Here is a 114,376-nt window from a genome sequence, read left to right as displayed (position 1 = left end):
ACGACAGCGTCAGCGCGCCCAGGTTAGCGGCGACCAGCGCCAGCAGCGTCAGCAGCACCAGCAGGCCGATGATGGCTAACTGAGGCGAGGTGCGACAGCGCATTACTTTTGCTCCGCCGCGTGGCGCAGTTTGGCCAGCGCCGCCGGCGTTTCCAGACCGAAGCCCAGCAGCGCCATGTCATCGACGATCAGCACGCGACGCTGCTTGCCTGCCGGCGTCAACGCCAGACCCGGCAACGTCCACAGCTGCTGTTCGCCGCCGAGGGTGCGCACGCCGTCGGTGGTGACCAGCAACAGGTCCGGCGCGCTGGCGATGACGCCTTCCTGCGACAGCGGACGGTAGCGGTCAAAACCCTGCATGGCGTTTTTCAGTCCGGCGGCGGCGATCACCGCGTCGGCGGCGGTGTGTTGCCCGGCCGCCATCGGCGTAATGCCGCCGTGGCTCATCACAAACAGCACCTTGACCGGCAGCGGGGTGGTATCGACCGCCGCCAGCTGCTGTTGATAGCGCTCGCTCAACTGCTTGCCTTGCTCATCACGCTGCAGCGCGGCGGCGATCGCGGCGATTTTTTGCGGCACCGCCTGCAGGGTGGTGTCACCCGGCACGCTGACGACCTTGACGCCGCTGTCCGCCAGTTGTTTGAGCACCAGCGCCGGCTGCGCCAGCTCGGTTGTCAGCACCAGCGTCGGTTTCAGCGCCAGAATGCCTTCGGCGTTCAGCTGGCGCATGTAGCCGACGTCCGGCAGCTTTTTCACCGCTTCAGGATGCAGGCTGGTGCTGTCGCGGGCGATCACGTCGTTGCCGGCGCCGAGCGCAAAGGCGATTTCCGTCACGTCGCCGCCGATCGAGACGATGCGCTGCGCCGCGGCGGCGGTGAGCGGCAGCGTCAGCGTCACCATCAACGCCAGGCGGCGGATCAAGGAGGATTTCATGCGGCGATGTCCTTGGCGGCGAGCGCGGCGACCTGCTCGCGCCACTGGGTTTGTTCCGGTTGGCCTTCGGTGCGCTGGCCATACAGCTGCGCGATCTGCGTGCCATCTGCGGCGAACAGCTCCAGGCTGGTGACGATGCCGTCTTTGGTCGGTTTGCGGGTGATCCAGCTTTCGGCGATGGCGTTTTCAATCAGGTGCAGCGTGAAGCGGCGGTTGAACACGTTGATCCAGCCTTCCTGCGGCATCAAGCGTTCGATCTGGCCGGTGAAAATCTGCACGCAGCCACGGTTGCCGACGAAGATCATGATCTCATTTTGCTGTTGCTGCGCCGCCTCCAGCAGTTGCGACAGCGCGCTGTTGTCCACCTGATAGGCCAGATCGTCGCCGACGGCGCGGAAGGCCTGCTGGCGCGTCAGCTTATTGCGGCTCAGCAGCTGGAAGAACTGGTGCACGTCGGTCATCGCGCGCCATTCAGCGTCGATTTTGGCCTGATCCTGCGTGGCTTCATCGGAGGTGGCCGCCTCGGCGGGCTGCAGCGCCAGCGCCGGGTTTTCTTCGCTCAGGTGGCGTTCCACCAGCGCCATCCAGGCCGGCAGATCGGTTTCCTCGGTGGTGTAGATCTTGTGCAGCGCATCGCCCTGCGGGTCAAAGAACTGAATGCTGTGGCGCACGCCGCGCTTGTTGGTTTCGCTCATGGCGAAGACGCTGGTCCAGTGGTTGAGGAACAGGCGCAGATCCAGCTCGCGCGGGTTGAGGATCAGCCCGGCGTGGCCGTTGAGGTGCTGGTTGCGGTAGCGGCCCATCTGCTCATGCACCGCATAGCTGTTGCGGGTGATGGACTTGGTGACGCCCACTTGCTCGAGTTCGGTCAACAACGTGCGGGCGTCGGCCTGCAGGCGGCGGGCGTCGTGGCCAACGCGGGCGTGCGTCAGTTCCGCTTCGCTGACGCCAAGGATCGCCGCCAGATCGCGGGCGTATTTGCCGGGATGGTCGATTTTAGCCTGTTGGTAACGTTCGTACAGGGTGTTGCTCATGCGGGATTCTCCTGCGCTGTGATGCGAATGGCGGACACACCGGATGTCCGCCAGATAGTCAAATGATCACCACTGGTAGCTGACCAGCAGTTTGGCGTTGCGGCCATCCTGCGGGACGCCCTGCGGCGAGTAGTACTCTTTGTCGAAGGCGTTGCCCAGCACCACGGTGGTGGTGACGCCCTGCAGACGGTCGCGGCCTTTGTAGCTCAGATAGAAGTCGTTAACCCCGTAGCCGCCTTGCTCCGGCGTGCCCGTCTGCACGCGGGTGGCGCGTTCGGCGAAGGTGGCGACCCAACCGGCGGACAGACCGGTTTCGCCCAGCGGGACATCCAGCGAGCTGGTGACGGTGTCCGGATTGATGCTGCTCAACCAGTCACCGGTCGCTTCATTTTTGCCGCGGGTGCGGTTATAAGCCAAATCCCAGCCGAACCATGAGGTTTTATAGCTGAGCGTAGCGTCCCATCCCCAGATTTTTGCGCGATCGATATTGGTCGAGAAGGTGGTGCAACTGATGCAGTAAGGGCCGCGCGGGCCGCGTCCCAGCTCCATGGTGACGTCGGTTGTGATGTAATCCTTGGCTTTGGTATCGAAATAGCTCGCTTTGAACTGCAAGCTATCATCGGCGAGCAGCAGATCGTCGAAACGCAGACCAAATCCGTACTCTTGAGTTTCATTGGTTTCCGGTTTCAAATTAGGGTTCGGCACCCAATAGTTGGTGATGGTGGTAGGCCCCATTGGGATGGAGAAGTGTTTGGAGTCGTTGTACATCTCACCCATCGTCGGTGCGCGGAACGCCTGAGAATAGGAGCCGAACAGCATCAGCCAGTCGGTGGGGGTAATGCTGACTGCGCCGCGTGAGGACCATTTGTTCGCATCCACATCGGCATAGCCGTCACTTGAACCCTTGTAATTGTCATAGCGGGTGCCGGCGAGCAGGGTGACGGGCAGATCGCGCAGCGTGATTTCGTCCTGCAGCCAGCCTGAAGCGAAGTTGATTTTTGCGTGCGGGAAACTTTCGGTCGCTCCGCCCGGCGTTTGCTCCTGTTTGTAAGCCTCGGTGCCGTAGGTCAGCAGGTGCGAAGCGAAAGTATCTGCAAACAGGCGCGTGCGGTTTTCGAGTTTGGCGCCTTTAGTGGTTTGTTTGCGCGCTTCATCTTCGCTGCCGCTGGCGTGCGCGTTAATTTTCACGTCCGAGTAATACACTTTCGCTTCAGCATCCAGCCAATCCTGGCCGACCGGCTTCAGTTTGTAACTCAGAGCCGCGTCGCGTTGGATCGTCGAACGATCGGTCATTAAGTTTCCAGCGGAGCTGGCTGGCGTTTGTGGGTTTTTCGGCTCTTGGGCGCTGTTGTTGTAGTAACGAAGGTTGCCGCCCAGCGACTGGTTGTCGTCGATCTTCCAGGTGCCTTTGGCCAGCACGTTGTTGATGGTTTCGTCGTTGGGGGCATCGAAGCCATTGCCCTGGCGCAGATTGCCGACGTCGCGGGTGCCGAACGACAGCAGGCCGTCGAGGTTATCGGTCTTGCCGTAGGCGCTGGCGCCCATGCCCAAGCTGTGATCGCCGCTGCCGGCGGTGCCGTAGACGCGGAACCCGCTGTCGTGGCCTGGCAACAGCAGGTCGGCGGCGTCGACAGTTTCATAAGACACTACGCCACCCAGCGCGCCGCTGCCGTACAGCAGGGCAGAAGGGCCGCGCACGATTTCGATGCGTTTCACCAACGCAGGATCTAAAAATGTGCCGTTAATATGGCCGGTATCGGTGCCCTGGCGGATGCCGTCGACCAGCGTCAGCACGCCGCGTCGGTCGTAACCGCGCATCATGAGATCCTGCCCATTGCTGCGGCCGGAGCCCGTGACGGTAATACCCGGCACGCGGCGCAGCATATCGGCAGCGGTCCCCGCAGTTTGGCTTTCCGGCGAACTGCCTTCGATGACCGTCACCATCATCGGCGCTTCAAAGCTGCTGCGCTGATTGCCGGTGGCGACCACGGTCATGGTTTCGTCAGCGGCTTTGGCTTTTTTGGCCGGCGTCGCGGGGGAAGAAGAGGGGGTCGTGCTGGTGTTTTGTGCCAAGGCCACCGTAGGCAGAGCGCAGGCAATCGCCAGACTCAACGCGGAAAAACGCAGCCGGGTGGAAAATGTCAGAGGCATGGTGCAACTCTCCGTATGTAATGAAACATATCAATAGATTTGCTGGCTGCCTGGATCACAAGATCGGGGTGGCTGGCGTTTGAGGATGCTGTGGTTATTTGGTCAGGATCAATTTCCCTGCCTTGGTCTGCCGCAGTTGATAGCGCTGGCCCTGATGGGTAATGAACGCGATGCCGTCGGCGCCGAGCAGCTGTGCGCTGTCGTAGCTGGGCGGCGCGTTTGCGCTGTGCTCGGTCGGGGCCGCGGCGGCGGGAGTTGGCGTGTTGGCAGTATCCATCATCTTTGTGCTTATAAAACAGACCATTAAATGGTAATTAATATCAAATTGAGAATCATTATCATGTGATGGAAAGGTTACATCAAGGAAAATTTTCTTACCGATGGAACCTTTTTGCCGAACGGACATCCGGCGACGGGCCGAACGCGCTCGGCCCGTAAAAAAGAGGGGATTATTTCAGCAGGGTTTCGATACGGTCGAACAGACGCTCAGGTTTGGTGATCGGCGCAAAGCGCGTGACACGTTGACCATCGGCGGTGAGCAGGAATTTGGTGAAATTCCATTTGATGCGGCGGCTGCCCAGAATGCCGGGCGCCAGGCGTTTCAGTTCGTTGAACAGCGGATGGGCGCCGGGGCCGTTGACCTCTATTTTGTTGAACAGCGGGAAACTGACGCCGTAGTTGAGGCTGCAAAAATTGGCGATCTCAAGCGGACTGCCCGGCTCCTGAGAACCAAACTGGTTGCAAGGGAAGCCGAGCACCATCAACCCGCGTTCGCGATAGTATTGCCACAAATTTTCCAGCCCGCGGTATTGCGGGGTGAAGCCGCACTTGCTGGCGGTGTTGACCACCAAGTAAGCGCGCGCCGGGAAATCGCCCAGCGTTTTTTGCTCGCCCTGCAGCGTGACGCAGGGGATGGATAACAGAGAGTGAATCATGCCGGGGCTCCCAGTGCGTTGCGGCGGGTATTAAAGGATTGCGATCAGTATAGATGAGCGAAACAGGGGAGATAAAGCCGGGGCGTGGCCCCGGCCTGCGATAGGCTAGAAGCGGCTATCGATGGCATCCGCCAGCATTGCCAGCAGCTGTTCGCTGTCGGACCAGCTCAGGCAAGGATCGGTGATCGACTGGCCATAGGTCAGCGGCTGGCCGGCGACGATTTTCTGCGTGCCTTCCACCAGGAAGCTTTCCGCCATCACGCCGGTAATGGCGGCAGAGCCGGCGCGGATCTGCTGGCAGACATTGTCGGCCACTTCCAACTGACGGCGATGCATCTTCTGGCAGTTGCCGTGGCTGAAGTCGATCACCAGGTGCTCCGGCAGATCGAATTCACGCAGGCTGTCACAGGCGGCGGCGATATCGCTGGCGTGGTAGTTCGGCGTTTTGCCGCCGCGCATGATGATGTGGCCGTACGGGTTGCCGCTGGTCTGGTAGATGGTCATCTGACCATGTTTGTCCGGCGACAGGAACATGTGCCCGGCGCGCGCCGCGCGAATGGCGTCAATGGCGATGCGGGTGTTGCCGTCGGTGCCGTTTTTGAAGCCGACCGGGCAGGAGAGCGCCGAGGCCATTTCACGGTGGATCTGGCTTTCGGTGGTGCGCGCGCCGATGGCGCCCCAGCTGATCAGATCGGCGATGTATTGGCCGACGACCATGTCCAGGAATTCGGTGGCGGTCGGCAAGCCGAGCTGGTTCACCTCCAGCAGCAGGCGGCGCGCCATTTCGATGCCGCGGTTGACCTGGAAGGTGCCGTCCAGCGCCGGATCGGAGATCAGGCCTTTCCAGCCGACAACGGTGCGCGGTTTTTCGAAGTAGGTGCGCATCACGATCTCCAGGCGATCCTGGTAGCGTTCGCGCAGGGCGTTCAGCCGGCCGGCGTAATCGACGGCGGCGTCGAGATCGTGGATGGAGCAGGGGCCGATCACCACCAGCAGGCGGCGGTCTTCACCGGTAAGGATTTTTTCAATGCGTTTACGTGACGCTGTCACGTTATCGGCGACGGCCGCCGAGATCGGCAGCTTATCCGCCAACGCTTGCGGCGTGACGAGGCTGTCGATGCGCGCGGTCCGCAGTTCATCTGTTTTGTGCATGTTGTTCCCTGGAAACTGTTCTTCTCTGCGGCAGGAGCGCCGGGAAGTGATGGCGATCACAATAACGCAAAAAGCGCTGAATTCAACCGTAGAGATTGCGTTCTGTTGATCAAAGCCGCGAAAAAAAGCACAAAAAAATCAGCTACTGCTGAAATAAACGGCAGGCGGCGGGGCGCGATGGCCCCGCGGGGAAAGATCAGAACATGCGGCGGCTCATGCCGAGGATATCGAGGATTTTGGTGGAGATCTCTTCGACCGAATAGTTGGTGGTGTTGAGGTAGCGGATCTGGTTTTTGCGGAACAGCGCCTCGACCTCGGCGATTTCCATGCGGCACTGGCGCAAGGAGGCGTAACGGCTGTTTTCGCGCCGCTCTTCACGGATCGCCGCCAGGCGCTCCGGATCGATGGTCAGGCCGAATAATTTATGCTGAAACGGTTTCAGCGAGGCCGGCAGATGCAAATTGTCCATATCGTCGGCGATAAACGGGTAGTTGGCGGCGCGGATGCCGAACTGCATCGCCAGATAGAGGCTGGTGGGGGTTTTGCCGCAGCGCGAGACGCCGAGCAGGATCACCTGCGCCTGATCGAGGTTGCGCAGCGAAATGCCGTCATCGTGCGCCAGGGTATAGTCGATGGCGGCGATGCGGGCGTCGTACTTGCCGAGGTTGCTGGCGGTCAGGCCGTGGGTGCGGTTCGGCACCGGCGTCGGTTCCACATCCAGCTCGCCCTGCAGCGGGCCGACCAGCGCCTGCACGATATCCTGGCAGAAGCCCTGGCTCTGGACGATCACATCGCGCACTTCCGGCGAGATAATGGAGTAAAACACCAACGGGCGAACGCCGGTTTCATGGTAAATATCATCGATTTGCTGGCGAACTGCGCGTGCGCGGGCCTCGGTTTCGACAAACGGCAGGGTATAGGTGGTCGCCGTGACCGGGAACTGCGACAGCACCGCGTGTCCCAGCACTTCGGCGGTGATCGCCGTACCATCCGAAATATAAAAAACGCTTCTTTCCACCCGAGGCTCCTTACCTGAAAACGGTGTTCCTGCTGTCATCACTGTCAATATCATGGGCCGCAGACGATCCGTCGGTAAAGGGGCGAGAGAAAAAATTGTGACGACGGGGCGATAAACCGCCATGCGGCGGCGCAGGCGGAAAGCGCGATTAGCGGCCATAAAAAGTGCGGCCCAGCGGCGCTTTTCCACCTGAAGCGCGAGTTTGCCGTTATTTTCACCAAAAACGGTAGCGTTTGCGCGGTCATTAAAACAGAAGTTTAAAAAGAACGTAATTAGTTGAGAACTAAGCTTTTCGTGCGTTTGGGAACGGTTCCCAGGCAAATCAGCCGGTTAGGACATTCTCTTAAAAACCACTTTCTTCAGTGGGTTGATCGATTCACCTTTCCATTTTCCCCGGATCAGTGTGCTAGTCTGATTCGGCTCCGCGTTTAGCGGCGCCGTAAAGCAAGCGAATTAAATCCGTCTTTACCCTACTGATAGCAATAAGGATTGTCTCGATGTCCAACAATGGCCCAGACTTGCGTAATGTGCTTTGGTACAACCAGCTTGGCATGCACGACGTTGACCGTGTCGGCGGCAAAAACGCTTCCCTCGGTGAAATGATCACCAATCTTTCCGATTTGGGCGTGGCCGTGCCGAACGGTTTTGCCACCACCGCGCAGGCGTTTAACGATTTCCTCGAACAAAGCGGTGTTAACCAGCGCATCTATCAGTTACTGGATCAGACTGACGTTGACGACGTTGCACAACTGGCCAAGGCCGGTGCCCAGATCCGCCAATGGGTGATCGACACGCCGTTCCACGCCGAGTTCGAGCGTGAAATTCATCAGGCTTACCAACAGCTCGCCGACGGCGAACCGGAAGCTTCCTTTGCGGTGCGCTCCTCCGCCACGGCGGAAGACATGCCGGACGCTTCCTTCGCCGGCCAGCAGGAAACCTTCCTCAACGTGCAGGGCATCGACGCCGTGATGGTGGCGATCAAGCACGTGTTCGCGTCGCTGTTCAATGACCGCGCCATCTCTTATCGCGTGCACCAGGGCTACGACCACCGCGGCGTCGCGCTGTCGGCGGGCGTACAGCGCATGGTGCGCTCCGATCTGGCCTCCTCGGGCGTGATGTTCACCATCGACACCGAGTCCGGCTTTGATCAGGTGGTGTTCATCACCTCCGCCTTCGGTCTGGGTGAGATGGTGGTGCAGGGCGCGGTGAACCCGGATGAGTTCTATGTGCACAAGCCGACGCTGCAAAAAGGCAAGCCTGCGATCGTGCGCCGCAACCTGGGTTCGAAAAAAATCCGCATGGTGTACGCGCCGTCGCAGGATCACGGCAAGCAGGTGCGTATCGAAGACGTGCCGGAAGCGCAGCGCAGCCGGTTCTCGCTGACCGATGACGAAGTGCAGGCGCTGGCGCATCAAGCGATCCTGATCGAAAAACATTACGGCCGTCCGATGGATATCGAGTGGGCGAAAGACGGCCATACCGGCAAACTGCTGATCGTGCAGGCGCGCCCGGAGACCGTTCGCTCCAACGAACAGACCATGGAACGCTATCAGCTGAACGGCTCCAGCCCGGTGCTGGTGGAAGGCCGCGCCATCGGTCATCGCATCGGCGCCGGTCCGGTGAAAGTGATTCACGATATCAGCGAAATGGATCGCATCCAGCCGGGCGACGTGCTCGTGACCGACATGACCGACCCGGACTGGGAGCCGATCATGAAGAAGGCCGCTGCGATCGTCACCAACCGCGGCGGGCGCACCTGCCACGCGGCGATCATCGCCCGTGAGCTGGGCATTCCGGCGGTAGTGGGCTGTGGCCACGCCACCGACGTGCTGAAAGACGGCCAGAAAGTCACCGTATCCTGTGCGGAAGGCGACACCGGCTTCGTTTACAGCGACATGCTGGACTTCAGCGTGCAGAGCTCCGAAGTGACCGAACTGCCGGATCTGCCGCTGAAGATCATGATGAACGTCGGCAACCCGGATCGCGCTTTCGACTTCGCGCGTTTGCCGAACGAAGGCGTGGGCCTGGCGCGGCTGGAATTCATCATCAACCGCATGATCGGCGTGCACCCGCGCGCGCTGCTGGAGTTCGATCAGCAAACGCCGGCGTTGCAAAACGAAATTCGCGCGTTGATGCAGGGCTATGACCACCCGGTCGAGTTCTACGTCGGTCGTTTGACCGAAGGGATCGCGACGCTGGGCGCCGCCTTCTGGCCGAAGCGCGTGATCGTGCGTCTGTCCGACTTCAAATCCAACGAGTACGCCAACCTGGTGGGCGGCGACAAGTATGAACCGCACGAAGAGAACCCGATGCTGGGCTTCCGCGGGGCCGGCCGCTACGTGGCCGACAGCTTCCGCGATTGCTTCGCGCTGGAGTGCGAAGCGGTGAAACGCGTGCGTAACGAAATGGGGCTGACCAACGTCGAAATCATGGTGCCGTTCGTGCGCACCGTGGCGCAGGCGGAAGCGGTGGTGGCCGAGCTGGCGCGTCAGGGGCTGAAACGCGGCGAAAACGGGCTGAAAGTGATCATGATGTGCGAGATCCCGTCCAATGCGCTGCTCGCGGATCAGTTCCTTGAGCACTTCGACGGCTTCTCCATCGGCTCCAACGACATGACCCAGCTGGCGCTGGGGTTGGATCGCGACTCCGGCGTGGTGTCAGAACTGTTCGACGAACGCAACGACGCGGTGAAAGCGCTGCTGTCGATGGCGATCCAGGCGGCCAAACGCCACGGCAAATACGTCGGTATCTGCGGCCAGGGGCCGTCCGACCATGAAGACTTCGCCGAGTGGTTGATGGAGCAGGGCATCGATAGCCTGTCGCTCAATCCGGATACCGTAGTGCAGACCTGGATCAACTTGTCGAAAAAGAAATAAGGCTTCGGCGTTGCTAAGGCATTAATACCCGGCCGCAGTTTACGCTGCGGCCTTTTTATTTCTGAATGTAAATAACGGCGCGTTAAATAATCAATTTGGCGAAAAAAGAATAAAAAAAGCCCATCGTAGGAGATGGGCAAAGACTACACACAGCAATTCACATGTATGGCATTACATTGTTCAGAAAGGTTGCTTTAAAATCAGTGATTTGAAGCAATAGATGGCCATAATACTAGATATTTGAACGCGACTAGTCATTAAGAATCATCCTAATCGATAGCGGTATCACCATTTATTTGCGGGCGTTATCTCTTTTTGCATTTTGCAGCAAACACGGATTTACATTGCACCTTTCCATTTGCCGCGCCTTAATCAATAAACAACGGCATTATATTTGGCGAAGATATTACCCGAATGAGGTAGGCGTAGTGAGAGGGGAAACTCTTCCGCCCGGCGATGCGGGCGGAAGGGAGGGCGATTAACGTTTTTCCAGTTCTTCGATCACTTGCTCCGGCGCGGTGGTCGGCTCCGGCGCTTCATCCATCCAGGCGGTCAGCAGGCGATAAGACACCGCCAACACTACCGGGCCGATGAACAGGCCGATCATGCCGAAGGCCAGCAAACCGCCGATAACGCCGGACAGGATCAGCAGCAGCGGCAGATCGGCGCCCATGCGGATCAGCACCGGGCGCAGCACGTTATCCAGCGTGGCCACCACGCAGCTCCAGACCAGCAGCACAGTGCCCCAGGTGGTGTCGCCGTGCCAGTACAGCCAAATGATGGCCGGCACCAGCACCAACAGCGGCCCCAATTGCGCCACACAGCAGATGAAGATCAGCATCGTCAGCAGGGTGGCGGCCGGAATGCCGCTTATCGCCAGACCGATGCCGCCCAGCACCGACTGCACCAGCGCCGTCACTACCACGCCCAGCGCGACCGCGCGGATCGCCTGGCCGCCCAGCAGCACCGCCGCATCGCCGCGCGCGGAACCGAGGCGCACCGCAAAGTGACGGATACCCAGCGCGACCTGTTCGCCGCGCGCGTACAACAAGGCGCTGAACAGCAGCATCAGCGCGCAGTGCAGCAGCAGGCGGCCGATATGCGCCGCCTGCGCCACGAACCAGGTGGCGGTCTGGCCGAAGTATGGCTGTACCTTCGCCAGCAGCGCGGCGCCGCCGGCGTTAACCAGCGTATGGTAGCTGGTATAGAGCTTGTCGCCGATCATCGGGACGGATTGCAGCCAGGCGAGGTTGGGAATATGCAGCTTGCCTGGCGAGCTGGCCCAGGCGATCAACGGTGCGCTGTTATCCACCACGCTGCTGATCAGCAGGGAGATGGGCAGAATGAACAGCAGGATCAACAGCAGGGTCATGACCAGCACCGCCAGCGAGCGGCGGCCCCACAGCAGCTTTTGCAGTTTGAGCAGCAGCGGCCAGGTGGCGATGACCACCATGCCCGCCCAGGCGAAGCCGAGAATAAACGGTTGGATCACCCAGAAACAGGCGACGATCATGATGGCGATAAACAGCACGCCGAAAATAATTCGCGGTAAGTCGTAACGCGATTGCGGGAGTGGCATCAGTGGGTTCTCATCCTGGTCAATTAAATCCCTGGCACCGGCGAATCGGGGTGCCTGTCTGTCGGTTTATCACCGCCGGGCGGCCGCCTGTGGCGGCGCTCGCAGGGCGGTAATAATGTGAATGCCTTCACTAAACGAGTATGTTAGTTTTTAGTGTCACTAAAAAATAGGGTGGGTCTGAATTAAAGGCCCGATTCAGCGTACATCAGCGCATAAAAAATAGACGGACAGGGTCAAAAAAGCGAATGATCCCACAGATTTCTCAGGCGCCCGGCCTCGTTCAACGGGTGCTCGACTTTTTGGAAGCACTGAAGCAAAACGGATTCAACGGCGATACCGCCACCAGCTACGCCGACCGGCTGACGATGGCCACCGACAACAGCATTTACCAGCTGTTGCCCGATGCGGTGGTGTTTCCCCGTTCCACCGCCGACGTGGCGCTGATCGCCCGCCTGGCGGGGGAAGAGCGTTTCAATACGCTGACCTTCAGCCCGCGCGGCGGCGGCACCGGCACCAACGGTCAGTCGCTTAATACCGGCATCGTGGTCGATATGTCGCGTCATATGAACCGCATTCTGGAGATCAACGTCGAACAGGGCTGGGTGAAAGTCGAAGCCGGGGTCATCAAGGATCAGCTGAATCAATATTTGCGGCCGTTCGGCTACTTCTTCTCGCCGGAACTGTCCACCAGCAACCGCGCCACCTTGGGCGGCATGATCAACACCGACGCCTCCGGCCAGGGCTCGCTGGTATACGGCAAAACCTCCGATCACGTGTTGGGCCTGCGGGCGGTGCTGCTGGGCGGCGAGATGATCGACACCCGCGCCATGCCGACGGCGCTGGCGGAAACGATTGCCCTGGAAGAGACCGCTGAAGGGCGCATCTACCGCACGGTGCTGAATCGCTGCCGCGAGCAGCGCGCGCTGATCGTGGAAAAATTCCCCAAACTCAACCGCTTCCTCACCGGTTACGATCTGCGCCACGTGCTGAGCGACGATCTGCAAACCTTCGATCTGACGCGCATCCTCACCGGTGCGGAAGGCACGCTGGCCTTTATCACCGAAGCGCGGCTGGACATCACGCCGCTGCCGAAGGTGCGTCGTCTGGTTAACGTGAAATACGACTCCTTCGACTCGGCGCTGCGTAATGCGCCCTTTATGGTCGAGGCCAAGGCGCTGTCGGTGGAAACCATCGACTCCAAGGTGCTGAATTTGGCGCGTGAAGATATTGTTTGGCATTCGGTAAGCGAACTGATCGCCGACGTGCCGGACAAAGAGATGCTTGGGCTGAACATCGTCGAATTCGCCGGCGACGATCGCGCGCTGATCGACGGCCAGATGGAGACCCTGTGCCAACGGCTGGATGAACTGATCGCCCAGCGGCAGGCCGGTGTGATCGGGTACCAGATCTGCGGCGACCTGGCGGGCATCGAGCGCATTTACAACATGCGCAAGAAGGCGGTCGGGCTGCTGGGCAACGCCAAAGGGCGCGCCAAGCCGATTCCGTTCGCCGAGGATACTTGCGTGCCGCCGCAGCACCTGGCGGACTATATCGTCGAGTTCCGCCAACTGCTCGACGACCACAAGCTGAGCTATGGCATGTTCGGCCACGTCGATGCCGGGGTGCTGCACGTGCGTCCAGCGCTCGACATGTGCGACCCCCAGCAGGAAGTGCTGATGAAGCAGATCTCCGATCGGGTGGTGGCGCTCACCGCCAAATACGGCGGCCTGCTGTGGGGCGAGCATGGTAAAGGTTTCCGCGCCGAGTACAGCCCTGAATTCTTCGGGGAAACGCTGTACGAGGAGCTGCGCCGCATCAAGACGGCGTTCGATCCGGATAACCGTCTTAACCCGGGCAAGATCTGTGCGCCGCTGGCGGTGGATGCGCCGATGATGCAGGTGGATGCGGTCAAACGCGGCACCTTCGATCGCCAGATCCCGGTCGAGGTGCGCACCTCGTTCCGCGGCGCGCTGGAGTGTAACGGCAATGGCCTGTGCTTCAACTTCGACGTGCGCAGCCCGATGTGCCCGTCGATGAAGATCAGCGGCAACCGCATTCATTCGCCGAAAGGGCGGGCGACGCTGGTGCGCGAGTGGCTGCGTCTGTTGGCCGAGCAGGGCGTCGATCCGTTGGCGCTGGAGAAACAGCTGCCGCAGCAGCGCCTCAGCTTGCGCGGTCTAATCGAGAAAACCCGCAACAGCTGGCATGCCGGCAAGGGCGAGTACGACTTTTCGCACGAAGTGAAAGAGGCGATGTCCGGCTGTCTGGCCTGCAAGGCCTGTTCCACCCAGTGCCCGATCAAAATTGACGTGCCGGGGTTCCGTTCGCGCTTCCTGCAGCTTTACCATACCCGCTACCTGCGCCCGGTGAGCGACTACATGGTCGCCGGCGTAGAGAGCTATACCCCATTGATGGCCCGCGCGCCGAAGGTGTTCAACTTCTTCTTCCGCCAGCCGTGGCTGCGGGAGATGAGCCGCAACGCCATCGGCATGGTCGATCTGCCGCTGCTGTCCAGCCCGACGCTGCGTCAGCAGCTGTCCGGCCACCGGGCGACCACGCTGACGCTGGAGCAGCTGGAAGGGCTGAGCGCCGAGCAACGCGAAGAACACGTGCTGATTGTTCAGGATCCGTTCACCAGCTATTACGACGCCAAAGTGGTGGCGGATTTCGTCCGGCTGGTGGAAAAGCTCGGTTATAAACCGGTGCTGCTGCCGTTTTCGCCGAACGGCAAGGCGCAGCATGTGAAGGGCTTCCTGACGCGGTTCGCCCGCACCGCGCGCAAAACCGCCGATTTCCTCAACCGCGTGGCGCAGCTCGGCATGCCGTTAGTGGGCGTCGATCCGGCGCTGGTGCTGTGCTATCGCGACGAATACCGCGAGATCCTCGGCGCCGAGCGCGGCGATTTCCAGGTGCAGCTGGTGCATGAATGGTTGCAACAGCGGATCGCGGATCGCGCCGAACAGCCGGCGACCGGCGAACCCTGGTATCTGTTCGGTCACTGCACCGAAACCACCGCGCTGCCGGCCAGCGGCCAACAGTGGGCGGCGATCTTCGCCCGCTTCGGCGCCAAACTGGAGAACGTCAGCGTCGGCTGCTGCGGCATGGCCGGCACTTACGGCCATGAAGCCAAGAACCTGCAAAACTCGCTCGGCATTTATGAGCTATCATGGCATCCGACGCTGCAGCGTTTGCCGCGTCAGCGCTGCCTGGCGACCGGCTATTCCTGCCGCAGCCAGGTGAAACGCATTGAGGGCAATGGCGTGCGCCACCCATTACAGGCACTTCTGGAGATGATTGAGTGAAATTGTGGAAACGTGAAACATCGCTGGAGCAGCTGAACCGCGCCGGAGACGGCTGCATGGTCAGCCATGTGGGCATCGAGTTTACTCAGCTGGGCGAGGATTTCCTGGAGGCCACCATGCCGGTGGACGGCCGCACCCGGCAGCCGTTCGGGCTGTTGCACGGCGGGGCGTCGGTGGTGCTGGCGGAATCGATGGGATCGATGGCCGGCTACCTGTGCAGCGAAGGCGAACAGAAGGTGGTGGGGCTGGAGATCAACGCCAACCACCTGCGGGCGGTGTTCGATGGCCAGGTGCGCGGGGTGTGCCGCGCGCTGCACGTTGGCCGCCGTCATCAGGTGTGGCAGATAGAGATCTTCGACGCGCGCGATCGGCTGTGCTGCACCTCGCGTCTGACCACGGCGGTCATCGACTGATCCCCGCCGGTTTCCGCAGGCGATCGGCCTGCGGAGCGCTTCGTTTTACAGCTGAAACGGCACGCGTTTGACGAAGTCCTTCTGAAACGCGTTCGCCTTCTCCCAGGTGCCTTCCATCGCATATTTTTGGCAGATCAGCGTCAGCGTGTGGCGGGCGAAGTGGTAGCTTTGCACCCGAAACAGCTGGCAGCGCTGCGGATTGTTGATCTCGACGATCAGCCGGTTGTGCAGTTTGCTGAGCGCATGCAGATAGCTGTCATCATCGCCGTTCTCCAGGCACAGATTGGCCATGGTGAGGCTGACGCTGTTGTACCGCTTCAGATGATCAATATTGCATTCCGGGCGGCGCAGCGCCGCTTCGGCCATATAAAAGTCCACCGTGGCGTCGCGCACGCTGAATTTGTAGTCATCAATCTTGCCCAGCAACCATGCGTTGATCGAAAGAGTCATTGGCTTCGCGCTCAAATTCAAATTGAATGATAATCATTATCATATAAACTGCCGCGTTGCCGATCAATCCCCGTGGCAGCGTTTTTTCATTCCATGGGGGTAAAAGGCCATCGACGGCCCAACTTAACCCAGAGCGACTAAACTTTAACTTAAAGGCCGCGCCTTGCGCCGCGGCGCAAAATGCCGATAAACGCACATTTACGACAGACAGAATGCAGAAATAGGTATTTTCTATGAATGTTTAGATCGGCAACGCACGGCGGCGCTGTAACGCTGACGGGCCACCGGGGAGTGCGGTACGGTGATGCAGGATAAAGAACAAATTCATAGGGATAGCATGCACGCCTTGCCGCCACACGCCGCAAGCCGCCACGGATGTCCCGCTGGCTTGCCGCACGCCGCAGCGAAAAACCGCGCTCGCGGCGGATACCCCCGCAAAACAAACGGTTGAAGTGATAATCGTTATCACTAACATATAAGTAACCCAGATTGGCTGTGGCCAAACACGAGTGTGAGGTAGACCCTATGCAAACGGAAAATGTCGGCACTTTTTCTTTGGACGAGAATGTCTGGCAAGGCATTTCGCTAAGCGACAGCGCCGTACGACAAATAACGAAACTGATGCAGCAGGATCCGCAGGTGAAAGGGCTGCAGCTAGGGGTAAAACAATCCGGCTGCGCCGGCTTTGCCTATGTGCTGGATCTGACCCGCGAACCCGCCGATGACGATCTGCTGTTTGAGCGCGACGGCGCCAAACTCTATGTGCCGCTGAAGGCGATGCCGTTTATTGACGGCACCACGGTAGATTATGTCCGCGAAGGGCTGAATCAGATATTCAAATTCAATAACCCTAAAGCTCAGCATGCCTGCGGGTGCGGCGAGAGTTTTGGCGTTTGAGCGATGCAATCAACATGACACGAAGCAATGTAGAAATGCCTAATGAAGTGCAGGCTTGGGTCAGCGAAGGTCGCTACAAAGAAGGTTTCTTCACCCAGCTGGCAACCGATGAGTTGGCCAAGGGCATCAACGAAGAGGTGGTGCGCGCCATTTCGGCCAAGCGCAACGAACCCGAGTGGATGCTGGAATTCCGCCTCGAGGCCTACCGCGCCTGGCTGCAGATGGAAGAGCCGCACTGGCTGAAGGCCAATTACGAACGCCTTAACTACCAGGACTACAGTTACTATTCGGCGCCGTCCTGCGGCAGCTGCGACGACGCCTGCGGTTCGCAGCCCGGCGCCGAGCAGCAACCGGGCGCGGCGACGGAAAAAGATTACCTGACCAGCGAAGTGGAGCTGGCGTTTAACCAGCTCGGCGTGCCGGTGCGCGAGGGCAGCGAGGTGGCGGTGGACGCTATCTTCGACTCGGTCTCGGTCGCCACCACTTACCGTGAAAAACTGGCGGAGAGCGGGGTGATCTTCTGCTCGTTCGGCGAAGCGATCCAGGAATACCCGGATCTGGTGCGCCAGTATCTGGGGCGCGTGGTGCCGTCCAACGATAACTTCTTCGCCGCGCTGAACGCCGCGGTGGCCTCCGACGGCACCTTCGTCTACGTGCCGAAGGGCGTGCGCTGTCCGATGGAGCTGTCGACCTATTTCCGTATCAACGCCGCCAAAACCGGCCAGTTCGAGCGCACCATCCTGATCGCCGACGAAGGCAGCTACGTCAGCTACATCGAAGGCTGTTCCGCCCCGGTTCGCGACAGCTATCAGCTGCACGCGGCGGTGGTGGAAGTGATCCTGCATAAAGACGCCGAAGTGAAATACTCGACGGTGCAGAACTGGTTCTCCGGCGGCGACAGCAAGGGCGGCATCCTCAACTTCGTCACCAAGCGCGCGCTGTGCGAAGGCGCCGGGTCGAAAATGTCCTGGACCCAGTCGGAAACCGGCTCGGCCATCACCTGGAAATACCCGAGCGTGATCCTGCAGGGCGACAATTCGATCGGCGAATTCTTCTCGGTGGCGCTGACCAGCGGCCATCAGCAGGCGGACACCGGCACCAAGATGATTCACATCGGCAAAAACACCAGGTCGACCATCATCGCCAAAGGCATTTCCGCCGGGCACAGCGAGAACACCTATCGCGGCCTGGTGAAAATCCTGCCGGGGGCGGAAAACGCCCGTAACTTTACCCAGTGCGACTCGATGTTGATCGGGCCGGACAGCGGCGCCCACACGTTCCCTTACGTTGAAGCGCGCAACAACAGCGCGCAGCTGGAACACGAAGCCACCACCTCGAAGATTGGCGACGACCAGCTGTTCTACTGCCTGCAGCGGGGCATCAGCGAGGATGACGCCATTTCGATGATCGTCAACGGTTTCTGCAAGGACGTTTTCTCCGAGCTGCCGCTGGAGTTCGCCGTCGAGGCGCAGAAACTTTTGGCCATCAGCCTGGAACACAGCGTGGGCTAATCGCCGCATTTTTAGCGCCGTCGGCGCTATCTGAGGACACAGCATGTTAAGCATCAAGAATTTGAAAGTCAGCGTGGAAGGCAACGAGATCCTCAAGGGATTGGATCTGGAGATCAAACCGGGCGAAGTGCACGCCATCATGGGGCCGAACGGCTCGGGCAAGAGCACGCTCTCCGCCACGCTGGCCGGGCGTGAAGAGTACGAAGTGACCGAAGGGGAAGTCACCTTCAAGGGCAAGGACCTGCTGGAGTTGGATCCGGAAGATCGCGCGGGCGAAGGCGTGTTTCTGGCCTTCCAGTACCCGGTGGAGATCCCCGGCGTCAGCAACCACTTCTTCCTGCAGACCTCGGTCAACGCGGTGCGCAAATACCGCGAGCAGGAGCCGCTGGATCGTTTTGACTTCGCCGATTTCATCGAAGAGAAAATAGCGCTGCTGGATATGCCGGCCGATCTGCTGACGCGTTCGGTCAACGTCGGCTTTTCCGGCGGCGAGAAAAAGCGCAACGACATTCTGCAGATGGCAGCGCTGGAGCCGGATCTGTGCATTCTCGATGAAACCGACTCCGGTCTGGATATCGACGCGCTGAAAATCGTCGCCAACGGCGTCAACTCGCTGCGGGACGGCAAGCGCGCCTTTATCATCGTCACACACTACCAGCGCATTTTGGACTACATCCAGCCGGATTACGTACACGTGCTGTCCCAGGGGCGCATCGTCAAATCCGGCGATTTCTCGCTGGTGAAACAGTTGGAGGAGCAGGGCTATGGCTGGCTTACCGACCAACAGTAACGCCAACGCGTTGCAGCAGCTGTATCGTCTGTTCGAAGGCCGCGGCGGCGAGCGTTCGCCCCATGCGCTGGCGCACTGGCAGCAGGCGCTGAGACTCGGCTGGCCGACGCGCAAACATGAGAACTGGAAATACACGCCGCTCGAGGGGCTGCTGGAGCAGCAATTCCTTGAGCCGCAGCCCGCATCCGTGAACGCCGCGCAGCTCGAGGCGCTGGCGCTCGGTATCGACGCCTGCCGGCTGGTGTTTATCGATGGCCGCTACAGTGCCGCGCTCAGCGATGGCGATCTGGGCGACTACCAGTTCGAGCTGACCGCCTACGGCACGCCGCAGGCGCTGCCGGAGCCCATTCAGCCCGAAGTCTTCCTGCATCTGACCGAAAGCCTCGCGCAGGAAACCAGCCTGATCCGTCTGCCGGCCGGCAAAGCCCCCACACGGCCGCTGTACCTGCTGCATATCAGCACGGCCGCGGCGTGACGGGGGAAGTGAATACCGTGCATCATCGTCATCATCTGGAGATTGGGCGCGGGGCCGAGGCGGAAGTGATCGAACACTATGTCAGCCTGAGCGAGGCCGCGCACTTTACCGGCGCGCGCCTGACCGCCAACGTGGCGGACAACGCCGGGCTGTTGCACTGCAAGCTGGCGTTTGAAAGCCGGCCGAGCTACCACTTTGCCCATAACGATCTGGTCATCGGCCGCGACGCGCGGGTGAAAAGCGACAGCTTCCTGTTGGGCGCCGGCCTGACGCGCCACAACACCAGCGCGCAGCTGAACGGCGAAGGCGCCAATCTGGTGATCAACAGCCTGGTGCTGCCGGTGGGCAAGGAGATCTGCGATACCCGCACCTATCTGGAACACAACAAGGGCTACTGCGAAAGCCGCCAGCTGCATAAAACCGTGGTCAGCGATCGCGGCAAAGCGGTGTTCAACGGCATGATCAAAGTGGCCAAACACGCCATCAAAACCGACGGGCAGATGACCAACCACAATCTGTTGTTGGGGAAAGTGGCGGAAGTGGATACCAAGCCGCAGCTGGAGATCTACGCTGACGACGTTAAGTGCAGCCACGGTGCCACCGTGGGGCGTATCGATGAAGAACAGCTGTTTTATCTGCAGTCGCGCGGCATCGACAAACGCGCGGCGCAGCAGATGATTATCTTCGCCTTCGCCGCCGAGCTGACCGAAGGCATCGCCAACGACACCATCCGGGAACGGGTGCTGGCGCGCATCGCCCAGCGCCTGCCGGGGGAGGCTGCATGAGTTATCCGATTGAACGCGTGCGCGGCGACTTCCCGCTGCTGGCGCGCGAGGTGAACGGCCAACCGCTGGCCTACCTCGACAGCGCCGCCAGCGCGCAGAAACCGCAGACGGTAATCGACCGCGAACTGGATTTCTATCGCCACGGCTATGCCGCGGTGCATCGCGGCATCCACACCCTAAGCGCCGAGGCGACTCAGCAGATGGAAGCGGTGCGAGAACAGGCGGCGCGCTTTATCAACGCCGCCTCGGCGGAAGAGATGGTGTTCGTCAAGGGCACCACCGAAGGCATCAACCTGGTGGCCAACAGCTTTGGCCACCACCGGCTGCAGCCGGGCGACGTGATTCTCATCACCGAGATGGAGCACCACGCCAACATCGTGCCCTGGCAGATGCTGGCGCAGGAGCGCGGTCTGCAGCTGCGGGTTTGGCCGCTGCAGCCGGATGGCACGCTGGATCTGGCGCGGTTGCCGGAACTGATCGACGCGTCCTGTAAACTGCTGGCGCTGACCGAGGTCTCCAACGTGCTGGGCACCGTCAACCCGGTGCGCGACATCATCGCCCGCGCCAGAGCCCTGGCGCCGGATCTGACCGTGCTGGTGGACGGCGCGCAGGCGGTGATGCACCAGCGCGTCGATGTTCAGGCGCTGGACTGCGATTTCTACGTGTTTTCCGGCCATAAGCTGTATGGCCCTTCCGGCATCGGCATGCTGTATGGGCGCCAGGCGCTCCTGCAGCAGATGCCACCGTGGGAAGGGGGCGGTTCGATGATCCGTCAGGTCAGCCTGACGGCGGGCACCACCTTCGCCGATCCGCCCTGGCGCTTCGAGGCCGGTTCGCCGAACACCGCCGGCATCATGGGGCTGGGCGCGGCGTTCGATTACGTCGAAGCCCTGGGGCTGAATGCGATCCGCGATTATGAACAGTCGCTGATGCATTACGCGCTTGAGGCGCTCAAGCAGGTGCCGACGCTGAAAATCTATGGTCCGGCACATCGGGCCGGGGTGATCGCCTTCAATTTGGGGGAACACCATGCCTATGACGTCGGCAGCTTCCTCGATCAGTACGGCATCGCCATTCGCACCGGCCACCATTGCGCCATGCCGCTGATGGCGTTTTATCAGGTGCCGAGCATGTGCCGCGCGTCGCTGGCGTTATATAATACCCGCGAAGAGGTGGACCGGCTGGTGGCCGGGCTGCAACGCATTCATCAGCTGTTAGGCTAGCCGGGGCGCGTCCTCGGCGGTACAAAAGGATCCCCATGGCGAATTTGCCGGACAAAGACAAATTGGTGCGTAATTTCTCCCGCTGTTTGAACTGGGAGGAGAAATATCTGTACGTGATTGAACTCGGCGCCAAATTGCCGCCGCTGGACGAGGCCGAGCGGCAGGCCGAGAACCTGATTTCCGGCTGCCAGAGCCAGGTGTGGATCGTGATGCGCTGCGATGAGCAAGGGCAGGTCGAATTCCATGGCGATAGCGACGCGGCGATCGTCAAAGGGCTGCTGGCGGTGGTGTTTATTCTTTATCGTCAATTGACGCCACAGCAAATCGTCGAGCTCGACGTGCGGCCGTTTTTCACCGAGCTGGCGCTCAGCCAACATTTGACGCCTTCGCGCTCACAGGGGCTGGAGGCGATGATCCGCGCCATTCGCAGTAAAGCCGCTCAGCTGGCCTGATCCTTAACGCCACTGCTCTTTAAAGGCTCATTGATATATTCGCTTTGTCAATGAGTCTTTACAATCCGCCGTTTTCCCCGGGGTTCATCCCCCAATTCAGTGATATTTCAGCAGCTTACCCATTGACGTTTCGTTGACAATCAGCGACGACGATTACGTTATAACGTGTTGATTTTTAGAGAACTTATTGCCTTTGATGCCAGCGTTGCTAGTATTAATCAGGTATTGTCTGATTTACCCACCGCCAGGCGCTCGTTAGCCTTGGGGGCGAACCGTCATAAAAAATATAGGGATGATAATGAAACGTGCGTTGAGTTTAATGGGCATGGTCTTCGCCACCGTACTGGCCGGCACGCAGGCCGCCAGTGCGACCGAATACCCGCTGCCGCCGCCGGACAGCCGTCTGATCGGTGAAAACACCACTTATACCGTGCCAAACGACGGCCGTCCGCTGGAGGCGATCGCCGCCGACTACAAGATTGGCCTGCTGGGCATGCTGGAAGCCAACCCCGGCACCGATCCGTTCCTGCCTAAGCCGGGTACGGTGCTGACCATTCCGACCCAAATGCTGCTGCCTGACACCAAGCGTGAAGGGATCATCGTCAACCTGGCCGAGCTGCGCCTTTACTACTATCCGAAAGGCGAGAATAAAGTGATCGTCTATCCGATCGGTATCGGCCAGACCGGGATGCACACGCCGCTGGAGGTGACTTCCATCAGCCAGAAGATCCCTAATCCGACCTGGACGCCCACCGCCAACATCCGCAAGCGCTATCAATCCCAGGGTGTGACGCTGCCTGCGGTGGTGCCGGCCGGCCCTGAGAACCCGATGGGGCTGTTCGCCCTGCGTCTGGCTATGGGGCGCGGTGAATACCTGATCCACGGCACCAATGCCAACTTCGGTATCGGCATGCGCGTCAGCTCCGGCTGTATTCGCCTGCGTCCGACGGATATCGAGGCGCTGTTCAACATGGTGCCGCGCGGTACGCGGGTGCAAGTGATCAACGATCCGGTGAAGATTTCGGTCGAGCCGGACGGCAAACGCTATGTGGAAGTGCACCAGCCGCTGTCGCGGGTGGAAAGCGACGATCCGCAGACCATGCCGATCGCGTTGTCTAAAGCGGAGAAAGCCTTTGCTGCCGATGGGCAAACCGATCGCGCCGTGTTCGATAGCGCGGTTGTACGCCGCTCTGGCATGCCGGTGCTGGTCAACGTAGGGGAGAGCCCGTCTGAGGTGAGTTTAACGCCTGCAGCGGCTCCTGCGGCGAAAAAGAGCCCATTCAAGGCAGCGCCAATCAGCTCGGTGAACTAAGGTTGCCGGATTGAGTGGTCGAAGAGGGGTTCAGCGTGCTGAACCTCTTTTTTTTGCCTGCAGAGCTGGAAAGCCCAGGCGACAAACAGGCAAAAAAACGGCGCACAATGTGCGCCGTTTTCAATAACCAAAGCTATCTTACTTTTTGTAAGCGTGAGCTTGGTTGTCCAGACGCTGGTTAGCGCGTGCTGCGTCGTCTTTAGCCGCTTGAACGTCAGAACGCATTGCGTTCACGTCGTTGCTCAGCTGATCAACTTTAGCGTTCAGAGTCTGAACGTCAGAAGACAGTTGATCGATTTTAGCGTTGCTAGAGCAGCCAGCCAGCAGAGTGGAACCCAGGATTACCGCGCCCAGTACCAGTTTAGTACGATTCATTATAACACCCTCTAGATTGAGTTAATCTCCATGTAGCGTTACAAGTATTACACAAACTTTTTTCGAAAGAGAATAATTTTTTAGTGTTGAGGTGCTTTATTTTGATCGTTCGCTCAAACTTGCATCTGGTTTTACAAATTAGTTAAAAAAACGAGGGAAAACAGCCGGCTTCCATGGGACTACTCCGATTTGTTATTAGCTAAATAATGAGCAGATCGCGGTTGCGTTTTGAGAAAAATAGTTTACTGCCGATAAAAAAAACGCCGCAAAGCGGCGTTTTGATCAAGATAATTATGTCACGTTTTATATTACAGCACGTGTACCGAGGCGGTGTTGGTGGTGCCGCTCGGCACCAGCGCGCCGGAAACCATCACCACGACGTCGCCTTTTTGCGCCAGGCCGCTGGCCAGCGCGGCTTCTTTACCAATGCGGTAGAAGTCATCGGTGGAGGCGATTTCTTTGACCATCTGCGGGATAACGCCCTTGCTCAGCACCAGCTGATGCGCGGTGGTCTGGTTGGTGGTCAGCGCCAGGATCACGGCGTTCGGGAAGTATTTACGCACGGATTTCGCTGACTTGCCGCCGCTGGTGGCGACGACGATCAGCGGCGCGTCCAGTTTTTCGGCGGTTTCAACCGCGCCGCGGCATACCGCTTCGGTGATGCGCAGCTTGCGGCGATCGTTCAGGGTATCGATGCGGCTTGGCATCACGCGATCGGTGCGTTCGCAGATGGTCGCCATGATGTTGACCGCTTCCAGCGGGTATTTGCCCTTGGCGCTTTCGCCGGACAGCATGACGGCGTCGGTGCCGTCCAGAATGGCGTTGGCGACGTCACCGGCTTCCGCACGGGTAGGGCGCGGGTTCTTGATCATGGAATCGAGCATCTGGGTGGCGGTGATCACCACTTTACGCGCACGGTTGCATTTTTCGATCATCATCTTCTGGGCGAAGATCACTTCTTCTACCGGGATTTCAACGCCCAGATCGCCGCGGGCAACCATGATGCCGTCGGACGCTTCGAGAATTTCGTCGAAGTTGTTCAGGCCTTCCTGGTTCTCGATCTTGGAGATGATCTGGATCTGCTCGCCGCCGTGCGCTTTCAGGTGCTCGCGGATCTCCAGCACGTCGGAGCGTTTACGGATAAAGGACGCCGCCACGAAGTCGACGCCTTGCTCGCAGCCGAAGATCAGGTCGCGTTTGTCTTTCTCGGCCAGCGCAGGCAGTTGGATGGACACGCCCGGCAGGTTGACGCCTTTGTTCTCGCCCAGGTCGCCGTTGTTCAGCACCTTGCAAACGACTTCGTTCTCGGTCACGTTGGTGACTTCCATGCCGATCAGGCCGTCGTCAACCAGCACGGTGTTGCCGATCTTCAGGTCGGCGGCGAAGCCGGCGTAGGTCACCGCCACGCGTTCGCTGTTGCCGATCACGCTCTGGTCGGTGGTGAAGGTGAAGGTTTGGCCGGCGACCAGAGAGGCGTCTTTGCCGCCTTCCAGTTTCATGGTGCGAATTTCCGGGCCTTTGGTATCCAGCAGGATGCCGGCGTTGATACCGGTTTTCGCCATCACGGCGCGCATGTTCTTGATGCGGTTGCCGTGCTCTTCATAGTCGCCGTGAGAGAAGTTGAGACGCATCACGTTCATGCCCGCATTGAGCAGGTTGGTCAGCATTTCTTCCGATTCGGTTTTTGGACCGATGGTACAAACAATTTTGGTCTTTTTCATGGCGGAGTTTTCTACAAGTTGTGATGGATAAAAAAACGAATTTGACCGGCGTTGTTTACGCCGATAGGGAATTTGAGCCGTGCCTGGTGGTGAAAAACATAGTTAAGGATAGGTGACGACAGTTGATGTGGGGCGGAAAAATTCAGCCCGCGCGGGGGCGCGGGGATGCTGCGCAACGGGGTGAGATTAAATCGTGTTGTTATTGCGTTTTCGCAGATCAAGGGCTGAAACCATTCAACTGATAGACGTTGCGCATTATAAAGGCTAAGCGGCGGGAAACAAAATAAAAAACCGCGGCGGTGCGGCGGATATGTCAAAACGAGGGCAAATGTGGCGCAAATGCAACGCGTTGCGTACGGCTTGTTGCGCAAATAACCTTGCTGTAAATGCGGCTTAGCGCGTTTGCGGGATTTCCAGCAGCACACCGGCGCTCAGGCAGAAGCAGCCGCTGGCGACGTTGGCCGGCAGGGTCAGGCTCTCGCCGGTCCGCACTGTCCGCGTGTCGCCGCCGAGGGTGAACTCGAATTCACCCGATATCACCCGGGTTTGCAGCGCGTGCGCGGGCTTTTGCAGCTGGCCGAAGGCCCCGGTCTCGAAACGCACTTCCGCTGCCGGCGAACCGTCGCTCATCACGCCTTCACGACGGGCAAGGCCATTGTCGAGCGGTAAAAAGGGGGTGTTGGCGGTGAAGGTGGTCATGTGGCGTTCCTGATGGCTGATGGCGGTAGTTCGGCGCAATCGACATGAAAAATCGAGCGGTCGGGCAGAGACGAAACAGCGAGAATTATAACGCGATAGGGGGAGAGGTGAATCAGCAATATGGTGCGTCCGAGTGGACTCGAACCACCGACCCCCACCATGTCAAGGTGGTGCTCTAACCAACTGAGCTACGGACGCACTGTACTGCTTCTGGAATTTGGTGCGTCCGAGTGGACTCGAACCACCGACCCCCACCATGTCAAGGTGGTGCTCTAACCAACTGAGCTACGGACGCATCTTTTCCTGTCTGTCATGGCTGACAGCGGGGACGAATATTAACGAGCTACCCGCGTGCTGGCAAGGGGAAAAGCGCAATTTTATTCGGTATTTCACGCGATTGCTGAGGTTGTGCGCAGACAGGCGTTTTTTTCCGCAACCCGCTGCCCGGCCGGGGAGAAAACCGGCCGGGAACGGACTCAGCGGGTAGAACGCTGCAGGATGACGGTGGTCGGCTGTTTCTGCAGCCAGCGCATGCGCAGCGCCATCATGATGGCGGCGAAGGTCAGGCCGATGATAAAGCCGATCCAGAAACCGCTCGGCCCCATCGCCGGCACCACCGCATCGGTCAGCGCCAGCAGATAGCCGCTCGGCAGGCCCAACACCCAGTAAGCGATGAAGGTGATGAAGAAGATCGCGCGAGTATCTTTATAACCGCGCAGCACGCCGCTGCCGATCACCTGGATTGAATCCGAGATTTGATACAGCGCCGCCAGCAGCATCAGCTGCGAGGCCATCGCCACCACCGCCGGGCTGTTGTTGTACAGCAGGGCGATCGGTTCGCGGAAGGTGGCGGTAAACAGCGCAGTGCAGACGGCCATGGTGATGCCGACGCCGATGGCGGAGTATGCGGCGACGCGCGCGCCTTCTACCGACCCTTCTCCCAGACGATAACCGACGCGAATGGTGGCGCCGACGCCCAGCGACAGCGGCAACACGAACATCAGCGCGCTGAAGTTAAGCGCGATCTGGTGGCCGGCGACCGCGACGATCCCGAGCGGCGATACCAGCAGCGCCACCACGGCGAACAGGGTGACTTCGAAGAACAGCGCCAGCGCCACCGGCATGCCGATGCCGATCAGGCGCTTCAGCGCCGCCCAGTCCGGGCCGCCGAGATCGCCTGCCTGGCGCTTGATGTCGCGCTGCGACGGCGCGCGCTTCACGTACCAGCGCATCATCAGGAACATGATCCAGTAGACGCTGCCGGTCGCGACGCCGCAGCCCACGCCGCCCAGCTCCGGCATGCCGAACTTGCCGTAGATGAAGATGTAGTTGATCGGGATATTCACCAGCAGGCCGAGGAAGCCGATCACCATGCCGGGCTTGGTTTTGGACAGCCCTTCGCACTGGTTGCGCATCACCTGGAAGAACAGATAGCCCGGCGCGCCCCACATGATGGCGTGCAGATAACCGACGGCTTTATCCGCCAGCTGCGGATCGATGTTGTGCATCATGTCGATGACGAATTTGCAGTTATACAGCACGACGATCAACAGCACGGAAACGCCGGAGGCCAGCCAGAAGCCCTGACGCACCTGATGGGCGATACGATCGCGACGGCCGGCGCCGTTTAACTGGGCGATCACCGGGGTCAGCGCCAGCAGCAGGCCGTGGCCGAACAGGATGGCCGGCAGCCAGATAGAGGTGCCGACCGCAACCGCCGCCATATCGGTGGCGCTGTAAGCGCCGGCCATGATGGTATCCACCACGCCCATGGCGGTTTGCGAGATTTGCGCGATGATCACCGGGATAGCGAGAGCCAATAAACTACGCGCTTCAATTAAGTACTTCTGCACGCATACACCTTTCTATTTTATATATGTGGGAGGGAGGGCTGCCGCGAGAGGACAACAATTAAAATAGCGGAATTTTGTCAAAAATATTGTACCTGCTCGGCGTCGTTAAGCAAACGCCGCAGATAAATAGTTATTAAATGCGCAGGGACGCGTTTTTTGCCGTCGCGGATTTGGTTTTCAGCGCCAACTGGGGCAAACTGCCGGAAGCGTTTTAATCTATTGAGTAAGAAGAGGCACATATGTTCACCGGTATCGTACAAGGCACCGCGCCGCTGGTCGCCATTGATGAGAAACCCAATTTCCGCACCCATGTGATCGAGATGCCTGCAGAACTGCTGCCGGGGCTGGAGCTGGGCGCGTCGGTGGCCCATAACGGCTGCTGCCTGACCGTCACCGCGGTGGAAGGCAACCGCGTCAGCTTCGATTTGATCAAGGAAACGTTGCGCCTGACCAACCTCGGCGATCTGGCGCTGGGCGACATCGTCAATATCGAGCGCGCGGCGAAATTCAATGATGAAATTGGCGGTCATTTGATGTCCGGCCATATTATCTGCACGGCGGAAGTGGCCAAAATTTATACCTCTGAAAATAACCGTCAGGTATGGCTGCGCATGCCGAATGCGGAATTGATGAAATATGTGCTGCACAAAGGTTTCATCGGCATCGACGGCATTAGCCTGACCATCGGCGAAGTGGTGAATAACCGTTTCTGCGTGCATCTGATCCCGGAAACCCTGGAGCGCACTACGCTGGGTAAAAAACGCCTGGGCGATAAGGTGAACATCGAGATCGATCCGCAGACGCAGGCGGTAGTGGACACCGTCGAACGCGTGCTGGCCAATCGGGAAGCGACGCTGGCGGCGGCGGTGGCGCCGGCGCACAAAGACTGACAGCGATTCGGGCGTTGCCGCCGGAGTCGAATCATAAGCAGAGAGGAGAAACGCGTGAAGTTTTATGGGAAAACGTTGTTGTTAACCGCGTTGCTGGCGCTGAGCGCCTGCAGCAGTTCACCTGAGCAGGGCGGCGGCGCGCAAGTGGCCGATGCGGACGATACCTGCGGCGCTTCGCAGTATCAAAACTACGTCGGCAAGCCGATGACGTCGCTGGAAGGCGTGCGGATCGAATCCAAGGTGCGCGCCATTCCGTACAACTCTGCCGTCACCATGGATTTCAACCTGCGCCGTCTGAACTTCCTCGGCGATAGCAACGATAAAATCATCCGCGTTTACTGCGGCTAAGCCGCCTGGTTCGAAAGAGCAAAAAAAGCCCCGGCGATGAGGTTGCCGGGGCTTTTTTTATTAGGGGAGCGTTCAGCGTGCGACGCGGATGCCGCCTTCAACGCCTTTCGGGCTGAACACCACCTGCCACAGCTGCAGGTCGCGCGCCCGAAACGCGCCGGCGCAGGCGTTCAGGTAATAGCTGAACATCCGCTCGAAGCGCTCGGAATAACGCGGAGCAAGCTGCGGCCACGCCTGTTTGAAGCGCTCGAACCAGGCCATCAGCGTGCGATCGTAGTCGGCGCCGATGTTGTGCCAGTCTTCCATCACGAAATGGCCTTCGCTGGCCTCGGCGATATGCCTCACCGAGGGCAGGCAGCCATTCGGGAAGATATATTTGTTGATCCACGGATCGACGTTCATGTCGGTCTTGTTGGAACCGATGGTGTGCAGCAGGAACAGGCCGTGCGGCGCCAGATTGCGCTCTACCACGTTGAAATAGGTGCGATAGTTTTTGGGCCCGACGTGCTCGAACATGCCGACCGAGACGATGCGATCGAACTGCTGATGCAGATCACGATAATCCTGCAGCAGGATCTGCACGTCCAGCCCGGCGCAGCGTGCCTGAGCCAGCTTCTGCTGCTCGGCGGAAATGGTCACGCCGACCACCGACACGCCGTAATTTTTCGCCGCATAGGCGGAGAGGCCGCCCCAGCCGCAGCCGATGTCCAGCAAGCGCATGCCCGGCTGCAGCTGCAGTTTTTCGCAGATCATCCGCAGTTTCGCTTCTTGCGCTTCCTCCAGCGTGGCGGCGTCTTTCCAGTAGCCGCAGGAGTATTGCATGTAAGGATCGAGCATCAGCGTAAACAGATCGTTGCCAAGATCGTAATGCTCTTTGCCGACGATCCAGGCGCGCTTTTTCGATTGCAGATTGGTCAGGCGCGCCGCGGCGATACGCAGGGTATCTTTCAGGTGGTGGGGGAGCTTCTTCTCCAGCCCGGCGCTGACCACGCGCTGGAAGAATATATCCAGCCGCTCGCATTCCCACCAACCATCCATATAGCTCTCGCCGAGACCCAGTGAGCCTTGCTGCAAAACGCGTTTAAAGAATTCGGGGTTTTTAACCTGAATATCGAAAGGGCGCGATCCGTTAATTTCGATACCGGCCAGACCGAGCATTTCGTGCGCGATACGGTACCACTGGTTATCCTGGATGCTCAGATCTTCTATACACGATGAACTCATAGCTTCTCCATCACCTTCTTCTGACTGATGACCCGTTAGGAAACAGCTTAGACAATTTCTGCGGGTGCATACGTATACCGACGGGAAATAAGCCCGCGGCGTCTGATATCCGACTATGAACAGAGGAAATTTAAAGAAGCGACCCGACGCAAACGGCGCAGGATAAACGCCTCTTCAAAAAAAGAGTGTGACGCAAGACGCGTACACAACAGCTAATTGAGATATAGAGATTATAAGGTGTTACTTTACAAGGTTGTTTTTGAGTATAGGCGCGCCGAGGCATTGACTCAACTGTAAATCGCACTCGGCACGCATATTCTTTAAGTGATTATTTAGCTTGGCAATTATGACGCTGAGTTAGCATGTTCGCGCGGCGTTTCTTGCGGCGCCTTGGCCGCTTTTCCCCGCTGCATGAAATACCCCAGCGCGGCCAGTATCACCGTGGACACCATCACCGTCACCGTCGCCAACAGCGGCTGCGCAATAAACGTCGATACCAGCATGCTCGCCACGAAACACAGCCCCAGCTGCAGCGTATTTTGCAGCGCGGCGGCTTTGCCGCTGCTGTCCGGGAACGGCATCAGCGCGTTGGCCACCATGATCGGATAGCCGGCGCCGTTGACCAGCGCCATCACGCAGAACGGGATCAGGAGCGTGGTGAGCGTCGGGGCGGTCACGGTCGCCACCAGATACAGGGCCACCATGCTGACAGCATAAGCTACCAGCAGCCACGGCAGCAGGGTTTTGCCATTGATGCGCTTGAGCGCGGCGCGGCACCCGTAACCGCCCAGCAGGAAGGCCAGCGTCTGCGGCACATAGCTCAGGCCGATGTCGCTCGGGCCGTAGCCCATATCACCGAGGATAAACGGCGAGCCGGTCAGCCAGGCGAAGAAACCGGCCGAACAGGCGGCGTACATGGCGACATTGCCGCTGAATACCGGGGATTTCAATAATTGCCAAAAACTGACGCTGCTTTTTGGCGCGTCGACGGCGGGTTTTGGCCTGGCGTTCTCTTTGAGCAGCAGCGTCGGCAGCAGCAACAAGGCGGTGATGGCCAGCAGCACGGCGAAGATCGCGCGCCAGCTGGCGTGGTTCAGCAGCCAGGCGCCCAGCAGCGGCGCCAGCGCCGGCGATAGCGCCACCAGCGGCATGATGGTGGCGAATACGCGGTTGGCCTGGCCTTCACGATAGCGGTCGACCACCAGCGCTTGCCAGATGGCGGCGGCGGAACAGACGCCTATGGCCTGAATAAAGCGCAGTATCCAGAGCTGCGCGGCATTTTCCACCCACAGCATGCCCAGGCAGCCGAGCGCGAACAGCGTCAGGCCAATCAACAATACCGGTTTGCGCCCCAGACGGTCGGAGAGCGGCCCCCACAGCAGCTGCGCGAAGGCGAAGCCGGCCAAAAAGATGCTCAGGCTGGCGCTGACCGCGCCGGCGGAAATTTGCAGTTCCTCCCGCATGGCGCCGAAGGCGGGCAGGTACATATCGGTCGCCAGATAACCCAGCATGCTCAGGCCGGCGAGGTAGAACATAAAACCAAAGGAATTTCGCATGGTATTTCTCGTTAATATTTTAGTGTCGCAGGTTTTTAGCGCCGGCCAGTGTATCCGGCTGGATCTCTGCTTGTGAAACGGTAATATTTGCAAAGTGCTGTTAAAAAAATTGAAGGCAAAGCGATGTGGTCTGAATATTCTCTCGAGGTCGTTGATGCGGTGGCGCGCACCGGCAGTTTCAGCGCGGCGGCGCAGGAGCTGCACCGGGTGCCGTCGGCGGTAAGTTATACCGTGCGGCAGCTGGAGCAATGGCTGGCGGTGCCGCTGTTTGAGCGGCGTCACCGAGATGTGGAACTGACGCCGGCCGGCGCGCTGTTTATCAAGGATGCGCGAGCTGTTATCAAAAAAATGCTCGACACCCGCCGCCACTGTCAACAGGTGGCCAACGGTTGGCGCGGTCAGCTGAATATCGCGGTGGACATCATCGTCAAACCGCAGCGCAGCCGCCAGCTGGTGCTGGATTTCTACCGCCATTTCCCCGACGTCGAGTTGATGCTGCAACCCGAGGTGTTTAACGGCGTGTGGGATGCGTTGGTGGACGGCAGGGCGGACATGGCGATTGGCGCCACCCGCGCGGTGCCGGTCGGCGGCGGCTTCGCTTTCCGCGACATGGGGGATATGAACTGGCTGTGCGTAGTCAGCCCACAGCACCCGTTGGCGCAGCTGGCAGGGCCGTTGAATGACGATCGGTTGAGGCCGTACCCTGCGCTTTGTCTGGAAGACACCTCGCGCAATCTGCCCAAGCGCGTCACCTGGACGCTGGATAACCAGCGGCGGCTGGTGGTGCCGGACTGGACCTCGGCGCTCGACTGTTTGTGCGCCGGATTGTGCGTCGGCATGATGCCGGCGCATCTGGCGCTGCCGCGGGTGCAGCGCGGTGAGCTGAAGGCGTTGCAGTTGCAGCAGCCGTTTCCCGCCAGCCCCTGCTGCCTGACCTGGCAACAGGATAAACCGTCACCGGCGATGAGCTGGCTGCTGGCGTATTTGGGCGATGGCGAGACGCTGAATCAGGAGTGGCTGAGTGAGGCGGCACCGGAAGCCGTGCCGGCTTCCGGTAGGGAGGACGATCAGCGGCGGTAGTCGATGAACGGACCGTCGGCGACCGAACGGCGTTCGACCAGCTTCGGATGCACTTCGATCACCTGCGATTCTTCGCGCTTGCTGATGATGCGATCCAGCAGCATGGTGAAGGCCATTTCGCCCAGACGCTCTTTCGGCTGATGAATGGTGGTCAGCGCCGGGGTGAAGTAGCGGGCGTTGCGCACGTTGTCGTAGCCGATCACGGAAATATCCTGCGGCACCCGCAGCCCCAGTTCGTCGGCGGCGCAGATGGCGCCCATCGCCATGATGTCGCCGCCGCAGAATACTGCGGTCGGTCGCTGTTTTTGCGACAGAATTTGATGCATCGCCTTGTAACCGGACTCCGGCTCGAAGTCACCCTGGACTATCCACTCTTCGCGAATATCGATATGCGCTTCCTGCAGCGCCTTCATAAAGCCCTGATGACGGCCGCCGCCGGTGTTGCGCGACAGCTGGCCCGGGATAGCGCCGATATCGCGGTGGCCGCGCTCGATCAGGTAACGGCCGGCCAGATAGCCGCCTTCGAACGCGTTATCGATGATGGTGTCGGTGAAGTCGCCGCGCGCGGCGCCCCAGTCCATTACCACCATCGGGATGTTGCGGTAGTCTTCCAGCATGCCCAGCAGCTGATCCGGGTATTCGGAACACATGACCAGCAGGCCGTCGACGCGCTTTTGCGCCAGCATCGCCAGGTAGGCGCGCTGTTTGTCCAGATTGTTGTGCGAGTTGCACAGGATCAGGGTATAGCCTTTGCTGTAGCAGCTGTTTTCCACCGCCTCGATCACTTCGGCAAAGTAGGGCGCTTCGCTCGAGGTGGCCAGCAGACCGATAGACTTGGTGTGATTGACTTTCAGGCTGCGCGCCACGGCGCTCGGCGAGTAGTGCAGCTCTTTGATGGCGGCCCACACGGCCGCTTTGGTCTCTTCGGCGACGAAACGAGTCTTATTGATGACGTGCGAAACGGTGGTGGTGGAAACGCCCGCGCGTTTGGCCACATCTTTAATCGTTGCCATGTAAGGAATGACTCCTGAACTCACATGTTTACAGCATGTAAGTGTGATGTTAATCGTTTGCCTACGTAGATCCTTCTCCAGAGAAGCGAAAACTGAGTTTTTAGTGTTGAAGTCGTCAGCGCTTAATCAGGAGGGGCATGAATGCCGGTACGCAGTTGTGAACTGCGAATTTTGTCGCATATTGAACAAAAGTGGAAGAGGTAATCGAGATTATAAACCGGGAAATGATAACAAGATTTTATCGGCGAACTGTGGGAAAATGATTTGACGTACTAATTGTGCGCCTTTTATCCTTAGGAAAGCCCATTTTAAAGGAGTTGTCATGGATACCGATCTGAAGATGTCGCTGTTCACCACCGTTTGCGCATTGGCGATGATCATCGCTTTCAGCTTTGTCGCCGCGTTGAACTGATTTCCCGCCAGTTTTAAAAAAGGCGCAGCCAAGCTGCGCCTCATCACTTAGGCAAGGCCTGCGCTTACGCCAGGTTTTCCGCCGCGAAAGTCCAGTTGACCAACGCCCAGAAGTTTTCCAGGTATTTTGGACGCGCATTGCGGTAATCGATGTAATACGCGTGTTCCCACACGTCAACGGTCAGCAGCGGTTTGTCTTCGCCGGTCAGCGGGGTTGCCGCGTTGGAAGTGTTGACGATCGCCAGCGCGCCGTCCGGTTTTTTCACCAGCCAGGTCCAGCCGGCACCGAAGTTTTTCACGGCGGCATCGGTGAACTGCTCTTTGAACGCAGCGAAAGAGCCGAAGGATTTGACGATCGCCGCCGCCAGTTCGCCCTGCGGTTCACCGCCGCCCTGTGGCGACAGGCAGTGCCAGTAGAAGGTGTGGTTCCACACCTGCGCGGCGTTGTTGAACACGCCGCCGTTAGAGGTCTTGATGATCTCTTCGAGCGATTTGCCTTCGAACTCGCTGCCTTTCACCAGGTTGTTCAGGTTAACCACGTAGGTGTTGTGGTGTTTGCCGTAGTGGTATTCCAGGGTCTCGGCGGAGATGTGCGGCTCGAGCGCGTTTTTCTCATACGGTAATGCAGGTAATTCAAACGACATTGCTTCCTCCTTTACAGCGCCATTCAGCTTCTCGCCGGGGCGAACGCCGGATGGGCCGTTTTTTTATTGTGGTCATTCAATCTTAACAATTTTCATCATAAAAAACAGGAGGAAAAGCGAGAAATGCGCGTGGGGGAGTGCGATGGGCGATAGCTTGAGCAGGCGGTTGCGGCCGAGGCCGCAACCGCGAAGAGCAGGGAATTAACGGATGGTTTTCGGCGTCACTACGCGGCGAGCGCCGATGTAGTGGTTCTGCCAATAGTCGTTATCGAGCTGGCTGATGCGGATCTCTTCGCCGGTGCGCGGCGACTGGATGAATTTGCCGTTGCCGAGGTAGACGCCGACATGATCCGCCACGCCGCGGTTGTTAATGCGGAAGAACACCAGATCGCCGCTTTCCAGTTCGCTCTTCTTGATCGGCGCCGCGTCGCGCAGGTGATACATTTCGTTGGCGGTGCGCGGCATCTTGATTTTCACCACGTCTTTATAGGCGTAATAGATGAGGCCGCTGCAGTCGAAGCCGGTGCGCGGCGAGCTGCCGCCCCAGCGGTAAGGCTTGCCCATCTGATCCATCAGCTTGGCCATCGCGGTCTGCTTGGCGTGCTGGTAACGCTTTTTGTGCGCCGGGCTGAGTTTCAACGGTTTTTCATCACGCGCCAGCTTGGCGGTGGCCATACCGGCTTCGCGGTGGCGGCCATAGCCTTTTTTGTAGCCCTTTTTCGGCGGGGTGACTTTAATTTTGGCGGTTTTCTGCGCTTTGGCCTTGGGTTTGGCGCTGACGATCTTTTTCGCGCTTTTCTCGCTTTTGACCTTGGCGGTCTTGGTTTTTTTCTCGGGGGCCGTCACTTTGGCTTTTTTGGCGGCTTTATCCGCTTTCTTTTTTCTGCGGTCATCGGGCCGCGCTTCATTGGCATGGCTTTTACGCTGCTCGGCGGCAACACGCGCCTGTGGCGCAGCGTGCGCCAAATTGAAGAAGAGCTGCGTAAACAGCAGCGCAAAGAGCGTAAGAATTAAACGCATGTTGACGTCACCAACCTTGGCCCCGAAACGGATATCGAAAGAGTTACAGTATTCCCGAATTTCGCCATATAAAACAGCGAAGAACTCATAAATAATAATCCATATTGTGAGAAAACGTTAATGACATTTTTTTTGGTTTAAAATCAGCCTGTTGATGTATAAAAAAGCGCCAGGCGGCGGTAGCGGATATAATTAAGCCGCGCCGTCATCGCGGCGCAATATATTAGTGAAATGGTCGGATTAAAAATGTTATTCTCAACGTATGTTTTGACCGGAATGACGTGGCCGGTGAAACGCGATCGGCGGCGGGCGAATATCCTTGCAAAAGATGGCGTTTTCTTGCGACTGTTCCAGCCGCTACAATAGCCCGCGTGATGCATGTTGTAGCCATGAAATGTGGCTTGAGGAAGCAATAAATGACGACGACACTTGAAAAAATTCAGCACCAGATCGCTGAAAACCCGATTCTGCTGTACATGAAGGGTTCGCCAAAGCTGCCGAGCTGCGGCTTCTCTGCGCAGGCTGTGCAAGCGCTGTCCGCCTGCGGCGAGCGTTTCGCCTATGTGGATATTCTGCAAAACCCGGACATCCGCGCCGAGTTGCCAAAATATGCCAACTGGCCGACTTTCCCGCAGCTGTGGGTAGACGGTGAGCTGGTCGGCGGTTGCGATATCATCATCGAAATGTATCAGCGCGGCGAATTGCAGCAGCTGATCAAAGAAACGGCAGAAAAGTATAAAGCGCAGGAAGACCAGCAGTCTTAATCGACAGACTTGCGGTTATCGCGTAACGGGCGGCGCCAGTGCAAACTGGGCCGCCTTTTTTATTGGGCTTATTCGGCGAGATCGCCGGCGGGCAGCGGCCAGCCGCCGAGACGCTTCCAGCGGTTAACCAGCTCACAAAACAGCAGGGCGGTTTGTTCGGTGTCGTACAGCGCGGAGTGCGCCTGGCTGCTGTCGAACGGCATGCCGGCGGCGATGCAGGCTTTGGCCAGCACCGTTTGCCCCAGCACCAGGCCGCTCAGCGCAGCGGTGTCGAAGGTGGCGAACGGATGGAACGGATTACGCTTCAAACCGGCGCGTTCGGCCGCGGCCATCAGGAAGCTGTGATCGAAGTTGGCGTTGTGCGCGACGATAATGGCCCGGTTGCAACCGCGATCCTTGAGCCCTTTGCGCACCGCTTTGAAAATGGCGTGCAGCGCGTCGTATTCGCTGACCGCACCGCGCAGCGGGTTGTGCGGATCGATGCCGTTAAACGCCAGCGCTTCCGGTTGCAGGTTGGCGCCCTCGAAAGGCTCCACGTGGAAGTGCAGGGTTTCGTCGCGCTGCAGCCAGCCGTCTTCATCCATTTTCAGCGTCACGGCGGCGATTTCCAGCAGCGCATCGGTATTGGCGTTGAAGCCGGCGGTTTCAACATCTATTACTACGGGATAAAACCCACGAAAACGACCACTCAGGGCGTTAAGATCACTTTTTTCGGCCATCAGTTTCTTATCTTCATCGAATGCAGCGCGCATTATGGCAAATTTTGCGCCCGGTTGCAGGCGCTATCGCGCGGAGAATCAGCGGGGCACAGGCGCGCCCCGAGAAAGGCTTAGTGGCCGAGGCCTTGGCCGGCGTGTTTGTTTTCGATCAGCTCGATTTTATAACCGTCCGGATCTTCGACGAACGCGATCACCGTGGTGCCGCCTTTCACCGGGCCGGCCTCACGGGTGACGTTGCCGCCGGCGCGGCGGATGTTGTCGCAGGTGGCGGCGACGTCGTCCACGCCCAGCGCCAGGTGGCCGAAGGCGGTGCCCATGTCGTAGCTGTCGGTGCCCCAGTTATAGGTCAGTTCGATAACCGCGCCTTCGCTCTCTTCCGTATAGCCGACAAAAGCCAGCGAGTATTTGTACTCCGGGTTTTCGCTGGTGCGCAGCAGGCGCATGCCTAATACCTTGGTGTAGAAGTCGATGGAGCGTTGCAGATCACCGACGCGGATCATGGTATGGAGTAAGCGCATAATTCCTCTGAATTGACTGTGCCGTGGCAGACGGCGGGTGGATTGAAGCACAAGCGAGTATAGCCTTGTCCCGCAAGGGAATTCAACGTGACTAGTTGGTGACGATGTCACTTTTTGCCCCCTCGCCATGGGTGTTTAAATATTGATCGAGTGTACCGATCGATACGAAGTAATTGATCTGCACAATCAATTATCAATTCCGCGCGTAACCGTGTAGAAATTGACCTGTAGCAGATAACAACACCAGGGAACGTCGGCCCGCCTTGTGCGGGCCTTTTTGCGTGCATAAAAAAACGGCCAGGCGGTTGCGTGGCCGTTTAGGGTCAGGACGGGTTACTTCGTCAGAAACGGATAGTCGGTATAACCTTCGGCGCCACCGCCGTAGAAGGTTTCCGGCTTAGGTTCGTTGAGCGGGGCGTGTTGACGGAAACGCTCGACCAAATCCGGATTGGCGATGTAGCTACGGCCAAAGGCCACCGCGTCGATGAAGCCTTTTTCGATCAACGCTTCGGCTTTTTCAGCGGTGTAGGCGCCGGCGCCGACGATCACCCCTTTAAAGTGGGCGCGCACCGAGTCACGGAAGGCGTCGGAATACGGTTTGCCGCCGGCCCAGTCCGGTTCGGAGATGTGCAGATAGGCGATGTTGCGTTTGTTCAGCTCTTCCACCAGGTACAGCGCCGCTTCTTCCTGATCTTCACCGTTGTCCAGGCCGTTGAACGGCCCCAGCGGCGAGATGCGGATGCCGATGTGCTCGGAGCCCCATTCTGCGATGGCGGCGTCGACCACTTCCAGCGTCAGGCGGGTGCGATTCTCGATGCTGCCGCCGTATTGATCGGTACGCTGGTTAGACGCCGGAGACATGAACTGGTGCAGCAGATAGCCGTGAGCCGCATGCAGCTCGATAAAGTCGAAGCCGGCTTCACGCGCGTTGGCGGTCGCCTGGCGGAAATCGTTGACGATGCCCGGGATCTCGCTGGTTTCCAGCGCGCGCGGCGTAGAGGTCGGTACGCGCACCCAGGCGCCGGTTTCGTCACGCACGGTGGTGCGGGTGTCTGCGTTGATCGCCGAAGGGGCGACCGGCGCTTGTCCGCCCGGCTGGAGGCTGGTGTGGGAGATGCGGCCTACGTGCCACAGCTGTACGGCGATGTGGCCGTTTTTGTCGTGTACCGCCTGCGTGATGTGTTTCCAAGCGGCGATCTGCTCCGGGGTATGCAGGCCCGGCGCACCGGCGTAGCCTTTCGCCTGGAAGGAAATCTGCGTCGCTTCGGTCACGATCAGACCGGCGCCGGCGCGCTGCGCATAATACTCCGCCATCAGCGGCGTGGGAATGTCGTCCGGTTCGATGCTGCGCAGACGCGTCAGCGGAGCCATAAACACGCGGTTGGGCAGGGTGACTGCGCCAACTTTCAGCGGAGAGAGCAATTTTTCAGTCTTCATAGTGCATCCTGTATTTAATAGACCGGTCGTCTAGTTATGGGCGATAAAAAAACACGAACTGCATTTTCACGAAAAAAGACGGTGGTGTTACGGCTGCGGCGGGCGCAGCAGCAACTCGATGCTTTCCAGCGCGCTGGTCAACGGGGCCAACGATCGCCGGATCTTGGCGCGCAGCGAGGCGCCGAGCCACAGGGCATACAGCGTCTCTGCAGTTGCCGCCGGGCTCATGGCTACCGACAGCGATCCCTCGGCGATGCCGCGCTCAATGGCCGCCTGCAGGTGGCCGATCACCCGGGCGGTCCCGGTTTCCAGCGCATGGCGCATCGGCTCCGACAGGTCGCTCACCTCGGCGGAGAGTTTCACCGCCAGACAGGCGTTATGACATTCGCTGCGGCAGTGGTAACTGATGGCCTGGGCGTAATACCCCAAGAGCTGGTGGCGGGCATCGGTGTGCTCGTCGGCAAACAGCTTTTGCATTTGCGCATCATAGTGCGCGAAATAGCGTTGCAGCATCGCTTCGCCGAAGGCTTCCTTCGAGCGGAAATAGTGGTAGAACGATCCTTTCGGCACGCCCGCCGTGGCCAGCAGTTCGCTCAGCCCCATGCCGGTAAAGCCCAGGCGCAGGCTGAGGGTTTCGCCGGTGGCGAGCAGATGTTCACGTGTATCCACGTTGCAATGCGTTGATTTGGTCATCATGGCGCCGAGCATAATAGACCGATTGGTCTAGGTCAATGGGAATAAAAAAACCGGCGCACAAAACGCCGGTTGGTCTCAGGCATTGTGCCTCAGCGGCACGCGTAAGTTAAGCGCTTACGCCGCGTTGCGGCAGCGTTGCAGAATATCCAACTGGGATTGATATTCACGCGTCTGCACATTCAGCATGCCCAGCAGGGTGTGGAACAGATTGTCCTGCGACACGTCGTCCTTTTCCGCCAGCGCGCTCAGGCACTGGCGATCGATGCCGAAATTGCGCTGATAGTCGGCCGACATCCACATCAGGAATGGCACGTGAGTTTGCTGGCTCGGCGCGAAGACATAAGGCGTGCCGTGCAGATACATGCCGTTTTCTCCCAGCGATTCGCCGTGATCGGACAGGTAGACCAGCGCGGTATTGAACCGGTCGTCATACTGCTGCAGCAGCTTGATGGTGGCATCGAGCATCGCGTCGGTATACAGGATCGAGTTGTCGTAGGTGTTCACCAGCTGTTCATGGCTGCAATCCTGGATCTGATTGCTGTTGCAGGTCGGCGAAAACGTCTGGAACTGCGGCGTGCTGCGGCGGTAATAAGCCGGGCCGTGGCTGCCCATCTGGTGCAACACGATCACGCCGTCGTCTTTCAGGCTATTGATGTAGTCGTTCAGTTTGTACAACAGCACATTGTCCATGCAAACTTCGCCGTCACAGTCCTGCGGCAGTTTCAGTTTGGTCATGTCGATGTGCGGCACCCGATCGCAGGCGCCTTTGCAGCCGCCGTCGTTATCGCGCCACAGCACGTTGACGCCGGCATGCGCCAGCACGTCGAGCATGCCTTCCTGGTGCGTCGCCTGAGTTGCGTCGTACGCTTTGCGCGGCATATTGGAGAACATGCAGGGGACGGAGATCGCCGTTTCGGTGCCGCAAGAGCTGGCGTTCTTGAAATAGACCACGTTGTCCTGCTTGAGACGCGGGTTGGTCTCGCGATCGTAGCCCCCGAGAGAGAAGTTTTCGGCGCGGGCGGTTTCGCCCACCACCAGGATCACCAGCGTTTTCTTGGCCTGTCCGGCGATCAGCGGCCCTTTGCGCGCGTCTTCACCGATCTTCACCAGCGGCAGATTGCGCGTGAAGTAGCGCTGCTCGGTAAACTTGATGGTGCCGGCGACGAAGTTGGAAGGCGTTAACATCTTCACCACGCTTTTATTGTTGCGGATCAGCGAAGCGTAGTCTTTGTAGAACAGCGCGGCGATGATCAGGATCACCACCAATGACAGCATGACGTTGGCGGCGCGCAGCCCAACCATGTACCACCAGGGGCGGGTCTGGCGAATATGGGTGAAGCAAACCGCCGCCGCCGGCAGGACGCCGAGCAGCGCCAGCCACAGCCCCATGCGCGGCGTCAGCAACGCCGTCGCTTCGTGGGTGTTGGTTTCAAAGGCGTTTTGCATCATGTTGCCGTCGATCACCACGCCATAGCTGTACATGAAATAGTTGGCTGCGGCGCTGCCGAGCAAGAAAAAGACGATCAGTGGTTTGCGCAGGTAGGGCACGGTCAACACGCTGAAGATAATATTCAGCGCACAGAAGATCACCACCGGCATGCTGGCGGCGAATATCACGCTGTGGACGCTATCGAAGGTGATATACGACCAGGCGCGATGCAGGAATAACGCGTTTTGGAACAGAGTGAAGAACAGGGCGGTGGCGAGGATAAAACCGAGGCTGTTGCACTGTAAGCGTTGACGTAACCACATTGCCAAATCTGGATCCTGAGAGTAGATAATGCCTTGAAATCTACCGGATGAAACTTAAGAAAACCTTAGAAATTCAGAATACTGGCGGCGGCGAACGCGGGAAAACGCCAGGCCGGTGGCCTGGCGGTGAGGGGAATTAGTAGGCGGCGGTGAATTGGGCGCGAATAAACTGAGGTTTTTCAATCTCATCGACGATAGCCACCGCCAGATCTTCCACCGAAATGCTGGCCGGCGCGTCGCCGTTCATCAGCAGCTGCGTGGTGCCGAGGCGGAACTGGCCGGTGCGTTTGCCCGGTTCCAGCAGGGCGGCCGGAGAGAGATAGGTCCAGTCGAGCGCTGATTCGTTCCGCAGTTTATTGCGCAGATCGCGCACCGCCTGCGCGCCGGGGCGGATATTTTCCGGGAATTGCGGCGTATCCACCAGTTCAACGCCCGGCGCCACTTCCAGGCTGCCTGCGCCGCCCACCACCAACAGGCGCTTGACGCCTGCCTGCTCGACCGCGGTAAGGATCTGCTGGGCGCCGCGCGTAGTCTTCTCATACAGGTTGTCTTCGCCCCAGCCGGGATTGTAGGCGCTGATCACCGCATCCTGACCGTGCAACTGTCCCGCCAGCCAGGCGGTATCGGCGACGTCGCCCAGCGCGACGGTCAGATTGGCGTGGTCCGGCAAATCTTTTTTCTGACGGGCGATCGCCGTTACCTGAATGCCGCGAGCCAGCGCTTCATCCACCACACGGCGGCCAACAAAACCGGTTGCTCCAATAATGGCTACTTTCATCTGTATGCTCCTTCAGGGATGGGTCAGTATCGTAAGGCAGGCCGATGTGCCTGCTGCGTGGGATCTACTCTAGTCCTTAACAATAGCCGTGATTAGTGCCATATTCATGCTTTCTTGATTAAGTAAAACTTCATAATCGTGGATAAACTCAATCGAATGGCGGTGTTCGCCACCGTGGTGGCGGAGGGATCGTTGGTCGGTGCGGCGCGGCGGCTGGGCATGACGCCGTCGGCGGTCAGTCAGCATATGCGCTCGCTGGAGAAGGCGCTCGGGGTGCCGCTGTTGCACCGCTCCACCCGCCGTCTGGCGTTGACCGAGGCGGGGGCGGCGTTTTATCCCGGCTGCGAGGCGATGTTGCAACAGGCGCAGCAGGCGGAGCAGCGGCTGGCGGAACTGCGGGACACGCTGGTGGGTGAGCTGCGCATCGCCACTCCGGTCGGCATCGGCGGCCGCTCGTTGGCGGAGGCGCTGGCGCCGCTGTTGCAGGCGCATCCCAAGCTGACGCTGCGGGTGCTGGCGGACGATCGCATCGTCGACATGATAGAACAGCGGGTCGACATTGCGCTGCGCGCCAATCGTCAACTGGCGGACGCCAATATGATCGCTCACCCGCTGACGGCGTGGCCGATGGTGCTGTGCGCGGCGCCGCGTTACCTCAGCCAGCATGGGGTGCCGGAAAAGGCGCAGGATTTGGTGCAGCACCGCTGGATCTCCAGCGGCTACAGCGGGGCCCATCTGGATTTGCTGCATCAATCCGGCCAGCAGGTCAAGCTGCGGCTGGCGGAGGGGCAGATCGTCAGCGAGAGCATGAACGTGATGCGCGCCTTTACCCGCGCCGGTCTGGGCATTTCCGTTCAGCCGCTGTATGAAATTGGCGACGAGCTGCAGCGCGGCGAGCTGTTGCTGCTGTTGCCGGAGTGGCGGCCGGCGCCGCTGCGGCTGCACGCGCTGACGCTGGAACGCACTATGCCGGAGAAAAGCCGTCAGGCGCTGCGCTATTTGCGCCACTATTTTCGCCGCAATGGCGAAAAGGGACTTGCCAGCGGCGGCGATGACGTCTTCAATTAGCAGGAGAATGCAGGAGGGCCCGTGGCACAGCAGCTTGAATTTTTCGACATCCCCAGCCCGTGTCGCGGCATTTGCCAGGCCGACGATCGCGGTTTCTGCCGTGGCTGCCTGCGCAGCCGCGAGGAGCGGTTCGGCTGGATGAGCATGAGCGACGCGCAAAAGCGCGAAGTGCTGCGTCTGTGTCGCCAACGTTTCCTGCGCCTGCAGCGCGCCAACAAAGCCCCCGACGAGCCGCTGCCGGAACAGCCTTCGCTGTTTTGACCCTTTCCTGATCTGCCGCACGTTCATGCGCCTTTGCGCTTCCCTGCGCCTCACCGGCTTGTGTATGCTGGCTGACAAATAATGTCATGAGGTTTTCGCAATGGTAGAACGCATTCGTCTCGCGCCGCAGGGGCCTGAATTTTCCCGTATGATTTGCGGTTACTGGCGGTTGATGAAGTGGGGCATGTCGCCGCAGCAGCTGCTGACGTTTATCGAACAGCATGTCGAACTGGGCGTCACCACCGTCGATCACGCAGATATCTATGGTGGTTATGCCTGCGAGCAGGCATTCGGCGACGCGCTGCGCCTGAAGCCCTCGTTGCGGCAGTCGCTGGAGCTGGTGAGCAAGTGCGGCATCGCCACCACCGCCAAGCCCGGCAACTCGATCGGCCACTACATCACCGACCGCGATCATATCGTACAGAGCGCGGAACACTCGCTGCGCTATCTGCATACCGACTACCTCGACCTGTTGCTGATCCACCGCCCGGATCCGTTGATGGACGCTGACGACGTGGCCGAAGCCTTTGTCGCGCTGCACAAAAGCGGCAAGGTGCGCCATTTCGGCGTCTCTAACTTTACGCCCGCGCAGTTCCAACTGCTGCAGTCGCGTCTGCCGTTCTCTCTGGTCACCAATCAGGTGGAAATCTCGCCGATTCACCAACCGGCGATCCTGGACGGCACGCTCGACCAGTGCCAGCAGCTGCGCATCAAACCGATGGCCTGGTCCTGCCTGGGCGGCGGCCGCTTGTTCAACGACGCCGAGTTCCAGCCGCTGCGCGACGAGCTGCTGCGGGTGGCGCAAGAGATCGGCGCCGAGACCATTGAACAGGTGGTTTACGCCTGGGTGATGCGCCTGCCGTCTTCGCCGCTGCCGATTATCGGCTCCGGCAAGATCGAGCGGGTGCGTTCGGCGTTGAAGGCGCAGAAACTGGCGCTGAACCGCCAGCAGTGGTTCCGCATTCGCAAGGCGGCGTTGGGGTATGACGTGCCCTGAGACGGGGTAGGAAGAGGAAAGCCGGGCGGCGAAAGCGCCCGGCTTTTTTTACGTCGGTCTTTAGGCCAACACCACCTGATCGGGGTTGAAATGATCGAGCGAGACGCCGATCAGCGTGACCTGGCTGTGGCCGAAGGCCAGCACCAGATCGTCGTTTTGCTGCGTGGCATAGTCGCGGATATTCCCGCTGGCGCCCTCGGTGCCGATAAATACCAGTTTGTCGGTGGCGTTGAAGCCATACAGCTGGTCGCGGCCGAAGTCGCCGCTGAACAGGAAGGTATTGCCGTTGCCGACCCCCTTCAGAATGTCATCGCCGCTGCCGCCGACGAAGGTCAGGTTGCCGCCTGCATGGCCGATCAGCGTATCGTTGCCGGCGTTGCCGAACAGCCAGGCGTCGTGGCTGCGAGCCTGCAGGACGTCATCGCCGTCGCCGCCGGTGGTGGCGGCCGCATAGGCTTTGAGGCCCGAATCCGATTTCAATCCGGCGGCGGTCACCTGATGATCCACCTCTTTGCTGAAAATCAGCCAGGAGGTTTCTTTGCTGCGCAGGGTGCTGATGTCGTCCGCCAGCGTAATGCCGCCTTTGGCGTCGCGTAGGTAAAGCGTATTGCCGTCGTAGGCGACCTCGGTGTTTTTCAACGCCTGCTGGGTATCGAAGATATTGTGGCCTTTGCCGCCGGCGATCAGGTTATAGCCGCCGGCGTCGCGGAAGATATCGTCACCGTCGCGGCCCTCGAGATAGTCGTTGCCTTTGCCGCCCTTGATCAAATCATTGCCGTCGCTGCCGATGATAAACGTCGGCCCGCTGTGCGTTTCCGCGTTGCGGTTCAGATCTTCCACCCAGGTACTGCCGCGCGTGACGTTCGACAGGTTGGAGACGATGATGGTCGAGTCTTTGTCGGTCAGCGAATAAAACTCGGAGTTCAGCACCCGCATCAGGCCATCCTGATAGAAGAACGGCAGGTGGGATAGCCAGGTCGGAATGTTGAGAATGGAGAACGGCAACAGATTCCAGGCGTCCGACGCGTAGTGGTCGTTGAAGTTGACGATATTGTTGGTGGCGGAGGTATGCGGCGCATCGTGAATGCCCAATGACGGCAGGGTCAGCGAGGTGCCGTCGAGCGCGCGAAACACCGGATCGTTCTCATAGCCGATGTTGATCACCTTGCCGCCGGCTTCGTACTGGGTCGGCGAGGCGAAGGCGACATAGTTGGACTGCGCGTAGAAGCCGCCCCAGTTGGCGTCGCTCTGCGCCGCCATGCTGTTGACCGCCAACCCGCCGAGGCTGTGGCCGCTGATCACCACGTCTTCGCCGCTCAGCCCGTGGGCCTGCGCGAATTTCGCCACGTCCCCCAGCAAATTGCCGAAGGCCTTCAGCGTATAGCCGTCGGCATAGCCTTTCGGCCCGAACCCGGCCAACAGATCGTTAATCACATCGCCGATGGTATCGCCGATCAGCGACTCGCGCGGGCCGCTGGTACCGCGAAATGAGATGCCAATGGCGGTGAGATTGCCTTCGCTGTCATATTTGCCCAGCACCTCGGCCTGAGCGGTGGTGTAACCGGCGGTTTCGCCGTAGTAGGTGCCGCGCGCATCGGTTTTGCCGGCGTAACCCAACTGCGCGGCGTCGATCACTGACCAGCCGGCATTGTTCACTGCGTCCTGCGCGGCCTGTTCGGAGTCGGGGTTCCAGGGAAGACCGGGCAGGCCGCCCTGCGATTGGGTGCTGCCGATGAGCGCCGTGATCAGCGTCAGCGGCAGACCGAGGCCGAAACCGGTCTGGTGATAGCCTTCATCGAAGCCGTTATCGATATTGTGGTAAGCGTAGGTAGAGATGGCCAAGGCGTCGGAAAACAGCGCCTTTGACGCGTTTTCGTCCAGATCCTTATAGCTAAAGATGCCCATATCAGTTCCTTATGAAGTATGCCGCCTGGCCGGGAAGTGAACTCTCGCGCGTCGGCGGTGGAAACAGGGAAACAACGTTAGCCGAACGACAGCTGGTCAGAGGACCAACATCGGTAGAATTATTATTGGTGCTAAATATTAGGCCCGCGAATCAAATTGGCGAGATTGTGCGTTGGTTAACAGTGCTGGCGCTGGCTCTCCTATACTGATAACTCGATATAGTCATTAAGGAGACTGATTGATGAAACGTTATTGGTATGCGGCGCTTGGCCTGATGGCCTGCGGGGCCGCTCAGGCGGCGACGGTCGACGTTGAGATGAACTTGGTGACCGGGCAGGGCATCGGTCAGGATATCGGCAAAGTGGCCATCAGCGAAACGCCTTACGGCTTACTGTTCACGCCGAGCCTGAAAGCCTTGCCGGCCGGGGTGCACGGTTTCCATGTGCATGAGAAAGGCAGCTGCGAGCCGGGCATGAAGGACGGCAAGGCGGTGGCGGCGCTGGCGGCCGGCGGGCATTTTGATCCGCAAAAAACCGGGAAACACCTCGGGCCGTATGCCGACGGGCATCTGGGCGATTTGCCGGCCATCTATGTGACCGCCGACGGCATGGCGAACGATCCGGTGTTGGCGCCGCGGCTGAAAAAAATCAGTGAAATTGAGGGCAAGGCACTGATGGTGCACGCCGGCGGCGATAATCACTCGGATCATCCGCTGCCGCTCGGCGGCGGCGGCGAGCGCTTCGCCTGCGGCGTGATCAAGTGATCATCCGCCGCTGACGGCCGCAGTGGCGGCGGGCTGGCCAATGGCCTGTTGCAGTTGCTGCAGCGAGCAGTAGAGCCGCCAAATCAGGCCGGCCAGATCGCGCGCCGCCTGTTCCGGGTGGTGCGCCAGGGCGTTGCTCATGCGCAGCAGTTCTTGCAGCGTGGCGTCCAGCGAACTGTGCTGCACGCCTTTCTCCGTCATGATGCCGCGCAGGCAGTGGATACAGACGTTGCGCACCGCCGACAGCGGATCTGAGCGGGTTTGCCAGTCGCGCAGCTGCCAGACGATATGGCTGCAGTTGAGCAGCACCACGCCCCAGCGCAGCAACCAGGTGCGCGCCTCCTGGTCATGACTTTGATTGAGCTGGCTGATGCGATGGTAGATCAGCGATTCAAACTGGCTTTCGCTCTGCTGCGGCTTTTTGCTCAACTGATCGATAAAGTCGCGGCGCAGCGCGCGGATAATACGGCGGCTCTTTCGCTTGTCCGAGCTGGGGCGCAGGATCTGAAACGCCAGCCCGGCCAGCAGCACACCGACAATTTTACCGATGTTGTCATTGATAAAGGACTGGTAGTCATAGCTCGGCGGATTGCTGACGGTCAGAAATGAGCCCATAAAGACGATCAGCTGCCCCCAAAGCGCGGCATAAGGCGGATTCTGCAGTTTGAGCATCTGCATGGTCACCAGGATCGGGAACAGGAAGGCGCAGAACACCCAGAAATCGTCAATCTGGATCATCAAACCGAATTTCACCACGAAGCAGGCGACCGAGAGCAGCAGCACCGCCTTGAGCAAGGTGCTGACGCTGTTGATCGGCGAAGGCGTGGAGGAGTAGAGCACGCAGCTGATGGCGGTGAGCGTCAGCGCCGCGCTGCCGGCGTCCCACTGCGTGTTGATCCAGTAGGCGCAGCCGATCACGATGCATAAAAAGGTGCGCAGGCCGTTATAGGCGGCTTCGTAGCTGTCGGTATGGCGCGCCAGCGAGGTGACGCGCGGCGGCTGGAGATCGCTGACCGCCGTGGCGCTTTCCAATCGTTGCAGCCAGCGGTTGCAGCGCAGGTAAAGCCAGCAGAAATCACGCAAACGCAGCCAGAAGGCGCGATGGCGGTAGTCCGCTGCATCTTGCGGGGCGATCTGCTGGAGCAGGCGCGCCAAGCGATATTTATCGGTGGCGGGATCGCGCAATTCATCCAGCAGTTGCGTCAGCACCGGCATCAGATTGGCGGGACGATCCGGCCAGTTCAGCAGCATGCGGCGCAGGCTGGAAATGACGCTGGTAATGCGCAGCTGCTGGTGCAGCAGATAGTTGAGCAGGTTATTTTGCCGCCGCAGGCGGTAGTGGCTCCAAAACGCCTGAATGCGCAGCAGGTTTATGGTCAGGATCTGGCCGATAACCCCTTCGTGCGAGGTGCGCATCTGCGCGGTGACCTCCGGCTGCCACAGCATGGCGGCGTGCTCCAGCAGCCGCTGCTGCATGCGCCGCAGCGAAGTCAGCAAGGCTTCACCGTCGGAGGTGCTGGGCAGGATCATCATCATCAGCCCGCCGCACAGAATGCCGGTGATCACTTCGCAAACCCGCGCCTGGGCGATATCGAAGATCTGCTGGGTATCGGTGACGTTGACCGTACCGAAGGCGATGATGGCGGCGGTATAGCCCGCCAGCGCGAACGCGTAGGAAACGTTGTTTTGATAATGGTTGGAGATATAGGTGCATAGCCCGATCCAGGCGGCGATGAACAGCGTGAACAGCCAGGGATCGTTCAGGCAGTGGCCGGCGATCGCCACCGAGGCGGCGGCGCCCACCAGGCTGCCGAAGATGCGGCCGATGCTTTTGCTGATCACGCCGCCGATGGTGGGGAAGCTGACCACCGCGGCGGAGGTGAGCGCCCAATAAGGTTCGTCGAGCTCGAGCACGAACGCCACCCACAGCGCCAGACACATCGCCAGCGAGTTGCGCAGCGCATAGCGCCATTGGCCGCCGGTCGCTTTACCCCAGGGGGTACGGCTCCACTCCAGAAAGGGCAGGTTCACACTTTAGTTCCGCTGATGAATCGAAATGGTGCAGGTGGTGCCGGCAACCAGCGTCAAATCGGCGGGCACGTTGAGCAATTTTATCCGCACCGGCACGCGCTGAGCCAAACGCACCCAGGGAACATTGGGCTTAACATCCATTAATAGATCGTTGTTGCTGTCAACGCTCTGATCGTAAATGGCGCGGCCGATACTCTCTACTTCCCCCTGCAGCGGGGTGTTGCCGTTATATAAGACAATATCGGCTTTATTGCCTTCTTTTATATGTTTCAGCTTGGTTTCTTCGAAATAACCGAGTACATAAAACGAATGGACATCCACCAGCGCGACCAAAGGCGTGCCGGCGTTGGCGTAGTTCCCGACCCGCGCCTGCAGATTGGTGATATAACCGTCGGTCGGCGCGTAAATTTTAGTTTTGCTCAAATTCCATTTGGCCTGTTCCAGGTTGGCCAGGGCGGCTTTATAGGCGGCCTTCATTGCCTGAGCGGCTAAATTGGACTCATCCAAATCTTCAGCGGAAATAACGTTGCGCGGCAACCCGCGGCGTCGGGCGGCTTCGTGGTCCGCCTTGGCCAGATCCGATTGCGCTTTTGCCACCGCGGCCTCGGCATTGTCCTGCGCGATCTGATAAGGCACCGGGTCGAGGGTAAAAATCAGACTTCCCGCAGGTACGAATTGATTGTCATTCGCACTTATTTTCTCTAATCTTCCAGAAACCTCAGGGGTGATATTGACGAGTTCTGCGCGCACTTTTCCGTCACGGGTCCATGGGGATTGCATATAATAATTCCAGAGCCACCAACCGGCGCAGACGGCAATGGCGCAGACGATCACCGTAGAAAAGTATTTTAATGTTTTATGCTGCATGGGTTACCAACTCGCTAAAATCCATAAGGAACCGCTGACGGTCAGGACGAAAATGGACAGGTCCATCAACATGGGGTGCCAGATTTCACCGGAATACATCCAGTCCCTGAGCAGCTGATGAATCAGCAACCATAAGACCAGTCCTAGCAAAAAAGCTTTAAATATGGGTGGAAAATAAAGCGATGCCCCCAGGACCAAATCGGGTAAGGGCGATGAGGCGTGTAACCATGATGTATTCACATTAACAATCCCTACGGGTGAATATGTTGAATATTTGCATAACGATTAAACAATAGCGGCTAAAAATAGTGGTTATTTCCACAATATACATTATATACATTTGTGTTTTTAATGTGAGTTACCCAAAATAGTCTAAGCTCTGGGAGGTAATGTTAGCATGCTAATTATAAGGAGGGGTAAGTGGAGTCAACATTAGGTTCAGATTTAGCACGATTGGTTCGTGTTTGGCGAGCGCTCATCGATCATCGGCTCAAGCCGTTGGAGCTGACCCAAACGCATTGGGTTACGTTGCACAATATCAATCGCTTGCCGCCGGAGCAGTCGCAAATCCAGCTGGCCAAGGCGATCGGTATCGAGCAACCGTCACTGGTTCGCACGCTGGACCAACTGGAGGAGAAGGGGCTTATCACGCGTCACACCTGTGCCAACGATCGCCGCGCGAAGCGCATCAAGCTGACCGAAGCGGCCGATCCGATCATCAGGGAAGTCGACAGTGTGATCACATCTACGCGCAGTGAGATTTTAAGCGGCATTACCGCCGACGAAGTGCATCTGTTGGTAGGGCTGATTGGCAAGTTAGAACAAAATATCACCGAACTGCAGAACAAATAATAATATTCTTATTTTTCTACGATTACAGTTTCACAGCATCAGAAATAAAACCGGAGGCGATTGCCTCCGGTTTGCCGTGTGCCGCCTGCTGACTTACAGCGGAGAGACGGTGATGGTGTCGCCCATGCGCGCCATGCGCACGCGCTGACCCGGGCTGAACTTGGTGTCGCCTGCTTTCTGCACCACGACGATGTTCTCTTTCTGGTCGGTTTTGATTTCCAGCTCGTAGCCTGAGGTACGACCGGCCACTTCACCGATGCTGTTGCCCGCCGCGCCGCCGGCGATAGCGCCCGCCGCGGTAGCCAGCGTACGGCCGGTGCCGCCGCCAACGGTGTTGCCCAACAGCCCACCAATTACCGCGCCGCCGATCATCCCCAAGGCGTTGGAGCCTTCGCCGCCCTGAATTTTAACCGGACGCACGGAAACCAGCGTCCCGTAAGTGACGTTCTGCACCTGCTTGGCCTGCGAGGACGAGTAGACATCGCCGGACATGGATTCATTGGCACACCCAGCCAACGTAACGGCGGCGACGGCAACGACGAGAAGACGCTTGATCATATAAAACTCCTGATGGTAGTAGTCCATAACCTGGCAATGCTCACCAGGCAAGATTCAGTGAAAATGATAGACAAAGTATGGCTGAAAGTTGATACAGCGCCATGCCTCATCGCTGCACGCAGCTTAACTTTTCTCTGTTCAACCAATAATAAACCGCGGTTTACCTTTATGACAGCCTCACCGACATTCCGTTGCCGGTTAACGCACGGTTTAACACATAAAATGTGCCACAGCGACGCACCTGGCTCACGGCGCGTAAAAAAAGCATCATAATTCATGGCGTTAATTCTTCAATTCTGGTTTATTTGTCAGGATAAAATTTGCTTACCGTGCGGGTTAGAGGATGTTGCTATGAAGTCAGGCCGCTATATAGGCGTCATGTCCGGCACCAGTCTGGACGGAATCGATGTGGTATTGGCCGCGATTGACGATCGCATGGTGGCGCAGCAGGCCAGCTATAGCCATCCGATGCCGATCGCGCTGAAAAAAGAGATCCTGGGGATGTGCCAGGGGCAGCAAACCACGCTGGCCGCGGTCGGCCGGTTGGACGCACAGCTGGGCACGCTGTTTGGCGAGGCGGTGCTCGGCCTGCTGAAGCAAACCGGCATCGACGCGGATCATATCACCGCCATCGGCTGCCACGGCCAGACGGTATGGCACGAACCGGAAGGCGACGCGCGTTTCTCCATGCAGCTCGGCGACAACAACCGCATCGCCGCACTGACCAATATCACCACCGTCGGCGATTTCCGCCGGCGCGACATGGCTTACGGCGGGCAGGGCGCGCCGCTGGTGCCGGCGTTTCATCAGGCGCTGCTGGGGCATCCCGTCGAGCGGCGTATGGTGCTGAACATCGGCGGCATCGCCAACCTCTCTCTGCTGTTGCCCGGTGCGCCGGTGCGCGGTTTCGACACCGGGCCGGGCAACATGCTGATGGACGCCTGGATCTGGCGCCACCGCGCGCAACCTTACGATCAGGACGGCGGCTGGGCCATGCAGGGGCGCGTCTGTTTGCCGCTGTTGCAGCAGATGCTGGCGGACCCTTACTTCGCGCTGCCTGCGCCGAAAAGCACCGGCCGCGAGTATTTCAACATCGCCTGGCTGGAGCGTCAGCTGGCCGGATTACCGGCGATTGCGCCGGTCGACGTGCAGGCCACGCTGACGGAGCTGACCGCCGTCAGCATCAGCGAACAGGTGCAGCTGGCCGGCGGGTGTGAGCGCCTGCTGGTCTGCGGCGGCGGGGCGCGCAACACGCTGCTGATGGCGCGCCTGTCGGCGCTGCTGCCGGGCACCGAGGTCGGCCTGACCGACGATTGCGGCGTCAGCGGTGACGACATGGAGGCGCTGGCCTTCGCCTGGCTGGCGTTTCGCACGCTGTCCGGCCAGGCCGGCAACCTGCCTTCGGTGACTGGCGCCAGCCGTGAAACGGTGCTGGGTGGGATTTATCCGGTTTTGCCATTCGGGGGGCGCTAGCTCTGTTAGGATAGCCTGTGAAGGATTTTTCTAAGGAGCAACAGCATGAAAAAAGTCATTTTCGTCGCCGGCGCGCTGGCGCTGTCCGGCTGCAGCTACATCCTGCCGCAGAGCAGCCAGACGATGCACTACCAGTGCGGCACCACGCCGTTGACGGTGGCGCTCGACGGCAAGGCGAGCGAAGTCAGCCTGCTGATGGATGGCGAGCAGCTGCATCTCAAGCAGGTGCTGGCGTTGACCGGCGCTAAATACAGCGACGGCAAATACACTTTTTGGTCGAAAGACCGCAATGCCTATCTTGAGCGCAACGGCAAGGTAGTCATGAGCGACTGCGTGTTGACGGAGTGACGGTCAGCGGCGGCGTCGGAGCGATTGAGTTCCTGGCGCCGCAGGCGCAGAATGTAACGACGGATTTTTCAGTTGGTCGATAACCCAGATGATTGAAAAGAATGAGTTTGATGTTGCGGACCTGCGCCGTGAATATACCCGAGGCGGCCTGCGCCGCAACGATCTGACCGCCAATCCGCTCGAGCTGTTCGAGCGTTGGCTGAAACAGGCCTGCGACGCGCGCCTGGCCGATCCGACCGCCATGTGCGTCGCCACCGTCGACGAACGCGGCCAGCCGTATCAGCGCATCGTGCTGCTCAAGCATTTCGATGAGCAGGGGTTGGTGTTCTACACCAACCTCGGCAGCCGCAAGGCGCAGCAGCTGGCGCAAAACCCGCATATCAGCCTGCTGTTCCCCTGGCACATGCTCGATCGTCAGGTGATTTTCCTCGGTCAGGCGGAGCGCCTGTCGACCCTCGAAGTGCTGAAGTATTTCCATAGCCGGCCGAAGGACAGCCAAATTGGCGCCTGGGTGTCGCAGCAGTCGTCACGCATTTCCGCGCGCGGCGTGCTGGAAAGCAAATTCCTCGAGTTGAAGCAAAAGTTCCAGCAGGGCGAGGTGCCGTTGCCGAGTTTCTGGGGCGGATTCCGCGTGAAATTCGACTCCGTCGAGTTCTGGCAGGGTGGCGCCCACCGCCTGCATGACCGTTTCCTGTATCAGCGGGACGGGAATGACTGGAAAATTGACCGACTGGCACCTTGAAGACGTAAAATCCCCCTCTAAGCGCTGGTGCTGACGCCGCCGGCGCTTTATTCTATGCGCTACCCTGAATTTTTATTTCGCCACTGGGCGAAAGGCCGTGTACCGGCAAAGGTGCATTCGTTTATACATGGAGTCATTGATGGCAAGCAGCAACTTGATTAAACAACTGCAAGAGCGGGGCCTCGTTGCCCAGGTTACGGATGAGGAAGCGTTAGCGGAGCGACTGGCGCAAGGGCCAATTGCACTGTATTGCGGTTTCGATCCGACCGCTGACAGCTTGCATTTGGGCCATCTGGTTCCTCTGTTGTGCCTGAAGCGCTTCCAGCTGGCCGGCCACAAACCGGTAGCGCTGGTGGGCGGCGCCACCGGCCTGATCGGCGATCCGAGCTTCAAAGCGGCGGAGCGCAAGCTGAACACCACCGATACGGTGAACGAGTGGGTGGAGAAGATCCGCAAACAGGTTTCCCCGTTCCTCGATTTCGACTGCGGCAGCAACAGCGCTATCGCGGCCAACAACTACGACTGGTTCGGCGGCATGAACGTGCTGACCTTCCTGCGTGATATCGGCAAGCACTTCTCCGTCAACCAGATGATCAACAAGGAAGCGGTCAAGCAGCGCCTGAATCGCGACGACTCCGGCATCTCCTTCACCGAGTTCTCCTACAACCTGCTGCAGGGCTTCGATTTCTCCGAGCTGTACAACCGCCACCAGGTGGAGCTGCAGATCGGCGGTTCCGATCAGTGGGGCAACATCACCTCGGGTATCGATCTGACGCGTCGTCAGCATCAGAAGCAGGTGTTCGGCCTGACCGTGCCATTGATCACCAAGGCAGACGGCACCAAGTTCGGTAAAACCGAAGGCGGCGCGGTCTGGCTGGCGCCGGAAAAAACCAGCCCGTACAAGTTCTACCAGTTCTGGATCAACACCGCCGATGCCGACGTTTACCGCTTCCTGAAGTTCTTCACCTTCATGAGCCTGGAAGAGATCAACGCGCTGGAAGAAGAAGACAAGAACAGCGGCAAGGCGCCGCGCGCCCAATACGTGCTGGCGGAAGAAGTGACCGGCATGGTGCACGGTGCGGAAGGCCTGGCGGCCGCCAAGCGCATCACCCAGAGCCTGTTCTCCGGCGCGCTGCATGACATGACCGAAGCGGACTTCGCCCAGCTGGCGCAGGACGCATGCCGACCATCAAACTTGAGCGCGACGCCGATCTGCAGCAGGCGCTGGTGAATGCCGAACTGGTGCCGTCACGTGGCCAGGCGCGCACCATGATCGGTTCCAACGCGGTGACCATCAACGGCGAGAAACAGTCGGATGCCGAATACCGCTTCAGCGATGCGGACCGTCTGTTTGGCCGTTACACGCTGCTGCGCCGCGGCAAGAAACACTACTGCCTGGTGGACTGGCAGTAAGCGTCAGGCTACATGACATGAAAAGCCCGGGGTTCTCCCCGGGCTTTTTTTTCGCATGGCGCGGATGAAGATTAGGCAAACGCCTCCGACGGCGAATTTTCGGCCGCAAGACCGTTCACGGTGACGGCCGGCGCATGGTAGTGCAGAGAGACGGCGGCCAGATAGGGATCCTGATTGCCGATCGAGAACACCACATCATCGGCGTCAAACGTCTGGTTATGATTTTTATCCACGATGACATAGACCGATTTATCCAGTTTCAGCAAACCGACTTCCGCCAACTGGTGGGTGCTGGCGCCGTTGGTCATTTTCGCCAGAACCTGCGAGAACAGCGCCTGGGCGTTGTTGGCGCCCGTCAGACCGCTAAACGCCGCCTGCAGTTCGGTGGCGCTGGTCGCGCTGCCATACAGCGTGGCGGTTTTATCGCCGGCCTTGGAGAAGACCCATTGGCTGGCGGCATCACCGACATTGATCACGCTATTCTGATAGCCGACGTTCAAGGTGACCATGTCATCTATTTTACTGTCGCTGAAGGAGAGTGTCCGTGCCGAGTCCACCGTGGTATTACCTTTTACCTGTGCTTTCAACACCGTCAGGCCGGTATCGTCAATGGTCAGTTGATGCCCGTTCAATTCGTTGATGACAGTGCTGAAATCGTCTTTGTTGGCCAAGGAGTTCAATGTGTTGTAGAAGCTGCCGCCACCGGTGCCGCCTTTCTCCGCCACTAACTGCAGCTTCATATCCGAATAAAAGCGGCGATCGATGTAGTCGTTTCCGCGAATGGTTTGCAGATTATCGCTGAAATCCGCCGCGACGGTGAGGTTGAGCACCAGTGCTTGATCGCCGGCATACATCGCACCGGTCAGTAGCAGGTCGGAAATTGAGTTATCCCCGCCGCTGAGCGTCATGGTGCGGTTTTGCACCATTTCTGCGTTGCTGCCCATATAGACTTCCAGCGTTTGTTTATGGTCAGAGGTAAAGCTGAACGTGCCCATATCCAAATCGAAGAACTTGCCGCTGTCTTTGGTGAATTCCAACGTAAAGCGGGTATCGCTTTGCCGGGTATCATGAATATGAATATGGCTGTTGCTTGTCAGACCGCCGGCCAGTTTGAACGAGTCATTGCTGACGTTAAGCAGTGTCAGGTCGCCGGAATAAGCCGAAATAATCCCACCGGCGTGGCCGGTATAACCGTTGCCGTTGCTCAGGGGCAATTCGGCTTGGGTGAGGGAGGATACGTTGGCGTAAGCCGCGTTGTGGATGCCGGCATTTTGGCTGAAAAGACCAAAGTCGAAGACCTTGCTGCCTTCGCTGGCAACCCATTTTCCGTCGAGATAAATGTCGCCGGTTCCTTTGTAGTGAGTCAGATCGATATAGTCAAAATATCTGAATTGGTTGACGTTGCTGACGATACTGCCGTCGAGATTACCGAGCTGATTTGTGGTCAGATAAACTGATTTGGTAATGAAGTTAGCTGACAGCATTGTGATAGTGGACGAACTCGCGGATTTAGCCTCTGCCAAAAAATGGCTGCCGATATGGTTGGCGCCGCCGTTGACGCCATTGCCGGCCCAGAGCAAGTTTTTCGCCATCAGGCTGGTATGGGCATTGTTCAGGCTGCTGCTTCCTTCAACCACGACGTTTAAAAAGCTGATGGGTAAAGCGGCATCCGCATTGGCGATATTGGCATCGTTGAGGCGCAGAGAAACGAATTTATTGCCCAGCGAAGAGAGCACCATGGTGTTCGTAGCATAGAGACCGGACAGCACGATGGAATTAACATTCTTCAAGGCTGTCACATCAAGGTTCGTGGGCGTATTGACGTTGAGGTTGATCTGACTCAACGTGACTATCTCGGCATTGGTGACCTCATGATCCCCTCTGCCATTAATGCTGGCCACCAGTTTACCGCTATCTGACAGGCTGAACGTTCCGTTGAAGTCCCGTTGATAGCCCAATGCATCGCCCAATTTTATATCGAAGTTTTTCAGCAGACTGGCCTGGGGCGGGTAGGGGTGATTATCCAGTGGGAATTTGCCTTCGCGGAAGGCATCGATAATCAGCGAGGAAGCCTTGATATTGTCGTTGCCGGCCTTCAGCAGGATAGCCTGCGCTGAAGCGCTGTCGAGTGGCTGGCCATAGAGTTTGAGGTAAATCTTTTGATAATCTCCGGCGTTGCGGAATTGGTAGGCGCTTGACAACATTTTAAGCAGATCGCTGTGAGAGGTGCCGCTGGCCAACAAACGGCTAAAGGTATCGAGCGCAGTGGCGTCAGCGGCGGTTCCGGCAACCGTCAGGTACAGCGCCATCACCGCTTCGGTATAAACGGGCGGCGGTAATTCACCTGGTCCATAGACATGAGTTGCCGCCGTGAAGTTTTGCTTGGCGGTGGTGGCGGCGGCGTCATTTCTGATGTCATCCATCATGCGCACTATGACATCACCGCGTGTTTCACTGTGATCGTTCAATCCCGTCACGTATTTTTGCAGGTCACTCTCACTGGCGCTTTTACCAAACCCCGTCGAAAATATTTTCCTGACAAAATCGTCGTTGCTGAGTGAATGGATATAGCTTTTCGTGGCGATGAATGCATTGGCGATGTCGACGGTGTTTTTCTTGCCGCTAACCAGCAGGTCGCTCCAGTATTGGACGGCGGCGGAATGGGTCATGCTACCGAGCAGATAATAGAGACCTTGTACATCTGCTGCTGCAGAGAGCTGTGACGGTTGCACCAGCTCTGAAGGATACAGCGTGGTGTTGACGATCGTCTGCAAATGCTGTTGTTGAGCTTGCAGTCCGGCATCGTTGCCCGTGTAGTTTATGACGTTGGCGATCAACTCAGTCGTCAGGTTGCCGAGAGATTTTCCCGCGTTGACCTGCGTGGTGAGCGCGTTCAGCGTCAAGGCATCCGGCTGTGCGCCGGTGGTATTCTGATAGATGTATTGTATTTTTTGGCTGGTGGTCAGGCCATCGTAGCGATGTTGCCCGTCTTGCGAACGAATAAACATATTGGCTAATTCACTTTGCGTGTAATCGCCTTTCTCCAGTTTTTTGGCGAAATAATTCAACGCGTCATCATCGGCTTTTTTGCCCAATGTGGCATAGAACAGCTTGGCTACACCTTGTTGCAAGGTCAGTAGGCTCATGATATTTCCCTGTGTGTTGTTAAAATAAGTGCGAGGCATCGACAAGTACAGCCCAAAACAGCCTGATTGCAATGCGAGTGAACCTAAGGAAATTCTGTATTTGTTGAAAGTGCGGCCACCCACGACGCGAGGCGGCCGCTAATGACCATCAGGCCATGGCTAATTCCGTTGCGGGTGCGGCGGTGTTGCCGGCAAGCGTGATGACTGGCGCCTGATAATGAAGATGGGTCGTGATATCGTGGATGTCTTTATTGCCTAGCGAGAAAATAATATCCTGAGAATCAAGTTTTTGGTTGTTATTATTGTCAATAATAATATAAGCATTATTACCTAGCTTAACCACACCGACGCTTTGCAATAGGGCTTCACCGTTGCCATGCGTTATTTTCGTCAGGGCCTGGTTAAATATGTCCTGCGCGGAATCGATGGGGCTGACAGCCAGTGAGTCAAACAACGCGTTGACCTGTTCCGTTTGGCTCAGTTCACCGTAAATGACGATCTCGCCTGATGACTTGGCGTTGAAGACCCAAGAACGATGCGGGTCGCCGACGGTGAGGGTATCCGTAGGGGTGAGGGTATTGATGGTGACCATGTCATCGATTGTGCTGTGCTCAAAGTTGATTTTGCTGTCGTGTGCATACTCATTGGCCATGGTCAATGGGTTCAACGTGGTGTTGCCTTTTAGCGTTAATGTCTGGCTGTTGGTATAGTCGATAGTGAGTTGTTCACCGGCTAATGCCTCAATGACGCTGTCGAAGGCGCTGTGATGCGTCAACGAGGTGAGTAGCTTATAGAACTCACCGCCGCCACTACCGCCTTTTTCCATCCTCAGGTCCGCTTCGACACGTGGGATGATTTCATGGCCGGGATTGAATGTCGGTTCAATAACAATACTTTTGAGGCTATTGCCAAAGTCTGCTTTTACCGTCACCTGCAATTTGCTTATGCCGCCTATGCGTATTGTTTCAATCGCGTTTGCGCCTGCCAGAGTGACTGCAGCGAATTTTGAACCGTTGGCATATAATCGAAGTTCTTCCGCTGGTTGCCGACCAAGGAAATGGCTGGTGAAGCTCAATGTCCCGGCTTCCAGGTGCTCGATGGCACGGTTGCCGATACTGACGCCCCAGGGCCCGAAGGGGTCTTCTGTTGGTGCGGCGACCGGCGCCAACTCCAGATGAAGTTTGCTTTGCGCTCCGGCGTTGCCGTTTATGGCGAGAAAGGGCAGCGTGTTGAAGACCGGCAGGTTGATAACATGCACATTATCGGCGAAACCTGAAAGTGTTAATCCCTGGTTGCCCGTCCAGTAATACCCGTCACCGCTTTTCTGGGCATGGGGAGCCTGTTGTAAATAGGCTACAGTTGGGATGCTGTCGTTATAAATACTGGCTGTTTGATTGATTACGCCATAATCGAAAATGTTTGCGCCTTCTGTCGCGATCCATTTCCCATCAAGATAAATATTTCCTGTGCCGCGATAACCCGCAAGATCGATCTGAGGAAAGAATTGAAACTGGTTAATGTTCGTTTTGATTACGCCTTCGGTGTCGCCACTTGCCGTCGAGGTCAGATAAATATCCTTCAAGATCAGGTTGGCGGAAATGACGCCATCCGCATCAAAAGCGTTCTGTGCGGTGAACGTCGTGCTGACCCTGTTGGCACCGTGGTTAACGCCATTGCCATTCCAGAGCAGGCTGGCGCCCCCTGCGCCAAAAAGAAGATCCATTTTGGCATTGGCGAGATCGAATTTATCGGAAATCATTACCGCATCACGTTCGGTACCAAATGCAATCTTTTCTGTCATCTTGAAGTAAGGGTTCTCGTCCAGATTGAGCCGCAAAGAGAATCCCTTATTTTTTAATGAGTTGAGTGCAATGGCGTCAGTGGGCATATTCCCCTGCAAGGTCACTTCCTGCAATTTGATTGAATGGCTGAAATCAACGTCAACCGAGGCATTCACATTCAGAAAGACGTGCGTCAGAACGGCCAACTCCGCCGGGCTTAACGGATGTTGACTGCCGGTGTTCACCGAACCGCTCAATACGCCGTCGGTGGAGAGCGATAATTCGGCGAAGGGTTTGTAATTCAGCGAGTTGGCGATGCTAAATTGATAGGCGGCGACATCTGCCAGATGAGGTTCACGCGCGCCGTCGAGTGGGGAAATCCCCTGGCGGAATGACTCGATGACCAACACGCTGGCTTGATATTTATCATTGCCGGCCTTCAGCAACAAGGCCTGTGAGAGCGCCGGGCTCAAATTTTCGTGATACAGCGAAGCGTAGATTTTCTCGTAGCTTTCCGCTTCCTGGAATTGGCGGGCGTTGGCCAGCATTTTCAACAGCTCGACGGAAGACGTCCCGCTGGCGAGCAAACGGCTAAAGGTGTCAAGTGCGGTCGCGTCGGCGGAAACGCCGGCCACCGTCAGGTAAAAGGACATCACGGTTTCGCCATAGAGCAAATCGGGGCGCTCGCCAGGTGCATAGACATGGGTGGCAGCCAGAAAATGACTTTTGGCCGTTTCATGCTGAGTGTCTGCTCGAATATCCGTTATCACACGCATGATGACTTCGCCACGGGTTTCGCTGCCGACGTTCAAGCCCGCGACATATTTTTGCACCTCGTCGGCGCTGGCCTGGTTGCCGAACGCTTTAAAAAATATTCTCTTCACGAAGTCTTCATGGCTAAGCGACGTGATATAGGGTTTGATGGTGGTGAAATAGGTCGCTATCTGTGCGGCAGTTTGGTGGCCGCCGGCGAGGACGCTGCCCCAGTAATTTACCGCTGTGGCATCAATCATGCTGCCGAGTACATAATAGATGCCCTGAATGTCCGCCGCCGCCGGGGCATGTTCTGCTGCCAGCACAAAGGCGGGATAGAGAGTGGTCGCTATGGTGTTCTCAATGTGTTGCTGTTGTGCCAGGGTTGTTTTATCCGGCCCGGAATAACCGCTGAGCTGGGTGATGAGTTCTTGCGTCAACTGGCCGAGCGATTTGCCGTCATCGACCTGTTTTACCCACTGCGCCACAGTGTCTGGGCCGGGGGAAATGCCGCTGGCGTTGTGATAGAGAGACTTCACCTTGTCGGCGGTGTTCAGGTTATCATAGAGATGTCGGCCATCCGCAGAACGAATGAAGAGATCCGCCAGTTCGCTTTGATTATAAGTCCCTTTTTCAAGTTGTTTAGCGAAATAGATCAGGGCGTTATCGTCGGCTTTTTTGCCCAGCGTGGCGTAGAATAGAATGGCAACGTCTTGCTGTAGTTTTAATAAACTCATGGCATTCTCCATGGCGTCGTGAAAAAACAACATTGGCAAGTAAGTAAAGTCTATCGTCGTCGAAATGCAATTCAGCGGCCGTGGGAAGATCCCGGATTTTCAGGTCGCAGAGGCCTTGCATGGCGGTTCTCGGCTTTTTTTGAATCGGACTTTTCGCTACAATACGCCGCCGTCGAAAGCATAAAAATTCCTCTCATTTCTTGTTTTTAACAGCGCCGGCATGACGTTTTCGCGTTATGCACCCATTTTCATTTCGCCGCGGGCTGATGCACACGGCATGGCGAGGTCAGTTGTTCCGATGAAAAACATTCTTTCTATCCAGTCGCACGTGGTGTTTGGTCACGCCGGCAACAGTGCGGCGGAGTTTCCGATGCGCCGCATGGGCGTCAACGTCTGGCCGCTGAACACGGTGCAGTTCTCCAACCATACGCAATACGGTCAGTGGACCGGCTGCGTCATGCCGGCCAGCCACCTGAGCGATATCGCGCAGGGCATCGCCAATATCGATCAACTGAAGCGCTGTGATGCGGTGCTGAGCGGTTATATCGGTTCGCCGGAGCAGGGCGACCATATTCTGGCGATCGTGCGTCAGGTTAAGCAGGCGAATCCGAATGCCTGGTATTTCTGCGATCCGGTGATGGGACATCCGGAAAAGGGCTGCATCGTGGCGCCGGGGGTGGCCGAGTTTCACTGCCGTCAGGCGTTGCCGTGCAGCGACATGGTGGCGCCGAACCTGCTGGAGCTGGAAATGCTGAGCCAGATGGCCGTCGCCAACGTGGACGACGCGGTGCAGGCCGCTCGTTCGCTGATCGCCAAGGGGCCGCGATTGGTGCTGGTCAAGCACCTGGCCCGTGCCGGCTATCACACCGACTGTTTCGAAATGCTGCTGGTGACGGCGGACGAAGCCTGGCACATTAGCCGGCCGCTGGTGGACTTCGGGGCGCGTCAGCCGGTCGGCGTCGGCGATTTGACCAGTGGTCTGCTGCTGGTGGATCTGCTGAAGGGCGAGGCGCTGGATAAAGCGCTGGAGCACGTGACCGCCGCCGTGTATGAGGTGATGCTGACCACGCAGGCGATGGGCGAGTATGAATTGCAGGTGGTGGCGGCACAGGATCGGATCGTGCAGCCGCGCAGCGAGTTCAGTGCGGTAAAACTGTAAGCGGCATCGGGCCCCGGCGAGAGCCGCCGGGGCTGAACCTTACTTCAATCCTTCGGCGTTCAGCGCCGCATCTACCGCCGGGCGCGCCGCAACGCGATCGAACCAGGCCGCCAGATGGGCGTGCTTGCGCACATCGAACTGCAGGGAGAATGCCCAGCGCAGCACGGTGAACAGGTAGGCGTCGGCCACGCTGAAACGGCTTCCCAACAGGAAGTGCTGCTTCGCCAGTACCGAATCCAGATAGCTGAACTGCTGCTCCAGCCTGGCGCGCGCGATGGTTTTATATTCCTCGGGCGTCTTCGGGTTGAACAGCGGGCTGAACCCTTTGTGCAGCTCGGTGGCGATGTAGTTCAGCCATTCGATCGCGTGGTAGCGCGACAGGGTGCCCGCCGCCGGGATCAGGTTGCGGTCCGGCACGCGGTCCGCCAGGTATTGCACGATCGCCACGCCTTCAGTCAGCAGGCTGCCGTCATCCAGCAGCAGCGCCGGTACCTGTCCCTTGGGGTTGATGGCGAGGTAATCGGCGCCGCTCTCGGTTTTCTTCTGCGCCAGAACGACCTTCTCCGCCGTAAAATCCAGCCCTGCCTCACGCAGCACGATATGCGGGGACAGCGAACAGGCGCCGGCTTTATAGAACAGTTTCATCGGAAGCTCCTTGTTGATGACGAATGACGGGCATGCTTAACCTCTCATCGTAGTCCCATAGCGCCAAAATTACAGCGGCTTAGCTAACAAATTTAACCGACGATCGCCTCGGCGGGCTGCAGCTGCGCCAGCGTCGCGGCGATCTGCTGCTGCAGCGCCTGCGGCGCCACCTGCATCGGCGAGCGCAGTTCGTTGGCGATCAGCCCCTGTTGGGCCAGCACGGTCTTGACCGGCGCCGGATTCGGGAAGCTGAACATCTGGTGGATCATCGGCAACAGCTCATAGAAGTTGCTGCGCGCCGCGGCCAGATCGCCGGCGGCGACTTGCTGCACCAGCTGGACGAAACGTTCCGGGTGAACATGCGCGGCGGCGGAGATGGCGCCGGTGCCGCCGAGGCACAGCGTGGTGAGGATCAGATTGTCTTCCCCGGTCATCACATCGATTTCGCCGTCGGCGATCAGCGCCATGGTGGCGTCAGGGTTGCCGCCGCAATCCTTGATGGCGGTGATGCGCGGGTGACGTGCGAGCCGGCGCAGCGTGGCCAGCTCCATGGCGATGCCGGTGCGCTGCGGAATGTTGTACAGGATCACCGGCACGGTGGAGGCGTCGGCCAACTGGGTGAAATAGTCTATCAGGCCGCATTGCGAAGGGCGGATGTAGTAAGGCGCCGGGATCAGCACGCCGGCGATGTCGCGCAGTTGAATGGCCTGCTGCATCTGCAACGTGGCGGCCATGTTATTGCCGGAAAGGCCCATCACCACCTGATGGGCGGGCGCCACCTCCAGCACGGCGTCGAGCACCGCCAGCTGTTCTTCCTTGCTTAGCGCGGCGGCTTCACCGGTAGAGCCGCAGACCACCAGGCCGTCGATGCCGGCGTCGAGCAGGTGCCGCGCCAGGCGTTTAACCGCCGGCAGATCGACGGCATCTTGATTGAAAGGGGTAACCATCGCCACCCAAATACCCGAAAATGAGGCCATAAAATATTCCTTCTGTGTGACCGACAGAGAAGCCAGATGAGAAAATTGAAGGCGGGGCGTTGCAGGCCATCCAGTCAGCTCATCTGACGGGACAGCTCGCCCCGGTCAAATGAGCGTCTGTTTCTTCGATGTAACCGCCGCCAAACCGCCAACGGGCAACGCCGGGAGAATCGGTGTATTAACGTTGCGCGGATAGGCCATGGCAGTCTCGTGAAAAGAGGATGTGGAGGTGATAATGAATATTCTTCATCAGGCTGTCAATTTACAACAGATTGATAACATTGTTATTCATGATGGGTGAGGGCAGATGAGTTTGGCTAATAAACGACAATCCCCGCGGCGGCGGGGATTGTTTGGCTGATTCAGCGCGGCGGGCGGGTACCGATGGTGGCGGACCAGCTGAAGGTGTCGCCGCTTGGTCGGTAGCGGTTGGCCTTGCGTTCCGCGCGCTCTGCCTTGGCGAGCTTCGCTCTGGCGGCCATGATGCGCGCCACCACTTCATCTTTGACCTTGTGCTGTTCGGCGTTGGTCAGCGGCCGGCCGTGGCTTTTACGCGCTTTGTCCAGCTCGGTTTTGACTTCCCGTTGCTCGCTTTCCGTCATCTCTTTCAACGTCAACTTTTTCATCTTTGCCGCCCGTTCGGTGAAGTTGGCTTTCAGTTTAACGGCGTTATGTGACCGAAAATGTTATGGGCATAACGAAAATGCCCCGTAAGCCCAGGTTACACCTCTTCCAGCAGATCGTCGACAAAGCGCCGCATGCGTTCGGTGCGCTGCTCGGCCATCTGTCGCCCGGCGGCGGTCTGGAAGCCGTCTTGCAGCTTGAAGAGCTTGGTTTCGAAGTGATCCAGGCTGAAACGCTTGTCATCGTATTGACGATGTTCGGCCCGCGGATCCGCAGCGTCATACAGCGCGCTGCGCATGCGGCCGCCGATATAGAAGCAGCGGGCTACGCCAATCAGGCCAATGGCGTCGAGACGATCGGCGTCCTGCAGGATCTTCGCTTCCAGCGTTTGCGGAGGGATGCCGGCGGAAAAACTGTGTGCTTCGATAGCGTGGGCCACCGCCGCGATGTCCGCCGGCGACCATTCGAGCCGGGTCAGCGTCAGCGTGGCTTGCTGCGCCGCCATGCGCGAAGCCAGGTGACGCTGCGGCGAATTCTTTTCCACCGCCACGGCGTCATGTAGCAGCACCGCCGCGCAGAGAATGCGCCGGTCGCCGCCTTCCAGCTTGCTGATGCGCCGGCAGTTCTTCCAGACTCGGTGCAGGTGCGCCACATCGTGCGAGCCATCGTCCGATTCTAGGGTGAGCGGCAGCAGCGTTTGCGCCAGCGTCTGGTAGGGGGAAAAAGGCTGTAACAGCTCTTGCGTCAGCGAGGGTAAAGACACGTTCAGCTCCTGTTGGGGGAAATCGGGCAATCAGCATAGCCGCGTCGGAGGTCGAGAGAATGACAGAAGACGACTATTGTTTACTAAAGTGCAACCTACTATTGTCACAACTGCGGTTTTTGCAGCGAAACAAGCAACCTAGAATAGCCGCATTCCGCCGTCTCCGCCTGGTGAGAGCCTGTGTCCGCGGAGATGGTCGGAATATCCTTATCAGCCATGGGAGAAGAGACATGCCAACCCCTCTTGAGATAGTGCGCGCGACTTACGAAGGCAGTTCCGAAGAAAACGGCCGTAATCTGCTGGCGGCGCTGGCCCCCGATGCCGAGTGGACCGAAGCCGCCGGTTTCCCTTACGCCGGTACTTATATCGGCCCGGAGAATATCATCAAGAACGTGCATCAGCGTTTGGGCAGCGAATGGCAAGGTTACCGCGCCGATGTCGATCACTTTTACGACGCCGGCGACAACGTGATTGCTCAGGGTTTTTATCACGGCACTTACCGGGCCACCGGCAAATCCTTCAGCGCCTCTTTTGCGCATATTTATACGGTGCGCGCCGGCAAGATCGTGAAGTTCGTGCAGATTGTCGACAGCGCTAAAGTGCTGGAAGCGATGCAGCCTTAATTGCCGCTGTGCTTGCCGAATTTGCGATCAAACTCGCGCCGGTAACCCCGAGCCTTGTTGCGATCGCGGATCCACAAATAGCCGCACACCAGCGCAACCGCTCCCGAGAAGGTGACGTTGCGCATATCCCGGTCATACCAAAACACCAACAGCGCATCCAGCGCAGCAATCAGCGCGATCCATTTGTACATATGGGATTGGCGCCGCGTGGCGGCGTTGAGTCGTTTTAACTGTCTGGCTTCGTCCAACACCGGTTTTTGCTGCATAGCGTTTCGTTATCATCAGGCTGTTCACGCTAAATTAGCAGAATCCTCCCAATTGCCGCAAAGATTAACGCACGCCGTCAGGCGGTTTTCAGCGTTCCCCGGAGTACGCTGAAAATTTATGCGCGGACGCTGGTATTGTTTATCGGGTGTGATAGGTTATTTATTCGCTATTTTCGTGTTTTTATTCAATTGGCGCTGTGTCATCAAGCCGTAGCACTGGGCGGTTAACGTGATGGGTTCGACGCATGCGGCGGTTAACTTCGGCAGGAGAACATGATGAACGATAAGACGGCACGCCCGCAGGATGTGGTTCAACAACAGCTTGACGCCTATAACGCCCGCGATATCGAGGCCTTTATGGCCTGCTGGGCGGATGACGCGCAGTATTACGAACACCCCGACACGCTGCTGGCCAGCGGCAAGGCGGCGATCCGCGAACGGCATCTGGCGCGCTTTCGCGAGCCGAGCCTGTACGGCGAACGAATAAAACGCATGGCGGTGGGGAATATGGTGGTCGATCAGGAGGTGGTGACGCGCAACTTCCCGCAGGGGCGCGGCAAAATGGATGTCATCGCCATTTACGAAGTGGAACAGGGGCGGATCGCCAAAGCCTGGTTCAAGATCGGCCCCTGCGTGCCGGACGAAGGCGCGCTCTAGCCGCGCATTATTGCAACGCCATCACCGCCTCAATTTCCACGCACACTGCGGGTGAGAACAACGCGCTGACCGCCATCAAAGAACAGGCCGGCAGCGCGCCGTCGAAATAGTCAAACAGCACCGGGCGCACGCTCGCCAGATCGGCGATGTCGGTCAGGAACACGCTGATTTTAATCAATGCCTTGAGATTGACGCCTTCGCTGGCGGCGATGGTCGCCAACTGCTCAAGGATCTCCTGCGTTTGCTGCGGCGCGCTCAAGCCCTGCGCGTCGGTGGCGAAGGCCGTCAAGCCCGATACGTACAGGCGATCGCCGTGGCGCACGGCGTGCACATAAGGGCCACCCGGCGTAGGCAATTGCGGATAATTAATGCGTTTTAATGATGTCATGGTCAAACCCCGCGCAAGACCGGTTAATAAAATCGACAAACTTGGTTAGGATACTGGAGAAAACGCGGCAAAGCGCCGCACGCCGATGATATCTGAGAGAATCATCCCCCTTTATGTTATACGCCGTCTCTCACGCGAATGTGACAGTGCGGCGCAGATCGGCAACAAGGATGCAGAGACGATGAACCCGCTTTTTACGCCTTACCTGCAGCGCTGGCGGCTGGAGCAGGACGGCAAAGCCTTCGAAACCCACAGCAGTCTGTTGATGCCGGTGCGTTATCGGGGCGCGGCGGCCATGCTGAAGATCGCCCGCGAGCAGGAGGAGCGCTTCGGCGGGCAGCTGATGTGCTGGTGGCGTGGAGAAGGCGCCGCGCAGGTGCTGGCGTGGCACGACGACGGCATTTTGCTGGAGCGCGCGCAGGGCGAAGGGTCGTTGGCGCAGCTGGTGCGTGACGGCGACGATGAACAAGCCACGCAGATCCTGTGCCGGGCGATCGCCGCCTTGCATGCGCCGCGGGCGGCGCCGTTGCCTGAGCTTATCCCGTTGCAGGAGTGGTTCAGCTCGCTGTGGCCGGCGGCCCAGGCGCACGGCGGCATGCTGCGTCTCAGCGCCACGGCGGCGGCGGAGCTGTTGAGCAGCCCGCGAGAAGAAAGCGTGTTGCACGGGGATATCCACCATGACAATGTGCTGGACTTTGGCGCACGCGGTTGGCTGGCGATCGATCCCAAGCGTTTGTACGGTGAACGGGGCTTCGATTACGCCAACATCTTCTGCAATCCTAACTACGGCGTCGCCACCGATCCGGCCATTTTCCATCGCCGCGTGGAACAGGTGTGCCGGTTGGCCGGGCTGGATCGCCGGCGTTTGCTGCAATGGATCCTGGCCTGGTCGGGGCTTTCCGCCGCCTGGTTCATGGAAGACGGGCAGGCGGCGGACATCGATTTTCGCGTCGCTGAACTGGCGGCGCGCGCGCTGGATCTCACGTTGCCGGACGGCGATTCAGGGTTCATCCTGCCAGTAATCGAGCGAGGCTGAAGGGCGCTGCAGGTAACGCACCTGCTCGCCGTCATTGCCGCGCGCCATCGCCTGGTATTTGCCTGAGTCCGGATACATTACCACTTCCGGCTGTTCGCGCGTGCTGACGGACAGATACTTCAGCGGCGCATCGGAGGTGTTGATGATCTGGTGCGGGTATTCCGGGCCAGGCGGAATGAAAATGACATCTCCGCTGACGATCGGCAGCATTTCTCCGGCTACCCGCAGCGTTCCGCTGCCTTCCAGAATGATGAACATTTCCTCCTGAGCGTAGTGAAAATGATAGGGGCAGGAACGCATGCCCGGCGCCACACAATCGAAGGAGGCGCCCAGCTTGTCGGCGGCGGTGCCGGTGCCGAGACGAGCGCCGACGCTGTCATACAGCGGCGGCCGCCGGTCATGCTTCATCTCTACCTGTTCGACATTGCGTATCAAGCGCTGGGCTAACAGCGCGGCTTTCTCGGTCATAAGCTTCCTTGGTGACGGTGTCACTTATTATGTGAATTGACATTCAGACGACAGAGAAAGTGAAGGCGCCACGGCGCCGCTTGTCAATGTAGACCGCCCGTTACGTCACGGTTTTTCGCCGCGGCAGCGACAGCAGCAGATGCGCGATGGCGCCGCCGACAATGCCCCAGAATGCCGAACCGATGCCGAGCAACGTGACACCGGAGGCGGTGATGAGGAAGGCGATCAGCGCCGCGTCGCGCTGTTTTTCATCATGCAGCGCGCGTTGCAGGCTGCCGCCGATGGTGCCGAGCAGCGCCAGCCCGGCGATGGTGTGGATCAAGGCGACCGGCAACGCGCTGAACAGCAGGCCGATGGCGCCGCCGAACAACCCGGCCAACAAATAGAAGCCGCCGGCGGCCACCGCGCCCATATAGCGCCGCTGTGGATCGGGATGCACGTCCGGCCCCATGCAAATGGCGGCGGTAATGGCGGCGATGCACACCGAGAAACCGCCGAATGGCGCCAGCAGCAGCGCGGTCAGCGCCGTCCAGGCGATCAGCGGTGAGGTGGGAACACGGTAGCCCGCCGCCTGCAGCGTAGCGATCCCGGGGGCGTTCTGTGAAGCCATGGTGACCACGAAGAAGGGCACGCCGATGCCGAGCAGCGTCGGCCAGCTGAAATGCGGCGCGATAAATTCCGGCACGGCGACCGCCGGCGCCTGTTGCGCCAGATGGATATCGCCCTGTAGCGCGGCGATCGCCAGCCCAATCGCCAGCGTCAGTACGATGGCGTAGCGCGGCAGGTAACGGCGGCTGAGCAGATAGGCCAGGCCCATACCGGCGCTGAGGAGGAAATTGAGCTGCAGCGAAGCGAAGGCGTCCAGCCCGAAACGCAGCAGGATCCCCGCCAACATCGCGGCAGAAATCGCCTGCGGAATATAATCCATCAGGCGGGCGAACAGCCCGGTGACGCCGCAGAGCAGGATCAGGCCCGACGCGAAGATGAACACCCCGATCGCCTCATTGATCGGCGTGCCGGGCAGGCTGGTGACCAGCAGCGCCGCTCCTGGCGTCGACCACGCGGTGAGGATCGGGGTGCGATAGTACAGCGAAAGCCCCAGCGAGGTGACGCCCATCGCGATCCCAAGCGTGCTCAGCCAGCCGCCGATCTGCGCCGGCGTGGCGCCTGCGGCGGCGGCGGCCTGGAAAATGATGGCGGCAGAGCTGGTGTAGCCGACCAGAACGGCGACAAAGCCGGCCATGACGGCGGGCAGGGTCAGATGGCGCAAGGAGAGGGCTGGGCGCATGAGGAGCTCCAATCGGTGAGTGTGCGTTATAACGCACGGTAAGAAATCAGAATAGCACCGTGCGCTATAGCGCACAAGCGGGTATAATCGAGCGCGATACGCAGAGGAGAACAGGATGCAGGAACTTGCCGGCCATTTGGCGCACACCCTTCGCACGCTGCGCGCGCAGCGCGGCTGGAGCCTGACGCAGGCGGCGGAATACACCGGCGTCAGCAAGGCGATGCTCGGGCAGATTGAGCGCGGCGAATCCAGCCCGACGGTGGCGACGCTGTGGAAGATCGCCACCGGTTTCAACGTGGCGTTCTCCGCCTTTCTTGAGGCGTCGCCCGCGCAGCAGCAGGCGACGCTGCACCGCTACGGCGAACTGCCGGTGTACGATCAGGACAACGCCGATATGCGCGTGGTGCCGCTGTTTCCCTACGATCGCCAGCTGGGTTTCGACATGTTCGTCATCGATCTCGCGCCGGGCGCGCTCAGCGAATCGTCGCCGCATGAGCCGGGCGTGATTGAGCATGTGATCGTGATCAGCGGCCGGTTGGAATTGGCGATAGACGGCGAGTGGCACAGCCTGGCGGCCGGCGAGGCGATGCGCTTTCAGGCCGATCGGCCGCATGCCTACCGCAACGCCGGTTCACACACGGTGCGCATCCACGATCTGATCCACTATCCTCAATCCTGACTCAACGCGGGGGCCGCGGGCTTTGACTCCGCGCCGCCAAACGCCTACCTTGTTGAAAATGACTCTTATTTCACAGGCTGTCGCCCATGACGGGGCGGCGTTGCAGCCGACTCAAAAGGAGCTTGATTTTGCCGGTCACCAATCGACGTCAGTTTATTAAACTCAGTGCGCAAACCGCAGGAGCCGTATTCGCGATGACTTCATTACCCAACAGTATCCGCCTGGCGATGGCGGCGGAGGGCGGCGCGGCCGCCGGCGATGAATTCCTGTGGCTGGAAGAGCTGCAGGGTAAAAAAGCGCTGCAATGGGTGCAGCAGGAAAATCAGCGCACCGTGGCACGTTTCGGCCAGGGCGAAGACTTTCAGCGCATTGAGCGCGAAGTCCTGGATATCCTCAATAAAGACACCCAGATCCCGTGGGTGAGCAAACGCGGCGAGTACTATTACAACTTCTGGCAGGATCAGGCCAACCCGCGTGGCCTGCTGCGGCGTACCACGCTGGACGAGTACCGCAAGGCCAAACCGGCCTGGGAGACGGTGCTGGATATCGATGCGCTGGGCAAGGCGGAGGGCAAAGATTGGGTTTATCAGGGCTCGCAGCCGCTGGCGCCGGAATACCGTTATTGCCTGATGCAGCTGTCGCCGGACGGCGGTGACGCCACCGAAATCCGCGAATTCGATCTGGTGGCCAAACGCTTCGTCAAAGACGGTTTTAACGTACCGGTGGCGAAAAGCCGGGTTTCCTGGGTCGATCGGGACACGCTGTTCATCGCCACCGATTTCGGCCCCGGCTCGATGACCCAGTCCGGCTACGCGCGCATCGCCAAACGCTGGCGGCGCGGCACGCAGCTGAGCGCCGCGGAAACGCTGTATGAAGCGCAGCCCGAGGACATGGCGGTCTTCGCCTATCACGACCGCACGCCGGGCTTTGAGCGCGATTTCGTCGGCCGCAGCCTGGACTTCTACCGCCGCGACTATTTCTTGCTGACTCAGGACGGCCGGCAGAAAAAAATCGACATCCCCGCCGACGCCGAGCTGGATACGCATCGGGAATGGCTGCTGATCAAGCCGAGCAGCGATTGGGACGTGGGCGGCAAGCGCTATCCGTCCGGCTCGCTGTTGGCGGCCAATTTCGACGACTATCTGGCGGGCAAGCGCGAGCTGCAGCCGCTGTTTACCCCGACGGCGGAGCAGGCGCTGAGCGGCTACAGCGGCACGCGCGATCACCTGATCCTCAGCATCATGGATAACGTGGTCAACCGACTGGAAGTGCTGACGCCGCAGGGCGGCAGCTGGCAACGTCGCCCGCTGGGCAATCCCGGCGCCATCAGCACCCTTTCCGCCGGCGGCATCGACGACGAGAGCAACGCCTATTTCCTGACGGTCAGCGGGTTCCTGCAGCCGACCTCGCTGTATATGGGCAACCTCGACGGCGGGGAAGCGACGCTGCTGAAACAGGCGCCGCAGGACTTTGACGCCGCCGGCTATCAGGTCAGCCAGCATTTCGCGCGCTCCAAGGACGGCACCCGCGTGCCGTATTTCCAGATCGCCGCCAAAGATCTCAAGCTGGACGGCAGCACGCCGACGCTGCTGTACGGCTACGGCGGGTTTGAAGTGCCGCTGCTGCCGGGCTATCTGGGCGGCAAGGCGCCGGCCTGGCTGGAGCGCGGCGGGGTATACGTGGTGGCCAACATTCGGGGCGGCGGTGAATATGGTCCGGCCTGGCATCAGGCGGCGCTCAAGCAGAATCGTCATCGTGCCTATGAGGATTTCGCCGCCGTGGCCGAAGACCTGTTCGCGCGCAAGGTGACTTCCGCGCCGCATCTCGGCGCGCGCGGCGGCAGCAATGGCGGCCTGCTGGTAGGCAATATGCTGACGCTGTATCCGCAGCTGTTCGGCTGCATCGTCTGCGAAGTGCCGCTGTTGGACATGCAGCGCTATACCCAACTCTCCGCCGGCGCGTCGTGGATCGCGGAATACGGCGATCCGAGCAAGCCGGAGCAGTGGGCCTATATCAAAACCTTCTCGCCGTACCACAATATTCAGGCGAAAACGGCCTATCCGCCGGTGCTGTTCTATACCGCCACCAGCGACGATCGTGTCAACCCGGCCCACGCGCGCAAAATGGCGGCGCGCATGCAGGCGATGGGGTATCAGCAGGCTTACTTCTACGAAAATACCGAGGGTGGGCACAGCGCCGCCGCCGACAAGCAACAGGCGGCGTTCCACAGCGCGCTGGTGAGCGAATTCATGTGGGCCAACCTGAGCGGCAAGCGCAAGCCAGCGTAAACACGTTTCTTACGGGCATAAAAAAACGCCGGGGGTTAACCCCGGCGTTTCTATTTACGCTCAATCCACAGGCGATCAGTGAGCCGCCGTGGCTTCCTGCGCTTTCTGATTCAGGTCTTCGCTGGTGTCCAGCGTCATGCGGTACAGTTTCGGCGCGGTCAGCATCATCAGGATGGCGATGACGGCGGTGGCGATGCCGATTTGCATAAACACATGGCTGTAGATGGCCAGTGAAGCGTGCGCGTCGTTGATGTCGCTAGGGACGGCGGTCAGACCGGCGACTTTACCGGCGATCAGCGCCGCGGCGGCGGTGGTCAGGAACCAGGAACCCATGATGAAGCCCATCAGACGCTGCGGCACCAGCTGCGCCACCATCGCCAGACCCAGACCGGAAATCATCAGCTCGCCGATGCTCTGCAGCGCGTAGCTCAGGATCAGCCAGTTGACCGACACGATGCCCTGTTCGTTGGCGAAGCTGGCGCCCCATGGCAGCACCAGGAAGGCGCAGGAACACAGGATCATGCCGAAAGCGAACTTGTGCGGCATCGGCAGGCGATCGCCCATCTTGTTATACAACGCGGCCAGAATCGGGCTGGCGAGCATGATCCAGAACGGGTTCAGCGCCTGGTACTGCTCCGGCTCGAAGGCGACGCCGAAGATGCTGTGCTCCACGTTGTGGATGGCGAAGAAGTTCAGCGACGTCGGCATCTGGCTGTACAGCACGAAGAATACCACCGCTTCCAGCATCAGCAGGAAGGCGACGATCATTTTACGGCGTGCGGCGCCATGCAGGGCGAAGGCTTCCTTGGCGAACACGATCACGATCCCGGCGGAGATGAAGGCCAGCGCCCAGCGCGCGATCACCTGGTTGTGCAACAGCCAGCTGGACACGGCGACCAGCGCCACGATGCCGACCAGCACCATCAGCAGTTTCGGCAGATGCAGCGGCTTGAAGTCAGGCCTGGAGCCGTTTTTCTTCACCCACTTGTGGCACATCATAAAGTTGACCAGGGTGATCAGCATGCCGACCACGCTCAGGGAGAACGCCACGCTCCAGCCGTACTTCGCCGCCAGCCACGGGGTAGCCAGCATGGAGAAGAAGGAACCGATGTTCACCGACATGTAGTACATGGTGAAGGCGCCGTCGATACGCGGGTCGTCTTTCTCATAGCAGGTGGAGAGCAGGGAGGACGGGTTAGCCTTGAACAGGCCGCTGCCCACGGCGATGGTCGCCATGCCCAGGTAGACCCAGAAGATGTCGTGGCCGGAGTAGGCCACCATGGCGTAACCGGCGGCCAGCACCAGCGCGCCGAGCACGATCACGCGTTTGGCGCCCAGCACCTTGTCGCCCAGCCAGCCGCCAATGGCGACGAAGCCGTATACCAGGGCGCTGAAAGAAGAGAACAGGGTGATGGAGTCGGCTTCGCTCAGACCGAGCATCTTGACCAGATAAACCGCCATGATGCCTTGCAGGCCGTAATAGCCGAAGCGCTCCCACAGTTCGATCGAGAAGATCAGATAGAATGCTTTCGGTTGTTTGAACGCGTTAAGGCTCACGCTCTCCTGGTGTTGGTTGTTTGCTGTTGACACTGGTACCTCTGTTTTTTCGCAGCCCGTCTTTAGGGGACGGGAAAGTACAAAAGTTGATGCGGAACGGCATCCTTTTGCGTTGTTATAGGATGGGGACGGCGGTTAATGTTCACTATCTTTGTCAACGTGGCAAGCAGTTTGTCATATTCGGTTACATTTAACGCCGGCAGGATTATGCCGCGATGTTGCAAATGTTATGCAGTATTAACTTTCGGCTTTTAGTGGTTTATCGATTTTTTGTTTTGATTAAAAGCTATACGAATTTTAAACAGGGATATATTCTGCTGAATTGCTAATTTTTAGCGCATCAGTGTACGTGAGGTTATTAATCCGTTGGAATATTGTGTATATGGCGCGATTTGTAAAATTATAGAAATTTAGGAAAACGGGGCTGGCATTTGTGAACGCCTTGTGATCCCGAAAGCGTGACGTTCACCGCAATTTTCGACTAATTTTTTGCTTGAAAATAACGCAGTGATGGGTTTCTTACTGAAAACCGCGATAACGCCGGGGTTACTGCTGCGCGATATCACATTTTTGATAAAAAAGCGGCGTTGGCGAGGGAAGAGGACGCGGCGGGTGCGGTTTGCCGCACCCAACGGACTCAGGATTCCGGATAAACCTTTTCTTTATATTCGCACAGGTCTTCGATGATGCAGGAGCCGCAGCGCGGTTTGCGCGCGATGCAGGTGTAGCGTCCGTGCAGGATCAGCCAGTGATGGCAATCGACCTTGAATTCGGCGGGCACCACCTTCAACAGTTTCTCCTCCACCTGATCGACGTTCTTGCCAGGCGCAAAGTGGGTGCGGTTGCACACCCGGAAGATATGGGTGTCCACGGCGATGGTCGCCCAGCCGAAGGCGGTGTTGAGCACCACGTTGGCGGTTTTGCGGCCAACGCCCGGCAGCGCCTCCAGCGCGGCGCGATCTTCCGGCACTTCGCCGCCGTGCAGCTCCAGCAGCATGCGGCAGGTCTTGATCACGTTTTCGGCCTTGCTGTTGAACAGACCGATGGTCTTGATGTACTCCTTGACGCCATCAACCCCCAGCGCCAGCATGGCGGCGGGGGTGTTGGCGACCGGATAGAGTTTGGCGGTCGCCTTGTTGACGCTCACGTCGGTGGCCTGCGCAGACAGCAATACCGCGATCAGCAGCTCAAATGGCGTGGTGTACACCAGCTCGGTGGTCGGATGCGGATTGTTGTCGCGCAGCCGGGTCAGAATTTCCAGTCGCTTCTGCTTGTTCATCAGGCCTTCTCAGCACGTCCTTGTTCCAGCAGCGGTTCCGCCGCCACGGCGCGGGCTTTGCGCGCCTTCATTCTTTCGTCGATCAGATACTTGACCGCCAACAGCAGGCCCAGGCCGATAAAGGCGCCTGGCGGCAGCATGGCCAGCAGGAACGGGCTGTCGAAGTGCACCACTTCGATGCGCAGCGATTTGGCCCAGCCGCCCAGCAGTTGATCGGCGCCGTCGAACAGCGTGCCGTTGCCCAGCAGCTCGCGCATTGAACCCAGCGTCACCATGACGCCGGTGGCGCCGAGGCCGATGGCCATGCCGTCCAACGCCGAGAGGCCGACCGGTTTCTTGGCGGCCACCGCTTCGGCGCGGCCCACGACGATGCAGTTGGTCACGATCAACGGAATAAAAATGCCGAGCGACTGATACAGACCGAAGGCATAGGCGTTGATCAGCATCTGCACGATGCTCACCACCGCAGCGATGATCATGACGTAGATAGGAATACGCACTTCGCTTGGCACCCAGCGGCGCACCGCGGAGATGGAGGCGTTGGTGAGCGTCAGCACCAGCGTGGTGGCCAGCCCCAGGCCCAGCGCGTTGGTGACGGTGGAGGTCACCGCCAGCAGCGGGCACATGCCCAGCAGCTGCACCAGGGCGGAGTTGTTCTTCCACAACCCCTGGACGATCAATTCTTTGGCTTCACTCATTCGCTGGCTCCACACGCAGGTAAGCTTTCAAGTTTAGGCGGCAGCGTTTCCATATACAACGCAGTGCGGCGCACCGCATTGACCACCGCACGCGGGGTGATGGTGGCGCCGGTGAATTGGTCGAACATGCCGCCATCTTTCTTCACCGCCCAGCGTTTGTCGTCCGGGCCTTCGATTTTCTTGCCGCTGAAGAAGGAAATCCAGTCGGAAATGCGCAGTTCGATCTTGTCGCCCAGCCCCGGGGTTTCATGGTGTTCAATCACCCGGGTGCCGAGTACCGTGCCGTTGAAATCGGCACCGACCAGCAGCTTGATGGCGCCGGAGTAACCGTCCGGCGCGGTGGTTTCCAGCGCGGCGGCGGTCGGTTGCCCGTTTTTGCGCGCCAGGTATAAACGGTGTGGCGCGCCGTCGCCCAGCGCCGGATCGCTGACCAGGAAGCATTCGTTCTGCATGACGTTGTCGTAATTTTCCGGCGGCACCACCTGATCGAGCAGGGCTTTTTGCTGCAGCGCCGCCTGATGCGCGATGGTGGTTTTCGTCAGGGCGTAGACCACGGCGGTGAGGCCGGTGGTGACCGCCGCAAACACCGCCAGCGTGGTGCCGTGCTTTCTCATGGAATTCAGCATGGCGGCTCCTTAGCGATGGCCGTACACGCGCGGCTGCGTGTAGTGGTCGATTAACGGGACGGTGATGTTGGCGAGCAGCACAGCAAAGGCCACGCCGTCAGGGTAGCCGCCATAAACGCGGATCAGCCAGACCAGCACGCCGATCAGCGCACCGTAGATTAAACGGCCCTTCGGCGTGGTGGAGGCGCTGACCGGGTCGGTGGCGATAAAGAACGCGCCCAGCATGCTGGCGCCGGAGAACAGGTGGATCAGCGGCGAAGCCTGATGCGCCGGATCGAGCCACCAGGCCAGACCGGAGCAGAAGGCGATAGCGGCCAACATGCTAAAGGGTATCTGCCAGTGGATCAGGCGGCGCGCCAGCATAAACAGGCCGCCGGCCAGAAAGCCGAGGTTGACCCACTGCCAGCCGATGCCCGCCAGCGCGCCGCCGAACAGCGGCTGCTGCAACACTTGTTCAACGCTGTGGCCGCTGCGCAAACCGGTTTTGAAGCCGTCGAGCGGTGTAGCCTGGCTGATGCCGTCAACGCCCATCTGCAATTCGTGCAGCGTCGCGCCCTGAGCGGTATGGCCGCTGAAAATGGCCAGCAGCGTGTCGTGGAACGACAGCGCGGTGGCGCGCAGCTCATCCGGCGGCAACCAGCTGGTCATCTGCACCGGGAAGGAGATCAGCAGCACCACGTAACCGACCATCGCCGGATTGAACGGGTTCTGCCCAAGGCCGCCGTACAGCTGTTTGGCGATGACGATGGCGAAGAAGGTGCCGATGACGATCATCCACCACGGGGCCAGCGGCGGCAGGCTGATGCCGAGCAGCAGCGCGGTCAGCAGGGCGGAGTTGTCCGCCAGCCGGCTGCGCACCGGCAGCTTGCGCAGCCTGAGGATCGCGCCTTCTGCGGCCAGCGCGACGATCGCCGCCAGCGCCACCTGAATCAGCACGCCATAACCGAAGAACCAAATCTGTGCTGCGATGCCGGGAATGCAGGCCAACATCACCCACAGCATAATGCGGCTGGTGCTTTGCTGGTTGTGGGTGAACGGCGAGCTGGCGATGTGTAAGCCTTTGGCGGCTGTGGGTGATACCGGCCTGAACTTCATAGAGTAACGATACCTTCTGCGCCGCGCCTGCGGCAGTTTCGATGCGCCGAATTGCGGGCGCGGCAAAAATAATAGCCGAGCATTCTACCTGATTCGATGCGAGGGTAATACGCCTTAATGATAGGGGTATTCGGCTTTTCGCACCCGTTGAGATCGGCGTGGCGCGATTTGATTTTTTTTTGGCCGGAAAATGGGCTAACGTGAGGAATTGTCTGTGGAACTTGTGCCGCCATCGCCCCTGAGAAATGGGGTAACCGTATGAATGAAATATCATTTTTGTCCAGATTTCCGCACAAAATAACAACTTTCACATAATACGTGTAGGTTACTATCGCGAACATTATTGAGTCAGTGAATCCATAATAATGACAAATGAAGACATTTTTTTTATTGAAGAGCTAATTGAGTGGGTGGAGATACATCTGGAGAAACGGCCAAACCTGGATGAAGTTGCGCGTATTTCGGGCTATTCCAAGTGGCATCTGCAGCGTAAATTCAAGCGAATTACCGGCATTCAACTCGCCACCTATATCCGTTCGCGCATCCTGACGCGCGCCGCGGTGGCGCTGCGCATCACCCGTCGCTCCATCATCGACATCTCCGATGAGCTGGGCTTCGACTCGCAGCAGACCTTTACTCGCATGTTCAAGCAGCGCTTCGGCACCACGCCCAATCGCTACCGCTCGATGGAGCACTGGGACGTGAAAAACCTGATGCCGCGCTTTAACTTCGAAGCCAGCTACGGCGCGGGATATTATCCGGAAGTGAAGCGGCTGACGCTGCCCGAGATGCAGCTGGTTGGCTTCTCGCGCCGGCTGGATTTCGCCTCCGAACAAGAGCTGGAGTACGCGTCCTGCATGGCGATGAAGGACGAGATTTTCAATGACTTCTTCAAGGGGTTGCACGTCGACTGCCGGCGAATTTACAGCATTTATTGCCCGCAGGCCGGGGAAGGCGACGAGCTGTCGTCCACGCTGGTGATGGCGGTCGATCCTGAACATAAAAAGGACATTCTTTCCAATCATCAGATAGACACCATCCATCTGCCGAGCCGCGAGTTTATCTCCATCAACCATAAGGGCACGGCGAAGGAGTGTCTGCAGTTTTTCGGTTATCTGGTGTCGCATGTGATGCCGGGGCTGAAGGATAAGGTGCGCGGCAGTATGGAAATGGAGATCATTCAAACCAAAGAGTGGAACCCGGAGTCCAAACTGCGTCAGATTGAAGTGGACTACACCTATCTGATCTCTATCGATTAAACGGCGCCCGGCGTAGGCCAGGCGCCGCCGTCATCATTTGTCTTCCGTTTCCGCCGCCAGCGATTCTCTGGCGGCTTTTTTGGCTTTGGCGCGGGCGATAGCCGCCGCAACCGCCGCCTTGCGCGGATCTTCTTCGGCGGCAGCTGGAGCCGGTTCTGTCTCAGCCGGAGCGTCCGCCTGCTGCGCCGCTTTCTTGGCCTTCACGCGAGCCAGGGCCGCCGCGACCGCCGCTTTGCGCGGATCTTCTTCGGCGGTAGCCGGAGCCGGTTCTGTCTCAGCGGGAGCGTCCGCCTGCTGCGCCGCTTTCTTGGCCTTCACGCGCGCCAGGGCGGCGGCGACTGCCGCTTTACGCGGATCGTCCTCTGTCGCGGCAGGGGCGGTGATGTCTGCGGCCGGTGCCTCTTTGCGCGCCTTCACGCGGGCCAGCGCCGCGGCCACGGCGGCCTTACGCGCGTCGTCGCCTGAGGTTGCCGGCGAGACTTGTTCCGCTTCGGCCGCCAACTGGGCGCGCCGTTCACGCGCCTGCGCTTTACGCGCTTCGCGGGCGGCGATCATCTCGCTGTTGTCCGGCTGCTGGCCGTCGACCGGCGTAACCGCCGCTTCGGCATTCTTGCTGCGTACGCGCGCCAGTGCGGCCTGTACCGCCCCCTGATCGTCGTCGGTCAGTTTGACGGCGGCCTTTTTGTGCCGCTCTTCGCGCGCCAGTTTCTCGCGCTCCAGACGCGCCAGCTTGGCCTCGTAACGCGCCTTGGCCTCGGCGGTGCGCGCCGCTTCCAAATCGATAGCCTTGATTTCGGCCTTTTCCTGCCGGTAGTACTGCACCAGCGGAATGTTGCTGGGGCAGACGAACGCGCAGGCGCCGCATTCGATGCAATCGAACAGGTTGTGGTTGCGCGCCTTGTCGTGCTCCTGCCCGCGGCTGAACCAGTACAGCTGTTGCGGCAACAGCCCGGCAGGGCAAGCGTCCACGCACAGGCCGCAGCGGATGCAGGATTGCTCGGGTTCCTGCGGCGTCATTTCATCCACCGTCGGCGCCAGAATGCAGTTGCTGATCTTGACGATCGGCACGTTCAGCGCGGGCAGGGTAAAGCCCATCAGCGGGCCGCCCATCACCACCATCTGCTGCGCCTGCGGACGGAAACCGACGAAATCAAGCAGGTGCTGCACCGGCGTGCCGATGCGCGCCCACAGGTTGCCAGGGCGCTCGACCGCCTCGCCGGTCAGGGTCACCACGCGCTCAATCAACGGTTCGCCGTCGACGATCGCCCGCTTGATGGCGAAGGCGGTGCCGACGTTTTGCATCAGCACGCCGATAGCGGAGGAGTGCTTGCCGTGCGGCACTTCCTTGCCGGTCAAAATCTTGGTCAGCTGCTTGGCGCCGCCGGACGGGTATTTGGTGGGGATGACACGCAGGGCAATGCCGGTCTGGCCGCGCAACGCCTGTTTCAGCGCCGCGATCGCCTCCGGCTTGTTGTCTTCAATGCCGATCAGTGTGACCTTGGGCTGCAGAATGTGTTGCAGGATCTGCGTGCCTTCAACGATCTGATCGGCATGTTCCTGCATCAGGCGATCGTCGGCGGTGATGTAAGGCTCGCACTCGGCGGCGTTGAGGATCAGCGTTTCCACGCCGCTCATGCCGCCTTGCAGTTTACTGGCGGTCGGGAAACCGGCGCCGCCCAGACCGGCGATGCCGGCCTGATGAATACGTTGAATCAGCTCCGCGGCGGGCGATTGGCGGTAATCCGCCACCGGCTCGCGCTCGCACCAGCGGTCTTCGCCGTCTGCCTCGATAATCACGCACAGCTCCGACAGCCCGGAAGGGTGAGCGGTGATGTGCGGCGTGATGGCGCTAACGGTGCCCGAGGTCGGGGCGTGCACCGGCACGGTGCGCCCGCGGCCGACGGTCAGCGGCTGGCCTTTCAACACCCGATCGCCGGCGTTGACGCACAGTTCGCCTTCCGGCCCCAGATGCTGCTGCAGCGGAATGATAAAGGTCTTGGGCAGAGGGGCGACACGCAGCGGCGCGCCGCTCGACTGAGTCTTCATTTCCGGTGGATGGATCCCGCCGTCGAAATCCCAGATCCGGTCTTTTTTAAAGGCGGCGAACAGATTAAGCATGTTGCTCCACGTGGATCACTTGCACCGGGATCGTCTTCATGTCCCACTTCCAGTTGGCGGTGGTGGTGGCGACCGGTCTCATTTCAATACAGTCGGTAGGGCAAGGGGCGACGCACAGATCGCAGCCGGTACAGAGGTCGGTAATGACGGTATGCATGGCGCGGGTGGCGCCGACGATGGCGTCAACCGGGCAAGCCTGAATGCACTTGGTGCAGCCGATGCAGTTGGCCTCGTCGATATAGGCCACTTTACGCTCCGGCTCGGCGGCGGCTTCGCTGCCCAGCGGCTGCGGCTCCACGTTGAGCAGCTCCGCCAGTTTCAGCATCACCTGTTCGCCGCCCGGCGCGCATTTATTGATCATCTCGCCGTTGGCCACCGCCTCGGCATAGGGGCGACAGCCGGGGTAGCCGCACTGGCCGCACTGGCTCTGCGGCAAGATCGCGTCGACCTGCTCGGCGACCGGATCCTCTTCCACCTCAAAACGGCGCGCGGCGTAGCCCAGCACCAGTCCGAACAGCAGCCCGAGCGCGCTCAAAGCCGCGATAGCTATCCACAACGCAGTCATTAGAATTTCACCAGCCCGGTAAAGCCCATAAAGGCCAGCGACATCAGCCCGGCGGTGATCAGTGCGATCGAGGAGCCGCGGAACGGCGCCGGCACGTCGGCCACCGCCAGACGTTCGCGAATGGCGGCGAACAGCACCATCACCAGCGAGAAACCGGCGGCGGCGCTGAAACCGTAAACGGCGGACTGCAGGAAGTTATAGCCGAGGTTGACGTTAAGCAACGCCACGCCCAGCACCGCACAGTTGGTGGTGATCAGCGGCAGGAAGATGCCCAGCAGGCGGTAGAGCGCCGGGCTGGTTTTGCGCACCACCATCTCGGTGAACTGCACCACCACGGCGATCACCAGAATGAAGGAGAGCGTGCGCAGGTACACCAGGTCCAGCGGAACCAGAATAAAGGTGTTGATCACCCAGGCGCTGACGGAGGCCAGCGTCATGACGAAGGTGGTGGCCATTCCCATGCCGATGGCGCTTTCCAGCTTCTTGGAAACGCCGAGGAACGGGCACAGGCCAAGAAACTTCACCAGAACGAAGTTGTTCACCAGTACGGTGCCGACAAACAGGAGCAGGTATTCGGTCATTGCGATGCCTAAAAAAATAAAAGCCGCCTATTATCGGGAATCGGCGGCCGGACGACAACATATGAATCGCAGGGGTATTGCCTTTTTTGGTGGAAATTTACACAAATCACCCAATAAAACGTGCTGCAATCGCCTTTAACGTTCGGTAAAGGTCCCTCTGACCCGCTGCGAACGCTTGATGTAAGGCACCAGCAGCGCCGCCATCAGCAGCGGCCAGCCGAGGCTGCGCACCGCCACTTCATCCGGCACCGGCGCGAAGGCGAAGGCTTTCACCGCCAGGATCACCGTGATCAGCAGCCATAACAAGAACAGTTTAGGGAAGCGCTGCGACCGCTGGCAAAACAGAAATACCAGCCACAGGGTGAAGCCCCACATCAAAAGCGTGGTCAACACCGAAAAGTACCATTGCAGGGTAAACGCCTGGGCGTTGGTCAACAGATAGTCGCGCGACTCGGGCATGAAGATCGCCATGGCGTACAGGAGCAGCATCAGGCTGGCGCTGAGCAGGGTGACGATCAGATAGGCCAGCGGGGCCAGCAACCAACCGCCGATACGAGAGTATTCAGCTTGAGACATAAAACGGCTTCCTGATTGAAACGGGGATCACAGGCGGCATAGCTTAGCGGGTAATATAGGCTTCGTCATCCCTATCAAGCGGATAGCTCGGCGTCGCGGGCTCGGGCCGCACGTTTGGCTACTCCGGCGCCGTGCCGACCCCGCTTCGAATTAACATCTCATTTACTTCTTGTTCCAGCCGTCCGCATGGTGTCAAATCGAAAGGGTGTGTCGTGAGCCTGCAAGAGGAAATCCCATGGCTGAGAAAATTCGTGTCGGGCTGGTCGGTTACGGCTATGCCGGCAAAACCTTTCATGCGCCGCTGATCGCCGGTACGCCCGGGCTGGAGCTGGCCGCCGTTTCCAGCAGCGATGCCGGCAAAGTGCGCGCGGACTGGCCGTCGATGACGGTGGTGGGCGATGCACAGGCGCTGTTCGCCGATCCGGCCCTCGATCTGATCGTGATTCCTACCCCTAACGATACCCATTTCCCGCTGGCGCAACAGGCGCTGGCCGCCGGCAAGCACGTGGTCGTGGACAAACCGTTTACCGTGACATTGTCACAAGCTCAGGCGCTGCAGCAACAGGCGCAGCAGAGCGGTTTGCTGTTGTCGGTGTTCCACAACCGTCGCTGGGACAGCGATTTCCTGACCCTCAAAGCGCTGCTGAACGACGGTTCGCTGGGCGAGGTGGTGTACTTCGAGTCGCACTTCGATCGTTACCGGCCACAGGTGCGTCAGCGCTGGCGCGAACAGGGCGGCGTCGGCAGCGGCATCTGGTTCGATTTGGGGCCGCATCTGCTCGATCAGGCGCTGCAACTCTTCGGCAAACCCGAGCGGCTGTTTGTCGATCTGGGTGAGCTGCGGCCGGGGGCGCAGGCGGTGGACTATTTCCACGCGCTGCTGAACTATGGCGATCGCCGTGTGGTGCTGCACGCCAGCATGCTGGCGGCGGCGGAGAGCCCGCGCTATGTGGTGCACGGCACCCGCGGCAGCTATGTCAAATACGGCCTGGATCCGCAGGAAGACCGGCTGAAGGCCGGCGAACGCTTGCCGCAGGCCGACTGGGGCTATGACATGCGCGAGGGTGTGGTGACGCTGTCACGCGGCGACCTGCTGGCGGAACAGCCGCTGCTCAATATTCCCGGCAACTACCCGGCTTATTACGCGGCGGTGCGCGACGCGATTGCCGGCATAGGCGAAAATCCGGTGCCGGCCGCCGACGCCATCGCGGTGATGGCATTGATCGAACTGGGGCTGGAATCGGCCCGGCTGCAGCAGGCGCTGCCGGTGGTCTGATCCCGCCCACTTTTCTGTGGCCCGGCGCAACGTCGGGCCTTTTTACGACTCTACGTGCAAGGAAATCCGTTTCATGTCCTGGTTGCAGCGTTTGCGCATTGATAAATTTTTGCTGGTTCTGATTTTGGTGGTGATCGTCGCCTCGCTGTTCCCCTGCGAAGGCATCTGGAAAACCTTCTTTGAACACCTGACCACCGCCGCCATCGCGCTGCTGTTCTTTATGCACGGCGCCAAGCTGTCGCGCGAGGCGATCATCGCCGGCATGAGTCACTGGAAGCTGCATCTGCTGGTGTTCCTCAGCACCTTTGCGCTGTTCCCGCTGCTCGGGCTGGCGATGAACCTGTTGGTGCCGGGCATCATGACGCCGACGGTCTATCTCGGCTTCCTCTATCTGTGCGCGCTGCCGGCCACGGTGCAGTCGGCCATCGCCTTTACGTCGGCGGCGGGCGGTAACGTGGCGGCGGCGATCTGCAGCGCCTCGGCGTCGAGCATTCTCGGCGTGTTCCTGTCGCCGCTGCTGGTGGGGGCATTGATGCATACTCAGGGCGGTAATACCGACGTGCTGCACGCCATCGGTTCAATCATTTTGCAATTGATGGTGCCGTTCGTGATCGGTCACCTGGCGCGGCCATTGATCGGCAAGTGGATCGATCGCCATCGCAAATTGATCAATCTGACCGACCGTTCGTCGATCCTGCTGGTGGTGTATACCGCGTTCAGCGCGGCGGTGGTGGAAGGGATTTGGCATCGCATCGACGGCTGGTCGCTGCTGACCATCCTGGTGATGTCGCTGGTGCTGCTGACGGTGGTGCTGGTGATCAACACCTACGCGGCGCGCTGGCTGGGCTTTAACACCGCCGATGAAATTACCATCGTCTTCTGCGGTTCGAAAAAGAGCCTGGCGAACGGCATCCCGATGGCCAACGTGCTGTTCCCGGCCGCGGCGGTGGGCGCGATGGTGCTGCCGCTGATGATTTTCCACCAGGTTCAGCTGATGGTGTGCGCGGTGCTGGCGCAGCGCTATGCGCGTAAAACCGCTAAACAGCGGGCCGAGGCGGAGGCGCTGGCGGCCAAATAGGCCGCAGGCCGCTAACGGCGGCCCAGCGCGTCGAGCAGAAAGTCGGCGCGCTCATCGGGTGAGGCGCGCGGCAGCTCTTGCAGCCGATAGCCATAGCGGCGATAGACGGCCACCATCGCCCGATAGGTTTGCTCGGCTTCGGTGAAAGACTGTTTTCTTTCGCTGTCCTGCGCGTAGATCGCTTGCCACGGCGGGGCGATGAACACCCTTTCGGCATAGCGAAAGACGCCGATCGCCGCCGTCAAATGCGCGGGGATCGGCAACCCGCACAGCGTGAGGTAACCGGCGATATCCGGCAGGCCGCGATCGAAGAACCAGCATGTTTCCCCCGTTGCTTCGCGCCATGAGCGCAGTTCCCAATCGAGCATCCGCTCGGCGAAGGCCTGGCGATCGCCCCACGGCAGCGCATGGCCGCCGATACTCACCTGATCCTGAATAATCGCCCGGCCGGCCTCCTGCGAGTGCGGAAAGCCGCGGCGATGAAGAACGTCGATGAGCGTGCTTTTGCCCGAGCCGGGGCCGCCGGTCAGCACGATGCGGCGTGTTTTGTCAGACATGCGAAATTCCTCTTTTGCGGCAGAGTCATGGGGTAACACAGCGATAAAGACGAGCAGTCGGAAGAAGACGGCGGGGAGAGGGATGAGAAGAAGGCGCCGTTTGGCGCCTGGGGGGATTTAGCCCTGAACTTTGGCGCGCAGCGCCTGTTTTTCCTGCTCGCTGAGGAAGGCCAGCTTCAGGCCGTTTTCCTGCGCGGTGCGGATTTCTTCCGGCGTCAGCCCGGCCTGCGGCGCGGCGACGCGGTATTCATGCTCGATCTCGATGCCCTGAACCGCCGGATCGTCGGTGTTGATCGACGCCAGCACGCCGTGGCGCAGGAAGGTGGCCAGCGGATGCTGCGCCAGCGACGGCACGGTGCTGGTCTGGATGTTGGAGGTCAGGCAGGATTCGATGCCGATGCCGTGTTCCGCCAGGAAGTCCATCAGCGCCGGGTCTTCGACCGCTTTCACCCCGTGGCCGATACGTTCGGCGCCCAGCTCGCGGATCGCCTGCCAGATGCTTTCCGGGCCGGCGGCTTCGCCCGCGTGCACGGTGATGCGCAGGCCGGCGTCGCGGGCGCGGTTGAAGTGGCTGAGGAACAGGCTGCCGGGGAAGCCCAGCTCATCGCCCGCCAAATCCAGCGCGGTAATGCCGTCGCGGTGCGCCAGCAATCCTTCCAGTTCCTGCAGACAGGCGGCCTCGCCGAAGGTGCGGCTCATGATGCCGATCAGGCGAATGTCGATATCACGATCGCGGCAGCCCGAACGGATCCCGTCGATCACCGCTTCCACCACGCCGGCGACCGGCAGTTGATGCTTCATCGCCATGTAGTAAGGGGAGAAACGCAGTTCGGCATAATGCAGGCCGGCGTTGGCGGCGTCCTCGACGTTTTCGTATGCCACCCGGCGGCAGGCGTCCAGATCGCCCAGCACCGCCACGCCCCAGTCCAGTTTCTGCAGGAAGCTGACCAGATCCGGTTCGGCATGGGTGATCTGCACGTGCGGGCGCAGGCTCTCCAAATCGTTGGCCGGCAGGGCGAGATTGAACTGGCGGCCGAGGTCGAGAATGGTCTGCGCGCGGATGTTGCCGTCGAGATGGCGGTGAATATCGGTAAGCGGTAGGCGGGGATCGATCATGCTGGGCACTCGCTAATTATCGTAGGTAAAGTGCAGAACAGTATAAAAACAAATGGATGAAACTTGCCATCGCGTTGCATAAAAAAGTGACTTACATCACAAATAATGCGAGGTGTATCGCATTTTCGTCGTGAATCAGGCTTTCAACACGCTGACGCCCGCCTGCTGCAACGGCGCGATCAGCGCGTCATCGGTAGCCCGCTCAACGATGATGGTGTGCGCCAGCGTAATATCGCCGATCGCATACTGCGAGGCGGCGTTAAGCTTGGCGGCGGAAGCCAGCACCACGGTTTCCGCCGCACGGGCCGCCAGCGCGCGCTTGATGTAGGCTTCTTCCAGATCGCCGGTGCTCAGCCCCGCAGTGGGGTGCACGCCGGTCACGCCCATAAAATAGATATCGGCGCGGATATGCGATATCGCTTCTACGGCGGCGGCGCCGACGCTGACGATCGAATGCTTATACAGTCGGCCGCCGATCAGGATCACCTCGACCGTGGGGTGATCGACCAAGCCCACGGCGACGCTGGGGCTGTGGGTGACGATGGTGGCGTTGAGGTTGGCCGGCAGTTGCCTGACCAGCTCTGCGGAGGTGGTGCCGCCGTCGATGATCACCACCTGGCCGGGGGCGATCAGCGCCGCCGCCGCTTTGGCGATCGCGCGTTTGGCGCCGGATTCCAACTGATTGCGTTCGGCGAAGCTGGCGATGGCGGAAGAAACCGGCAGGGCGCCGCCATGCACCCGTTGCAGCACCCCCTCGGCGTCCAGTTCACGCAGATCGCGCCGGATCGTATCTTCCGACAGCCCGAACATCTCGCTGAGCTGTTTGGCCAAGACCTGACCCTCCTGGGCCAGTTTTTCCAAAATGATCTTCTTGCGTTGGCTGGTCAACATGGCCATTTCCTCTCAAATTTCCTATGCACGAAATATCTTGATCATACACGAAACTGCACGATAGTATCCATTTCCTTCCTCTGGCGGAGTAAACCGATGATAGCCACCAAAGACAGGGTTCGTATTGTCGAAACCCGGGTGTTGTCCGATGACTGGTACCTGCTGAAAAAAACCACCTTTGATTTTCTGCGGCGCGATGGCGTCTGGCGGCGGCAAAGCCGTGAGACTTACGATCGCGGTGACGGCGCGGTGATTTTGCTGTTCAACCGGCAGGCGCAGACGGTGATCCTGACACGCCAGTTCCGCTTTCCGGTGTTCGTCAACGGTCATGACGGCATGCTGATTGAGGCCGCCGCCGGGCTGTTGGACGACGCGTCGCCGGAGGCGCGCATCCGCGCCGAAGTTGAAGAGGAAACCGGCTACTTCGTGCAGAACGTGGAGAAAGTGTTTGAGGCGTACATGAGCCCTGGTTCGGTCACCGAAAAGCTGCACTTTTTCGTCGGTGAATATCAGGCGGGCGATCGCGTCAACGAGGGCGGCGGGCTGGCGGCGGAGGGGGAATATTTGGAGGTGATCGAGCTGCCGCTGGCACAGGCCCTGCAGGCGGTTCGTCAGGGTACGATCGTTGACGCCAAAACCATCATGCTGCTGCAGTTTGTCGCCTTGAATCGGACGTTGGAGGAACAACGATGAAAGCCCAACAAATCTTGATCGCCGGCCCTTATCGCAGCGGCACCGATGGCGATCCGCAGCGTATCGCCGCCAATCTGACGCGCCTCGAACAGGCGGCGCTGGCGGTCTACCAGCGGGGGCACGTGCCGGTGATCGGCGAATGGCTGGCGCTGCCTTTGGCGTCCGCGGCCGGTTCCACTCAGGTTGGCGATGCGGTCAGCGAGGCGTTTCTTTACCCGGTGGCTCACCGACTGATTGCGCAGTGTCAGGCGGTGTATCGCATCGAAGGGGCGTCTGCGGGGGCCGATAACGACGTGCGGTTGGCTAACGAATGGGGATTGATGGTCTATCGTCATCTGGAGGAAATCCCGTCTGTTCAGGCGTAACCGATGGGCGGGCAGAGGCTCGCCCCCTCGCGTTATTGCTCGTCCAGCACAAACTTCAACCCGGCGATCAGCTTGTCCATGCCGGCTTCCAGCTTGCTGCGCGGGCAGCCGACGTTGAGGCGCAGGAACCCGCGGCCTTCTTCGCCGTAGGTAAAGCCCGGCATGATCGCCACCTTTTCACGCTCGATAAGCACCTGCTGCAGCGCCCGATCGTCCACGGCCAGCGGCCGCAGATCGATCCAAGCCAGATAGGTGGCCTGCGGCGGGCGCCAGCCCAGCGCGGGAAACGCCTCCGCCAGCCGTTCGGCGACGTAGGTCAGGTTATCCTGCAGATAGTCGCGCAGGGCGTCCAGCCAGGGTTCACCGCGCCGATAGGCGGCTACGTGCGCCGCCACCGCCAGCACTGCCGGCGAGGAGAGGCCATCGCGGGCTTTGAGCTGCTGGAAATAGGCTTCGCGGCTGGCGTCGTCGCTGATAAAGCCGTAGGCGCCGGTTAACGCCGGAATGTTAAAACTCTTGGAGCCGGAGGTCAGTAAGGCCCAGGGGCCGGTCGCCACCTGGCTCCAGGGCGTATGGCGGTGTTCGCCCCAGACCATGTCCATGTGGATTTCATCGCTGATCACCCTCACGTCGTGGCGTTCGCACAGTTCGGCCATCTGCTGCAGCTCTTCGTGGCGCCACACTTTGCCAGTGGGATTATGCGGGCTGCACAGCAGCAGGATCTTGGTCTGCGGCCGCGCCAGCAACGCTTCGAGGTGCGCCATGTCGCAGCGCCAGTCATCTGCGGCCTTGTGCAGCGGGCAGGCCAGCAGCTGGCGCTGGTTGGCGAGGATCACCTTATAGAAGGCGTCGTAGGCCGGGGTATGGGTCACCACGTAGTCGCCCGGCACGGACCATTGGCGGATCAGCTGCGCCGCCATGTAGATAACGGAAGGGCCGTACACCGCCGTTGCGGTATCGATAGCGGTGTTGAAACGTTGCTGATACCAGTGGCGCAGCGCGCCGAGAAAATCCTCATGCTGCCAACGGCTGTAGCCCAGCACGCCGTGCTGCAGGCGTTGTTGCAGCGCCTCGAGAATGCACGGCGCGGTGGCGAAATCCATATCGGAGATGGTGAACGGCAGCAGGTCGGCGTTGCCGAAGCGATCGGCGATGTAATCCCACTGGGTGCACCAGGTGCCGTGGCGGTCGATCGGGGTGGAGAAATCAAACATGGGTGGCTCCCTGCAGCGCCGCGGCAGGGGGCGCCGTGGCTATCAGTGAGTCTAATTCATCCTTCACCGATTGCACCTGCGGGCCGATCACTACCTGCAGATTATGATCGTTGAGATGCACCACGCCGATGGCGCGGTTGGCCTTCAGCGCCGCGTCGTCCACCTGGCTCATGTCGTTGACCGACAGGCGCAGGCGGGTGATGCAGTTGTCCAGCGTAATGATGTTGTCCGGGCCGCCGAGCGCCGCCAAAATCGCCGGCACATTGTAGCCGGATTTGCCCACCGCGCCGCTCGGCGCGCTTTGGCTGACGGCGCTGTCGCTCTCACGGCCCGGCGTTTTGATGTTAAAGCGCCGGATGGCGAAGCGGAAAATGGCGTAATAGCCGACGAACCAGACGGCGGCCACCACCGGCACCAGATACCACTTGGTGGCGGTGCCGTGCAGAATGCCGAACACCACGAAGTCGATGATGTTGCCGTCGGTGTTGCCGATGGTCACGCCCAGCAGCGCCATCACGGTAAAGCCCAACCCGGTGAGCAGCGCGTGGATCAGATACAGGAACGGCGCGACGAACAGGAACAAAAATTCGATCGGTTCGGTGGTGCCGCCGACCACGCAGGCCACCACGCCGGAAATCAACAGCCCTTTGATTTTGTGACGATTCTCAGGCTTGGCGCAGTGGTACATCGCCAGCGCCGCGCCCGGCAGGCCGCCGAGGAACGCCGGCATTTTACCCTGTGACAGGAAGCGGGTGGCGCTCTCGGCGAAGCCGGTGGTGGTCGGGCAGGAGAGCTGCGCCTGGAAGATGGTCAGGGCGCCGCTGACGCTGTGGCCGCACACCTCCATCGTACCGCCCGCCTCGGTAAAGCGGATCAGCGCCACCAGTATGTGATGCAGCCCGAACGGCAACAGCAGGCGTTCGCCGGTGCCGAAAATCATCGGCCCGAAAATGCCGGCGCCATTGATCATGCGCCCCAGGCCGTTGATGCCGGCGGCGAACCATGGCCAGATCAGGGGGATGAGCAGGCCGCACAGGCCCAGCGTCACGGTGGTGACAATCGGCACGAAACGGGTGCCGCCGAAGAAGGCCAGCGCATCCGGCAGCCGGATGGTGTGGAAACGTTCATGCAGCAGATACACGATGATGCCGACGATCACTGCGCCGAGGATGCCGGTGTCGATCGACTGAATGCCGAGAATGTTTTGGATGTTGTTGGCCTTCAGCACCAGCGGATCGCTGGTGGGCAGCACGCCGGCGGCGGTCAGGTAGAAGTTGGTGGCCAGATTCAGCACGGCGAAGCCGACGAAGCCGGAGAAGGCGGCGACGCCCTTGTTGTCGCGCGCCATGCCCAGCGGAATGGCGATGGCGAACATCACCGGCAGGAAGCTGAAGGCGAAGGAGCCTATCTTGCTCATCCAGGTGAAGATCAGCTGGAAGATCGGATGGCCGATAAACGGCATCAGGGTGATCACGTCGCGGCTGCTCAGCGAGCTGCCGATCCCCAGCATGATGCCGCAGAAAGAGAGCAAGGCGACGGGCAACATGAATGTTTTGCCCAGGCTCTGGAAGAACTCCCAGAGGGTGATTTTGGGTTTATTGGCTGCTGACATAACCGACTTCTCCTGGCGAAAAGACGAGCAAAAAGGGGACTTCTGATTAGGTAAAAATAAGATAAAACGTTTTACCTAGCAAAAATGCGCCGCCAATCACAAATCTGTCGCCCGGTTTTTGGCGAAAATGCGGCGGGCAGTAAAACGTTTTACTGCATTGACGGATTCGGTATACCCTTGATCACTACGGCGCGGGTTGCCCAGGAACGGGTTCGCAGAGACTATGAGCATCAAAAAGATCACCATTACCGATGTGGCGCAACAGGCGGGCGTTTCGGTCACCACGGTTTCTCTGGTATTGAGCGGCAAGGGGCGGATTTCGCCGACCACCGTCGAGAAGGTCAATCAGGCGATAGAGCAGCTGGGCTACGTGCGCAATCGTCAAGCGGCGACGCTGCGCGGCGGTGAATCCGGGGTAATCGGCCTGATCCTGCGCGACATTTGCGAACCCTTCTATGCCGAAATGACCGCCGGGCTGAGCGAAGCGCTGGAGGCGCACGACAAACTGCTGTTTTTAACCCAGAGCGGGCGCGACGGCCAGGGCTTGCAGCGGGCGTTTGACGCGCTGCTGGCGCAGGGCGTCGACGGCATCGTGCTGGCGGGCGGCATCCGCGCGGCGGCCGGGCTGAAGGAAAAGGCGGCCGAGCAGGGCGTGCCGCTGGTATGCGTGGCGCGCTCCAGCGGTCTCGAGGGCGTGGACGTGGTGCGGCCGGACAATATGCAGGCCGCCAAGCTGGCCACCGAATTTTTGATCAAACGCGGCCACAGCCAGATTGCTTATCTCGGCGGCCAGAGCGACTCGTTGACGCGCGCCGAAAGGTTGGGCGGATTTTGCGCCACGCTGTTGCAGTACGGCCTGCCGTTTCGCAGCGAATGGATCGTCGAGTGCGATTGCCGGCAGCGTGAGGCGGCGGAAGCGGCGGAACAGCTGCTGCGCCACTACCCGAATATCACCGCTGTCGTTTGCCACAAGGCGTCGGTGGCGCTTGGCGCCTATTTTGGCCTGACGCGCAGCGGCCGCAGCATCGGTTCGGACGGGGTCGACGCCTACTACGGCCGGCAGGTGGCGCTGATCGGTTTCGGCGACGTGCCGGAGGCCGAGCTGACCGAACCGCCGCTGACCTTTGTCTCCAGCTCGGCGCGGGAAGTGGGGCGCAGCGCCGCCGCACGCCTGCTGCAGCGCATCAATGACGCCGATCTGCCGGCGCAGAACGTCATTTTGCCGCCGACGCTGATCCGGCGCGGCTCCGCTTAGTCCCGCCGCTGTTCCTCTTCCGCTTCGCGGCAAATCCAGCCGATAAAGGCCTTCATCGCCGGCGTCAGATCCCGCGATTTCAAATGGGTCAGCCAGTAGGCGCCGAGCGCGGCCTCGGCGGCGAACGGCCGCTGCAGCGCGCCGGCGGCCAGTTCGCGGCGGAACATGCTGACCGGCGCCAGCGCCACGCCGTCGCACTGGAGCGCGCCTTCCACCATCAGCCTCGATGAGTCGAACACCGGGCCGTTGATTCGCCACGGCGTTACCTGCGCAGCCGTGAACCAGCGTTCCCATTCATCCTGGCGGTAAGTGCGCATCAGCAGTTCGTGCTGCAGATCCTGCGGCGTATGCAGCCGCGCGGCGACCGCCGGCGAGCAGAGCACCGTCAGCGGCGCGTCGAACAGCTTGATATTGCGGGTGGCGGGCCATAAACCTTCGCCGAAACGGATGGCGAAATCCATGCCGTCGGCCGAAAGATTGACCAGGTTGTTGTGGGTCAGCACCCGCAGATCGATGAACGGATGCGCCGCGCGGAACGCCGCCAGCCGCGGCATCAGCCAGCCGACCGCGAAGGTGCCGACCACCGCCACCGTCAGCACTTCGTGGAAATGCCCGCCTTCGAACTGCTGCAACACCGCCTCGATGCGATCGAAAGCGTCGCTCAACACCGGCAGCAGCGCCTGGCCCTCTTCGGTCAGATCCAACCCGCGCGGCAGGCGGCGGAACAGCTGAATGCCCAGCTGTTCTTCCAGCATGCGCACCTGCTGGCTGACGGCGGCCTGAGTGACGCGCAGCTCCAGACCGGCGCGGGTGAAGTTCAGGTGGCGGGCGGAGGATTCGAACGCCCGCAGGGCGTTGAGGGGAAGTCGGTTGCGCATTGTTGATAGCCATAAGTTTTTCTTTATGCTGGCTGAAATTATTATCGCTTGTCAACCCGGCGGCAAAAACCGATATTTGGCGCGGCTGCCGCAAGATTCGCGGAGCCCGTAAAGGAATGACATCATCCATCAGGGAGTGCGCCGTGCGCAACGCCAATAAAAACTTTTGGCCGCGGCCGATGCCCTGCAACCGAAGAGCCTCTATCATGACGAAAATGAACCGCCTGGCGGCCGCGCTGATCGCCGCACTGATCTTGCCGACCGCGCACGCCGCGCAGCAGCAGGATATCGACGCCGTTATTCAGCCGCTGATGAAAAAATACGGCGTGCCGGGCATGGCGATCGCCGTATCGGTCGATGGCAAACAGCAGATTTACCCGTATGGCGTCGCCTCGAAACAGACCGGCAAACCGATCACCGAGCAGACGCTGTTCGAAGTGGGGTCGCTGAGCAAAACCTTCACCGCGACGCTGGCGGTCTATGCGCAGCAGCAGGGCAAACTGTCGTTCAGCGATCCGGCCAGCCATTATCTGCCTGAGCTGCGCGGCAGCGCCTTCGACGGCGTCAGCCTGCTGAATCTGGCGACCCACACATCCGGCCTGCCGCTGTTCGTGCCGGACGACGTGACCGACAACGCCCAACTGATGGCTTACTACCGGGCCTGGCAGCCGAAGCACCCGGCGGGCAGCTACCGCGTCTATTCCAACCTCGGTATCGGCATGCTGGGCATGATCGCCGCCAAGAGCCTCGATCGGCCGTTTATCCAGGCCATGGAGCAGGGCATGCTGCCGGCGCTGGGCATGAGCCACACCTACATTCAGGTGCCGGCGGCGCAGATGGCCAACTATGCCCAGGGTTACAACAAGGACGATAAGCCGGTGCGCGTCAATCCCGGCCCGCTGGACGCCGAATCTTACGGCATCAAATCCAACGCCCGCGATCTGATTCGTTACCTGGACGCCAACCTGCAGCAGGCGAAGGTCGCGCAGCCGTGGCGCGAGGCGCTGGCCGCCACGCACGTCGGCTATTACAAAGCGGGCGTGTTCACGCAGGATCTGATGTGGGAGAACTACCCGTACCCGGTGAAACTGTCGCGGCTGATCGAGGGCAACAACGCCGGGATGATCATGAACGGCACGCCGGCCACCGCCATCACGCCGCCGCAGCCGGAGCTGCGCGCCGGTTGGTATAACAAAACCGGTTCGACCGGCGGTTTCTCCACCTACGCGGTGTTTATCCCGGCGAAAAATATCGCCGTGGTGATGCTGGCCAACAAATGGTTCCCGAACGACGATCGGGTCGAGGCGGCTTACCGCATCGTGCAAGCGCTGGATAAGCGCTGATCGCGGGGGGGCGCCGTCGGGGCGCCCCTGTTACCGGTGCTGTCGCTCTCGCCGTTCGCGCATGAAATCGATAAAGGCGCGCAGCTTGAGCGGCAGATGCCTGCCGGCGGGAAAGTAGATGAAAAATCCCGATGCCTCGCTGGCATACTCCGGCAGCACTTCCACCAGATCGCCCTGCGCCAGTTCCTGCACCACCGTGCCCTGAAAACGTTGCGCGATCCCCAGGCCCGCCAACGCCGCATCCTTGATCAGCCTGTCTTCGTTAAAGATCAAACTGCCGCTGACGTCCAGCGCCCGCTCATCGCCGTGCCGACTGAAATACCAGGGCTCCAATTTGCCGCTGCCGGGAAAACGGTAGCGCAGGCAATGGTGCGCGAGCAGATCGTCCGGCGTGGCCGGCGCGCCGCAACGCGTCAGATAATCGGGTGAGGCGACCAGCACCCGGCGCTGGCCGTTGTCGATCGGCACGGCGATCATGTCCTTTTGCAGCATGGCGTGCATGCGAATGCCGGCATCGAAACTGCCCAGCACCAGATCGGAAAAGCGGTCTTCGGTAAACAGCTCCAGCTGCACTTCGGGATAGCGCCGCTGAAACTCCGCCAGGTGCGGCATCACCAGCAGCGAAGCGGCCAACTGCGGCAACGTGATGCGCAGCAGGCCCGCCGGCTGCGCGCCCAGGGCGCGCACGTCGTCCGCCGCCACGTCGATCTGGTTCATCGCCGGCGAGACCTTCTGGTAAAACAGTCGGCCCTCGTCGCTGAGGCGCACCGAGCGGCTGGTGCGGTGGAATAAGCGCACCCCCAGCTGATTCTCCAGCGCCTGAATGTTTTGCGACACCGCCGGCGGCGTGACGCCCAGCTGGTTGGCCGCGCGGGTGAAGTTGCCCAGCCGCGCGACGGCTTCGAAATAGGGCAGCAGCTGCAGGAGTGAACTCATCTATCAATAACCTGTGCTTAATGATTCATTAAATTATACCTTATTTTAATTTATGACGAACGTTTTAGACTGATTTTTACTTTCCCTCAGCGAGATAAAAATCATGTCGGCAGAACAACGGGCGTTAACAGAACGGATCGCGGCGATCGATCAACAGGCGATGGCCGAAGGGCGCATCGTGGGCAGCGTGGTGCTGGTGGCGCGGCGGGGTGAAATTTGCTACGCCGGTACGGCCGGTTATGCCGATCGCGAAGCGCGGCAACCGATGCGGCGAGAAACTCAGTTTCGGCTGTCGTCGGTTTCCAAGCCCTACACCACGCTGGCGGCGCTGCGCCTGATTGAACGAGGCAAGCTGAGCCTGGACGATGCGGTCAGCGATTGGCTGCCGTGGTTTACCCCGGCGCTGGCCGACGGCCGGCGCCCGACGATCAAGATTCGTCATTTGCTGAGCCATACCGCCGGGTTGGACTATCGTCTGAATCAGCCGCCGGCGGGGGTGTATCATCGGTTGGGCATTCAGGACGGCGTGGAGCTGTCGACGTTGACGCTGGAGCAAAACCTGCGGCTGTTGGCGCAGGCGCCGTTGCTGTCGGAACCGGGCGCGCGCTTCAACTATTCGCTGGCGATCGACGTGCTCGGCGCGGTGCTGGAGCGAGTGACGGGCATGCCGCTGCCGCAGCTGTTTGTCGAATGGGTGGCGCGGCCGCTGGGGCTCGGCAATACCGCGTTCCATGCGACCCATGCCGCTAACCTGGCGACGCCTTATTACAATACGCCGCAGGGGCCGCGGCGCATGCCGGAAGGCGTGCGGATCGCCTTGCCGGAAGACATGGCGGGGGGAGAAGTGACGTTCTCGCCGGCGCGCGCGCTTAACGTCGGAGCCTATCCCTCCGGCGGCGCGGGCATGGTCGGTGATGCCGACGACGTGCTGCGGCTGGTGGAGGCGCTGCGCAGCGGCGGGCAGGGCATTTTGCAACCGGATACGGTGGCGTTGCTGCGTCACCCGCACGTCGGCGCCGAGGCGCAAACGCAAGGGCCGGGCTGGGGCTTCGGCTTTGGCGGCGCGCTACTGGTGGATCCAGACGCTGCGCAGACGCCGCAGCATGCCGGTACCCTGACCTGGGGCGGCGTTTACGGCCACAGCTGGTTCTTTGATCCAGAGGCGCAGCTGAGCGTAGTCGTCTTGACCAATACCGCATTTGAGGGCATGTGCGGCCGCTACCCGCAGCAGATCCGCGATGCGGTTTATGCGGCGTAAATAAAAAGGGCCCCACAGGGGGCCCTTGTTCAGGCTTTCAGGCGATTACTGCGCCGGTGCCGGAGCGGGTTCCGCTTCCTGCGCCGGTTCAGCGTCTTCCGCCGGGGCGCCCAGCATGGCGAACTGGCCGATGAACTCCTGCAGCGACATTTTGTTGCCGTTCAGGTCAACCTGATTGTCAGCGTAGTGGAACTTGCTCGCGATCACGCCGTCTTTCTGGGTGGTCAGCTTGAACATCTGACCCATGGCCGCCAGGCCCTGCACTTGCTGCTGCGCCAGTTTCTGCGCGTCTTCCTCATTGTAACCCTGCAACAAGGCGGTCTTCGCGGTCACTTCGGTGGCCATCGCTTCCGGAATGGTCAGGCTGAGATCCAGCTTTTTAACCGCCTGAGCGATCACTTGATCCGGCGACTGTGCCGGGGAGGCGGCCTTGCTCGGATCGGTCATCGCCAGATCCAGCGTGAAGATGCTCTCACCCTTGCTGTTTTTCCAGCTCAGCGGGGCGATGCTGAGGCTTGGGTTGCCTTTCAGCAGCATCGGCAGGTTCTTTTGCAGCATCTCGGAGGTCTGCTGTTCGTAGACGTCCGGATCCAGGTTCTCGCCCTGCTGCAGCAGCGCCATGGTTTGGCGGTTGTAGCTGTCGGAGAAGTCTTTCAGCGCCTTGCCGTCGACGTTGTCGATTTTCAGCGTCAGTTTACCGGCGCCGAAGTCGTTGCCCTGCACCTTGAGCGCGTCCATGGTGTAATCGATCTGGCCGCCGATATTGCTGCTGCCTTGCTCGCCGAACTTGCTCACCAGATTGAAACCGTCCAACGCCACGGTGTCTTTACCGTCGATCGTCAGTTTGAACTGTTTCAGGGTCATCGTCTGATCGCCGAGCTTCACGCCGAACTTGCTTTCGTTGCTGTTGCCTTTCAGGTTGAAGCCCTGGAAGGTGATCTGCTCGTTTTGGCCGAATTCGTTCGGGCTGGCGAACACGATAGTGTCGCTATTGGCGTCCAGCGCGATTTTTTTCAGATCGCGGGACACGTCGGCGTCAATGGTGGCGCCGCTGAATTTCAGCGAAGATTTATCCTTCTGGTAGTCCAGTGGGATAAAGTCGATGGTGGACGCAGTATCGCCGCTGTACGAGATGCGCGAATCGGCGGTAAACAGCGATTTGCCTTTGGTGGTTTCAAACAGGCCTTTCACCGCCGGGGTGTTTTCCAGCTCGGTATGCACCGACGCCATGCTCGGCAGCAGGTTGAATTTTTTCAACTGCGCGAACGGGAACGGACCGTGATCGATGGTTTCCAGGAACGCCACTTCTTCACCGGCTTTCAGCGCCGCGTTTTCGCTGGTATCCGTACCATCGGAACGCAGCACATAACGCACTTTACTGCTGAACAGGCCGCGCTGGTAATTTTCATAGCTCAGCTTGACGCCGGCTTTCGGCAGGTAGGCTTTCAGTTGGCCGTTGGCGTTGTCGACGACTTCGCCCATGTGCTGCTCGATCTGTTTCCCGGTGTACCAGGATGCCCCGGTCCATGCTGCGCCAAGAACGACAATGACGCTGACAGCGACTAACGATTTTTTCATAGCTCTGTTTCATCCTTTTTTCTTATAACCCTCCGTTGCGAGGGAGGGGGCAAATGTGGGCCGACAAAAAACGCCCGCAGGCGTTTAATTGTGGGGGCAGCTCTCGCTTTCAGCAAGCAATTTGCTGAAATTTATCAACGGTTAGGCCAGTTGGTTATAAACCCTGGCGATACGGCCGCTGCCGCTGACGTTGACCGGCGATTCGAAGGCGCCGATAAAGCAGGATTCACCCGGTTTGAGCGTCAGGCGCTGCCCGGATTTTTCCAGCGTCGCTTCGCCGCTGACGCAGAACACGATAGCCGCGCTCCGTTGCGCGAGCGCCTGCGGCGCGGCGGTCAAATCGTGCAGCGAGAAGGCGAAATCTTCCACCGGGATCGGGAAGAACAGTTCGTTGCCGCGCCGCTCCGGTTGGGTCAGCAGGCCGGACGCCGGCTGCGGGCGGAACTGCAGGTTGGCCAGCAGCTCGGGCACGTCGATAAATTTCGGCGTCAGGCCGGCGCGCAGCACGTTGTCCGAGTTGGCCATCACCTCCAGCGCCACGCCTTTCAGATAGGCGTGCGGCGTTTCGGCATACAGGAACATCGCCTCGCCCGGCGCGAGCTGCACCACGTTCAGCAGCAGCGGTGAGAACAGACCGCTGTCGTCCGGATAGAAACTGGCGATGAAGCGCACGGTATCCCAGGGTTCACCCTGCTGGTTGTTGAGCGCGGCTTTCAGCACGCCGAGCGCCAGCGACTTTTGCTCGCCGCTCATCGTCAGCAGGCTGGCGAACAGGGTAGACAGATGGGCAGTGTCCGGCTGCTGCAGGAAGGTGGCGATATCGTGGTGCGCGCCGGCGATCGGTTGCAGCAGGGAGACGATATCGGCCAGTTCGCGAAAGCCGTTCATCGCCAGGAACGGCGTCAGGGCGAAGACCAGCTCGGGCTTGTGATTGGGATCTTTATAGTTGCGTTCGGCGGCGCTCAGCGGGATGCCGGCGGCGTTCTCTTTCGCGAAGCCGATCTCGGCCGCCGCTTTGCTCGGGTGGACCTGGATCGACAGCGGTTGATCGGCGCAGAGCACTTTAAACAGGAACGGCAACTCGCCAAAGCGGCTGGCGACGTCAGCGCCCAGCTGCTTTGGCTGGTCTTCATCGATAAGAAAGCGCAGCGAACGCAGTGCGCCATCGGCGCCGGGCACGCGGGAAGGGCTCTTGGGATGCGCGCCCATCCACAGCTCGGCCATCGGCTGATTATCCGGGTTGGCGATGCCGTAAAGACGGGTCAGCGCATCGTGGCTGCCCCAGGCGTAATTCTGTACCGCGTTGGTCATTTTTTGCATGTCGATAAACGTCCTTTGCGTCATTGCCGCACTAATGGCAATAACTTACTGATTTTATACGATTCGCTTCATCTGTGCCGACAACCATCATACGCCCGTGTCGGCAGGAACCCTCATGGGCGCGATCAAAACAACGCCGGATAAGGTTGCGTCCGGCCACGCGGCCAGAGTATAGCGTGATAACGATCGGCGTCTCAAATGGCGCACCGGCCTCAAGAGGGCCCGGCAAATCCGTCAATCGATCGTAGATTGGAGGGAAAGAAATTATTGCCGACAGCGCAGGCTTTCTACGTCATTATTTATTTATCGGCATGTCAAAGTATGTCGGCGGAATTTATTTTTTACCTTCTGAGCCATTCCCTTATTATTATTTTTGCGCCAAGTCGGGCGATCACACGCCGAGCTTAAACCTGAACGACAGACCGCTTTACCGTAGCCGTTAACGAGTCGATTTAACGAAACAAGAGGTCTGTTGCATGAAAAAATGGTTGCTGTTGTTGGGGCTTTGCACCGGGGCGGCTCAGGGGGCGGTGATCGTCACCTATCCCTACGCGGCCCCGCGCGCCGTGGTGATAACGCCGGCGCCGATCGTCGTTGCGCCCGCACCGGTCGCGCTTCCCGCCGTGACTGCACCCGTGGCGCATCCGCTGGCGCTCACCGCCGGCGCGGTGGCGACCGGGGCGTATCGCCATAACGAACGGCAGGATGCCTACGATGAGATCAATCATTTGCAACAGCAGCGGATCGATGAACTCAATCACTTACAGGCGCAGCGCATCAATAATTTTAATTCGCGTCACGCGCGTTAATTTTCATCTCCGCATTTATTATCCCGGTTCTTTCTTCGCCTTTATTTCGGCGCGGGTTAACCGACGGCAAATAACCGCGTCATGAATGGGTAAAAGAGATGAATCGTGCTGTGAGATAACTCTCTTAATGCGAATAGTTATTATGTCACTATACTGGGAATGCGTGCCGACGGGGGGTAGCGCGTCGGTCTAACCCTACAATTTTAGGAATTATGCTAAGGAGACAATGATGGCAGGCGTTCGTATCGAAAAAGACTCCATGGGCCCCATCGAAGTACCGGCCGACAAGCTGTGGGGCGCACAGACCCAGCGCTCATTGGCGCATTTCCGCATTTCCTCCGAAAAGATGCCGACCGCGCTGATCCATGCGCTGGCGTTGACCAAGCGCGCCGCCGCGCAGGTGAACGTGGACCTGGGGCTGCTGCCGGCCGAGCGGGGCGCCGCCATCATCAACGCTGCCGACGAAGTGCTGGCGGGCAGCCATGCCGACCAGTTCCCGCTGTCCATCTGGCAAACCGGCTCCGGCACTCAGACCAACATGAACATGAACGAAGTGTTGGCCAACCGCGCCAGCGAGCTGCTGGGCGGCGTGCGCGGTGAAGAGCGCAAGGTGCATCCGAACGACGACGTCAATAAAAGCCAGAGCTCCAACGACGTGTTTCCCACTGCGATGCACGTGGCGGCGGTGATTGCGTTGCGCGAGCACCTGATCCCCGAGCTGAAAGTGCTGCACAAGACGCTGAGCGACAAGGCCGAAGCCTACCGCGACATCGTCAAAATCGGCCGCACCCACCTGCAGGACGCCACGCCGCTGACCCTGGGCCAGGAAATCTCCGGCTGGGCGGCGATGCTGGCGCACAATCTGAAACACATCGAAGACAGCATCCCGCACATCGCCGAGCTGGCGCTGGGCGGCACGGCGGTCGGCACCGGCCTGAACACCCATCCGGAGTACGCCGTACGCGTCGCTAAAGCGCTGGCGGAGTTGACCCATCAGCCGTTCGTCACCGCGCCGAACAAGTTCGAAGCGTTGGCGACCTGCGATGCGCTGGTGCAGGGGCACGGCGCGCTGAAAGGGTTGGCGGCTTCGCTGATGAAGATCGCCAACGACGTGCGCTGGCTGTCGTCCGGCCCGCGCTGCGGCATCGGCGAGATTTCTATCCCGGAGAACGAGCCGGGCAGCTCCATCATGCCGGGCAAGGTCAACCCGACCCAGTGCGAAGCGATGACCATGCTGTGCGCGCAGGTGCTGGGCAACGACGTGGCGGTGAATATCGGCGGCGCTTCCGGCAACTTCGAGCTGAACGTGTTCCGCCCGATGGTGATCCACAACTACCTGCAGTCGATCCGCCTGCTGGCCGACGGCATGCAGGGCTTCAACGAGCACTGCGCGGTGGGCATAGAACCGAACCGCGATCGCATTACCCAGTTGCTGAATGAATCGCTGATGCTGGTGACGGCGCTCAACACCCATATCGGTTATGACAAAGCGGCGGAAATCGCCAAGAAAGCGCACAAGGAAGGGCTGACGTTGAAAGCCGCGGCGCTGAAGCTCGGCTATCTGACCGAAGCGCAGTTCGATGAATGGGTGCGCCCGGAGGCGATGGTCGGCAGCATGCAGAAATAATTGATCTGTGAGGCAACCGGGGGCTTACTGAGGTAAGCCCCTTTTTTATGGAGAAATTAAGATGTCGCGCGCACAACGTTTACTCGATCTGATGCAGCTGTTGCGCAGCCACCGCTATCCGGTGGCGGGCCATGCGTTGGCGCAGACGCTGGGCATCAGCATGCGCACGCTTTACCGCGATATCTCCACGCTGCAGCAGCAGGGAGCGGAGATCGTCGGCGAAGCGGGGCTCGGCTATGTGCTGCGCCCCGGTTTTATGCTGCCGCCGCTGATGTTCTCGCAAGCGGAAATAGAAGCGCTGGTGCTGGGCATGCGCTGGGTCAGCCGCCGCGGCGACAGCCAGTTGGCGAGCGCCGCGGGCCAGGCGCTCGCCAAGATCGCCGACGTGCTGCCGACGGCGCTGCGGGAGGAGCTGGAGGCCAACACGCTGCTTATCGCACCGGCTCAGTCGCCGCCGGTGGCGGATGAGATGCGGGTGTTAATCCGTGACAGCATCCGCCGCGAGCGCAAGCTGCATATCGACTATCTCGACCTGGCGGGGCAGCGCAGCGAACGCCTGCTGTGGCCCTTTGCGCTGGGCTTTTTCGACCAGTTCCAGATGCTGGTTGCCTGGTGTGAGTTGCGTCAGGCCTTTCGTCATTTTCGCCTCGATCGCATTCAGGCCGCCACGCCGCTTGAACAGCGTTATCCGCATGGCCGGCGGCGACTGTTGAAAGAGTGGCGGTTGAGCGAAGGCATTGCGGAACAATAACGACACGCTGCTGCCATAAACTGTCAGTCGCCTCCTTTAGTCTGTGCCTATCGGGAACCAACCGGTTCCCATCACCCAGAGGACAGACCGATGACCCTTCCCAGCATGACCCTGCTTTACGTCGATAACCCGCTCAACAGCGCCGCCTTTTATCAACGCCTGCTGGGGCAGGCGCCGGTAGAGCTTTCTCCCGGCTTTGCCCTGTTCGTGCTCAACAACGGCTTCAAGCTCGGGATGTGGGCCAAACAGGGGGTAAAACCCGCCGCCACGCTGACCGGCGGCGGCGGTGAACTGGGCTTTTTATGCCAGGATCCGCAAGAGGTGGAGGCGCGCTATAACCAGTGGCGCGAGCTCGGGCTGCCTATCGAGCAAACGCCAACCGAAATGGAATTCGGCTACACCTTTGTGGCGCGGGATCCGGACGGCCATCGCCTGCGGGTATATGCCCTCAGCGAGTAGTGCCGTCGGTATACAGGTGCAGGCGCGGCACCAGCAGCCGCAGCGGCCTGGCGTCGGGTTTGTAGCGATGCTTTACTGCGTCGGCGTCGTAGTTGAGCAGTTCGCCGATCTTCGGCACCGCAGCGCCGCTTTCAACCTGACACAGGGCGATCAGCGGCAGCGGGCAGGGGTGTTGCACCTGCTTTTGCTGCTGCTGATACCACACGCGGGCGATCGGCTGCACTTTGACCGGCCGCTTGATTTTCAACGTCGCATGCTGCGGCAGACGGCTGACATCGTCTATTTCGCGGCTGACCAGGGCGGCCCACTGTTCACGGCTGTGCGGCGGCACCGCGCGGCCGGCTTTCAGACTTTTCTCCAGCTGCGCCAGGATGTCGTCCCGTTTGACGTTTTTGATGATGTGCTTGTTGGCCCAGCCGAAGCGCACCGAGTCGGGATTGGTCAGGGCGGTGAGGGTGCGGTAGGCGCTGAGGGTAATCAGCCCGTGCAAATGGGTGTGCACGAATTCGAAACGCTGCTCCGGCGCCAGGCCGGAATCGACGGTGATAATCTGCTCCAGTTCGCCCTTCAGGCGGTTGATCAGCGCCAGCTGCGCCTGCAGCGCCTGATACTCCGGTTGCTCCACCGCCAGACAGATGACGCCGGGCAGGCGCACGGCGGCCTTGCTGCTGACATTCTCACGGTTATGGTGGATGAAGAGCCGCTGATAGTGTTCCAGCGCCAGATCGCGCGCCGCTTGCCCCACATGCTGCTCGACCGCGATATGCGAAATGGCCTGATGTTCCTGGCCTTTTTCTACCTCCGGCAGGCTGAACACCCGCGCCGCCAGCAGCCGCAGCGGGGTTATCTGCTGCTGCAATGCGCCGAGGGCTTGCTCCAGTTCGGCAAAGCAGGCGTTCATCCGGCCAATCACATCGTATTTGCTCATCATATGCCCCTATTTTAGTTACAACATACTATAGGAGAGTAGCAGGCTGGGGGCAACATCGGCAATGGGACAATACTCGGCTTAACTGCCCACCCGGCTTACCAGGGGGAAATAGGGCGGGCAGCAGGGGGAATTCTCTCGCTCGTCTGCTACGCATGCGGGCAAGTGTGATTGTCGAAAATAAACCTGCTCTTCTTATGGTTTTGATTCATTGATGGATTTTTTCCTGTTCGTTTGTCTTCTGTTTAATCCATTTCCCGTTTGCCGTTGTCCAAACGCTGGAACAAACAGAATGGCAGGACGCTATGAGCCCTTGGGGTTATCTTTTCTTCTGTCATTAACGGGTGCTTTAACAGGAGGTTTACTGTGGATATTAAACAGAAAGTCAAAAACATGACGCTGGAAGAGAAGATCGGGCAAAAAATCATGCTGGATTTTCGCTACTGGGATCGGAACGGTAGCAGCAATCAGGATATGACCGTTCCCGATGAAGCCATTGGCAAGCTGATCACCGATAACCATGTGGGCGGGGTGATCCTGTTTGCCAATAATCTGAAAGATAAGCAGCAGATCAATACGTTAACGGCCTGGTATGCCGCGATGAAAACCCACGCCGGCATCCGCCTGTTCATTGGCACGGATAACGAGGGCGGTAACGTTTTCCGGCTGCCGCGCGGCGACTATGCCTCATTCCCCGGCAATATGGCGCTCGCCGCGGCGATTGAGGGCGGCGCGGATAAACAGCTCGCCGTTGAACAGGGCGAACTGATGGCCCAGGATATGCGCGCGTTGCATATCAATACCAACTTTGCACCGGTTGTGGACGTCAACACCAACCCGTTCAACCCGGTGATTAACGTTCGCGCCTTCAGCGATGATAAGAACGCCGTTTCCCGTCTGGCCGAGAAAATGGTGGCGGGGATGAAGCAGCAAGGGCTTATCACCGCTTACAAACACTTCCCTGGCCATGGCAGCACCTCCACCGACTCGCATACCGGTTTGCCGCGCGTCGATCGTACGCGGGAAGAGGCGTTTGCCATCGATATCGCGCCTTACAAACAGGCCATTGACCGCTGTGCGGCGCCGGACATGGTCATGACCGCGCATATTCAGTACCCCGCGCTGGATAACCGCCAGATCGACACCCGCAGCGGCGAAAAAATCACGGTGCCGGCCACCATGTCGCATGAAATTCAGACCCGCATCCTGCGTGATGAGCTGGGTTATGCCGGCGTAACGATTTCAGATGCGCTGGATATGGGCGCGATTGCCGAGCATTTCAGCCAGCAAGGGGCGGCTGAAAACGTCTTTGCCGCCGGGGTGGATATCGCCCTGATGCCCGTCAGCATCGCTTCGCCCTCTCAGGCTAACCTGCTGCCGGACCTGATTCGTTACCTTGCGGACCGGGTGAAAACAGGGCATCTCAGCGAGGCCGATATCGATGCTTCGGTCGAGCGCATTTTGCGCCTCAAATTACGCCATCACCTGATGGGGCATCGCGAAGCCCCTTGTTCCAGCAGCGTTTCGTCCTCAGCGCATAAGCTGGAAAAACGCATCGCCGATCGCTCCATTACCGTGGTCATTAACCGCCACAGCCTGCTGCCGTTGAAAGACAAGGCGCTGCGCTATTTTATCCTGACCCCGTGGGGTGAGCAGGCCAAAGGCATCGCTAACGTGATGGCGCAGGAGGGTTACCAGAACGTCGTTGCCGCGAAGGAAACGGAACTGAGCGATGCCCAAATCAGGGCACATATTGCCGATTGCGACGTGTTCCTGCTCGGCACGCTTTCGACCCGCTTTACGCCTGCCGAGCAGGATGGGGTCGTGACCTCCGCAACCGGGGCGGCTAATGATACCAGTCCTTATCCGGGCTGGTTGAAATACGCCGCCGAGCAGGGGAAAAAACGCGTTCACCTCTCATTGCGCGCGCCTTACGATATTGTGAACTATGCCGCAGACGTGGATGCAGCCGTCGCCACCTATTCTTACTACGGGTATGACAGCGGCGTATGGCGCGGTCCCTCGATGATATCTCTGGCGCAGGTGCTGACGGGGAAAATCACACCGCACGGCAAACTGCCGGTCAACACCTGGCATGACTACGATGAGGAAACCAATACGGGCAAGGTGGCGTTCCCTCGCGGGACGGGGCTGAGCTGGTAATGGGACAAGTACCGGCGTCGTCAGAAAGGGCGACGCTGGTCGCGGGATAGCGTTGATAAAGCGGGCGGTTTCTTGCTCTGCACGATACGACATGGGATAACCGTCACTCACGGAAGGAGAACATTTATGCCGACAGGCGCAACAAAACTAGGCGGATGGCTGTTGATGGCCGCCATGCTGGGCGTGAGCGGATGCGCCAAACCCCCTGAGCCGGAAAAGCCTCCGCAGCCTGCACAGCCGGTCACACCGATGCGGGGCATCTGGCTGGCCACAGTCATGGGGCTGGACTGGCCGCCGGCGGCCTCCCTGAAAGCGGAGACCGCGCCAGAGCGAATTCGCCTGCAGCAGCAGGCACTGACGGACGCACTGGACGACATGGTGAAAACCGGGATTAACACGGTGTATTTTCAGGTTAAACCGGACGGAACGGCCCTGTGGCGTTCTGACATCTTGCCCTGGTCGGAGGTCTTGACCGGCACCGTGGGCCAGGATCCGGGTTACGATCCGCTGGCCTTTATGCTGAAAGAAGCGCACCGGCGTGGCATCAAAGTGCACGCCTGGCTGAATCCTTATCGGGTTTCCATGAATACCCGGCAGCAAACGATTGATGCGCTTAATCAAACGCTGCAGTCCCCGCCGGCCAGCGTCTATGCGCTGCATCCCGACTGGATACGTACGGCCAACGACCGCTTTGCGCTCGATCCTGGCTTACCCGACGTGCGCAACTGGATCACCGGCGTGGTGGCTGAAGTCGTCAAAAACTATGACGTCGACGGCATTCAATTTGACGATTATTTCTATTATGAGACGCCGCAATCGCCGCTGGATGATGAAAAGACGTATCGCGAATACGGCAAAGGGTTTGCAGACAAGGCCAGTTGGCGAAGAGACAATACGCTGCAATTGATAAAACAGGTTTCAGCCACCGTCAGGGCGCTAAAGCCCGCTGTCGCGTTTGGCGTTAGCCCGGCGGGCGTCTGGCGAAACAAAGCGGACGATCCCGCCGGTTCGGCGACTCAGGCCGGCGCGCCATCGTACGATGCGGCCTATGCCGATACGCGCCAGTGGGTCAAACTGGGGCTGCTCGACTACATCGCACCGCAGCTGTACTGGCCTTTCGATCGTGAAATAGTTCGCTACGACGTGCTGGCCAACTGGTGGGCCGAGGTGGTGAAAGACACGCCGGTTCGGCTTTATGCCGGGGTGGCGCTGTATAAAGTGGGCACGCCATCGGCGAGCGAACCGGCATGGACCGTCGACGGCGGCGTTCCCGAGCTGAAAAGGCAGTTGGATCTCAACGAGAGCTTGCCGGGGATGGGGGGAACCATCCTGTTCCGGCAAGGTTATCTGACCGAGCCGCAAACGGATAAGGCCGTGGAGTACCTGCGCACCCGCTGGAAAACCGGTCAATAATCACCGGCATTGGCATAGCGAGCCGCGGTAATCCACCGCGGCTTTTTTATTCACAGGCGCGCCGCTTCCGGCAGGCGCTTCAGGTAATGCACCACCAGCAGCGCCAGCAACAGCATCAGGCTGATGAACGCCGCCACGCCATTCCAGCCGAAACTGTGCCAGAACACGCCGCCGAGGGTCCCGGCCACGCTCGAGCCGACGTAATAACAGAACAGATACAGCGACGACGCCTGGCCTTTGGCGCGGCGCGCACGGCGGCCGATCCAGCTGCTGGCCACCGAGTGGGCGGCGAAGAAACCGGCGGTGAACAGCATCATGCCGATAAAGATCGCCGGCACCTGCGGCAATGCGGTAATCAGAATCCCGATCAGCATAATCACGATCGACGCCAGCAGCACCGGGCCGCGCCCGAAGCGCGAGGTGAGCGCCCCGGCCTTGGGCGAGCTGTAGGAGCCGGTGAGGTAGACTACCGACAGCAGGCCGACGATCGCCTGGCTCAGGTGATAAGGATCCGCCAGCAGGCGATAACCGATGTAGTTGAACAGGGTGACGAAGCTGCCCATCAGCAGAAAGCCTTCCGCGAACAGCAGCGGCAGCCCCTTATCGTGCCAATGCAGTTTGAAGTTGATCAGCAGCGTGCGGGGGCGCAGCGAGCTGGCGCGAAAATGCCGCGAAGCGGGCAGAATGCGCCAGAACATGAAGGCGGCGGCGAGGGCGAACAAACCGATGACCCCGAGCGAGACGCGCCAGGAGAAGAAGTCGGTCAACACCCCGGTCACCAGGCGGCCGCTCATGCCGCCGATCGAATTGCCGCTGATGTACAACCCCATCGAGAAGGCGACGAAGCTGGGATGGATCTCTTCGCTGAGATAGGTCATGCCGACCGCCGCCACGCCGCTCAGCGACAGGCCGATCAGCGCGCGCATCAGCAAAATGCCGTGCCAGCTGGTCATAAAGGCGCAAATCAGCGTGCAGACTGCCGCCAGCAACAGCGCCACCACCATCACCGACTTGCGGCCGATGGCGTCGGACAGCGGCCCGGTGAACATCAGGCCGATCGCCAGCAGGCCGGTAGAGACCGAGAGCGACAGGCTGCTTTCGGCCGGCGAGACGCCGAAATCTTGCGACAGCACCGGCAGGATCGGCTGCACGCAGTAAAGCAACGCGAAGGTCGCCAGCCCGGCGGAAAACAGCGCCAGCGTTACGCGCATAAACTGCGGCGTGCCGCGTTCGATATAGGGGAGTTTGTTGTTGAGGGTGGAGCGTTTTACTTTTGGCGCAGCGGCCGCGTCATCGTTGGCGGCCAGCGTCGACGGCATCACGGCCGCAGAACGCACAGGGGTTGTCACAGCGTTTCCTTACCGAACTTCGGGGAGATAAACAGACACTTTGCAGATAACAAAATGATAGGGAGCGGCGATTTTTTTGTCTAATATATTAATAATTACAATTAAGACTTTTTAAATATGAATATCGAGTTGAGACACCTGCGTTACTTTATCGCCGTGGCGGAAGAGCTGCATTTTGGCCGCGCCGCGGAGCGGCTGCGTATCTCCCAGCCGCCGCTCAGCCAGCAAATCCAGGCGCTGGAGGATATGGTCGGCGCGCGGCTGCTGGCGCGCAACAACCGTAACGTCAGCTTGACGCAGGCCGGGGAGATGTTCCTCAAAGAAGCCTATCAGGTGCTCGATCAGGTCGGCCGCGCGGCGGAAAAGGCGGCGCGCCTGGATCGCGGCGAACTGGGGGAAATGACCATCGGCTTTACCTCTTCCGCACCGTTTATCGGCGTGGTGGCGCGCAGCCTGCGCGCTTTCCGTCAGCATTCTCCGCAGGTGCACATCAAGATGCGCGAAATCAACACCAAACAGCAGATCGAACCGCTGCTGAACGGTGAGCTGGATCTGGGGGTGATGCGCAACACGCGGCTGCCGGAAGCGCTGCACTATCAGCTGCTGCTGCGCGAACCGCTGGTGGCGGTGGTGCCGGAGGGGCATCCGCTGGCGGAAACGCCCGGCGGCGCGCTGCGTTTTCAACACCTGGCGCAGGAACCGTTCGTGTTCTTCTCGCGTGAAGTGGGCACGGCGCTGTATGACGAAATTCTGCTGCTGCTCGGCAAGGCCGGCATTACCCCGTATATCACTCAGGAAGTGGGGGAAGCGATGACCATCATCGGTTTGGTCTCTGCCGGATTGGGGGTCTCGATTCTGCCGGCGTCTTTCGCCCGGGTGCGGGTGGACGGCGTGCGTTATTTGCCGCTGGCGGAGCCGGACGCCACGACCGAAGTGTGGCTGGTGCATCACCGCCGACGGCCGCTGACCGCCGCGGCGCAGGCGCTGATGGCGTTGATGCTGAAATGACGTTGAGATTGGGCAAATAAAAATCAATTCGCGCTGAAATTGCGAGGAATTTGTGCAGCAAATCACATAACGAATCAAATAGTTGACGCTGTATGACAAAAGCCCCACCATAACCCCTAGTCTTTATTTAGAAGCGCGAAAAATAGTAGGAGCCGGTTTGTGATTGCGGTTGGGCAGCCTGGGCATATTGATCAAATCAAACAGACCAATGCGGGGGCGGTTTATCGGCTAATCGATCAACTGGGCCCGATTTCGCGCATCGAACTGTCAAAACGCGCACAGCTGGCGCCCGCCAGCATCACCAAGATCGTGCGCGAACTGCTGGAAGCCCATCTGGTCAAGGAAACCGAGTACCAGGAAATCGGCAGCCGGGGCCGCCCGGCGGTGGGGCTGGTGCTGGACACCGAGGCCTGGCACTACCTGTCCGCCCGCATCAGCCGCGGCAGCATCACGTTGGCGCTGCGCGATCTGAGCAGCAAACTGGTGGTGGAAGAGCTGCTGCCGCTGGCGGCCGAAGATCCCGAACCGCTGCTGAAACGCATCCTGACCGAAGTCGATCAATTCTTTATTCGCCACCAAAGCAAGCTGGAACGGTTGACGGCGATCGCCATTACGCTGCCGGGCATTATCGACGTGCAGTCGGGCGTGGTGCACCGCATGCCGTTTTACGACGTGCTGGAGATGCCGCTCGGCCCGGCGCTGGAAACCCGGACCGGTCTGCCCGTCTATTTGCAACACGACATCAGCGCCTGGACCATGGCCGAGGCGTTGTACGGCGCCTCGCGCGGCAGCCAGAACGTGATTCAGGTGGTGATCGACCACAACGTCGGCGCCGGCGTGATCACCGGCGGCCACGTGCTGCATGCCGGCAGCCACAGCGTGGTGGAGATCGGCCACACCCAGGTCGATCCTTACGGCAAACGCTGCTACTGCGGCAACCACGGCTGCCTCGAGACCGTGGCCAGCATCGAGAACATGCTGGAGATCGCCCAGCAGCGGCTGAGCGGCTCGATGAGCTCCAGCCTGCACGGCGCGCCGCTGACCGTTGAATCGCTGTGCGACGCAGCGCTGGCGGGCGATCAACTGGCGCGGGACATCATCCTCGGCGTCGGCCACAGCGTGGGGCGCATTCTAGCTATCATGGTCAACCTGTTCAATCCGGAGAAGATCCTGGTGGGTTCGCCGCTCAACCGCGCGGCGGAGATCCTGCACCCGGCCATCGCCTCCTGCATTCGCCAGCAGGCGCTGCCGGCCTACAGCGAGCAGGTCAAGGTTGAATCCACGCAGTTCTTCAATCAGGGCACCATGCCCGGCGCGGCGCTGGTGAAAGAGGCGCTGTACAATGGTTCATTGCTGGTGCAGCTGCTGCAAGGCTAACATCAGAACTTCTTATTAATCCCGCAAAAGATTGAGCTACCTCAAGCCCCTACGTGGCGGCATCCCCTAGAATTTTTCCGCAAGACTTCTTCGCCGCCGGTGCGGCGATACATTGTTAACGGGGCATTCTGGGGCATTTTATTCATGTTGAAGCGTTTATTTGTGACAGGCACGGATACCGACGTCGGTAAAACCGTGGTTTCCCGCGGGTTGATGCAGGCGCTGGCCGCCGATGGCCGCTCGGTCGCGGGCTACAAGCCGATCGCCGCGCGCTGCCAGGAAACCAGCGAGGGCATCCGCAATAAAGACGCTTTGGTGTTGCAGGCCTCTTCCACCTTGCCGCTGTGCTATGAGGAGATCAATCCCATCACCTGTCTGGATGAGGTGTTTCATGCGCATGCCACCGAGGACATCAACTACGGCCTG

At 59.6% G+C, this 114,376-nt stretch carries 105 protein-coding genes, 2 tRNA genes, 1 other RNA gene and 2 pseudogenes (2 of these 110 cut by a window edge); 47 read left to right on the top strand and 63 right to left on the bottom strand.

The window, feature by feature from the left end; genetic code table 11:
* The 8 genes from ITX55_RS03205 to ITX55_RS03170 all read right to left on the bottom strand — a co-directional run.
* Positions 1-103, bottom strand: partial view of an iron ABC transporter permease gene (locus ITX55_RS03205; protein WP_044031352.1) — the start only. It extends 902 nt beyond the left edge of the window; 103 of the gene's 1,005 nt are visible here — the first part of the coding sequence; it begins with the start codon at positions 101-103; its stop codon lies beyond the left edge, outside the window.
* Positions 103-933: a hemin ABC transporter substrate-binding protein gene (locus ITX55_RS03200; RefSeq protein ID WP_046898504.1), complete on the bottom strand. Its 831-nt coding sequence runs from the start codon at positions 931-933 to the stop codon at positions 103-105. Before ITX55_RS03200 ends, ITX55_RS03205 begins: the two co-directional genes overlap by 1 nt.
* Positions 930-1,967 (bottom strand): hemin-degrading factor, encoded by a 1,038-nt coding sequence (locus tag ITX55_RS03195; protein ID WP_042784357.1) that lies wholly within the window; start codon positions 1,965-1,967, stop codon positions 930-932. The genes ITX55_RS03200 and ITX55_RS03195 overlap by 4 nt, the downstream gene beginning before the upstream one ends.
* A gap of 66 nt (positions 1,968-2,033) precedes the next feature.
* Positions 2,034-4,118 (bottom strand): TonB-dependent hemoglobin/transferrin/lactoferrin family receptor, encoded by a 2,085-nt coding sequence (locus ITX55_RS03190; protein WP_033642897.1) that lies wholly within the window; start codon positions 4,116-4,118, stop codon positions 2,034-2,036.
* Positions 4,119-4,212: 94 nt separating this feature from the next.
* Positions 4,213-4,395: a hemin uptake protein HemP gene (hemP, locus tag ITX55_RS03185; protein ID WP_016927944.1), complete on the bottom strand. Its 183-nt coding sequence runs from the start codon at positions 4,393-4,395 to the stop codon at positions 4,213-4,215.
* Positions 4,396-4,567: 172 nt separating this feature from the next.
* Positions 4,568-5,053, bottom strand: coding sequence for a glutathione peroxidase (locus ITX55_RS03180; protein ID WP_033642898.1), 486 nt, complete (start codon positions 5,051-5,053; stop codon positions 4,568-4,570).
* Between the two features lie 105 nt (positions 5,054-5,158).
* The gene (locus ITX55_RS03175) at positions 5,159-6,205 is read right to left on the bottom strand and encodes a 3-deoxy-7-phosphoheptulonate synthase (RefSeq protein WP_033642899.1); all 1,047 of its coding nucleotides are present in this window, start codon (positions 6,203-6,205) and stop codon (positions 5,159-5,161) included.
* A gap of 196 nt (positions 6,206-6,401) precedes the next feature.
* Positions 6,402-7,262: a pyruvate, water dikinase regulatory protein gene (locus tag ITX55_RS03170; protein WP_160880175.1), complete on the bottom strand. Its 861-nt coding sequence runs from the start codon at positions 7,260-7,262 to the stop codon at positions 6,402-6,404.
* Positions 7,263-7,720: 458 nt separating this feature from the next.
* Here ITX55_RS03170 and ppsA point away from each other — a divergent pair, with 458 nt between their 5' ends.
* Complete coding sequence (gene ppsA / locus ITX55_RS03165) at positions 7,721-10,099, top strand: phosphoenolpyruvate synthase (RefSeq protein ID WP_033642901.1); 2,379 nt, start codon at positions 7,721-7,723, stop codon at positions 10,097-10,099.
* Positions 10,100-10,207: 108 nt separating this feature from the next.
* Here the strand turns inward: ppsA and rprA are convergent.
* Together rprA and ydiK are read right to left on the bottom strand one after the other, a co-directional pair.
* Positions 10,208-10,319: antisense sRNA RprA (rprA, locus tag ITX55_RS03160), an RNA gene on the bottom strand.
* 258 nt (positions 10,320-10,577) lie between these two features.
* A complete protein-coding gene (ydiK, locus tag ITX55_RS03155) occupies positions 10,578-11,678 on the bottom strand; it encodes an AI-2E family transporter YdiK (RefSeq protein WP_108680610.1) in 1,101 nt (366 codons plus the stop codon).
* Between the two features lie 245 nt (positions 11,679-11,923).
* Here ydiK and ITX55_RS03150 point away from each other — a divergent pair, with 245 nt between their 5' ends.
* Both ITX55_RS03150 and menI read left to right on the top strand, forming a co-directional pair.
* Positions 11,924-14,980 carry an FAD-binding and (Fe-S)-binding domain-containing protein gene (locus tag ITX55_RS03150; RefSeq protein WP_108680612.1) on the top strand — a complete coding sequence of 1,019 codons (3,057 nt, stop codon included), beginning with the start codon at positions 11,924-11,926 and terminating at the stop codon, positions 14,978-14,980.
* A complete protein-coding gene (menI, locus tag ITX55_RS03145; RefSeq protein ID WP_016927938.1) occupies positions 14,977-15,393 on the top strand; it encodes a 1,4-dihydroxy-2-naphthoyl-CoA hydrolase in 417 nt (138 codons plus the stop codon). The genes ITX55_RS03150 and menI overlap by 4 nt, the downstream gene beginning before the upstream one ends.
* A 45-nt stretch (positions 15,394-15,438) precedes the next feature.
* Here the strand turns inward: menI and ITX55_RS03140 are convergent, their stop codons facing one another.
* Positions 15,439-15,843, bottom strand: coding sequence for a hypothetical protein (locus tag ITX55_RS03140; protein WP_004931369.1), 405 nt, complete (start codon positions 15,841-15,843; stop codon positions 15,439-15,441).
* 525 nt (positions 15,844-16,368) lie between these two features.
* Here ITX55_RS03140 and sufA point away from each other — a divergent pair.
* From sufA to ITX55_RS03105, 7 genes and pseudogenes are all read left to right on the top strand, one after another.
* Positions 16,369-16,740, top strand: a complete 372-nt coding sequence (gene sufA / locus ITX55_RS03135; RefSeq protein WP_004931368.1) for a Fe-S cluster assembly scaffold SufA — start codon at positions 16,369-16,371, stop codon at positions 16,738-16,740.
* A gap of 14 nt (positions 16,741-16,754) precedes the next feature.
* Positions 16,755-18,251 (top strand): Fe-S cluster assembly protein SufB, encoded by a 1,497-nt coding sequence (gene sufB / locus ITX55_RS03130; protein ID WP_060660781.1) that lies wholly within the window; start codon positions 16,755-16,757, stop codon positions 18,249-18,251.
* A 43-nt stretch (positions 18,252-18,294) separates the two neighbouring features.
* Positions 18,295-19,041, top strand: coding sequence for a Fe-S cluster assembly ATPase SufC (gene sufC, locus ITX55_RS03125; protein ID WP_016927936.1), 747 nt, complete (start codon positions 18,295-18,297; stop codon positions 19,039-19,041).
* Positions 19,016-20,301: pseudogene (gene sufD / locus ITX55_RS03120) on the top strand (Fe-S cluster assembly protein SufD). Before sufC ends, sufD begins: the two are co-directional and overlap by 26 nt.
* Entirely contained in the window at positions 20,298-21,524 is a 1,227-nt protein-coding gene (gene sufS, locus ITX55_RS03115) for a cysteine desulfurase SufS (protein ID WP_108680615.1), read from the top strand. Before sufD ends, sufS begins: the two are co-directional and overlap by 4 nt.
* A gap of 35 nt (positions 21,525-21,559) precedes the next feature.
* A complete protein-coding gene (gene sufE, locus ITX55_RS03110) occupies positions 21,560-21,976 on the top strand; it encodes a cysteine desulfuration protein SufE (RefSeq protein ID WP_033642907.1) in 417 nt (138 codons plus the stop codon).
* Positions 21,977-22,274: 298 nt separating this feature from the next.
* Positions 22,275-23,288 carry a L,D-transpeptidase family protein gene (locus ITX55_RS03105; protein WP_033642908.1) on the top strand — a complete coding sequence of 338 codons (1,014 nt, stop codon included), beginning with the start codon at positions 22,275-22,277 and terminating at the stop codon, positions 23,286-23,288.
* A gap of 138 nt (positions 23,289-23,426) precedes the next feature.
* Here ITX55_RS03105 and ITX55_RS03100 read toward each other — a convergent pair whose 3' ends face one another.
* From ITX55_RS03100 to ITX55_RS03075, 6 genes are all read right to left on the bottom strand, one after another.
* Complete coding sequence (locus ITX55_RS03100; RefSeq protein WP_004931354.1) at positions 23,427-23,663, bottom strand: major outer membrane lipoprotein; 237 nt, start codon at positions 23,661-23,663, stop codon at positions 23,427-23,429.
* 308 nt (positions 23,664-23,971) lie between these two features.
* Positions 23,972-25,384 carry a pyruvate kinase PykF gene (gene pykF / locus ITX55_RS03095; protein ID WP_033642909.1) on the bottom strand — a complete coding sequence of 471 codons (1,413 nt, stop codon included), beginning with the start codon at positions 25,382-25,384 and terminating at the stop codon, positions 23,972-23,974.
* A 393-nt stretch (positions 25,385-25,777) separates the two neighbouring features.
* On the bottom strand, positions 25,778-26,083 hold the full coding sequence (locus tag ITX55_RS03090; RefSeq protein ID WP_142002364.1) for a cupin: 306 nt from the start codon (positions 26,081-26,083) through the stop codon (positions 25,778-25,780).
* A gap of 121 nt (positions 26,084-26,204) precedes the next feature.
* Positions 26,205-26,281 (bottom strand) — tRNA-Val (locus ITX55_RS03085).
* Positions 26,282-26,301: 20 nt separating this feature from the next.
* A tRNA-Val gene (locus ITX55_RS03080) sits at positions 26,302-26,378 on the bottom strand.
* Between the two features lie 181 nt (positions 26,379-26,559).
* Positions 26,560-27,936 carry an MATE family efflux transporter gene (locus ITX55_RS03075; RefSeq protein WP_187048836.1) on the bottom strand — a complete coding sequence of 459 codons (1,377 nt, stop codon included), beginning with the start codon at positions 27,934-27,936 and terminating at the stop codon, positions 26,560-26,562.
* A gap of 239 nt (positions 27,937-28,175) precedes the next feature.
* Here ITX55_RS03075 and ITX55_RS03070 point away from each other — a divergent pair, with 239 nt between their 5' ends.
* Positions 28,176-28,826: a riboflavin synthase gene (locus ITX55_RS03070; RefSeq protein WP_033642912.1), complete on the top strand. Its 651-nt coding sequence runs from the start codon at positions 28,176-28,178 to the stop codon at positions 28,824-28,826.
* Positions 28,827-28,880: 54 nt separating this feature from the next.
* Positions 28,881-29,174, top strand: coding sequence for an I78 family peptidase inhibitor (locus ITX55_RS03065; RefSeq protein WP_033642913.1), 294 nt, complete (start codon positions 28,881-28,883; stop codon positions 29,172-29,174).
* A 72-nt stretch (positions 29,175-29,246) separates the two neighbouring features.
* Here ITX55_RS03065 and cfa read toward each other — a convergent pair whose 3' ends face one another.
* Positions 29,247-30,398 (bottom strand): cyclopropane fatty acyl phospholipid synthase, encoded by a 1,152-nt coding sequence (gene cfa / locus ITX55_RS03060; protein WP_033642914.1) that lies wholly within the window; start codon positions 30,396-30,398, stop codon positions 29,247-29,249.
* A 344-nt stretch (positions 30,399-30,742) separates the two neighbouring features.
* Positions 30,743-31,954, bottom strand: coding sequence for a purine nucleoside transporter PunC (gene punC / locus ITX55_RS03055; RefSeq protein WP_223084803.1), 1,212 nt, complete (start codon positions 31,952-31,954; stop codon positions 30,743-30,745).
* Positions 31,955-32,077: 123 nt separating this feature from the next.
* Here punC and punR point away from each other — a divergent pair, with 123 nt between their 5' ends.
* Positions 32,078-33,034: a DNA-binding transcriptional activator PunR gene (punR, locus tag ITX55_RS03050; RefSeq protein WP_147880578.1), complete on the top strand. Its 957-nt coding sequence runs from the start codon at positions 32,078-32,080 to the stop codon at positions 33,032-33,034.
* Here punR and purR read toward each other — a convergent pair.
* On the bottom strand, positions 33,022-34,047 hold the full coding sequence (gene purR, locus ITX55_RS03045; RefSeq protein ID WP_004931336.1) for an HTH-type transcriptional repressor PurR: 1,026 nt from the start codon (positions 34,045-34,047) through the stop codon (positions 33,022-33,024). The genes punR and purR overlap by 13 nt on opposite strands.
* Before the next feature lie 322 nt (positions 34,048-34,369).
* On the opposite strand from purR, the gene ITX55_RS03040 reads away from it, so the two are divergent.
* Positions 34,370-34,459: a YnhF family membrane protein gene (locus ITX55_RS03040; RefSeq protein WP_094143265.1), complete on the top strand. Its 90-nt coding sequence runs from the start codon at positions 34,370-34,372 to the stop codon at positions 34,457-34,459.
* 64 nt (positions 34,460-34,523) lie between these two features.
* On the opposite strand, the gene sodB is transcribed toward ITX55_RS03040, so the two are convergent.
* Entirely contained in the window at positions 34,524-35,102 is a 579-nt protein-coding gene (gene sodB, locus ITX55_RS03035) for a superoxide dismutase [Fe] (protein ID WP_004931333.1), read from the bottom strand.
* A gap of 201 nt (positions 35,103-35,303) precedes the next feature.
* On the bottom strand, positions 35,304-36,122 hold the full coding sequence (locus ITX55_RS03030; RefSeq protein WP_042784370.1) for a C40 family peptidase: 819 nt from the start codon (positions 36,120-36,122) through the stop codon (positions 35,304-35,306).
* Positions 36,123-36,538: 416 nt separating this feature from the next.
* Here ITX55_RS03030 and ITX55_RS03025 point away from each other — a divergent pair, with 416 nt between their 5' ends.
* Positions 36,539-36,886, top strand: coding sequence for a Grx4 family monothiol glutaredoxin (locus ITX55_RS03025; protein WP_004931329.1), 348 nt, complete (start codon positions 36,539-36,541; stop codon positions 36,884-36,886).
* 68 nt (positions 36,887-36,954) lie between these two features.
* Here the strand turns inward: ITX55_RS03025 and rnt are convergent, their stop codons facing one another.
* The 6 genes from rnt to ITX55_RS02995 form a co-directional block, all read right to left on the bottom strand.
* On the bottom strand, positions 36,955-37,638 hold the full coding sequence (rnt, locus tag ITX55_RS03020; protein ID WP_016927925.1) for a ribonuclease T: 684 nt from the start codon (positions 37,636-37,638) through the stop codon (positions 36,955-36,957).
* Positions 37,639-37,715: 77 nt separating this feature from the next.
* Complete coding sequence (gene gloA / locus ITX55_RS03015) at positions 37,716-38,123, bottom strand: lactoylglutathione lyase (protein ID WP_033652600.1); 408 nt, start codon at positions 38,121-38,123, stop codon at positions 37,716-37,718.
* Positions 38,124-38,456: 333 nt separating this feature from the next.
* Entirely contained in the window at positions 38,457-39,560 is a 1,104-nt protein-coding gene (locus tag ITX55_RS03010) for an alkene reductase (protein WP_223084800.1), read from the bottom strand.
* 87 nt (positions 39,561-39,647) lie between these two features.
* Positions 39,648-40,268 (bottom strand): TetR/AcrR family transcriptional regulator, encoded by a 621-nt coding sequence (locus ITX55_RS03005; protein WP_033642921.1) that lies wholly within the window; start codon positions 40,266-40,268, stop codon positions 39,648-39,650.
* A 102-nt stretch (positions 40,269-40,370) separates the two neighbouring features.
* A complete protein-coding gene (gene eptA / locus ITX55_RS03000) occupies positions 40,371-42,008 on the bottom strand; it encodes a phosphoethanolamine transferase EptA (RefSeq protein WP_046898485.1) in 1,638 nt (545 codons plus the stop codon).
* Between the two features lie 136 nt (positions 42,009-42,144).
* Positions 42,145-42,786, bottom strand: a complete 642-nt coding sequence (locus tag ITX55_RS02995) for an NAD(P)-dependent oxidoreductase (RefSeq protein ID WP_046686966.1) — start codon at positions 42,784-42,786, stop codon at positions 42,145-42,147.
* Between the two features lie 138 nt (positions 42,787-42,924).
* On the opposite strand from ITX55_RS02995, the gene ITX55_RS02990 reads away from it, so the two are divergent.
* The 3 genes from ITX55_RS02990 to ITX55_RS02980 all read left to right on the top strand — a co-directional run bounded on the left by ITX55_RS02990 (position 42,925) and on the right by ITX55_RS02980 (position 45,112).
* Positions 42,925-43,854: a LysR substrate-binding domain-containing protein gene (locus ITX55_RS02990; protein WP_223084798.1), complete on the top strand. Its 930-nt coding sequence runs from the start codon at positions 42,925-42,927 to the stop codon at positions 43,852-43,854.
* Positions 43,855-43,875: 21 nt separating this feature from the next.
* Positions 43,876-44,115, top strand: a complete 240-nt coding sequence (locus ITX55_RS02985) for a DUF1289 domain-containing protein (protein ID WP_019455980.1) — start codon at positions 43,876-43,878, stop codon at positions 44,113-44,115.
* 100 nt (positions 44,116-44,215) lie between these two features.
* Complete coding sequence (locus ITX55_RS02980; RefSeq protein ID WP_223084797.1) at positions 44,216-45,112, top strand: aldo/keto reductase family oxidoreductase; 897 nt, start codon at positions 44,216-44,218, stop codon at positions 45,110-45,112.
* Positions 45,113-45,172: 60 nt separating this feature from the next.
* Here the strand turns inward: ITX55_RS02980 and ITX55_RS02975 are convergent, their stop codons facing one another.
* The gene (locus ITX55_RS02975; protein ID WP_223084796.1) at positions 45,173-47,017 is read right to left on the bottom strand and encodes a polyurethanase; all 1,845 of its coding nucleotides are present in this window, start codon (positions 47,015-47,017) and stop codon (positions 45,173-45,175) included.
* Between the two features lie 241 nt (positions 47,018-47,258).
* On the opposite strand from ITX55_RS02975, the gene sodC reads away from it, so the two are divergent.
* Complete coding sequence (sodC, locus tag ITX55_RS02970) at positions 47,259-47,780, top strand: superoxide dismutase family protein (protein WP_033642927.1); 522 nt, start codon at positions 47,259-47,261, stop codon at positions 47,778-47,780.
* Here the strand turns inward: sodC and ITX55_RS02965 are convergent, their stop codons facing one another.
* From ITX55_RS02965 to ITX55_RS02955, 3 genes are read right to left on the bottom strand one after another with little or no spacing between them, the layout of a single operon-like run.
* Positions 47,781-49,811 (bottom strand): FUSC family protein, encoded by a 2,031-nt coding sequence (locus ITX55_RS02965; protein WP_198793170.1) that lies wholly within the window; start codon positions 49,809-49,811, stop codon positions 47,781-47,783.
* 3 nt (positions 49,812-49,814) lie between these two features.
* A complete protein-coding gene (locus tag ITX55_RS02960; protein WP_223084795.1) occupies positions 49,815-50,678 on the bottom strand; it encodes an HlyD family secretion protein in 864 nt (287 codons plus the stop codon).
* A gap of 3 nt (positions 50,679-50,681) precedes the next feature.
* Positions 50,682-50,918, bottom strand: a complete 237-nt coding sequence (locus ITX55_RS02955) for a DUF1656 domain-containing protein (RefSeq protein WP_025159708.1) — start codon at positions 50,916-50,918, stop codon at positions 50,682-50,684.
* Positions 50,919-51,098: 180 nt separating this feature from the next.
* Between ITX55_RS02955 and slyA the strand changes: the two genes are divergently transcribed.
* A complete protein-coding gene (gene slyA, locus ITX55_RS02950; RefSeq protein WP_004931301.1) occupies positions 51,099-51,530 on the top strand; it encodes a transcriptional regulator SlyA in 432 nt (143 codons plus the stop codon).
* A 93-nt stretch (positions 51,531-51,623) separates the two neighbouring features.
* Here the strand turns inward: slyA and ITX55_RS02945 are convergent, their stop codons facing one another.
* Positions 51,624-52,088, bottom strand: coding sequence for a glycine zipper 2TM domain-containing protein (locus tag ITX55_RS02945; protein WP_025159710.1), 465 nt, complete (start codon positions 52,086-52,088; stop codon positions 51,624-51,626).
* A 351-nt stretch (positions 52,089-52,439) separates the two neighbouring features.
* On the opposite strand from ITX55_RS02945, the gene anmK reads away from it, so the two are divergent.
* The 4 genes and pseudogenes from anmK to tyrS all read left to right on the top strand — a co-directional run bounded on the left by anmK (position 52,440) and on the right by tyrS (position 56,064).
* Positions 52,440-53,561, top strand: a complete 1,122-nt coding sequence (anmK, locus tag ITX55_RS02940; protein ID WP_033652593.1) for an anhydro-N-acetylmuramic acid kinase — start codon at positions 52,440-52,442, stop codon at positions 53,559-53,561.
* A 45-nt stretch (positions 53,562-53,606) separates the two neighbouring features.
* Complete coding sequence (locus tag ITX55_RS02935; protein WP_004931294.1) at positions 53,607-53,909, top strand: MliC family protein; 303 nt, start codon at positions 53,607-53,609, stop codon at positions 53,907-53,909.
* A gap of 88 nt (positions 53,910-53,997) precedes the next feature.
* Positions 53,998-54,651: a pyridoxamine 5'-phosphate oxidase gene (gene pdxH / locus ITX55_RS02930; protein ID WP_033642930.1), complete on the top strand. Its 654-nt coding sequence runs from the start codon at positions 53,998-54,000 to the stop codon at positions 54,649-54,651.
* 139 nt (positions 54,652-54,790) lie between these two features.
* Positions 54,791-56,064, top strand: a pseudogene (gene tyrS, locus ITX55_RS02925) (tyrosine--tRNA ligase).
* Between the two features lie 71 nt (positions 56,065-56,135).
* Here the strand turns inward: tyrS and ITX55_RS02920 are convergent.
* The gene (locus ITX55_RS02920; RefSeq protein ID WP_187048843.1) at positions 56,136-59,210 is read right to left on the bottom strand and encodes a DUF4214 domain-containing protein; all 3,075 of its coding nucleotides are present in this window, start codon (positions 59,208-59,210) and stop codon (positions 56,136-56,138) included.
* A gap of 148 nt (positions 59,211-59,358) precedes the next feature.
* The gene (locus ITX55_RS02915) at positions 59,359-62,481 is read right to left on the bottom strand and encodes a hypothetical protein (RefSeq protein ID WP_223084794.1); all 3,123 of its coding nucleotides are present in this window, start codon (positions 62,479-62,481) and stop codon (positions 59,359-59,361) included.
* Between the two features lie 298 nt (positions 62,482-62,779).
* Between ITX55_RS02915 and pdxY the strand changes: the two genes are divergently transcribed.
* Positions 62,780-63,640, top strand: coding sequence for a pyridoxal kinase PdxY (gene pdxY, locus ITX55_RS02910; protein ID WP_072627682.1), 861 nt, complete (start codon positions 62,780-62,782; stop codon positions 63,638-63,640).
* A gap of 39 nt (positions 63,641-63,679) precedes the next feature.
* On the opposite strand, the gene gstA is transcribed toward pdxY, so the two are convergent.
* The 4 genes from gstA to ITX55_RS02890 form a co-directional block, all read right to left on the bottom strand.
* Entirely contained in the window at positions 63,680-64,285 is a 606-nt protein-coding gene (gene gstA / locus ITX55_RS02905) for a glutathione transferase GstA (RefSeq protein WP_223084792.1), read from the bottom strand.
* Between the two features lie 92 nt (positions 64,286-64,377).
* A complete protein-coding gene (gene dapA, locus ITX55_RS02900) occupies positions 64,378-65,262 on the bottom strand; it encodes a 4-hydroxy-tetrahydrodipicolinate synthase (RefSeq protein ID WP_042784387.1) in 885 nt (294 codons plus the stop codon).
* Positions 65,263-65,624: 362 nt separating this feature from the next.
* On the bottom strand, positions 65,625-65,888 hold the full coding sequence (locus ITX55_RS02895; protein WP_033642935.1) for a DUF3811 domain-containing protein: 264 nt from the start codon (positions 65,886-65,888) through the stop codon (positions 65,625-65,627).
* A 95-nt stretch (positions 65,889-65,983) separates the two neighbouring features.
* A complete protein-coding gene (locus ITX55_RS02890; RefSeq protein WP_080376477.1) occupies positions 65,984-66,679 on the bottom strand; it encodes an HD domain-containing protein in 696 nt (231 codons plus the stop codon).
* A 200-nt stretch (positions 66,680-66,879) separates the two neighbouring features.
* On the opposite strand from ITX55_RS02890, the gene ITX55_RS02885 reads away from it, so the two are divergent.
* Positions 66,880-67,272: a nuclear transport factor 2 family protein gene (locus ITX55_RS02885; RefSeq protein WP_072627681.1), complete on the top strand. Its 393-nt coding sequence runs from the start codon at positions 66,880-66,882 to the stop codon at positions 67,270-67,272.
* On the opposite strand, the gene ITX55_RS02880 is transcribed toward ITX55_RS02885, so the two are convergent.
* On the bottom strand, positions 67,269-67,538 hold the full coding sequence (locus ITX55_RS02880; protein WP_072627680.1) for a hypothetical protein: 270 nt from the start codon (positions 67,536-67,538) through the stop codon (positions 67,269-67,271). The genes ITX55_RS02885 and ITX55_RS02880 overlap by 4 nt on opposite strands.
* Positions 67,539-67,814: 276 nt before the next feature.
* Here ITX55_RS02880 and ITX55_RS02875 point away from each other — a divergent pair, with 276 nt between their 5' ends.
* Positions 67,815-68,195: a nuclear transport factor 2 family protein gene (locus ITX55_RS02875; RefSeq protein WP_033642939.1), complete on the top strand. Its 381-nt coding sequence runs from the start codon at positions 67,815-67,817 to the stop codon at positions 68,193-68,195.
* Between the two features lie 7 nt (positions 68,196-68,202).
* Here the strand turns inward: ITX55_RS02875 and ITX55_RS02870 are convergent, their stop codons facing one another.
* A complete protein-coding gene (locus tag ITX55_RS02870) occupies positions 68,203-68,583 on the bottom strand; it encodes a RidA family protein (protein ID WP_033644265.1) in 381 nt (126 codons plus the stop codon).
* Positions 68,584-68,764: 181 nt separating this feature from the next.
* On the opposite strand from ITX55_RS02870, the gene ITX55_RS02865 reads away from it, so the two are divergent.
* The gene (locus ITX55_RS02865; RefSeq protein WP_033642940.1) at positions 68,765-69,619 is read left to right on the top strand and encodes an aminoglycoside phosphotransferase family protein; all 855 of its coding nucleotides are present in this window, start codon (positions 68,765-68,767) and stop codon (positions 69,617-69,619) included.
* Here the strand turns inward: ITX55_RS02865 and ITX55_RS02860 are convergent.
* Together ITX55_RS02860 and ITX55_RS02855 are read right to left on the bottom strand one after the other, a co-directional pair.
* Positions 69,584-70,087 carry a cupin domain-containing protein gene (locus ITX55_RS02860; RefSeq protein WP_033652588.1) on the bottom strand — a complete coding sequence of 168 codons (504 nt, stop codon included), beginning with the start codon at positions 70,085-70,087 and terminating at the stop codon, positions 69,584-69,586. The genes ITX55_RS02865 and ITX55_RS02860 overlap by 36 nt on opposite strands.
* A 100-nt stretch (positions 70,088-70,187) precedes the next feature.
* Positions 70,188-71,375: a benzoate/H(+) symporter BenE family transporter gene (locus ITX55_RS02855; protein WP_108680631.1), complete on the bottom strand. Its 1,188-nt coding sequence runs from the start codon at positions 71,373-71,375 to the stop codon at positions 70,188-70,190.
* Positions 71,376-71,490: 115 nt separating this feature from the next.
* Here ITX55_RS02855 and ITX55_RS02850 point away from each other — a divergent pair, with 115 nt between their 5' ends.
* Positions 71,491-72,054 carry a helix-turn-helix domain-containing protein gene (locus ITX55_RS02850; protein ID WP_033642943.1) on the top strand — a complete coding sequence of 188 codons (564 nt, stop codon included), beginning with the start codon at positions 71,491-71,493 and terminating at the stop codon, positions 72,052-72,054.
* Positions 72,055-72,248: 194 nt separating this feature from the next.
* Positions 72,249-74,342, top strand: coding sequence for a prolyl oligopeptidase family protein (locus ITX55_RS02845; RefSeq protein WP_223084788.1), 2,094 nt, complete (start codon positions 72,249-72,251; stop codon positions 74,340-74,342).
* A gap of 75 nt (positions 74,343-74,417) precedes the next feature.
* Here ITX55_RS02845 and dtpA read toward each other — a convergent pair whose 3' ends face one another.
* From dtpA to rsxD, 5 genes are all read right to left on the bottom strand, one after another.
* A complete protein-coding gene (dtpA, locus tag ITX55_RS02840) occupies positions 74,418-75,932 on the bottom strand; it encodes a dipeptide/tripeptide permease DtpA (RefSeq protein WP_033642946.1) in 1,515 nt (504 codons plus the stop codon).
* 604 nt (positions 75,933-76,536) lie between these two features.
* Positions 76,537-77,178: an endonuclease III gene (gene nth / locus ITX55_RS02835; RefSeq protein WP_019455952.1), complete on the bottom strand. Its 642-nt coding sequence runs from the start codon at positions 77,176-77,178 to the stop codon at positions 76,537-76,539.
* On the bottom strand, positions 77,178-77,876 hold the full coding sequence (locus ITX55_RS02830) for an electron transport complex subunit E (RefSeq protein WP_033642947.1): 699 nt from the start codon (positions 77,874-77,876) through the stop codon (positions 77,178-77,180). Before ITX55_RS02830 ends, nth begins: the two co-directional genes overlap by 1 nt.
* Positions 77,873-78,502, bottom strand: coding sequence for an electron transport complex subunit RsxG (gene rsxG, locus ITX55_RS02825; RefSeq protein WP_033652583.1), 630 nt, complete (start codon positions 78,500-78,502; stop codon positions 77,873-77,875). The genes ITX55_RS02830 and rsxG overlap by 4 nt, the downstream gene beginning before the upstream one ends.
* Positions 78,503-78,511: 9 nt before the next feature.
* A complete protein-coding gene (gene rsxD, locus ITX55_RS02820) occupies positions 78,512-79,597 on the bottom strand; it encodes an electron transport complex subunit RsxD (protein ID WP_033652582.1) in 1,086 nt (361 codons plus the stop codon).
* Between the two features lie 365 nt (positions 79,598-79,962).
* On the opposite strand from rsxD, the gene ITX55_RS02815 reads away from it, so the two are divergent.
* Positions 79,963-80,856 (top strand): helix-turn-helix domain-containing protein, encoded by an 894-nt coding sequence (locus ITX55_RS02815; protein ID WP_033642950.1) that lies wholly within the window; start codon positions 79,963-79,965, stop codon positions 80,854-80,856.
* A gap of 33 nt (positions 80,857-80,889) precedes the next feature.
* Here ITX55_RS02815 and rsxC read toward each other — a convergent pair whose 3' ends face one another.
* The 4 genes from rsxC to ITX55_RS02795 form a co-directional block, all read right to left on the bottom strand.
* On the bottom strand, positions 80,890-82,974 hold the full coding sequence (rsxC, locus tag ITX55_RS02810; protein ID WP_223084787.1) for an electron transport complex subunit RsxC: 2,085 nt from the start codon (positions 82,972-82,974) through the stop codon (positions 80,890-80,892).
* Positions 82,967-83,539, bottom strand: coding sequence for an electron transport complex subunit RsxB (gene rsxB / locus ITX55_RS02805; RefSeq protein ID WP_004938428.1), 573 nt, complete (start codon positions 83,537-83,539; stop codon positions 82,967-82,969). The genes rsxC and rsxB overlap by 8 nt, the downstream gene beginning before the upstream one ends.
* Positions 83,539-84,120, bottom strand: coding sequence for an electron transport complex subunit RsxA (gene rsxA, locus ITX55_RS02800; protein ID WP_004938443.1), 582 nt, complete (start codon positions 84,118-84,120; stop codon positions 83,539-83,541). Before rsxA ends, rsxB begins: the two co-directional genes overlap by 1 nt.
* A gap of 135 nt (positions 84,121-84,255) precedes the next feature.
* Positions 84,256-84,696, bottom strand: a complete 441-nt coding sequence (locus ITX55_RS02795) for a DUF2569 domain-containing protein (protein WP_197751939.1) — start codon at positions 84,694-84,696, stop codon at positions 84,256-84,258.
* Positions 84,697-84,931: 235 nt separating this feature from the next.
* On the opposite strand from ITX55_RS02795, the gene ITX55_RS02790 reads away from it, so the two are divergent.
* On the top strand, positions 84,932-85,972 hold the full coding sequence (locus tag ITX55_RS02790) for an oxidoreductase (RefSeq protein WP_197755960.1): 1,041 nt from the start codon (positions 84,932-84,934) through the stop codon (positions 85,970-85,972).
* Between the two features lie 73 nt (positions 85,973-86,045).
* Positions 86,046-87,050: a bile acid:sodium symporter family protein gene (locus ITX55_RS02785; RefSeq protein WP_033640474.1), complete on the top strand. Its 1,005-nt coding sequence runs from the start codon at positions 86,046-86,048 to the stop codon at positions 87,048-87,050.
* An 11-nt stretch (positions 87,051-87,061) separates the two neighbouring features.
* On the opposite strand, the gene ITX55_RS02780 is transcribed toward ITX55_RS02785, so the two are convergent.
* The 3 genes from ITX55_RS02780 to ITX55_RS02770 form a co-directional block, all read right to left on the bottom strand.
* Positions 87,062-87,607 (bottom strand): AAA family ATPase, encoded by a 546-nt coding sequence (locus ITX55_RS02780; RefSeq protein WP_197755959.1) that lies wholly within the window; start codon positions 87,605-87,607, stop codon positions 87,062-87,064.
* A 117-nt stretch (positions 87,608-87,724) separates the two neighbouring features.
* On the bottom strand, positions 87,725-88,723 hold the full coding sequence (add, locus tag ITX55_RS02775; RefSeq protein ID WP_016927887.1) for an adenosine deaminase: 999 nt from the start codon (positions 88,721-88,723) through the stop codon (positions 87,725-87,727).
* Positions 88,724-88,858: 135 nt separating this feature from the next.
* A complete protein-coding gene (locus ITX55_RS02770) occupies positions 88,859-89,614 on the bottom strand; it encodes a DeoR/GlpR family DNA-binding transcription regulator (RefSeq protein WP_197755958.1) in 756 nt (251 codons plus the stop codon).
* 96 nt (positions 89,615-89,710) lie between these two features.
* On the opposite strand from ITX55_RS02770, the gene ITX55_RS02765 reads away from it, so the two are divergent.
* Both ITX55_RS02765 and ITX55_RS02760 read left to right on the top strand, forming a co-directional pair.
* Positions 89,711-90,307 (top strand): NUDIX domain-containing protein, encoded by a 597-nt coding sequence (locus ITX55_RS02765; protein ID WP_197755957.1) that lies wholly within the window; start codon positions 89,711-89,713, stop codon positions 90,305-90,307.
* Complete coding sequence (locus ITX55_RS02760; RefSeq protein ID WP_047026189.1) at positions 90,304-90,672, top strand: NUDIX hydrolase; 369 nt, start codon at positions 90,304-90,306, stop codon at positions 90,670-90,672. Before ITX55_RS02765 ends, ITX55_RS02760 begins: the two co-directional genes overlap by 4 nt.
* A 32-nt stretch (positions 90,673-90,704) precedes the next feature.
* On the opposite strand, the gene ITX55_RS02755 is transcribed toward ITX55_RS02760, so the two are convergent.
* Both ITX55_RS02755 and malX read right to left on the bottom strand, forming a co-directional pair.
* Entirely contained in the window at positions 90,705-91,886 is a 1,182-nt protein-coding gene (locus ITX55_RS02755) for a MalY/PatB family protein (RefSeq protein ID WP_047026188.1), read from the bottom strand.
* Positions 91,879-93,498, bottom strand: a complete 1,620-nt coding sequence (malX, locus tag ITX55_RS02750) for a maltose/glucose-specific PTS transporter subunit IIBC (protein WP_047026187.1) — start codon at positions 93,496-93,498, stop codon at positions 91,879-91,881. Before malX ends, ITX55_RS02755 begins: the two co-directional genes overlap by 8 nt.
* A gap of 223 nt (positions 93,499-93,721) precedes the next feature.
* On the opposite strand from malX, the gene ITX55_RS02745 reads away from it, so the two are divergent.
* Positions 93,722-94,753 carry a Mal regulon transcriptional regulator MalI gene (locus ITX55_RS02745; protein ID WP_033650494.1) on the top strand — a complete coding sequence of 344 codons (1,032 nt, stop codon included), beginning with the start codon at positions 93,722-93,724 and terminating at the stop codon, positions 94,751-94,753.
* Here ITX55_RS02745 and ITX55_RS02740 read toward each other — a convergent pair.
* Positions 94,750-95,631, bottom strand: coding sequence for a LysR family transcriptional regulator (locus ITX55_RS02740; RefSeq protein ID WP_033650493.1), 882 nt, complete (start codon positions 95,629-95,631; stop codon positions 94,750-94,752). The two genes, ITX55_RS02745 and ITX55_RS02740, sit on opposite strands and share 4 nt — an antisense overlap.
* Positions 95,632-95,837: 206 nt before the next feature.
* Here ITX55_RS02740 and ITX55_RS02735 point away from each other — a divergent pair, with 206 nt between their 5' ends.
* Entirely contained in the window at positions 95,838-96,974 is a 1,137-nt protein-coding gene (locus tag ITX55_RS02735; RefSeq protein WP_033642964.1) for a class C beta-lactamase SRT-3, read from the top strand.
* 30 nt (positions 96,975-97,004) lie between these two features.
* On the opposite strand, the gene ITX55_RS02730 is transcribed toward ITX55_RS02735, so the two are convergent.
* Positions 97,005-97,910, bottom strand: a complete 906-nt coding sequence (locus ITX55_RS02730) for a LysR family transcriptional regulator (RefSeq protein ID WP_033650491.1) — start codon at positions 97,908-97,910, stop codon at positions 97,005-97,007.
* A 103-nt stretch (positions 97,911-98,013) separates the two neighbouring features.
* On the opposite strand from ITX55_RS02730, the gene ITX55_RS02725 reads away from it, so the two are divergent.
* Entirely contained in the window at positions 98,014-99,168 is a 1,155-nt protein-coding gene (locus ITX55_RS02725; RefSeq protein WP_108680638.1) for a serine hydrolase, read from the top strand.
* A 45-nt stretch (positions 99,169-99,213) separates the two neighbouring features.
* Here ITX55_RS02725 and ITX55_RS02720 read toward each other — a convergent pair whose 3' ends face one another.
* Both ITX55_RS02720 and manA read right to left on the bottom strand, forming a co-directional pair.
* Positions 99,214-100,746, bottom strand: a complete 1,533-nt coding sequence (locus tag ITX55_RS02720; protein ID WP_089194699.1) for a YdgA family protein — start codon at positions 100,744-100,746, stop codon at positions 99,214-99,216.
* A gap of 141 nt (positions 100,747-100,887) precedes the next feature.
* Positions 100,888-102,066, bottom strand: coding sequence for a mannose-6-phosphate isomerase (gene manA / locus ITX55_RS02715; protein WP_108680640.1), 1,179 nt, complete (start codon positions 102,064-102,066; stop codon positions 100,888-100,890).
* A 476-nt stretch (positions 102,067-102,542) separates the two neighbouring features.
* Between manA and ITX55_RS02710 the strand changes: the two genes are divergently transcribed.
* The 4 genes from ITX55_RS02710 (at position 102,543) to ITX55_RS02695 (ending at position 105,712) form a co-directional block, all read left to right on the top strand.
* Entirely contained in the window at positions 102,543-102,875 is a 333-nt protein-coding gene (locus ITX55_RS02710) for a hypothetical protein (protein WP_042784419.1), read from the top strand.
* Between the two features lie 229 nt (positions 102,876-103,104).
* Positions 103,105-104,502 carry a class II fumarate hydratase gene (gene fumC, locus ITX55_RS02705; RefSeq protein WP_042784421.1) on the top strand — a complete coding sequence of 466 codons (1,398 nt, stop codon included), beginning with the start codon at positions 103,105-103,107 and terminating at the stop codon, positions 104,500-104,502.
* Positions 104,503-104,563: 61 nt separating this feature from the next.
* Positions 104,564-105,253 carry a YafY family protein gene (locus tag ITX55_RS02700; RefSeq protein WP_108680642.1) on the top strand — a complete coding sequence of 230 codons (690 nt, stop codon included), beginning with the start codon at positions 104,564-104,566 and terminating at the stop codon, positions 105,251-105,253.
* Between the two features lie 90 nt (positions 105,254-105,343).
* The gene (locus ITX55_RS02695; RefSeq protein WP_028128189.1) at positions 105,344-105,712 is read left to right on the top strand and encodes a VOC family protein; all 369 of its coding nucleotides are present in this window, start codon (positions 105,344-105,346) and stop codon (positions 105,710-105,712) included.
* On the opposite strand, the gene tus is transcribed toward ITX55_RS02695, so the two are convergent.
* A complete protein-coding gene (tus, locus tag ITX55_RS02690; protein WP_033642973.1) occupies positions 105,702-106,640 on the bottom strand; it encodes a DNA replication terminus site-binding protein in 939 nt (312 codons plus the stop codon). The genes ITX55_RS02695 and tus overlap by 11 nt on opposite strands.
* A gap of 366 nt (positions 106,641-107,006) precedes the next feature.
* Between tus and ITX55_RS02685 the strand changes: the two genes are divergently transcribed.
* Positions 107,007-108,803: a glycoside hydrolase family 3 protein gene (locus ITX55_RS02685; RefSeq protein WP_108680644.1), complete on the top strand. Its 1,797-nt coding sequence runs from the start codon at positions 107,007-107,009 to the stop codon at positions 108,801-108,803.
* Between the two features lie 126 nt (positions 108,804-108,929).
* On the top strand, positions 108,930-110,216 hold the full coding sequence (locus ITX55_RS02680) for a glycoside hydrolase family 10 protein (RefSeq protein ID WP_108680646.1): 1,287 nt from the start codon (positions 108,930-108,932) through the stop codon (positions 110,214-110,216).
* Positions 110,217-110,266: 50 nt separating this feature from the next.
* Here ITX55_RS02680 and ITX55_RS02675 read toward each other — a convergent pair whose 3' ends face one another.
* Positions 110,267-111,535, bottom strand: coding sequence for an MFS transporter (locus ITX55_RS02675; protein ID WP_169539675.1), 1,269 nt, complete (start codon positions 111,533-111,535; stop codon positions 110,267-110,269).
* 147 nt (positions 111,536-111,682) lie between these two features.
* Here ITX55_RS02675 and ITX55_RS02670 point away from each other — a divergent pair, with 147 nt between their 5' ends.
* The 3 genes from ITX55_RS02670 to bioD form a co-directional block, all read left to right on the top strand.
* Positions 111,683-112,573, top strand: a complete 891-nt coding sequence (locus tag ITX55_RS02670) for a LysR substrate-binding domain-containing protein (RefSeq protein WP_033650481.1) — start codon at positions 111,683-111,685, stop codon at positions 112,571-112,573.
* Between the two features lie 159 nt (positions 112,574-112,732).
* Positions 112,733-113,950, top strand: coding sequence for an ROK family transcriptional regulator (locus ITX55_RS02665; RefSeq protein ID WP_033642978.1), 1,218 nt, complete (start codon positions 112,733-112,735; stop codon positions 113,948-113,950).
* 144 nt (positions 113,951-114,094) lie between these two features.
* Positions 114,095-114,376, top strand: partial view of a dethiobiotin synthase gene (gene bioD / locus ITX55_RS02660; protein WP_033642979.1) — the 5' end (the start) only. It continues 384 nt past the right edge of the window; only the first 282 of its 666 coding nucleotides appear in the window; it begins with the start codon at positions 114,095-114,097; its stop codon lies beyond the right edge, outside the window.

The sequence above is a fragment of the Serratia sp. EWG9 genome (genome assembly GCF_019913725.1).
Lineage (GTDB): Bacteria > Pseudomonadota > Gammaproteobacteria > Enterobacterales > Enterobacteriaceae > Serratia > Serratia ureilytica.
This window is presented reverse-complemented; position numbering and strand designations above follow the sequence as displayed.

Coding starts and splice junctions, on each gene's coding strand:
- ITX55_RS02695 (WP_028128189.1), top strand. CDS start 105,344: ATGACCCTTCCCAGCATGACCCTGCTTTACGTCGATAACCCGCTCAAC.
- ITX55_RS02760 (WP_047026189.1), top strand. CDS start 90,304: ATGAAAGCCCAACAAATCTTGATCGCCGGCCCTTATCGCAGCGGCACC.
- ITX55_RS02795 (WP_197751939.1), bottom strand. CDS start 84,696: ATGTCTCAAGCTGAATACTCTCGTATCGGCGGTTGGTTGCTGGCCCCG.
- ITX55_RS03070 (WP_033642912.1), top strand. CDS start 28,176: ATGTTCACCGGTATCGTACAAGGCACCGCGCCGCTGGTCGCCATTGAT.
- sufE (WP_033642907.1), top strand. CDS start 21,560: ATGGCGAATTTGCCGGACAAAGACAAATTGGTGCGTAATTTCTCCCGC.
- ITX55_RS02730 (WP_033650491.1), bottom strand. CDS start 97,910: ATGAGTTCACTCCTGCAGCTGCTGCCCTATTTCGAAGCCGTCGCGCGG.
- ITX55_RS03005 (WP_033642921.1), bottom strand. CDS start 40,268: ATGCTCGGCGCCATGATGACCAAATCAACGCATTGCAACGTGGATACA.
- ITX55_RS02980 (WP_223084797.1), top strand. CDS start 44,216: ATGGTAGAACGCATTCGTCTCGCGCCGCAGGGGCCTGAATTTTCCCGT.
- ydiK (WP_108680610.1), bottom strand. CDS start 11,678: ATGCCACTCCCGCAATCGCGTTACGACTTACCGCGAATTATTTTCGGC.
- ITX55_RS02850 (WP_033642943.1), top strand. CDS start 71,491: ATGCAGGAACTTGCCGGCCATTTGGCGCACACCCTTCGCACGCTGCGC.
- ITX55_RS03010 (WP_223084800.1), bottom strand. CDS start 39,560: ATGAAGACTGAAAAATTGCTCTCTCCGCTGAAAGTTGGCGCAGTCACC.
- pdxY (WP_072627682.1), top strand. CDS start 62,780: ATGAAAAACATTCTTTCTATCCAGTCGCACGTGGTGTTTGGTCACGCC.
- ITX55_RS02765 (WP_197755957.1), top strand. CDS start 89,711: ATGATAGCCACCAAAGACAGGGTTCGTATTGTCGAAACCCGGGTGTTG.
- ITX55_RS03200 (WP_046898504.1), bottom strand. CDS start 933: ATGAAATCCTCCTTGATCCGCCGCCTGGCGTTGATGGTGACGCTGACG.
- cfa (WP_033642914.1), bottom strand. CDS start 30,398: ATGAGTTCATCGTGTATAGAAGATCTGAGCATCCAGGATAACCAGTGG.
- punC (WP_223084803.1), bottom strand. CDS start 31,954: ATGCGAAATTCCTTTGGTTTTATGTTCTACCTCGCCGGCCTGAGCATG.
- ITX55_RS02880 (WP_072627680.1), bottom strand. CDS start 67,538: ATGCAGCAAAAACCGGTGTTGGACGAAGCCAGACAGTTAAAACGACTC.
- ITX55_RS02895 (WP_033642935.1), bottom strand. CDS start 65,888: ATGAAAAAGTTGACGTTGAAAGAGATGACGGAAAGCGAGCAACGGGAA.
- ITX55_RS02710 (WP_042784419.1), top strand. CDS start 102,543: ATGAAAAAATGGTTGCTGTTGTTGGGGCTTTGCACCGGGGCGGCTCAG.
- punR (WP_147880578.1), top strand. CDS start 32,078: ATGTGGTCTGAATATTCTCTCGAGGTCGTTGATGCGGTGGCGCGCACC.
- rsxC (WP_223084787.1), bottom strand. CDS start 82,974: ATGCTTAATCTGTTCGCCGCCTTTAAAAAAGACCGGATCTGGGATTTC.
- ITX55_RS02885 (WP_072627681.1), top strand. CDS start 66,880: ATGCCAACCCCTCTTGAGATAGTGCGCGCGACTTACGAAGGCAGTTCC.
- ITX55_RS02725 (WP_108680638.1), top strand. CDS start 98,014: ATGTCGGCAGAACAACGGGCGTTAACAGAACGGATCGCGGCGATCGAT.
- ITX55_RS02995 (WP_046686966.1), bottom strand. CDS start 42,786: ATGAAAGTAGCCATTATTGGAGCAACCGGTTTTGTTGGCCGCCGTGTG.
- ITX55_RS02770 (WP_197755958.1), bottom strand. CDS start 89,614: ATGTTGACCAGCCAACGCAAGAAGATCATTTTGGAAAAACTGGCCCAG.
- ITX55_RS02740 (WP_033650493.1), bottom strand. CDS start 95,631: ATGCGCAACCGACTTCCCCTCAACGCCCTGCGGGCGTTCGAATCCTCC.
- malX (WP_047026187.1), bottom strand. CDS start 93,498: ATGTCAGCAGCCAATAAACCCAAAATCACCCTCTGGGAGTTCTTCCAG.
- gstA (WP_223084792.1), bottom strand. CDS start 64,285: ATGAAACTGTTCTATAAAGCCGGCGCCTGTTCGCTGTCCCCGCATATC.
- sufS (WP_108680615.1), top strand. CDS start 20,298: ATGAGTTATCCGATTGAACGCGTGCGCGGCGACTTCCCGCTGCTGGCG.
- ITX55_RS03030 (WP_042784370.1), bottom strand. CDS start 36,122: ATGCGTTTAATTCTTACGCTCTTTGCGCTGCTGTTTACGCAGCTCTTC.
- ITX55_RS02915 (WP_223084794.1), bottom strand. CDS start 62,481: ATGAGTTTATTAAAACTACAGCAAGACGTTGCCATTCTATTCTACGCC.
- ITX55_RS02960 (WP_223084795.1), bottom strand. CDS start 50,678: ATGCAGCATAAAACATTAAAATACTTTTCTACGGTGATCGTCTGCGCC.
- rsxD (WP_033652582.1), bottom strand. CDS start 79,597: ATGAAGTTCAGGCCGGTATCACCCACAGCCGCCAAAGGCTTACACATC.
- manA (WP_108680640.1), bottom strand. CDS start 102,066: ATGCAAAAAATGACCAACGCGGTACAGAATTACGCCTGGGGCAGCCAC.
- ITX55_RS02785 (WP_033640474.1), top strand. CDS start 86,046: ATGTCCTGGTTGCAGCGTTTGCGCATTGATAAATTTTTGCTGGTTCTG.
- ITX55_RS02865 (WP_033642940.1), top strand. CDS start 68,765: ATGAACCCGCTTTTTACGCCTTACCTGCAGCGCTGGCGGCTGGAGCAG.
- ITX55_RS03175 (WP_033642899.1), bottom strand. CDS start 6,205: ATGCACAAAACAGATGAACTGCGGACCGCGCGCATCGACAGCCTCGTC.
- ITX55_RS02975 (WP_223084796.1), bottom strand. CDS start 47,017: ATGGGCATCTTTAGCTATAAGGATCTGGACGAAAACGCGTCAAAGGCG.
- fumC (WP_042784421.1), top strand. CDS start 103,105: ATGGCAGGCGTTCGTATCGAAAAAGACTCCATGGGCCCCATCGAAGTA.
- ITX55_RS02790 (WP_197755960.1), top strand. CDS start 84,932: ATGGCTGAGAAAATTCGTGTCGGGCTGGTCGGTTACGGCTATGCCGGC.
- add (WP_016927887.1), bottom strand. CDS start 88,723: ATGATCGATCCCCGCCTACCGCTTACCGATATTCACCGCCATCTCGAC.
- ITX55_RS02675 (WP_169539675.1), bottom strand. CDS start 111,535: ATGCCGTCGACGCTGGCCGCCAACGATGACGCGGCCGCTGCGCCAAAA.
- ITX55_RS03090 (WP_142002364.1), bottom strand. CDS start 26,083: ATGACCACCTTCACCGCCAACACCCCCTTTTTACCGCTCGACAATGGC.
- ITX55_RS02845 (WP_223084788.1), top strand. CDS start 72,249: ATGACTTCATTACCCAACAGTATCCGCCTGGCGATGGCGGCGGAGGGC.
- sodC (WP_033642927.1), top strand. CDS start 47,259: ATGAAACGTTATTGGTATGCGGCGCTTGGCCTGATGGCCTGCGGGGCC.
- ITX55_RS03040 (WP_094143265.1), top strand. CDS start 34,370: ATGGATACCGATCTGAAGATGTCGCTGTTCACCACCGTTTGCGCATTG.
- ITX55_RS02735 (WP_033642964.1), top strand. CDS start 95,838: ATGACGAAAATGAACCGCCTGGCGGCCGCGCTGATCGCCGCACTGATC.
- ITX55_RS02670 (WP_033650481.1), top strand. CDS start 111,683: ATGAATATCGAGTTGAGACACCTGCGTTACTTTATCGCCGTGGCGGAA.
- ppsA (WP_033642901.1), top strand. CDS start 7,721: ATGTCCAACAATGGCCCAGACTTGCGTAATGTGCTTTGGTACAACCAG.
- hemP (WP_016927944.1), bottom strand. CDS start 4,395: ATGGATACTGCCAACACGCCAACTCCCGCCGCCGCGGCCCCGACCGAG.
- ITX55_RS02860 (WP_033652588.1), bottom strand. CDS start 70,087: ATGACCGAGAAAGCCGCGCTGTTAGCCCAGCGCTTGATACGCAATGTC.
- gloA (WP_033652600.1), bottom strand. CDS start 38,123: ATGCGCTTACTCCATACCATGATCCGCGTCGGTGATCTGCAACGCTCC.
- sufA (WP_004931368.1), top strand. CDS start 16,369: ATGCAAACGGAAAATGTCGGCACTTTTTCTTTGGACGAGAATGTCTGG.
- nth (WP_019455952.1), bottom strand. CDS start 77,178: ATGAACAAGCAGAAGCGACTGGAAATTCTGACCCGGCTGCGCGACAAC.
- dapA (WP_042784387.1), bottom strand. CDS start 65,262: ATGGCCTCATTTTCGGGTATTTGGGTGGCGATGGTTACCCCTTTCAAT.
- ITX55_RS02920 (WP_187048843.1), bottom strand. CDS start 59,210: ATGAGCCTACTGACCTTGCAACAAGGTGTAGCCAAGCTGTTCTATGCC.
- rsxA (WP_004938443.1), bottom strand. CDS start 84,120: ATGACCGAATACCTGCTCCTGTTTGTCGGCACCGTACTGGTGAACAAC.
- ITX55_RS02875 (WP_033642939.1), top strand. CDS start 67,815: ATGAACGATAAGACGGCACGCCCGCAGGATGTGGTTCAACAACAGCTT.
- ITX55_RS02680 (WP_108680646.1), top strand. CDS start 108,930: ATGCCGACAGGCGCAACAAAACTAGGCGGATGGCTGTTGATGGCCGCC.
- pdxH (WP_033642930.1), top strand. CDS start 53,998: ATGATTGAAAAGAATGAGTTTGATGTTGCGGACCTGCGCCGTGAATAT.
- anmK (WP_033652593.1), top strand. CDS start 52,440: ATGAAGTCAGGCCGCTATATAGGCGTCATGTCCGGCACCAGTCTGGAC.
- ITX55_RS02815 (WP_033642950.1), top strand. CDS start 79,963: ATGACAAATGAAGACATTTTTTTTATTGAAGAGCTAATTGAGTGGGTG.
- ITX55_RS03190 (WP_033642897.1), bottom strand. CDS start 4,118: ATGCCTCTGACATTTTCCACCCGGCTGCGTTTTTCCGCGTTGAGTCTG.
- sufB (WP_060660781.1), top strand. CDS start 16,755: ATGACACGAAGCAATGTAGAAATGCCTAATGAAGTGCAGGCTTGGGTC.
- ITX55_RS03150 (WP_108680612.1), top strand. CDS start 11,924: ATGATCCCACAGATTTCTCAGGCGCCCGGCCTCGTTCAACGGGTGCTC.
- ITX55_RS03140 (WP_004931369.1), bottom strand. CDS start 15,843: ATGACTCTTTCGATCAACGCATGGTTGCTGGGCAAGATTGATGACTAC.
- ITX55_RS02945 (WP_025159710.1), bottom strand. CDS start 52,088: ATGATCAAGCGTCTTCTCGTCGTTGCCGTCGCCGCCGTTACGTTGGCT.
- rnt (WP_016927925.1), bottom strand. CDS start 37,638: ATGCGCGCTGCATTCGATGAAGATAAGAAACTGATGGCCGAAAAAAGT.
- rsxB (WP_004938428.1), bottom strand. CDS start 83,539: ATGACTGCGTTGTGGATAGCTATCGCGGCTTTGAGCGCGCTCGGGCTG.
- ITX55_RS02855 (WP_108680631.1), bottom strand. CDS start 71,375: ATGCGCCCAGCCCTCTCCTTGCGCCATCTGACCCTGCCCGCCGTCATG.
- ITX55_RS03100 (WP_004931354.1), bottom strand. CDS start 23,663: ATGAATCGTACTAAACTGGTACTGGGCGCGGTAATCCTGGGTTCCACT.
- ITX55_RS02700 (WP_108680642.1), top strand. CDS start 104,564: ATGTCGCGCGCACAACGTTTACTCGATCTGATGCAGCTGTTGCGCAGC.
- ITX55_RS03105 (WP_033642908.1), top strand. CDS start 22,275: ATGAAACGTGCGTTGAGTTTAATGGGCATGGTCTTCGCCACCGTACTG.
- ITX55_RS02755 (WP_047026188.1), bottom strand. CDS start 91,886: ATGTTTGATTTCTCCACCCCGATCGACCGCCACGGCACCTGGTGCACC.
- ITX55_RS03170 (WP_160880175.1), bottom strand. CDS start 7,262: ATGACAGCAGGAACACCGTTTTCAGGTAAGGAGCCTCGGGTGGAAAGA.
- sodB (WP_004931333.1), bottom strand. CDS start 35,102: ATGTCGTTTGAATTACCTGCATTACCGTATGAGAAAAACGCGCTCGAG.
- ITX55_RS03180 (WP_033642898.1), bottom strand. CDS start 5,053: ATGATTCACTCTCTGTTATCCATCCCCTGCGTCACGCTGCAGGGCGAG.
- pykF (WP_033642909.1), bottom strand. CDS start 25,384: ATGAAAAAGACCAAAATTGTTTGTACCATCGGTCCAAAAACCGAATCG.
- ITX55_RS03025 (WP_004931329.1), top strand. CDS start 36,539: ATGACGACGACACTTGAAAAAATTCAGCACCAGATCGCTGAAAACCCG.
- ITX55_RS02745 (WP_033650494.1), top strand. CDS start 93,722: ATGAGCATCAAAAAGATCACCATTACCGATGTGGCGCAACAGGCGGGC.
- ITX55_RS02780 (WP_197755959.1), bottom strand. CDS start 87,607: ATGTCTGACAAAACACGCCGCATCGTGCTGACCGGCGGCCCCGGCTCG.
- purR (WP_004931336.1), bottom strand. CDS start 34,047: ATGGCAACGATTAAAGATGTGGCCAAACGCGCGGGCGTTTCCACCACC.
- ITX55_RS03195 (WP_042784357.1), bottom strand. CDS start 1,967: ATGAGCAACACCCTGTACGAACGTTACCAACAGGCTAAAATCGACCAT.
- ITX55_RS02870 (WP_033644265.1), bottom strand. CDS start 68,583: ATGACATCATTAAAACGCATTAATTATCCGCAATTGCCTACGCCGGGT.
- tus (WP_033642973.1), bottom strand. CDS start 106,640: ATGAGCAAATACGATGTGATTGGCCGGATGAACGCCTGCTTTGCCGAA.
- sufC (WP_016927936.1), top strand. CDS start 18,295: ATGTTAAGCATCAAGAATTTGAAAGTCAGCGTGGAAGGCAACGAGATC.
- rsxG (WP_033652583.1), bottom strand. CDS start 78,502: ATGCTGAATTCCATGAGAAAGCACGGCACCACGCTGGCGGTGTTTGCG.
- eptA (WP_046898485.1), bottom strand. CDS start 42,008: ATGTGGTTACGTCAACGCTTACAGTGCAACAGCCTCGGTTTTATCCTC.
- ITX55_RS02935 (WP_004931294.1), top strand. CDS start 53,607: ATGAAAAAAGTCATTTTCGTCGCCGGCGCGCTGGCGCTGTCCGGCTGC.
- ITX55_RS02720 (WP_089194699.1), bottom strand. CDS start 100,746: ATGAAAAAATCGTTAGTCGCTGTCAGCGTCATTGTCGTTCTTGGCGCA.
- ITX55_RS02830 (WP_033642947.1), bottom strand. CDS start 77,876: ATGAGTGAAGCCAAAGAATTGATCGTCCAGGGGTTGTGGAAGAACAAC.